Raw genomic sequence first — 92,123 nt, 5'->3', positions numbered from 1 at the left:
ACCTATAACCACGTTAATAAAGTAGTAGGTTCGCATCCGCTACCATGTTAAATAAGCACATGGTGTATAATTAACTTGTTTAATTAATTTGATGATTTTAACCACGTTAAACCAGTACTAGGTTTTCAATTATAAAAAGCTATATTTCAGTCAGATAGCTTTTTACTAAAGTATTATTTTAAAATTTTTCAATTTTTTTTCTGCATACTTGTCTTTATCTATACCGTATTTATTCTACTTTTTTGATCTCATAATTTTATTTTACAAATTACACATACTGGTTTTCAATATGTTATGTTTTTTAAACTATTTTGAAGAAATGTTTTTAAGACTTGCTGGAAAAATGCGCCATTTTTTTAGCAAGATGTACCTTTGTCCGGACATTTTTTTCAAAAATATCCGCCCAAAGGCTATCTTGCCTTTTTTGCAAAAAGGGGGAAATTCCTCGGAACTCGTCTTTCTTTCTTGATACTATTATTTCAAAATAATTTTGATGTTCAAATTTTAAGCATTTCTGATATGCTTAACACACCTTTGCGGCAATATTAATCAATTAAATAGCCTTATTTATACTTATTTAGACTGCTAAAAGCTTGATTTATTGTAATTTATAAATTTATGTTTCACATTTGTGTCATAATTCTAGTAATGGATAAAACCCCCGATAGAATAAGAATTGAAATTAGAATAGAGCGAGAAAGAAAGAAGAACTGGAAAAAGCTTTGTTCAGAGAGAAATGTATCACTAACTAGTTTAATCATTGACTCAGTAGAAAACAGGTTAATGCATGATGAGAGAAGAAAGATACTAGCGTTCATTGAAAAACAAGACAACATTTTTGTAAAAATTGAAACAAACATTAATCAAATTGCCAAAATCGCTAATACAAATAAAAGTATGTCTCCAAATGAAATAACTAAATTTTCTGAAAAACTAGTTGAAATTGAGAAATTGAAAATTGAACAAAACAAACTTTTTTCAATGATTCATAGCCTACTTAGCAGATGATTGTTAAAGTTATGGCTCCAGCTGGATCAAATTTTCCTGGCGTTAAATACAATGAGAAAAAGATTGAAAATGGGAAAGGGGAATTGATGTTAATGAAAAATTTTCCTTCTTATATAAATAGTTTAAGCAGTCAGGATGAAGTTAAAAAATATTTAGCTTCAGTTTCAAAAGATACAAGGACAAAGAAACCTCAATTCCATGCTACAATATCTACTAGATTTCAGGATCATACAAAAGAACAGTTAAAGGAAATTGCAGAAGATTTTATGAAGAATATGGGATATGGTGAACAGCCATTTATAGTAGTATTTCATAATGATACAGAAAACAACCATGTTCATATTGTTACTACCAGAGTTGATAAAAAAACGGGAAACAAAATTGAACATGATTTTGAAAGATTAAAAGCGCAAAAAGCCTTGAGTCTGACAATGGAAAAGTTATACAGTGAAAATTCAAAAAGTAAAATTGAAAAGTTATTAAAATACAATTTTCAAACACTTAATCAGTTGAAACTATTGCTTCAGAGAGATGGTTTCACAATGTCTGAAAATAATGCTGATAGTAACAAAATAGATGTTTTGAAAAATGGTGTAGTTGAAAAAACATTACAAGCATTGAATTTTAGTAATGCAAAAAATGCTAACCGATTAAATCAGATTAAAGCAATAATGCAGAAATATAAAGGGCAATGGTCAAATCAAGTTTTCAAAGTAGTAGATCGTAGAGCAATTGAAGGGATGTTACCTAACGAAAAAATTAGTGATAACAGTAATCTAATTCCAAATATTGAGTATGAAAGTGAACTACAAGAAAAACTTAGAAAGAAATTTGGTATAGACATTATTTTCCATTTTAAAGATGACCGTTCACCCTTTGGATACTCTCTAATAGATCATAAAACTGGATCAGTTTATAAAGGAAGTGAAGTATTAAAAATGAATGACCTTTTTGACATTACAGACAAACAAATTGATAAAAGATTATTTGAGAGAATAAAAGATTTTACTTTTTCAAATACTCAATCTAAAGACATAATTCAATCACACTTTCAAAAAAAATTTGGCGTACAAAGTTTCATGATTTACAGTAATAATATTAGAAAAAGTAAAGAAACTTTCATGGCTATTAAAGATGATCTTAGAAATAAAATAAACGGAAAGACTCAAAGTGATGTTATTCTTAACAAGGTAGATGGTGTCTATTATTTTTTGCATCAAAGTTTACACTATTCTGGAAAGATAGAAGATATGATTAGTGAAAAAGAGATGGTTGATTTTTTACAAAAAATTGAAGGAAAAAATTCAACTAATATATTATCCGACATTTTAAACTCTGGTAATAGTATTATTTCTGAATTCTTGAAAAGTTCCGGAGGATCCTCAAAAGATCCTGGAGAAGATGAATTGAAAAGAAAACGAAAAAAACGCCGATAGGTAAACTTTCACAACTTATAAAAACTAAAATTATGATTATCACATTCGCTACACAAAAAGGAGGAGCAGGTAAGACTACTTTAGCAATCGCATTTGCTAACTATCTCTGTCAAGTTTCTAATAGAAAGGTGAATGTTTTTGATTTTGATTTTCAAAAATCTTTTTATAATAAATGGATAGAAGACGATCTTCTTGATTTTCCCAAATTATATAATGTAGAAGTTCTAGGTGATGCAGATGAAGAACCATTTCAAGATTTAGAAATTTTATTTGATTTAAGAGATAGCGAAGAAATTAACATTTTTGATCTGGCCGGAACCTTAGACGAAAAATATAGTGATCTACTTACTTACAGCAATTTTATAATTATTCCTTTTGAATATTCCGACGTGTCTGTAAAATCAACTCTTGTTTTTAAAAATCTATTAGGTCTTCTAGAAAGCCAAGCCGAAAGAATTTTTGTACGATCTAAATACGATAAATCATATAAGTACCTAAACCAGCCAGATATGGATAATGAGATTTCAAAATATGGAATCTTGGTGAATTCACCTGTTTACAAAAGAAATTGTTTACAAACAATAGATACAAGAAGATTAACCTATGAACAAAAATATTCAGTTCAAAAGACCTTTAATGAAATCATAGAGCAAATTAATGAAACATTACAAATTACCATTTAATATAAAACTTGAGAGAAAGTATAATGACATTACTATAGAAAATTATTTGTCAGATCGCGAGCAAACTACAGAAGAACGTAAAAATCGAATAATTCAGATAGATAATGATCTACACATTGAACTTGGCAAATTTCAAACTTTTGATTGCGATATAAGTGAGATAATCGATATCGGTATGCGCTACGCCCTAGGTAAACATGATTTTAGAAAACTCGTTGCTAAAATACTTGAGGAAAAAGAAACTAAACAAAAACAAATAATACTAACATGATAAAATTTACTTTGACACTCCTAGCCGTATATATTCTTTATTACGGGGGCAACATACTTTACGATCTATTCATCAAGAAAGAGAAAGTAATTGTCGCAGATGAAGGTGAAACATTCTCATTGGAAGACATTGCTGCAAAAGATTCTGAACCAATTTCCAATGTTGGGATAGAAGATGTCGAAAACATTAATATGCCTAATCAATTCCAAAAAAACGAATGGAGCAATAATAATGATGAAGACTCTTCACACGTACAAGATATCGAAGAATTGAGAAAACGTTTTGAGGCAGAACAAGAAATTGATGATATATCATCTACAAAAAATAAAATAGAAACTCCTCCAGTTGCAAAGAAAAAATCAGAGTGGAAAGAGTTTCTAGGAAAAGCTGAAACAAATGTCCGACTAGTCGCAAACTATGAAGGACACAAGGTTTTTCACTCCTTAATTTAAACCCATTTAATTTTTTAAATATTTTTATTATGATCGAAAAAATGACAAAGAGGATATCTGAAATGATATCAAAATCGAAAAAGAAAGTTTTAGCAGCAGCTGCTTTCGTAGGAATGACTGGATTTGCCTATGCCGGTCCTATTGGTTCTGCAACGAGTGAATTAGCACAGTATAGATCCGAAATTAGCGGATTGGTCTATGCAGTCGGGGGTATTGTAGGTTTTGTTGGAGGTCTTAGGATTTACAACAAATGGCAGAACGGAGATCAAGACGTCAACAAAGAACTTTTGGGATATGGTGGCGCAATGATTTTCTTATTTATTGTACCAACTGTTGTCGGGGCTTTCTTCCCTTAATCTGAATCTTATGGGTTTTTATTTATACAAGGGGCTAAAAAAGCCCCTTGTTTTATACGGATTGAAGGATAAGTATATCTATTATGCTCTCGGGTGTGCCGTGGCTGGACTTATAGGAGGAATGTTACTATCCCAAGTTTTTAATCTCATAGTTGGTTTAATCTGGATTGGGATATTTGGTGGTACAATATATTATCTATACAGATTTCAAGATAAAAATGGATTATTCAGTAAAACCAAAAACCATGATGAAATTTACATATTTCCTAAAAAATTCAAAACGAGTATCATCTTAAAAAACAAAGCAAAAGTTATTAAAAAATCACATAATTCTTAAAACTAATTGACAAAATATTTAAATGAAAAAAAAGGCATTTGAAATACCTTTCATAGGGTATGATAGAGGTCAGGATTACAAATGGAATTTTGACGTCTTAATAGGACAGTACGGTAATCCTGTAATTGGAATTAAAATAAAGAATATTGTTGAACAATATTCCGCTGATCCAGACATGTATGAAAATTTTCATACCATACTAAACCAAGTTGTTGCGATTATTGGAGAGAATCGAATAGTCCAAAAACTCGATATTTTCTCAAAGAAACAATATAAAGCAGAGCCTTCTAATGAATTTTTGCAGCAGAAATATTCAGATCATTTTGACGGTAGATTGTTTAAAACAATTGATACTATTTTACTTTTTACGGACTTAATTGATGATAAGTTAAAACCTAAAAAGAAACAGTACGATTTTACTGAAAAAAATTATAAAGATCTAAGAGATAAATGTCAAAAGGTTTATATGTTATTGGAGCAAAATAATTGTGAGCCGAAGTTTTTACATGTAGAAGATTTTGAATATTACATAGGAGGGACTTTGTCTATGAACTTTACCAAAATGCCACTTTTTGATAATCTTAAAGCAAACAATGAGAATTTACAAATAGGTAATGATTTCGTTAAAACAATTTCATTTGTGGACGTTGAGAATATTGATTTGCCATCATCTGTGGATACATTTTCGTATTTGGGTGGAAACGGTTCAGCAGCAGATACTGCTGTAGATAACTTTAGTTTCATTAATGAACTTGAAAATTACAAAACCATAATCTATAACCAGGTTATTTCTATACCGGCACAAGCACAACAACAGAGAGATCTTGACAAAAAGAAAAAAAGACATGAAGGGGTTGCCGCCAATAATCCGTCTAATGGAATTATAGCAGATGAAATTGGGGAATTACTTCACAATATTGCACTTGATGGACAACTCGTTGTAAATGCCCATTTCTCAATGGTTTTTTCAGCAGCATCTTTTGAGGAAATGGAAAATTTGGAATCTATGATTGAAAATAAACTTTTCACAAAAGGAATCATTGTTTCCAAGAATGCATATAATCAACTGGAACTTTGGCGATCGTGTATTCCTGGTAATGCTGTCGAACTTAGGCAGTATGATTTATTCATGACAACAAGCGAAGCTGCGTTGTGTTTTTTTTTTAAAGAAAGTTACCCAGTGAATGAAGAATCCAATTTTTATCTGAGATTTACTGATAGACAAGGGGTTCCTTTGAAAATTGATCCAGCTGACCTTCCAATGTCTTCAGGACGAATCAACAACCGTAACAAATTTGTACTGGGACCTTCGGGAAGTGGTAAATCATTTCTAATGAACAATATTGTTGAACAATATCTGACATACAATTATGATGTTATAATCGTAGACACTGGAGATTCATATTCAGGAACATGTAGTTATAAAGGTGGAAGATACATACAGTACACCGAAGAAAAGCCAATTACAATGAATCCTTTTTTAATGGATAAATCAGAATTCAACATAGAAAAAATTGAATTTTTAACCAATCTGATTTTTTTAATTTGGAAAGGACCAGATGCGACAATGACTTCAGAACAGAAATCAATTTTAGATAATGTTTTAATGTCTTACTATCATCAATACTTTAATAACGGTACTGAATGGTACGAAAGTAAATTGACTGATGAATTACTGTTACACTTAAGAAAATATAATATTCATTCTGAGGATATTTTTTCTGAAGTTGAAAATGAGAACAATCAAAAAACATATTATGATATTTTAGAAATTCCGTTTGATGCTCCAACTGAAGAAATTAAAATTAAAGGAAGAAAAAAAATAGCAGAGAAACATCCGGATAAAAATAAAAATAATGAAAACTATGATGTAAATGATTTCTATGAGACATATGCAGCCTATGAAACTCTAACAGATGAAGCGAAAAGAAAGATTTACAATGAGACTCAAATGATTCTTATTAAATCAAATGAAATTATTAAAAGGCCGGAAACTGCTGATGATTGGAATGAATCAATGAGACATGCAATTATTAAAAAAATAAAAGATCTTGAAGAAAAGCTTAGTGTTCCAGAATTATCATTCAATGGCTTCTATGAATATTGTGACAAGTTTTTACCAATATACTTGAACAATAAAAAACATAATATAAAGGAATCAGAATTCAATCTCAGAACATTTCTATTTGTATTAAATGATTTTTATAAAGGCGGACGATATGGGACAACTTTAAATGAATCTGCGGATAATACTCTTTTTGATGAACCTTTTATTGTTTTTGAGATTGATAATGTAAAGGATAATCCAAAGCTATTCCCTATTGTGACACTCATTATCATGGATACATTTATTCAAAAAATGAGACTGAGAAAAGACCGACGAAAAGCCCTCATAATAGAGGAAGCTTGGAAGGCAATCGCTTCAAAATTGATGGGAGGATACATTTTATATCTATACAAAACTGTACGAAAATTCTGGGGCGAAGCAGTTGTAGTTACTCAGGAACTGGATGATATTATAGGTAATGCTGTAGTAAAAGATTCTATCATCAACAACTCGGATACTTTCATTCTGCTCGATCAGACGAAGTTCAAAGATAACTTTGATAAGATTGCTTCGTTGCTTTCACTGAATAAAGTGGAGCAAAATAAAATCTTCACAATTAATAATTTAAATAACAAGCACGGAAGATCTCGTTTCAAAGAATTTTATATGAAAAGAGGTTCTAAAGGCGAAGTGTACGGAAATGAGGTCGCTCTTGAGCAATATCTGACATATACGACTGAAAAGCCTGAGAAGTCAGCAGTAGAATACTATGTGAAAAGTTTAGGGAATTATGATAAAGCACTTGAAGTTTTCGTAAAAGATATCCAAAATTTAGGAGACACTCTTCCAAATCTGGTTTCTTTGGTCAATTTGTACAAGAAACCAATAGATAATAAAGCAATTGCATTTTTTAAATATATGAAGAAAAAACATGCAGGGCAAAATGTATGGAAAGCTATAAATATTCAATTACTAAATGAACAAATTAGTTTCTCCGAACTTGTTAATTCTAAAATCAATGATTATGTATAAACTTATTATTTTTTGTTTTCTTTTTTGTAGCGTATCATCTTTTGCACAAAATACTTACATAGATGTAACTACAACTCTTGCTTTGGCTACGTATGCTGATAATTTACGAAAACAGCAAGAAAAAACTGTTGCTCAACAGACAAAATTACAAGAGGCTCAAACTTGGGTGGGTTCTCAAATGGTTGTCGCTAATAATATACAAAATAAAGTTCTGAAGGGATTGTCTACCGTATCAAGTGTATTGAGCAACGGCATACAAGTGAAAAAAATTTTAGAAAGGATTCAGCGGTGTTATAAATACACTAGTGAAGTGCTCAATATTGTTTCTCAACATCCCCAATATTCAGTTTTCGGTGTCAAATCCTCAGAAAAAGTGTATTCATCAGCACTTGATATTGTTTCAGAATATTCAGATGCTCTTGCTTCAGGAGAAACCAATCTGGCTACCGCTGGTGATAGAGCTAAACTTTTACAAAATACACTTCAAAAAACAATGATTTTAGAGATGTGGATTTTGGATGTCAAACTTCGCTTAGAGAGAGCCATTAGACTTGGTTTCTGGAAATCTGCCAATCCTTTTCAGGGCTACGTTGACACAGATAAGTCGATTGTAGACAATATCATGCGCCAATACAAATGGAATTTTTAATAACACAATTTTAGTATGATGAAATCCAGAATTTTAGCATTGCCTTTGTTAGCTTCAATAGTTTTGATCACAACATCGTCTGGAGGTGGTAGCACTCCTGCTTGGGAACAGGAAAACGTATCCTTCCCAATGATGAACCTGGAAATAAGAAATGCGATGAACGAAAACGATCGACAAGTTCAAATGCGAAACAAACAAGTAACAAATACCGCTTTAGAAACAAATAATAAAGAAGAGTGGTCAAAGTTCAGACAAATGACTGTTAAAATTCAAGATAGACTAAAGATTGTTTCATTTGCCATTCAATCGGTTACAACGGGAGTAGCTATAAGTAGGGAAATAGAATCTATCAAACATTATCAGACACTAATTAATGAAGCGATACAATCAGCACCTTATTCAGTTGTTGTTGCTCTTCCTGGTGAAATAGATTTTCTTAATAAACTTCAGATGAACGTCAGACTTGTTGCAGGTATTGTCCTGTCGTACGGTGCAATAAACCAAATGGAAAAAGCCGAACGAAAAATTTTGTTAGACTTTGCATTAGGTGAGATTAGAGATTTACGAAGAGATTCACAACATACTCTTTTCAAGGTTAACGATCTTATTCGCAAAGTTCAATGGAAAAAAAATACTATTAAAGGCTATGTAAATTTAGATAAACAGATTATAGGAGAAATTTTAAATAATATAAAAGGATATTAATTACATGAAAAAAACTCATCTATTTATAGCGTTTAGTTTTTGGGGTTGCATTAATGTTTTCTCTCAAGATGTAGCAATCAATGAAAAATTACTTGCTCAAATTACCAAAAATCAAACAGTTAGATTAGCAAGCAATCAGGCTTTTTTAGATTCTTATACTAAACAGAACGAGTTATATAATGACATTAATAAAAAGCTTGTTCAGGTAGTTGCTATACAAAACCATATTTATACCAATTTGTCTAATGTTAATAGCGCAATTAAACAAAGTAAAAGATTAGTTGTCATAGGTGAATTACTTATCAAAGTTGGTAAGAACTCAGCTGAAATGCTTTCATTAACTGCACAATACCCTCAATATTCTGTTTTGTTGTATGAAATCTATGCAAAAATTCTTGATCAATCCCTTGCTCTCAAAAATCAAATAACTCAAGAAGTTCTCAATGAAGATAATGACTTCTTGATGGATCAATATGATAGGGAAAAAATATTACAGAATATTTACACAAAAGCATCAATTGTAAATTCCGACATATTATATATCATATTAAAAATTAAAAATAGAAAGGTTATTCCATATCTGTATCAAGTGCCGGTTCTAAGAGATTATATTAATCTGGACAAACATATCATAAATACAATTATTCGTCAATATCAGTGGAGTTTTTAAATCGAAATTAACAAACATGAAACAAATTATTACCATTTTATTATTCTTTTTTATCCATACTGTATATCATGGTCAATCTGTAAAAAAGTTGAATGATCCTGCTATAGTTTCTCAGGAAAAGAGAGCAGTTTTTGAAAGCTGGGGTGATTGGAGACCGTACCCGAAATATAATTTTTTAGGTATTCAAACAAATTTTGCATATGCAACTGTGTGGGGAATGTGGTCTCCAAGAATAAATCAGGATTACAAAGATGGTGCTGATTTGAGGCCATTAAAACCAAACGGAACAGAAGTGCAAAGATTGGCAACCGTAAAAGTTGAAGAAAGCAAAGCTGAACAAATTAAGACTGAATATGACACTATTTACAAAAGAAATATTCAAGATTTTGCCCATTGGACTGCAACTACTGTTGATGCAGATCCTCTATGGCTTTTGTATTATAAAACTATGTTAAGACCATTGAACGAGTTTCCTGATGACCCACAAACTGCTCAGGATTGGGGAATTATTGATCCAGAGGTTTTTAAAATAATGCAATGGTCAGGCAAAATTGATAGACTTAAAGAAAAGCTTGATTTATTGAAAGAAAAATATAAGATGTCAAGAACAATGGATATGCCCAGGGGAAAGAGATTTTTAATGTATCATGAAACCCTCATTGGTTGGAGAGAACTACTGACAACTATAAGAAATAATGACAAAACAATGTCACTTTCAATGTCATACAAAAAGAAGGTTGATGAAATAAAGAAAATTTTCCAACCACAAACTGATCGGGAGATAGTTGCAAGCATAATGACTAAATATAAAAATCAATTTTAAAATTATGAAGGATAAATACTTAACAATAGGATTTTGCATTGTAGCAATACTTGGTCCGATCTTAATTTTTGGACAAACTACATCGCAAGATTATGCAAATGATCTAAGCTACTTCCAAGGAGAGGGAAGCTTTGAACAATGGTTCATGAAAGTTTTTACAAAACTGAATGTTTCTATGCAGCAGAAAGCTGACGAAGTGGCTTTGTTTGGTAGAGCTATAGGTGGAATTGGATGTATGATCTATCTCGGTACAATGGGTTGGCAAATGATTTCAGGAGATAGGGAATGGGAAATTGTACCAATGATTCGTCCATTTTTTATAGGACTAATCCTCACATATTGGTCAGGATTTACGGCAATGGTTAGCAAACCATTTGAATTATTATCAACACCAAGCGAAGCTATTTTTGAAAATTTAGAAAAAGATGCTGATGGACTACGTGTAAAAGTTTACGAAAAAGAATCTAAATTGATTGATTATGCTGTTCAAGTTCAAGCAAAAGAGAAAGCTAAACAAAAAGCAATAGATGATACAAAAACTGAAGATGGCGGTATTTTATCAGATATGGCATCTTCAGTCACTGATGCGATGGATAGTCTCAATGCGAGTATCTATGAATGGGAAATTAGATTCAATTTCAACGGACAAAAACTTTTAGGAGATTTAATTCAAATGATTGCTTTAGCAATTTTAAGGATCTGTACTTATTTAATTTTCTTTATTCAAAAAATTTGGATATACGTACTAGAAGTTTTGGGACCTATTGCAATTGGAATGTCAATGATTCCTGGATTTGAAAGTTCTTTCAATAACTGGTTAGCAAAATATATCAATATTAATCTCTACACTTTTGTAGCTTTTACAATAATTAATATTGGACAACAACTAATTATGAGTGGCTATACAATGCAAATTGAACGTCTTGATACACTCGCCCCAGGAGGAACTTTTAATGATCCGGCTGTATTAAGATTTGTTTCTTCTAATGGATTTCTATTTATAACCCTTCAAACTGTTGTAGCATATATAGTAACTGGAATTGGTGTTCTAATGACACCGACAATTGCTGATACAATTGTTTCTGCAGGTGGAGCTAATGCTATGACAAAAATGAAACAAGCTGCTTCCACAATGTTTGCTAAAAATTCTTTTGGAAATAAAATAACCAATAATGCTGGTAAAGTAGCAAAAACAGCTATATCTGCTACTGCTACTGGTGCCGTTGGTGCTGCTGCTGGAATAGCTAATAACGTAAGAGAAGTAGGTAAATCAATAAATACAATGCGAAAATAAAAATGTAAAGTTATGCTAGTAAAAAATATAGAAAAAAGAATAAAAGTAAATAAAATAGTGTCTATTGCGGCTATTCTATTTGCCGTAGTTATCGTAATCGCTGGATTCGTTTTTAGTTATAAAATGATACAGGATTCAAGAAAATCCATATATGTTTTGGATAATGGAATTCCGGTACTAGTAAAGCAAACAGATGTTATGCTAAACAGGCCTGTAGAATATAAAGCGCAAATTGAATTATTTCACCGTCTATTTTTCACAATAGCCCCGGATGATAAATATATTAAAGAAAATATCCAAAAGTGTTTATATCTAATTGATGACAGTGGAAAGAAAGAGTATGCTAACCTTCGAGAAAAAGGATTTTATAATCAGATTATTGCATCCAACGCAATAGTAACTGTTCAGACCGATTCAATCAAATTAGATTCAGGTAAAAACAGGTTTATGTTTTATGGTAAACAGTTTATTAACAGAAAATCGTCCATCATTACGAGAAATCTTGTTACGGAAGGGTTTTATGAAGATATTATCAGAAGTCCAAATAACCCACATGGAGTTCTTCTGAAAGACTGGCGAATTATCAACAACGATCAAACTGACGAAAAAATTAAAAGTGTTTACTAAAAATACAAAAATGATAGATCAAGCAATTTTACAGTATAAAAAGTTTTATGCTTTTCTTGAAAAGCATCCAAAACAATTCTTTGTGGCAGCAATGCTAATCCTTTCCGTGTCATTCATTGGTATGATAATAAAAGGAGTTTTTTTTCCAGTTCAGGAAAAGGATTCCTTTCAACTTCCCAAATTGTATTCGCAAAGTGAACAAAAAAAAGAACAAATTGATAAGAGAGAAAAAGAAATCGAAAATAATCTTAAGCAATTATCATTTTATAAGATAAAGAGCGATCAAGGTTCTTTGACAAGAGAAGACAGCGTAAAAATAAAATACTTGTATAACCAATTACAAAAACTTAAAAATGGACATTAAAAAAATTGATTTTAAACAAAAGAAATATGTTTATCCTCTGATGTTTTTACCAGTAGCATTACTTTTTGGATACGTGTTTAACTCGTTTTCTTCTAAAAAACCTAAAGAAAAAGAACAAACAGAATTGTCTCTAGCATTAGGTGATAGTAATGATTCAATAATGACAAAAAACGATGCTTACGATGCGTATTTTGAGAAAAAAGGTGACAGAACAATGCTCGGTGGATTAGACCAGGAAAATGACAGTCTTCAGAGGTACAGTGATAATTTAACTTACGCTGAAAAAAGAAAAATTGATTCTCTAAAAGCTATTACAGATGAAAAATCTGATCAATTAAAGTATAATGATCGCGATTCTTATTATAAAAAGCAACAACAACAAGCCAGAAGAGACAATGATGATAGGGATTATAAAAGATCGCAAGAAATGATTAGAATGCTTAATGGCAAAGCATCAGGTAATTCGGTTAGTAATGGAGCATCAAATAATTATTCTAATTATAACCAAAATCAGGCGAAGAGTTCGAATCAAAACGATCCGGTGAAAATGATGAAACAGCAAATGCTGGTAATGGACTCAATTGAGAAATCTAGAGATCCTGAGTATCAAGCTAGATTACGAGCAGCACAAAAATTAAAATCAAATCAGGAAAAAATGGATGAATTTCTGAACTCAACATTTAAAGTTAGTAAATCCGGAATAAGCAGCGACTTCAATGCTTTTTATAAAGAGAAAGAAAACCAATTTATAAAAGCAGTAATAGATGAAAATAATAAGGGATATTTAGGCAGCAGGATTAGATTCAGAACTTTAGAAGATATTTTTATCGCCTCTCATAAAATTCCTAAAGGGTCAGTTTTATTTGGTCAGATTTCAGGGTTCTCCATGCAGCGAGTGACTTTGAATATCGTATCTGTTTTAGCTAATGGAGAAATTTTACCAGTGAATCTTTCTATTTATGATGTGGATGGAATGAAAGGACTCTATGTTCCTCAAAGTGTTTTTCGTGATATGGTGAGAGAAATGGGTAGTAATTCAGTCCAGGGTACACAGATGGACATGGGAAGTGAAGGTTTTTTTACAAGTATGGGGTCTAAATTATTTCAATCAACTTCTAGATCAATTGCAAACCTTATAAAAATGAACAAAGCTAAACTCAAATTTAATTCATATGTATACTTGATTGATGAAGAGGATCTTAAAAAGAAAAATCCGAAGTAATCATTATAAATAACTTTTAAAAATTAATATTAATTATAACTACAAATCAATAACAATGAAAAAATTATTTTATACCATCTTCCTAGCAACATCAGCTTTGTTAACCGCTCAAACAGCAACAAAAGAAAGTTTAATTTCTGATCTTCCAGAATTAGAAATAACTGACGGCATCAATCTTCACATAATTTCACCTGAACCAGTACAATTTGTTGATTTATCTACAGATAATTTAGTCGGCGACTTGCCTTCAGAAAATATTGCCAGAGTTAAAATTTCTGATGCTGATTCCAAATTAGATTCTAAAAAAATTAATAAGAAGAATTTTTACGTTGGACAAAACCTCGGAGTGATTACGGTTGTTGGACAATCTTTTATGGCTCAGTATAAAGCCGTTTATAGGAATTCAGATAATTTGAATACTGTGACAAATATTCATATACAGCCCGAAGATATGCAACCTATTGAGTTTCCTAAGATGACTCTTTCTAATATGGAATTGCACCGATTTGCTTTAAACTTGTTATCAAAAAAAATTGATGAAAAACCAGTTAGAAAGGAAGAAAATTTAAAACTTGAAATGGATTTGAACAATGTTTATGTAATGAATGACTATATTTTTCTGGATATCACATTCAAAAATAAATCTAATTTGGGTTACGATATAGATCAGCTAAAGTTTAGTATTGAAGACAAAAAAATTCATAAGGCTACGAATAATCAGAGTATTGAAATTAAACCAATTTATAAATCTAATTATCAAAAATTCTTTAGAAAGAATTATAGAAATATTTATGTTTTCAAAAAATTCACTTATCCGAATTCTAAGGTATTAATGATCAGACTGGTTGAGGAACAAATTTCTGGTAGGACAGTAGAAATGAAAATTAATTATTCCGATATACTTAAAGCTGATACATTTTAATAAAAAATATTACAAATGATAAACTCACAAACTATTGCTATTCTGGCAAAAGAAAATATGCTGAAAGAAAATTTTTATAAAATTTTTTTAGATCCTACAACTGAATATTTTAATGAACTTAAAATAGATGGTTCTCACATAAACTTTTATAGTAAAAAAAGGTTTTTTAAAATTTATAAATTATTTATAAGAGAACTTGATTATCATGCTAATGATATTAATAGGGAATTGGACGTTATGAATGATTCTTTGAGTAAATTATTAAGTATAGATATTTATTACGAAAACCTTAGTAAAACAGAATTTTTAGCCATTATAAATATGCTTAGAAGTTACTATTTAGAACGGGGAGTTTTTATTAATCCTAAGGTGATTGAATCAATTGTTAATCTATACTATGGAGAAAATATCAAAGCTTCAAATAAACATTCTTAACATATGCAAGAACAACAACATCAAATAAAGATATACGGCTTTATGCAAAAAGCCGTGTACTTTGTTGTTATAATGGATTGTGTTTCATTATTTTTCATAAATAGTGATATACCGTTGTTGACAAAATTACTTCAGGGTTTTGTTAAAATGAAAATATTTTATCCACCTATTAATGCAAAAATAGCAACGCTTCTTTTAATTGCTTTAGTTGCAGTTGGTACAAGAGCAAAAAAAAGTCAAGACTTGAATATTGTTAAAACAATTGTAATTCCAATTATAATTGGTCTTTCAATGATATTAGGATCTCTTTATTTTGCAGGAATATCTATGGATAAAAATCTTCCTAAAGTTGTACCACATCTAAATCTTTATCAACTTATTTATCTAGCATTTTCATTCATTGGTGCTGTAATGACTCAGACTGGAGCAGATGCCATTTCTAAAATTATGCAAATGAAAATGGGTAAAGATAGATGGAATACGGAAGAAGAATCATTTGATCAAAACAAAGAACTAGTTAATACAGATACTAGTATTAATATTCCCTATCTCTTTAGATACAAAAAGGCTACTCACAAAGGATGGATGAATATTAATCCATTCCGAGGAACAATGGTTATCGGAACCCCGGGTTCCGGTAAATCATTCGGGGTCATCAATCCGGCAATCAGACAAATGATTTCCAAAGGTTTTTGTCTCTGCATCTATGATTTTAAGTTTCCGGATCTTGGACAAATAGCTTACTATCATTACTTAACTAAGAAAAGTAAAGATTCTAATTACAAGCATAAGTTCCATGTAATTAATCTGAATGATGTTGAAAAGTCGAAAAGAATTAATCCATTTAAAAAAGAATATGTCAAAACGTTAGCAGAAGCACAGGAGATGGCCGAAGCAATGGTTTCTTCATTACAAAAAGGAGGTGCAAGTGCCGGAGGCGGTTCTGATCAATTTTTTACCCAGTCTGCCATAAACTTTCTTTCTTCTTGTATTTATTTCTTTGCTACACATGAGAATGGGAAATATTCTGATCTACCTCATATTTTATCATTTATGAATCGTAGCTACAAAGAAATATTTGATACTCTTTTTGAACATGAAGAATTATATTCGCTTTTGTCCCCTTTTAAATCAGCATATGACAATAAAGCTTTTGATCAGTTGGAAGGACAAGTTGGCACTCTGAAAATTTTCCTTTCTCGACTTGCTACAAAAGAAAGTTTTTGGGTTTTTTCTGGTGATGAAATAGAGTTGAAAATTACAGATGTAGAAAATCCTTCAATTCTTATTCTAGCATCTGATCCTGGAACTCAAGATATTAATTCAGCGTTGTACTCAGCCGTACTCAATAGAACACTAAGGTTAATAAATAGTAAAAGAAATCTTCCTGGCGGAATTATAGCAGACGAGTTTCCTACGATTTACATCCATAAAATAGATAATGTAGTAGCAACGGCAAGAAGTAACAAGGTTGCAGTTTTATTAGGTCTTCAGGAACTTCCACAGTTACGACAGTTCTATAAGAAAGAAGTTGCAGATACAATATCAGCCATTATTGGGAATATACTTTCAGGATCTGCCAGAGATAAAAATACTCTTGACTGGCTAGAAAAAATGTTTGGAAAAATAAAACAAAAAACATTTTCACAATCTATTTCACAACAAGGTACAACTACTAGTATCAATGAAAAGATGGATAATATGATTCCAGCAGGTAAAATTGCTGCATTAAAAACGGGTGAAATGGTTGGGATGATTGCTCAGAGTGAAGAGAACGATACTGATGAATATAAAACTTCAGCCATTAACGGCAAGATTAACCTAGATATGAAAGCTATTAAAGAAGAAGAGGCAAACTTTGTTAAAATGCCTATTTATTATGACTTTTCAAAAAACCCTAATCTAACCAAAAATGATATTCTGTTGGCTAATTTTAGACGTATTAACAAAGAAGTAGAAATTTTAGTACATCAAATGATAAAACCATAATCAAATGAAAAAATTAATTTTAATACCCTTTTTTATATTCATAAACATTTTTTGCTTTGCTCAATTCAATACAATTACACCCAAATCAAAAGAAAAAATTGAAGTTTTGAAAGATACTTTAAGTTCTAAAAGCGATGATGTACCGAAAAAAAAAGATAAAATTTCTTTAAAAAAGATATTGAAAATAACGACAAAATCTGATTTGAAAAACGAAATAGATTCATTAAAAAGCATATTGAAAAAGAGTGCTTTGAATCTGGAAAAAAACAGACAAAATGATAGAATTCGTGATTCTTTGATATTTCTAAGACAGAACAAAATCGAAAATGAGAACTTTAACAAAAATAACAGATCATTTTCAAAATATGATCTTATAGATGAACCAGAAGAAATTTCCAAAGTTGTAATGCCATTGAAAGGCAAAATAAATGTTACATCTCCTTTTGGAGTAAGAAAACATCCAATTTTTGGACAAATCAAGATGCACAAAGGAATAGACTTAAAAGCAAATTATGAAAATGTCTATTCGGTGCTAGACGGAATTGTTACTGAAACAGGATGGGATAATAAAGGAGGTGGAAATTATATGAAAATTAAACACTTTGGCCGTTTTGAAACTTCATATCTTCATTTGTCAGATATATATTATCACATAGGAGAGAGGGTAAATGCAGGATTTATCATTGCAAAGAGTGGGAATTCTGGGAATTCTACAGGACCTCATTTACATTTTTCTGTTAAAGAATACGGACAATTAATTAACCCCGTCGTATTTTTAAATGACTTAATAAAAGCAAATAATTTAATCGCTATTTATAATGAATAACAACACACTACCCCAAGAAGAGTTGAAAAAGTATGGTATTATCAATGAAGATAATTCTTTTTCAAAAAAACTGTCTTCAGAAGACATCGAAAAATTTTTGAACGGCTACACAATTGTAGCTGATAATGAAAAGAATAGAATTGCATTTAAGCTTACAGATAATAATTCTAGGCTTAATGTTAATCTATTTGAAAGAGATAGGGACTTTGAGGAACTATTGGAAAAAAGTAAAGAAAAAGTTCAGTATTCGGATGTTAAAAAGCAATATGATATTAAGGAGGATAAATCGCCTGATCAGCTAAATTTCTCCAAACTAGCATTTGTGTTCGACAAGGAAACTAATACAGTTCGCGAATATGACATGATTAAAAATGCATCAGAATTAACCAAGGTAATTTTAGAAAAAAATAATGCATTAGAAAATGAGCAATACCGATTGGAACTTCAGAAATTAAAAAATGTACTTTATGATAAAATAGATCAATATCCGGAAATTGCAAAAGATATAAAAAATGATCTCAATATCGTAGATAAAGAGATTGACACAATTTCAAACGTTTCAGAAAATACGTTGCAGAAAGAAAAATCTGTTGATCTTGACGTTAATGATAAAGATATGTATGAAGATGCAAATCGTGAAAGAGAAGAGAAATTTCAGGATGAACGGGAAGAAGAAATGGATAGGCCGAGAGGAAGAGGCCGATAAATTAAAATTAAAACTCTGGAAGAATCCAGAGTTTTTTTTTCGTTTAAATTAATTAGCCTTAATTATACTTATTTAGACTGCAATTATCTGATTATGTAGGTTTTAACATTGGTTTTCAAGACTTTTGTAAACAAATCTAACAACATATAAATGCAAATCAATATAGAAATAGCGAAGTATAATGATATGGATGAAATGACTCCATTTCAAAAATTGAAATTTTCTTCCATTGATGAAGCTATTGCTAATGTAGAATTTCTTAAATTAGGTTACGATTATTTCAAAAATGGAGAAATACTTGCTGTTAGAGCTGATAACTCATCAAGAATTCATCTCATTGATCACGATTCTACGGTTCCATTAAATGAATTAAGAAAAGATCTTGAAAACAAATACACTTTTTCAACTCAAAAAGATTTAGATTATGACGAAATTGAATTTAAAATTACTACAAAGCCGGAAAAAAAATCGCTCAATTCAAATTTTAAATTTGAAAAGAACGAAAACACAAAATATGCAAAAACTTCAACAGGGGAAAATCTACCATTCAAACTCTTCAGAACCGATGATACTGGTGTCAGATCCAATTTACTACGGGAATCACAAAATTCAGGAAACAGTACAGATTTTGCATTAATTGAAAGGCGTTTCTCTGAAAACAATTCACTCCAATTCTTTGGAACTGAAAAAATTCAAAATCATAATGATATTGCCTGGCTATTCAAATCTTTAGAAGACGAAGCAGTAGAACATGCATTTCTAGTTTATGATTTTGTAGATAAAGGATATTTCGTACAGCATATTTCTACCGGCTCCTATAATGCCGCAATTATTGATAATAAGTCAATTATAGGTAATATTATTGAAGCAAATCCAGCTTCAGTTACTTTGGTCCACAATCATCCAAGTGGTAATCTTGTAGCATCACCAGCAGATGCGCATATTCTTGAAAAATTAAAAAATGCACTTAAAAGCACTGATGTAAAGGTTAATGATGGAATTATAATTAACCTCAGGAGTGGAAATTATTTGGTTTTCAATGAACAAAATTTATCCGATTTGAAACATAGAGAGGATAGTTTTAAAACGTCAATTAAAGTTCAATCTTATTCTTTTTCAAAACAGATTTTAGTAGAAAACTTTCAACCTATTCAAGTAAAATCTCCAGAAGAAGTTGCAGCATATATCACTTCTCAAAAATTTGGAATTTCTGATAAAACCGAAATGCTAATTCTCAATTCTCAGCTTAGCATTGTCGGAAAATTTATTTTGCCTGTTAATAATCAGGAAAATTCTATTATCGAAAATGTTTCAAAGTTTGGTGGTTCCAGTTGTGTTTTATATGGAAATAATATAACGCCGGAACTAATTGATTTTTATAGCAAACGTTTAGAACATTCTAATATCACAATAACGGATGCCATTCTACTTAAAAGTGAGAACGGGCAAAAAATGTGGGAATCCTTTATAGAAGAAGGAAAAATAGAAAAAAACTATAATGCCAAAACCGATTATTTCTCCGAGAATAATAAATCTAATAATACTGTAATGGAAGAAAACAATTTATCATGGTCAGACAAATATCTTACACCGAAAACAGATGCGTATAAAAATTTTGTAAAAGATATTGAAAAGACTGATAAGGAAAGGGTATTTAATGAAAAGGGAGATAAATTCCTCAAAATTTATGAGTATTTAGAGTCAAGGAAGTTAAGAGAAAATAAACAGGAACAACGAGGATTCAAATACGATATATCCATTTCTGTTTTAGATAAAAACTTGACTAAAACATTTCATTTTCAAGATTTAAGCCGTGTTATGAATGATTTAAAAAGGAGAGATTTTTCTGAAAACATAAGCCTGCTATTTAAAGACCGAAGTCAAAATATTGAAGTTTCAATTAATAATAATGCAGAAAAAGAAAAATTCTTAGCTGATTCATGGGCTAAAGAGTTCTCTTTAAAAACAGATTTAAGTTCCGGAATGACAAGAACTCAAATTGATGAGAAGCAATCCTATCACTATCGAAATTATGAAACTGAAGCAAAAAAATTAGGAATTGAGATTACACCTTTAAATGAAATTGGTGAAAAGCATATGGATATCCAAAATAAAGGTGAGATTTCAAATTACAAAAATTCGATAGATCCTGATTCTAATCCACTTTTATCATATGGTAGAGATAGTGATTTTATAGATGATATTTTTGATGATATTGAAAATGGTGTTGGGGATTTATGGGAAAAAAAAACAAAAGATGAAGTTGTTGGAAAAACGGCCTTTCATGATTCGGGGGAAGTAATGGAGTATAAATCTTCTGAAAGCTATCTAAAAGATTTACAAAAAGAAATTGATCACAATATGGGAGGTTTCACTTATGAAACAATTACTAAGGATCCCGAAGTGCGTAAGAAAGCCGATGATCTTATTTATGGGGCTTACGGAGAAGATAATCCCAATTCCTTAGGATATTACCAAAATAAAGGGGTTGTAGGTGGGAAAATTAAAGACATAGCAGCAGAAGCCATCCGGAATCCAGAATCTATTAAGCAATATGATTCACAGACACAAAATGTAATTAACCTATATATTAATCAAAATCCAAATATTATGGAATCACCACAAAAAGAATTCGATTTAGCCTTACATCTCAAAACACAATTAAAATACCTTGGTTTTGGTGAAGGGGAAAAACTGCATAAAGATCTTGAAAAAGGTCTCAACAGTCAGGAAAAGCAGTTTTCAATTATTACTTCTTCGGACAAAGCATTACCTGGTAATAAGATTGATTATGCAATCAATTTTAACAAATCTGAAAATGGAGGTGTTTTTCTAAATTCTTATGATGCTACCCTGAACAACAGTAAAGGAGAAACTGTTTCTCAGAATTTCAAAATAGGTAAAGATAACTCTTTTACAGCTAAAGAAGCTTTAAATCTTTTAGAAGGTAGATCAGTAAAAATTGAGTTTACAAATCCTAAAACTGATCAAAAAGAAACAAGTTTTGTACAGTTAAATCTCGCTGAAAAAAAGAATGAATATGGAAACTACAATTTTCAATCTTTCCATCAGAACTATGGTGTGGATACAGAAAAAATTGTAGAAAAATCCAATATCATTTTTGATAAGCCGGAGTATAAAGACAATACGATTAAAAACCTAGAAAAAGGAAATATCGTTAATGTAAAGTTTGAAATGAAAGACAATGTTATTGAAGGAAAAGCTGTTCTTAATCCGCAGTACAAAAACCTAAGCCTCTACGATAATGAAATGAATCGTGTTAATACTAATGAACCTATCAAGGGATTGGAAAACGATCAAAAACACGAAAAATCAAATGTTCGTGAACAAAGTATTTCCCGAGGAATATAATGAACCCCATATCTAAATTTTAATTGTTGTAAGCGGTAAGACTTCGGAATTACCGCTTTTTTAATCTTACGCTTATGAAAAAAATATCTTTAATAGCATCCTTGGTTTTTCTTTCTGCAATATCGTGCAGAAAAGAAATTAAAGCTGAAAAAGGCGGCATCGACATTATTTCTAATGTTTACTTCGCTGCCTCAAAAAATCTGGATTCGATGAAGACATTCCATGTTTCCAAATTAAATTATAAAGGTGATTCTATAATTGAAATTGTTCCGGATCTTCAAGTTCCTGAGATGAATGCCGGTAAATATTTTATTAAGGATTCTTTGTATTATGATATTGGTATTAAAGATCAAATAAACAACAGACTAATTGTTTTGTCGGACGTTTTTAAGTCGCAAAAACCAAAATCTGTTTTTAACAAATCTGATGGGGCAATTTATACAAAAGAGCCATTGAAGAACTATAGAAATAGAAAAAATCTTAGTGATACTGTTCTTTTTGGTAAGGAATATCAGCGTTTTGAAATTAAATCGCCTTGGAATTATAGTCGATTTTATATTTATAAAACGGATACAATTCTTCCGTATTCACTTTATAAAAATATTGAAAATGATTATAAAGGACGATTAGAAAGAATAGATTCTTACAATCGAAAGACTGACGTTTTTGTGTCGGTTCAGTTAATTCCTAGATCCAAGATGGATGAAGAAGCTGAAGATACGTTCAATTTCAATGATTTCGCACTTAAAGGTAAACTCCATTAAACTCTTAAACTATGTCTAAGTATACAAATGAAGAAATTGCTAATATTACCAGTAGCGTTTCGATGATTGATTATTTTCTTCACCTTGAGCAGAAAGGCAAAGTAAAATACGAGGGTAAAAAAGGGCGTGATTTATTTTTTAAGAATGAAAATGAAAAATTTTCGGTAAATGATAAGGGTTTTTTTAGTTTCAGTGCTAATGAAGGAGGACAAATTTTAAAAGCAGTAATGACTTTAGAAAATAAGTCATGGAAAGAATCTTTAGACTTCTTAGCCGATTTCACAAACCAAACTAAAAGTGAAGATTTTGCAGAAAGAAAAAAGGAATTTAAAACAAAAGAAAATAATTCCTATTCCGAAATCAAAATCCAGTATTCCGGAGTTCCGAACAATGATAAACTCTTATCATATTTTAATGATCGTGGAATTTCAAAAGAAATTTTACAGGCTAATACAAGACAGATTCATTACGAAAACAACGGAAAAAAATATTTCGGTATCGGACTTGAAAATCATTCTGGAGGTTTTGAAATCAGAAATCCATTAGCCAAAATTAAAATTGGAAAAACTGATATTTCAGAAATCAAAGGCTCAAAAAATGAAATTATTGTATTTGAAGGAATGACTGATATGCTGTCTTTTTTACAGTTACAAAAACTTAGTGGAAATCAGAATAACAGAACCTTGGTTTCGCTTAACTCTATTACGAATGTAGATCGTTTTATTTCAATTTATGGGAATTTTGATGGCAAGATGTTTGTCTGTTTAGATGGGGATAAAGGTGGCAATCTTGCAACAAAAAAAATACTTCAAGCATTTAATGGTAAAAATGTTAAAGATATTCGACCCTTTTATTCTATTTCTGAAAATCAAAATAATGATCTTAATGATTATCTCAAAAACAAACTTAACATACAACAAAAAAACACTAATTTAAATCAACAAAAAACATCTGAAAATGAAAACAATACATCTCAATCCGGAACAATTTCCGAAACTAAGCAAGTGGAACCAGGAGCATCTCAACAACACCTTGGAAAACCTATCGAAAAAAGCCAATCCAAGCAAACAACAGATAACGGAAGCGGACAAAGAATGGGCAGCCATAATGCTGGAAATGGACTTGCAGGCGCAAAGTGGAGCGATTCAGGAACCGGAGAATCAGGAAGAAGATCTGATGACAACCCACAATCGCAAGATGTTGGAAAGAGCCAAAGAGAACAACATTCCCTGGGCGGACGAATATTAGAAAATTCTACTAATAATGCTGTGTTGGATGCTTTGATTTTAAAGCATCATGGAAATAAAATAACGAATGAGGATATTCATAAAATAGTATCCGAAATCACATTCGTGGGTGAAGATCAATCTGTTCAGCTTTTTCAAAGTTTTAGAATAACGGAGGAATTAAAAGACATCTGTAATCAGTATAAATCCGGCGGAACAGCAAAAGAAGGCAGAGGAATCTTAGATGAATATTATACGGATACAACAATTGTTGATGCAGTCCGAAACCTTATAAAAGATAATTTCAAAAATCACAAAAGCTTAAACGTGCTGGAACCAAGCATTGGTACCGGAAATTTCCTCCATGCAATAAAGGGACTTGATTCTAAAACTTATGTAACAGGATTTGAAATAAACGAAACCACTGCCAAAATTGCGAAAATACTACATCCCGAAGCCAATATTAATCTTCGGTCTTTTGAAACCGAATTTATAGATGAAAATGGCGTTAAAACCAAACCAAATGACTATAAAAATAAATATGATATAGTGATTGGAAACCCTCCTTATGGCGAGCATAGGGGGCTCTATAAGGGATTAGGGGAAGAAACTAAAATTACAAAGTACGAAGATTATTTTGTTAAACGAAGTTTAGATGTATTGAAGGAAGGTGGAACATTGGCCATGGTACTTCCTTCCAGTTGGCTCAACCGACAAAAGAAATTGGATCACGGTGAAATAGAAAAAGCTTACCGTCTACCTGCCGGAGCGTTTTCCGGAACACAAGTCGGAACCGATATTATAATTCTTAGAAAGTCTCAACAGAAAGTTGCTCAGAATATTTCAGACTATTTCATAAAAAATCCAGAAAAGGTTCTTGGTGAAATCAATGAAAAAACAAATAGATTTGGCCGTCTGGAACAATATGTAAAGGGGAATCTTGATGATGCTCTTGCAAAAATTGAACAGCTTGAAAATCGGAAGGAAACGGAAAAAATTGGAAACCTATTTGAAGGGTTATGGAATTCCGCTGATGAAGTTAACCTCCCAAAAACTCAAGAAACAAAAAAAGCCGTTTCACCAGAGATAAATCTACCTAAAGAAGAGGCAGGAATCAGTATTTCACAAACTCAAGAAAAAGTTAACCAGGTAATTTCCACTCTGGAACAAATAAAATTTAAATCTCCTGCCGTGCAGAGAGAAATCAAAAAATACGAAAAAATTCAATCGCAACTTAATGATGGAAAACCCCAATTCACTCCGGAAGATTGTGAGCAAATCAGTCAAAAAGCGGATAAAATTCTGGAATCCCAGAACGATAAAAATGCTGAATATAAAATACAGGAAAAGCCCGAAATTAAGAAAGGCATTCTTAAATATCAATTTACCAAACAGGATGAAGTAGTAAATACTGCATTACAGAACAGTACTGATATTTCGCAAGAACAAATCAGTGCCTTCCGAGACACGAATTATGATGGTACGTTAAATAATCATGGAAAACACGCTGATTTTGCAAACTATATTGAAGGAAATTGGGTTCACGATTTCTATTATGCCGAAGGAAATATTTATGCAAAACTAAAACAGTTAGAAACAGATTTCGTTGATAAGAATGCTGTTGGAGGATTATCGAATCAATACGAAAAACAAAAATCTTTACTTGAAAGCGTACTTCCTAAACCAAAATCTCTTGAAGAAATAATCATCAGCCCGAATCATGAATTTATACATAAGTTTGACTTAGGACAAGTTGAGAAAGAATTTTACAATCAATTTACTAAGGGATATTCAAAACAATTAGTAGAATACAATCTTGCAGAAAAGTTTAAAGATTTTGTGAGCACTCTTCCTTATGAAGCTTTTCAGGGATCCTCTTCTTGGGAAGTGAAAGGATTTGTCGATAACGAATCAGTTACAGGAAGCGATAAAGAAAGAAATGCCTTAGTACGCGAGCGAAGAAAAGCAGCTGCTAACGATTTGTTCAGTAAATTTATTAGGGAAGAGCTGCCAGAAGATTTAAGAAATCGTTTCATAAAGGAATTTAATGAGAATTACAATAATATCCATGTTCCGGATTATTCAAAATTCCCTCTTTTTTCTAAGATTCATCAAAATTTTAAGGGAAAAGAATTGAAGTTGACAGAAGTGCAAAAAGCAGGAATCGGACGACAGACTACCAAAGGAGTTGGACTTTTAGCCCACGAAGTCGGCTTTGGAAAAACACTTTCAGGAATTCTTTCAATGCATGAAGCAATGGAACGTGGAAACGCCAAAAGACCGCTAATCGCAGTTCCAAATGAAAGCATTTTAAAACAATGGGTAGATACAATTTTTGAAACGATTCCCAATGCAAGAGTTAATGTTTTAGGGAATCTTGGAAAAGATTATGATCTCTCAAAATTCGATAATAAAGACGGAGAAATTACCTTGGTAACTTATGAAGGATTCAATAACATAGGTTTCTCAAAAGAAATTACAGAAGATTTAGCTTCAAAGTTTAATTACATTTCTGCAAGTGAACTTAAAAGCGTTACTAATACTGAGAGAGATACCCAAATTGAATTGCAGAAGGAAAAAGAGATTGAAGGAAAAATGAAGCGTGGAAAAATCTACGATTGGGAAGATTTTGGATTCGACCATTTGACTTTTGATGAAGTTCACAACGCTAATCATATTGTTGGAAAAGTAAAAATTGAAGACCGAAGATTTGCATCAGATTTTAGAAATCAAAATCAACAGACCTCAAAACTGGGAATTAACACATGGATGGCAGCTCAGTACATTCAGGATAAACATGATGGTAGAAACATCACTTTACTTTCTGCCACGCCTTTTACCAACAAACCTTTAGAATATTACTCAATTCTTTCATTAATTGCCAATAAAAGATTAGAAGAAAAAGGCTATTTCAATGTCAATACTTTCTTTGAAACTTTTATGGAAGCGGATAGCGATATGGAAATTGATGCCAAAGGTGATGTGAAATTCAAAGCCAACGTCCGAAGATTTAAAAATAACACTTTATTCCAGCAGTTATTATCTGAATTCATTGATATAAAGGGAGAAGAAGATAATCCGGAATTGGTTCGTCCGACCAAAATCAATAAAGAGTATAAAGTCGAACAAAATGATTTTACCAAAGAGCAATATGATTTGTTGAATGAAAGTTTCAGTGAAACAGCAAAAGGAGCGATTCTCACTCATATTCTTAACGCCCGGCTCATTGCGATTTCACCATATCTGTCTCCTTTTTATGACGGAAAAACTCCAACTGTAAAAGAGTTTGTGAACAATTCACCAAAGCTAAAGCAGACAATGGATCTGATAAGGCAAAACAAAAAAGATATTCCAGAAGGTGGACAAATTATTTATTCCGAGTTAGCTGTTGCAGAATTTCCTAAACTGAAAGAATATTTAATTAAAGAGGTAGGATTTAAGCCGGAAGAAGTGGGAATAATAACCGGAGCAACTACTAAACCTAACCGATTGAAAATTCAGGATGATTTTAATTTGGGGAAAATTAAAGTGGTTATCGGAAGTGAAGCGATTCAGGAAGGAATGAACTTACAAGAAAAAACAACAGACACTTATCTGCTATCATTGCCTTACAATTTCACTTCATTGAGACAAGTTGAAGGGCGCTCCTGGAGGCAAGGAAATGAAAACGAAAATGTACGGATGAATTTCATGTTGACCAATGATAGTATTGATGTTTTTATGTTACAAAAATTACAGGCTAAGCAAGCTAGATATTTGGAAGCAATGAAAAAAGGAGCAGATGTTTTAGATATATCTGATATTAATACTTCAGAACTTAAAACAGCTATTATCACTAATCCTGAAACAAGAGCGAATATCGAAATTGAGGTTTTAAAGAAAAAAATCGAAGCTGAAAAAAATAAATTTCTTGCAGATTCAGCTTTTGTTCTTAGAAAGTATAATGATTTTATTAAAGTTAACGAGGGTGTTAAAAAAGCCCAAGAAACTTATAATAGAATTGAAGGATTTTCAAATGATGGAACCGCAAATGCAGACTATTGGAAAAACCAGTTACCGACATATCAAAAACACATTGATTTGGCTAAAGAAGAAGTACATAAGGTTATTGTTGATCTTGAGGGGAAAGGGGTAAATATTGCAGAAATAGAAAAGCAAACTAAAATTACAGAAGACAAAATATCTGAACTGGATGCAAGATTAGATAATCTACCTGAAGAAAGAGCAGAACTGATAGAACTATACAGGCTGGAAAAACAAGAACTACAACGAGAAAATGAAAGTCTGGATCTTTTACTCGAGAGGTCGAAAGAAAATGAACATTTGTTTAAAACTCAGAAAGCAGAACTCATTTTAGAAGAGCAAATTTTAAATACAGATTATAAACGAAAAAGATAAACATTAATTTCAAATTTTAAGATTATGTCACTAAGAAACAAAGTAACTCTAATTGGAAGAACAGGAAAAGAGGTAGAAACATTCACCTTCGAGAATGGAAATGTAAAGGCATCCGTCTCGATGGCCACAAGTGATTTCTATACGAATTCGCAAAATGAAAAAGTTGAGGAGACTCAATGGCACAATTTAATTGCTTTTGGGAAGACCGCAGAAATATTGCAAAAATATGTTGTTAAAGGTCAAGAGATTGCGATAGAGGGAAAGATAATTTATAGAAATTACGATGATAAAGACGATCAAAAAAAGTCCGTAACAGAAATTAGGGTAGAAGAAATAGTACTTCTCTCAAACCCTAATAAATAAAATTACAATCTAATTAGTAAAGCTTCATTTTAAACAAAATGAAGCTTTTTTTTTAATTTGCAAAAGATTAAAAATAAGTTTTGTCAATTGCATCATTTATTAAATCTTTTAGAGACTTGTTTTGTTCTACAGACAACATCTTTAAACGCTTTAATTTTTCCTGTTCGATGTAGAGAGAAAATATTTTTTCTGACTTTTTCTCTTTTATAGGGATAACTTTTTGTATAGGAGTATTAATTTTTGTTTCCTTTGCTTTTCCAATTAATGCAGATAGATCTTGTTTAGCCATTATTATATATTTATATAATTATATATTTATATTTTTTTATAAATATATAAATAATTAATTATTTATTGATAGTGTCAAAATTTCCTTTGTAAGATTGTCAATTTGCTTTTGGGCATTATTAGATTCTTCAACTCCACCAAGGACTACTGATCGAGAGAAAGCTACCAAATCTGACAACATATTTTTTGAAACTTTAATTTCGTATTCCTGCAATTGTTTTTTTATTTCGTCTGTTAGTGTAGTTTTTGGTTTTACCATATTAAAAACAACTAAGGCTTTCTTTTCGCTATTTGCTTGCTTAACAATATCAATAGTTGATTTGATGGCCAACAAGTCTAAAATGCCGGCTTTTGTTGGTATAACAATTACATCAGCGATTTCGCATAATTCTGAAATACTTTCATTAAGATAAGGCGGTGTATCTATAAAAACAAAATCAAAATCAGAATTGATGATTTTTTTCAATTCAGATCCAGAAAAAATTGGAATTGTTGAGAGTTCTGAAAGGTGTAATAATGAACCCTGTGAATCCATATCCACAAGACATACTTTAGCAGAGTTTTTAAGGTTTTCTGCAAGATTGTAAGTGATAGTGCTTTTTCCAACACCTCCCTTTTGATGTGTAGTAAGAATTACTTTTGCCATGTTTATATAATTATATATTTATGCAAATATATAATTATAGATTTATATATTATAATTTATTACGAAGTTTTTTAAAATTCGTTCTTTATTGTTTACTTATCGACTATGAGTCGATTTATAAAATGGATTTATTTATATAAATATATAAATATTTAGTTATATAATTATATATACCTGTAAAACGGTGGATTAATGAGATTTTTTAAGTGGTCAAATTCGGCCACTTATTTTGTTTGTTTTATTTTCTCAAAAACTCGTATCATTAAACAAAGTTTCATAAATTTACATTTTATGAGTTTAATGTAACAAAGTATGAAATTTGGATATGCAAGAGTATCAACCAAAGACCAAAATTTAAGTTTGCAAATCGAAGCGTTAGAGAAGGCAGGTTGCGAAAAAATATTTCAAGAAAAAATTTCGGGATCAACTAAGAACCGTCCAGAACTTGACAAAATGATTACTCATTTGAGAAAAGACGACATATTATTTGTTTGGAGATTGGACAGACTTGGAAGAAGTTTAAAAAATATTATTGACCTGGTCTTGAGTTTGAGTGAAAAAGGCGTAGTTATCAAAGGTATTTCTGATGGGGTTGATACATCCACATCGAGCGGTAGGCTTTTTCTCAATATAATGGCTTCTTTGGCTGAATACGAAAGAGAACTAATAAAGGAGAGAACAAACGCAGGCTTGCAATCTGCAAGAGCAAGAGGCAGAACTGGAGGGAGGCCAAAAGGTTATACAAAAGAAACAATTGCTAAGCTTTTAATAATGCGGTCAGTATATAAAGACAGTTCGAAAACTCCCGAAGAAATTTATAAACCTCTGGGATTAACAAGAGCAACATTTTACAGATATGCTAAAATTCTAGATAATCACACAAACGAAGAGATAAAACAAATGTCAATCAATAAATAAAAAATGCAGAAAGAGAAAAAAGAACTATATAAATTTTTGGAAAATATATCTCCTGGTGAACTTGCAAAAATTAGAGAAAAACGCCAAGATACATCAACAAGAGATAAAACTTTATTACTTAAAAAAGTCGCAGAAATCGAGGATATTCTTACTAAATTAAATGTTGAAATTTCTTTAAAAAAATGTAAATAAAAACTTGCGTATATAGTCATTAATGACTATCTTTGGTAAAAGAAATTTAGTTATGAAAGTCGTTTTTATAGTAACCGAAATAGCTGACATTAGGAAAACAGCTTCAAGTTTAGAAATTGGAAAAGAATATGTTGGAATGTTTATAGAAAGTAACAATTCTGTCTCGTGGACTGATCCAATTAATGAACAAGACTGGGTGTTTTGGGTAGGTGATACTTGTGAAATAGTAAATAATCTTAAAAACTATACGATTGACAAAGATATTTTGAATGCAAAAAAAAACTATAATTCACATATAAAAATGTGGCAGTATGTTACAGATGATTTTGTACATATTACTTGTAAAACTGAAAAAGGATTAGAATCTAATTGGATTAAATACAAAAAAGTTTTCGCACAATAATAATCTATCTCAAAAAAGATACAATGAATGCAGAACAATGGTTTTTATTAGCAGTAATAATAAGTGGAATTTTCTTTGTTGGATTGGCTTTGCCTTCAATTATGAAATTGTTTAATAAAAAATAATATCAAAATACGATGACTGACAAATTATGGTTAAAACTGCCCGAAGTTTTTAGAACTTACCAAACAACATATTCCGAAATAATTAAAGAGATTACGTTTGGAAAAATAAAAGCTAATATTGTCGGTGGTGTTGTTTTCTTTAATAATGACGAATTGAAAATAGTTTTTAAACCCAAAAATAATCTCAAATAACGATGAAATGGAAGATATTAGAAAACACAAATTATATGATAATGTAGCCAAGACTAAAGGATTAGACTTTTGCAAACTTCACAACAGAGTAATTAGCGGTGATTTAAAATATTTGAATAAAAGAAAAGAAAGAATTGAGAATGAATTAGTTCAGATAAATTTAAATTTAAAAAATTTAGAAGAAAAAATACTTCTTATCAAAAAAATTAAAGAAATTTTACTTTCACAAAATATAGATGAAAAAACTAAAGTATTTATTTTATTTTCTTATATAGACGAGATTGAAATACCTAAACACATATATAAAAAATTGACAAGTAATAGAAATCGGAATTTTAACAATAATATTTTTACTCTTTATGATTTGTTACAAGTTGCCGAAAATGATAAAAATTTTATTGAAGCGATGGGAGAGTTACACAAAGAAACTGTAGAATATTTCAAATCAAAAGGATTTTCTTTTGGATATAAATTTTAATAATTAGTCTCAAAAAACGATGGAAGAAATTGTTAAACTATTAGAACAAAAAGACTTTAAAAGGTTTGATTTTATTGAATCCTTATATGTTGGGGTTGATGATAAGTTGTCGTTTAAAAATCCTAATAATACTTATGTTGTTATTGGTCTTAAAAATAACTTTTTGAACGTTGATGTATTCAATTCGGATTGGAAATCAAATGAAAAAATTGAAAGCGATTGGATAGAATATTCTATCAATTTTTCTCAACCTATAGATGACCTTAGTTTTTGGAAAAAATTCTTTTTATCATTTAAATAATCTCAAATAACGATGAAACTACCAAACCAAATATTAATTAATAAAATTTGTTGGGTGAATAGATACTTCGAAAAAATTAACAAATTATTTGAAGTTGTACATAATCATTGGGTAATGGAATCTAATAAAAATTTCGGTTCTATTAAGCATAAAAAATTATCCGATTTGAAGAAAAGAATTGATTTCAAAATCAAATTACTTTCTCGGTACTCTGCTAAACTTACCAATGAAGCATTAAGACAAATGAATACTTAAATCTCAAAAAACGATGGACAATAATAATTATTACTTTCTTCAAATAGTTACGCAGGTCAAAGAGCTTGGTGACAAATGGAATAATACTGAAATTCCAACAACAGCTAATTTAGTTACCGGAGATATTATAAATTTCAGAAATGAAAGCTTCAACGATGATCTAATTGTAGATTTTCAGGCTAAAGAATTCATTGTTAAAAAAAGAGTTTTTCTTTGTGATTCCAACTTTGAAAATGTAGGTGGAATTTTTCATTTGTACATAGAGCCAGTTTTTAATTAATCTCAAAAAACGATACAATGAATAAATTTATCTTTATAGTTGGGGCAGTTGCTGCCGGGAAAACCACGTTCATGGAAAAGAAACTTTACAATGGCAATAAAAACCAAAATAATTTTTTTGACCACGACCAAGCTAAATTAATGGTGCAACTCTATGCACAGGATAAAAGTAAAGTAAATGATCTAAACCTCGCAAACGCTCTCAAAAATGCCATTAATGATTGCTTAGAAAATGGTAAAGACTTCATGATGCAAATCCACTTTACAAATGAGCAGTTAAGCCAAATTAATACATACTTTCATCAATATAAAAATAAGTTCGAATTTGAAGCTCATTACATTGGGGTGTCTGAATTAGACATTCTCCGAGACCGTGCAAATAAAAGAGAACTATTAGGAGGGCATTCATCGGAAGGAAAATCAATTGAAAAATCCTTTAACCAATCATTTAAAAATTTCATTGATTATCTGCCTAAATTTGAAAAAGCCACGATCTGGGATAATACCAAAGAATTTGGGTTTACCAATATGGAGGAACAATTAATATTTGAATACGGAAAACTAATATTTCAAAATAAAAATATTACTGATTATTCTACAAAATTGTTAAATATAGCTTTGGGGAAGGAAGAGGAACAAAATGTTCAAAAGAAATCAGGCTTTAGAAGATAATTTAATCTCAAAAAACGATGAGCATAACTATAAAAAAAATTACAGAAAACGACCTTGAAATTTTGTCATATTCTGTTAGTATTCCAAAATTAACTACTAAAATTGTTGATGAAAGTTTTGCTTATTGCTTAGAAATCGATTTGAATAGTGAGGGATTTTCTACAAAGTGGGTGGCTCTTGATGATATGGGTTATATATCTGTAAATTTTTCTAATTTAACAATTACACCCGAACAACAGCTTGCAGTTGTGAAATGTGTTAATGAAATTTTAAATAACTAATCTCAAAAAACGATAGAAGTCGAATATGGAAACATTATTAATTAAAGAGCTTGATAAAGCATTTGAAGTTAAGTCTAAAATTGATTTTATAAGACATCATTATCAAAGCGACAATGACGTTTTATTTGGGGTTATTGAAGATACAGAAAGAGGGAGAAAGGAGGCTTATGATATTATTAATAAATTTATTCAATTGAATAAAACTGAATGGATTAAAGGGGCCGTTATTAATGGTCGAGAGGTCGATTGCATATCTCCTAGAATTGATCAATATCATGATTTTTATATGCCTGACTATTTGAAGCAATTATCTGCTCGTAATGTCTGGGAAACTATTGAACAGATGGAACAAAGGACAGGTAAAAAGTGTTATGGATCAAAGAAACATTTTATTACTGTTTGTATTTGCCGCAGATTTAAGAATCCTCTAAACGGCCTTTATGTATATGATGATGAAATTAATGGGGCAACACCAATAATTATAAATGAACCAAACTAACAATCTCAAAAAACGATAATATGAGCAGTTCAAAGCGGTTTTTAGCATTGAGAGAAACTTTTCCTTATGCTATCAAAATGATTGATGGTAAATGGTATCTAATTGATAGAGGTTATGAAATAATCTCTAAAGAATTTGATATTTCTAGTGCAAAATTGATTCAAATTTCAAAAATAGCTGAAAAATTAGATGGCGGTTATATTGAGCAAAAGAATGATAAAATAAGTGGGATTTGGTTTTATAATGACGGATTAAGAAAAGCCATTTCCAAAAAAGGATATTTAGACTTTTTTTCAGAAAGTTTAAGAACAATAAAAAGTATTTTAGAATCAAAGTAATCTCAAAAAACGATAAGATGATTTATTACAATTTCAATAAACTTATTTCAAAATTAGAGACTGACAAAAGCATTGAATTTGTTCAAGTAAAATCTAAGCCAAATCCTAACTATTCTCAAATTTATATTGTCATTACTGAATCGAGTATGAACAAGGTTTATTTGAAATTCAAGCCAAAAGAAACATCATTTAATTTAGAGATTGTAAAAATATTTTTAGGTGAAATATTTCAATTTAGAAGTGAGATAGATTATACTGATTCTGATATTGATTATATTTTAAATAACATTGAAAAAGTTATATTAGATTTGATGATTAATGAATCTGTAGGTTTATGTATTGGGGATGGGTATTCTGATTATTTAGAAATGTTAAGCCAGCACATTAGAGTTATTGAATTGGAATTAGCAAGAAAAAGACACATTAACTAATCTCCAAAAACGATTGATATGCTATATTTTAATGAATCAGTAAGTGAAAGAGTAATCATTACTAAAGCTATTGGCTTTGGTTTAGTTACTGTCAAAAATAGAAAAGGAGAGGTTTACAATACTTTTTTAAACTTACTTTCTAAAATTAATTAATCTCAAAAATGATATTATGAAAGAAATTACATTTAAAGCTGAAAATGAGTTTGAATTGTTTTTTATTGTAGAAGATTATATGAATGGGTTTGTTCAAAGAAATGGAAAAATAGATAAGAAAAAATGGGAAGCGCAAGTTTCTAAAGAAAAGTTTCTACAGTTATACCCATTGGGAAGTTCTGTTATATGCAAAACTGATTATTATAAACAATATCTTTTAAATAATGAATATCAAATTGAAGATGTAAAGGTTTATATTGATAGTTATAATACAGAAAAAATTTCAGTTTTAATACGGGGAGAAGATAATGTTGCTACTTGGAAAAAATTAAACAGTTTCCCAAAGAATTTTCAAATAATGTCAAAAGACTAAGAATATACTTAAAATCTAAAAAAACGATACGATGCGAACATACTTTATTAAAGCAGAAGTAAATGATGATATATTTACCTATTGGACAGCATATGGAGAAGGACAACAGAACATTTCTAAGTTAATAAACATATTAGAGGGTTCTCAAAGATTAAAAGTTGGGGATATTATTTCCATTGAATTTGATACTCAAAAATTAGGTTTTGAGAGAAATTTACAAGAAGATTACAATGCATATCATTTTAAAATCGACCATAAAAAGTTTCAGTATTTGTTTCATTCTTCCAATGATGAGCTTTCTTTATTTGAAGAACATATTTTAATTCCTATTCCTAAAATACCAAATCAATAATTAAGATATTAAATTTCAAAAAACGATACAATGGAAAATATTTTTTTAATAATATGCGGAACTTTTTTAGGACTGGTTGGAGGTTTTCTACTCGTTTGGGGTGCAACTTCTATTGGTAAATTTCTTAAAGAAAAATTTAATCTTTAATCTCAAAAAACGATACTATGGAATATAATAGTTTAAGAAAAGAAATAATAAATTTTGTAGATACAGAATTATCTAATCCTGAAATCTACGATATGTTGTCTGATGACGATGGAATAGTCAATATTTTAAATGGTGAAGTATTTATAGAATTTGAAGTAGGAGAATCAAAATTTGGCTTTGTATCTGTCAAAATAGACTACAGCGACTTCAAAGGGCATGAGGTTGAGTTGCGATTGGAAAAAATAGGTCAACCTGACGATACAAATATTTCTGAATCAATTTTTTTCCATCATGTCGAAACAGAAATAAACAAACAAGTTTATTTCTTTTTACTAAACATGATCTTTATTGCAGATAGAACAAAAGACTTGTTGCTAAAAAATATTAAGCCTGGCTAAATCCAGGCTTTAACTTTAATAATTTGGTTCAGATCTGTTGTATCCTCAGGGAAATCTAATGCTGCACTTTCAAAGCTTCCATATCCTCCCGCTTTTACCTTAGTGGTTAGAATAGGGAAAGAAATAATATCAGTTGAATAATCTATTTTAAAAATTTTAAGATTTGATTTCATTAAACAAAGGTAGAAATTAATGCAGAAAGAAAACCTCCGGAGAATTCCCCAGAGATTATTGCGTTATTTTAAGCTTAATATGGATTTAATACACTTCAAAAGTACTTACGTTCTTTAGAAACTGTTTCTGTAATTTCTACTGGGTTTAAATATCTGCTATCCTTCATGGATGAAATATATTAATTTGTTGTCTTCGGTACTTTCATTTTGAATCCTTTCCAGAAGATTTTCATCACCTAACTTCTGCACTTTGTAATCTTCCAAATATTTATAGCCAACATTTTTGTAAGACTTTTTCAATTTTGCTTGTGCTTTATTAAAAGATATTTTACTGTCTGTTTTCCAATACTCAGAATTGGTTTCCTGCTTAAATTTTTCATCAAATTGCAAAGGATAAGAAAATGCAAAAATTAGGTCGTTGTAAGAAAAAAATCTTTTCATTTTGTCAAGCATCAACAATTGCACAAGACCTTTTCCCCTATATTCCTCTTTAAATACTACATCATCCATTAACCAAAAATTATTAGCCAATTCTATTTCTTCAATCAACCACATTTCCTGATCTTCATCATAAAGCCGATCATACAATCTTGCAAAGAGTGGTTTGGAATCGAAAATCCAAAATTTTTGTGATGAAACATGATGAGAAAATGATAATCTTGTAAAACTCATGATACCTATTTGTTCACGACCATCAGAGTCGGGATCATTATCTTCAAGAAATATATTAGCGCAATAATGGGTATAAAATTTATCCTCCACTTCTTCACTGGATGAAACAAAACTTCCTACTTCATATTGCACATATAACGTTTTATTAATTGAATTCAGAAAATTTTCAGCAATCTCTATTTTAGAAAATAAATTATTATTCATGATTTTGTTTTAAAATTTTGGCTGTTGAATGATAACCTTTTTTCTGGAATTCATTAATCCAAATCAATTTTCTTACTTTTTTACCCTCTCCAAATGGCTGGAGACGGAAATGTCCATTTACTTTGAATCCTTCTGATCTGACAATATTGGTAAACCATTTACTGTCTAGTCGTTTAATGCTAATATCGGTTTGATTGTTATATAGACATTTAATATTTGAAGATTTTGATTTTGCAGCATATAATTTAGTTTCTACTTCTGCATATCTTTCAAACATATAGAGAGAAATTATTTGTGCTAGTACAGTCTTGGTCATTTGATCTCTAACCTCACTACTGAATCCATAATCTTTGGAAAACCAATTTAAACCTTCATCAGAAGTGAAATTTCCATTTCCTGTGATATAAAAATTTAGTAATGCACCGTGTTTATTTAAACCAAAAATAGAAGCAGAAAGATTATTGGTATTATAGGTCATATTTGATGAATCAATATTTACCATATAGAATTTTCCATCAATAATATAAGTCCCTTGGATTTTTATATCATCAATTTTTTCTTTTATAATATGGACATATAAATCCATTAATTTTTCGAAATGCTCTAGGCAAGCATTGTTAAAAGCATCAGAAATTAAAATAGTTCCTTTTTTAAAAAAGGGTAAATTACTATTAAAATTCTCTACTGCCTTTTTATAAAGATCTGGATTAAAGTCCCATAATAGCCAATCTTCTTCAAAACATTGGAAATCATTAATTCTTTCTTGAGTTAATAATTTTAGAACTGGATAATTTGAATAAGAAATTTTCATCGTTTTTTGAAATTAATTTTTTGAGATTAGTTAATTTGTCTTTTTATTTAGATTTTTATATTTCAGCCAAAGAAACCTTCCAGAAATAAATAGAATCAATATGTGAAAATGAAATGCTTAATATTATAGTGCAATAATAAATACAAAATATTATTCACTTTATTTACTAAGATACTACCCATTTTAGTTTTTTGAGATTATTGAATATTTGCTGAAATAAGGTGACTTTATAATAATTTTCTATAAAGTTTCCCTCGATCAATGTGATACATGCAATACGTTTTAAATCATGTCTACCAATGTTAGGATCTTGAATGATTCTTTCGAGGTAATTTTTCCTTTCATTATTTCCAGGAAGTTTGTCTAATTCCTTAATCAATAATTCTATCATGGCTAGTTATTTTCTAAAGTTTAACTTCCCCTGCAATTGCTGCAGCTTGAAGATAAATTTCATATTTCTTTTTGTCTGATTTTGCAGTGATAACATAGCCATCATTAGTGAATTCCCATTCTAGAATTTCCATTTTTGTACCTGCAATTTTTTTAGCATCGTTGGAAATTGGTAATTCCTGAATTTGATTAATCGCATCTGCTCCATAACTTACTGCATTAGCTTTTTGAGCAACCTTCAGTGCTCCTAACATTGTTCCAGTATTCCCTGAACCTAATCCAACAGCAGCTGCACCGGTACCAGCAATATTGGCAACTTTTCCTAAAAGCTTTGCATTAAGTCCAGATTTTTTTTGCTTTACAAAAACAAAATCTTTTCCAGCAGGAAGGTTAATGAGTATGGAAGAGCCTTTCTGTAATTTTATAGAATCATTTACAACCAATTCTGTTTGATTGTTTTGAATTGAGGTTACAGCTAATTGTGCTGATAATGTTGCAGAAAGAAAAATTAATACTGCACAAATGAAATTTTTTTTCATGATTTAAATATTTAATATTTTATATTGTTTAAAAGCTTTTCACGCAGGGATAATGGGTCAGCAATTCTATATGAATGTGTGATTTCTCCAGTCGTGACGGTGAGGGTACCAAAATTTAAATGTTTTCCTAAATATGATTGATGCAACTGGAATGCTTCCATCTTGTTGAGTGATATATCAGAGATGGTTTTACTAAAGAGACCAGTAGTTAAAGATAGATAGTTTTCTGAAAGATCGATCTTTATAGCTTTGTACTTTAATAGATTAATTAATCCTTTAAAAAATAAGATGATTAACCCTATCGAGAGAACTCGTATTGCATCAATTGGAATCAAAACTGCCAAAAATCCAATAGAACCGATACACATAAATATGTATGGTAAAATGAATGATATCCAATGAATTTTCGCTGAGTATTTTGGCTGAACACCTACCATGGAATAATTTTTTAAAAGTAAATTTATCATAATTTTTTAAAAATTTGTGGTTAAATATCTAGAATAGTGATGTTGTGTTTCTGTCTCGACAAAATAGCTGTAATATCAAGACTCGATCTTTCAACTAAAACTTCTGCTATTTTTCTTTTCAGGCGAGAAAATTGAAAATTTTTTATTTCTACAGGCTGTACATTTTTACTAAGAAAATTTCCAGATAAAAAATCCTTCTGTGATTTATAATTGGGATTAAAATGATATGATTCTATGCTAAATGTATTAGTCTTATATGTAGGATCTTTTGAAATGAAAATTTTGAAGTATTCATCAATCCTAAGATCATTTAATGCTAAATCTACTTTAGCCATGTAATCCAATTGCTCTTGAGGATAATTCTTAATATTATATTTGTAGCTGGTTGAAACAACAGTTAAATTATAAAAATTTCTTGAATAATCATTTTGGTAATAAAAATTTCTTTCAATATCCGGATTATTTTGTTTGAAGAAGTTAATATGCTTAAAAATCAATCTCAACGCTATTTTTCTTAATCGAAAATACTCGCGCTCAGAAATTAGGGAGTAGCCGGCAAAAGCCTTCAGTAATTCTTTTTGAGATTTTGCAAAATGGCCGTGACATCCATCAGTCCCAGAATCAATGTTTACCTTATATATTCCTGGTGTTTTGGTGGAAATACATAGTTCTAGTTGATCAAAGTAATGATATTGAGAAATATCTTTACCAAGTTTTTGCGAATACTCTCTAGTAGCGTAAAGTGCAGAAAGCGAAAAATCAATTAGATCCCCTTTATATTCGGCTCGAAAGTTTTGATTTCTTTTGTAAAAATAATATCGTTTCATAGGTTAAATTTAGATTGTCGTTTCTAATTCTTGCAATTCCTGTATATATTTTTGAAGCTTTATTTTTGCTTTTTCTAATCGTCCATCATCACCATCAATTCCAAATATGTTATTAGCGATTAACCAGTTTTTATGAAATTTAATCTCATTACTGAGTTTGGTAATCATCCGCTTTTTCCCAGTAATTTTATCTTTCAAAAAATCTTGAACTGTTTTTTTATTAGGTTCCTTGGAACCAGTCTTTATTTCAACCTCACATTTTGGATATTGAACTTTCAATAGTGCTGCCCGATAATCAAAATACCATCTGTATTTGCTTATAAGATTGAATTGAAGATCATCCCAAATTTTACATTCCTTAATCCCATAAGCCCTACCTCTATCGTCATAAACTCTGATCTTGCACCAGTAAAGTTTTAAATACTCTATTTTCATGTTATAGTTTTTGAGATTATTTATTTTTGATTCGTTTTATAACTTTTCTATCCACCCCTATAGTTGTTCCAACAATCCAGTATGTCGGATTGTCTAATATTAGTTTTGCAAGTTGTGAACTAGTTGTGTTTGCAAACTGTTCTACTGTTAAAACAGTTGATTCTTTGAATTTTGTCATTACCAGATTTCTTTCATCAAATATAAAACATTTATTTTATATATGAAACATTTATTTTATATTTTTTTTGTTACCTTTGTTTTATGACACTCAAAGAATTCTTAGAAGAAAACCCTATCATTAAAAATGCTGTATTAGCAAGAAGTATGTATCCGAATAATAAATCGGCTCATACAAAACTGGCTAACAAACTGGCTGAAAATAAATCAGGAACCGGAAAACAGCGAGTTACTGATACAGATGAAGCTCTGGCAAAAGAGGAACTAGAGAAATTGATTCACCGTATTGTTGCATTTATCAATCAATGATTATTTTCCTCGGAACCACCAGTTTTCGTTAAATGCTATTTTAAAACCTAAAGTGATTGCTTGTAATCGATAATTATCATTGAGTGATGTTATTGGGTAAATTTTAGTTAAACCAACTTTGTACTGGGCAAACAACTCGATATTTGAACTTATAAATGCGCCAATTCCTATATTAATAAGATAGTCTGGTTTTAACATTATATAATTGTAGTTTTTATTTGCAAATGATTGTCTGAAGCGTATAATAGAAATTTCGGGTCCGACATAGACATAAAAAGTCTTTTTATAATTATGATCGTTAATGTGTTTTTTTAAATTCACACCACTAGAAAAGACTTGGAATGATATATTTGAAAATGGACTTTGTTCTAAGAAAGAATATGTACCGTATGGCTCATAGTAAAGCGAAGCGGAATCATAAACATCATTTTCATCAATGGCAACCGCTACGGCTAATGTTGCATTATATTGATTAAACGAAAGTTTATCAACAAATCCTTTTGAATAGCTTGCACCAATTTTCCATTTTACAAATTGATCCCGAAATTGGGCAGGTAAAAAATTGATAAATAGTAGAAACAAGATCGTAAGGATTTTAAATATTATTTGCATCTCTCAATTTTGTTTTAAGTTTTGTTTTTGGGGTAAAGAATTATACAGATAGTTAAGTGCAGGGAATGTAAACCATGCAAAAAAAATAGTAACTATGCTACATAGTAGAATATTTAGGAAACTAATAATCATTTTTAAAATACAGAGCTTGCGCCACAGAAATAATAAATAGTGAAATTGAGGTAAGCCATATTGTTGTAAGCAGTTCCGACTGATCTTGTATAGGATTGACAAAAAAGAAAAAAATTCCACATAGAATTATCGTGAAGAATATCACCGCAAGCAGCCAAAAGAATTTTTCTTTTATATTGTTTTTTTTAATTGAGTTTTTTTTCATATAATTTTTTCTAAGATTTAAAATATAATAGCCTGATTATTCAGGCTAATTATTATTATTAATAATCATCGGAATGATCTTCATTTTTTTCTTCTGCATTCGGCAGCTTAAAAATTTTTTTTCTGTATTTCACCACGATCAAAACACCAATTCCCAAGGCGTAATAGATATAAGAATCAATATTGCTTGCAGGTGTATCAGATGGAGCTCCTGGACCATCAGCGCCAAAGGCTGAACTGCTTGGTGGTGGCGGTGCTGCTGCTGGCATATTCTCCATATGTATTGTGGATTGTGCATTCAGTTTTACAGAAAGTAAAAAAAACAAAAAGATTGAGGCTGGAATAATTGAGTATTTCATTTTAGTTTATGATTTTTGAATTAATAATTTGTCCATCTTCATTTTGAACATTGACAATAAGAACACGGTTATCTTTAGAAATTTCAATCACAAATGGTGTGTCAGTTTTTACTTGGGATTTGTGGATTAAAAGTTTTCCAGACAGATCATACACATTGACTTTGGCATTTTTCCAAAGCGGATCAAATAAAACAACATACTTCTCTAGTGATCTATCCAGTGTGACAACAGTTCTGCTGATTTTTGTTGTGCTTACATCTAATGTTTTATCGGGATAACCGTAATACAGATCATAGTTTTGGGAATCAATTTGAATTTCATCTCCTGGCTTGATTTGGGTAATAGCGCCATTAGCATTTTTTAAGTAAAAGCTTTCGCCATTGTTCAGAGAAACACTAATAAGTTTGGAATTTTCTCGAATTCGGAATTTCAATTTCTTGCCGTCAAAGACAGACAAACTGATTGGTTTGCCTTTGAAACTTTCATTTACTTCATTGATGTATAATCTGTATTTTGAAGCTAAATTTTGATCTATACCACCTTCGGGAGTTTCCTCACTAGTACTAAGAAGATTGGCTGGCGTTGCGATAGCCTGGACAGATTTTAATTCGTCTTTAATTTCACCTGTTTGCAGATTGCCTACAACAAAATAGGTCTCGCCGATCTGGTTATTTTTTTCATCTAAAAGAATAACCTCTAATTGTTTCAATGAAGTTCCTTCCGACCGTTTTGCAGCAGTTACCGAGTAACTTGTATCTTCTGATCTGGGAACGCTTGCAAACCGCCTCAAATTATCAAAGTTCAACTGCTGAAAACTGTTATCTCGTAACTTGATTTTGAAAGTTCCCAAAGGCTTGATGATTAAAGCATCTATATTCCCTACTGGCCGAAGATTTTCATCAAATGTTACAATTTGATTCGCAGAGTAGGAACTCGCTGTTCCTGTACTTGAGTTAAACTTAACAGAATTTGGATTAACCGAAATTCCCCAGATGTTAGAGATATTGTTTCCGTCTCCGGATGTTTCATCTATTCCGATCAGAGAGAGATCAATATTGGTCAGGAAAGGATTTGCATATTGATATACGTTCTTAGCAAAACTCCCTTCCCAAGGGTTGGAAAATTCAAAAATATCACTCAGATAGGTGTTGTATTTTTCCCGATAGATATTTGTTGCAGAACCGGAAGAACCAAAATTGATATTGTCTTGTTGTAATTCTACCGCCAAACCATCCGAATATGGGATCCCGGAAATTAACAACACATTTTCAGGATTAAGACCACCAGCTGTACCAACTGCATAATAACTTAACCTATCCGCTAACGTGGTTTTATCCGTCAAATTAATTGAAATCCCTGGGGTGGAATTAGAATTGATTGTTGCAGATGGGATAACTGATCCGTCAAAACGGATTTTCTTATTGTTCCATCGCAAGACCTCTTGTCTAGACCATCGTTGATTGGAAAGAGTAGTTGAAAATTCATCTTGAAGGGATGAAAATTCTTTACCGTAAAATGGAATCGCTAGTTGTTGATAATCTCCATGCTTATTACTAGCATACTCTTTGGCTACTAATGCAGTTATATTATTTTGAGAAAATCCCTTGACGTATAATTGTCCGTAAGTAGAACTATTCCAATTTACGTTGTCATTAAGTCGCAAAAAAATGTTTTTGTTTGCAGAAAGAGATTTAAGATAATCCTCTTCTGATTTTGCAACCATCATAACATTTCCTGCTACATCTGCTTTACCATTTCCAACCGTTTCAAAACTACCTGAATTGTAAAGTAAAGCATTCTTTGCAACTGATAGAACTGTATTGTCATTTACATGGGTAAGTTGAGCAAAGACCACGTTAGTTGCTAACAATAGAATTGTTGTGTTTATTTGTTTCATTGTCTGGTGTTTTATTTAGCTACCCAGGTCATTGTACCATTATTGGATTCAAGAATATAATTTCCTGTTGTCGGAGGCGTAGGAACAAGTACAATTCCTGCATTTGATATAACATTAGACAACGTACTTACGCCAACATCGCCAGTTGTAGGATTTTGAAGTAATACGGAAGAAAAATCAGAGGTTGCAGCGGGCATGTAAGAAGGATTGATCTGAAATTTGCCATTGAACTTAACCCATCGATCTACGAAATCTCCCGTAATTAATCCATTTTGTAAATTACTCTGAGCAAAAGCACCAGCCGGTGTGAAATTTCCTTCTGAAGTTGCAGAATAGCCAGATAGTGCAGAATTTGAATGAATTATTAACTTATTTTGGAGACTGCTATCATTATATCCCGCACCTAAACCGATTAGAATGTTATTGTTACCAACTGGTTTTGTCCCCGTGACCGAATTTCCGGCATAAGGGCCTATGATTATATTTCTATCGCCTATATCACCTGTGGATGCAGCTGAATAGCCTGCCACAAAATTTAAACTACCTATATTATTTCTTTGAGCCGATCCACCACCAAAAAATGAATTTTTATAGCCAGTTGATAAATACTTACCAGATCCTGAACCAAATATTGAATTCCAAGAAGTTGTAGTAGCATTTTCACCCGCAGATAGCCCAAATAATGAATTGAAATTTCCTTCTAAAAAGTATCCTGTGTTTACTCCAAATGCTGAATTTGAATTGCCTTTCTTTAAACTAGATAAAGAATAATTTCCGTAAGAAGAATTTGATTTGCCTTCAGTAAGAGAGTACAAACTGTACATTCCAATACCTAAATTGTATTTTCCAATCAAGTCAGAACGAAGATCTAAATCACGATTAATAAAAAAAATATTTTCATTCTCTGAGTTAGCTCCCAAAAAAAAGGGAGATGCTGTATTACCAAAAGATATTGATTTTGTGGTATGTTTTCCTCGTAGAACAACAGAATTTAAAGTATCCTTCTCTTCTAAAGAATAAGATTGCCACTTTGTGCCATCGAATTGGTATGTGCCTGGAGTGGTTACAAATTCAACTTGTCCATTGGCATCCGCAGCATTAGAAAATGCTTCTGTGACATAGATTAAAGTACCCTTATGATTTGTGCTGTAAATTTTCAGCTTGAGTTCAGAGGCAGTAACTCTAGGAAGTAATACGCCATCTAAAGATTTTGAATCCGAAGGTTTTCCTTGAACATCTAACGTTACTTGCGGATCTGTAGTGTTGATTCCGACTTGTCCAAATAATGTAGCAGAAAACATTATTGCCAAAATAGACAATTGAGTCTTTTTGTTTTTCATCTTTGAAAATGTTTGATTTAATTACAAAAGTCTTGAAAACCAATGTTAAAACCTACATTATCAGAGGATTACAGTCTAAATAAGTATAATTAAGGCTAATTAATTTAATATTTCAATATGCCTAATTTCGAGTGATTTATAACTCTCTCAGTACCTAACTTATAATATTCGATATTGTTCTCACAAGTTAATAATGAAAAGTCATAATCATGGCAGGAAAGAGCCAGTGAACCTGAGCCAAAACCAAGTTCTAGAATTTCATCTCCGGTATTGATAATATTTGAAAGTAAGTATTTGTAGATTGGGACTGGTTTTTGTGTTGGATGAATTCTTTTGACATTTAATGATTTGTCACCCTGCTGAACGTTCGCTTTATCAAAGTCGGATCCGCAGTAAATTCCTTGCATCATTCCACTCCACATAAAGTATACGACGTGTGAAGGGAAATCGTAAGATGTATAAATCAATTCACAATCACTGAAATCATTGTTGCCATTGATCTTATCCCAGATAATCCATCCAGTTGGATTTGCAGAAAGAAAATCTTGATATTCATTACGACGTGGAGGCTTCTGAGGTAAACCAATTATTTCTTTGTAGTAATTAGCACCAAAGTATATTTGATTTTGCGTTATACTTTTGATTTTATCAAAAAGATCTTCTTCAGGAACATTAGCATCCCAAATTTCAAATTTATAACCAGGCGTTTTTAAATTTGTTCGTTTACCATTGCTCTGAATTACCGGAGTATTTCTACTCCCAAAATTTTTTGAACTTTCACCAATACCATATTCTAAATCAAATATTCCAACTTCAAAAGAATAAGTTGAAAGCTCTGATAATACATCATTTCTGTCGGATAACAACATGGTTATTTTATCTGTTATTTTCATAAAAATCATTAATTAATTGATTTATAATTTACACTTTCACTATTAAAAATAATTACACCAAAAGCATAAATTTTTACTTCTTCAAAATAAACTGGAAAAAAACTTTTTTTTTCATTTGGAATAAATCCATAAAAATAAATAATATCATCATTTGAATAATTTCCAGAATATAAAAGATCAATTAACTCTTTCAATAATTTTGAATTAAATGTTTTTACTAAAACACCTAATTCAAAATTTCTAGAAAACTCTTCTATTGTTCGAGCAAATGTATATAGATGTTCATTTTTATATTCTGTAGAAAAATTTTTAAATTTTTCATTAAAAATTAGTGAACCTTTTTCGTATGCAATTTCCATCAGTTCATGAAAGTTGTTTTTTTTCATTTTGTTTATTCTTTGTTGATATTATTTTTGAGGATTAAATTCTTCATTATCATACATTATGATCGTTATTTTATCTGTTATTTTCATTTTTCTAAATCATTAATATTGCAAGGGAATCTTTTCCCATTCTCATTTTCGTATATGACAGCACTTCCGCTTACAGAAATGATCTTAACCACATCTCCTTTTTTGCCCCACATTTCTTTTGATTTAGAGGTGCCAATAATATTTTTATTGAGCGTTTTAGTAGTTCCTATCATCATTATGCAACTTTTCTAATTTCCAATAATTTATTTGCAGATGCTTCACATATTTTACGGGCCATCGTCACTTCAACTGCATTTCCAATAAACTTTTTTTGTTCTGCCTGTGTGCCTATTAATTTATAATCTGCCGGAAACCCCATAATTTCTTTTAACTCTTGAATTTTTAACATTCTCATTTTGATGTCCAACAATCCATACAATGCCATAAACTCTTTAATTTTCTTCATCATTGGTGTATCATCTTCATAAATTTCATAGATTACAACATTTCCATCTATTTTGATGAAAGATGGTATTTTACCGCTTTGAGTAATTTCCATAAGATATGGTGGTGTTTTGTCCATCCTTGCAATTAATGTGAAGCAAGGCTGTTCTACATCATTCCCAACTCTGCTATATTGTGCATCCATCAGATAATGCCATTTCCTATTGGCTGTCACAGTTGGTGCAGGCTGATCAATTGAACTTCCAGTATTTTTAAAGTTTGTATTTAACACCCATTTTTCACAGGTGATTAGATTTTGTTTCGGAGTTGCCAGAATTGCCGGGGCTGGTTTATTAATATCAGATGATTGTCCACCGCCCGAATACTGGTTCATTATGAAAGTAGAAATTTTTGCATATTTCGGGTTAGTCGTTATGCAACCCAATACCGTATTAATTCCAGCAGGTTTGCTTTTCCCAAATTGCTGATCGATAAAAGTTGAACTGATTAATGAAAATCTATCTCCTGTAGTAACAGTTGGAGACGGTTCATCGACAGATGATGTAAAGCCATTACCATAATATGCTGATAAAAATTTTGAAGTGATAATACCCAATCTTCCTTGTGTTGAAATAACGGGACAAGGTTCTTCTATACTTGGTGGAGTGTGCTTTCTAGTTTCTTTATTTATTGAATTGTATTTCAATAACCATTTATCTTTTCCACCTGCAACGAACTTTATTAGACCATGCCAAATTCTTTCCAATGAAGCTTCAACCAATGGTTTCTTTCTTCCAAATATTGAAACACCTTCATCATCAAAATCCAAAACTTCTTTCACAGCTCTCCATTTTTCCAAACTTTCAAACAATCCGGAAACAGGATTTTTTGCGTGTGTTGGTTCCGGCCATACAATCGGAAATTCAGATTTATTGAATTGTGCAAAGAATCTTTTTCTTGATGTCAAAGCTCCAAAATCCGCAGAATTTAAAATTCGGTAATCATAATTGTAGTAATACTTTTTTACTTTATCTACCCACTTATTATAATATTCTGACTTCCTTTCTGGATCTGGAATCCAAATTGGCTTCATAAGAGGTGTTAATGGACAATATGAAGTTCCATCTTTTTCAACTACTTTAGGAATTAGTGGTCCCCATATTAAAAATTCTTCTACATTTTCAATCTGTATCGAATCTGGATTTATTGCTTCGATGTATCGAAATAAATGTTCGGCTAATGTGCGACTATCGGCATCCCTTGACATTCCACCTTTTGCCTTACTGTGATTTGTGCATTCCAGGGAAGCCCAAAGAACGACCTTTGCAAATGGGTACTTTTTTCGCATTTCTGCGATATGCTTCACTAGTTCTGAATCTTTATTTACATTTAAAGTGCGAATGTCTTCGGTAAAATGTAATGTATCGGGATGGTTAAATGCATGTGATGCAATTGCATTAGCATCATGATTGACACAAGCAATCACTTTTGCACACTTTTGATTGTGCACTTTGGCCGATTCAACTCCGGTAGAAGTTCCACCGGCTCCGCAAAACAAATCAACGTAAAGAAGCGATATAACTAAAGCCCCGAGTGTTAAGTATTTATTTTTCATACATGTTATTTTTGAAGATTTTTTTCTTCATTATTTGAATTTTGAAGATTTTCAACTTCAAATTTTTCGTTAAAAACTCTGTTTATAAATTCAATTTCTTTTTCAAAGACAAAAGGTGATCTAAGCTGTATGAATTTGTGCCAAGTTTTATCTACCAAAGCGTAGCGGTTTATGTCTAAATACATGAAGTCGCTTTGCCGCTTGTGAAATTGTTCCATTGCTTTGTAAGAATTAAAAATCTTTTCTTTTAATTCAGAACCACCTTCGAAATATTCTAATTTGAACGAAGTGGCATTATCAATATTGATTCGTTTTTTCAAAGCCATAATTTTTCTTTCTGCAACTATTTTTCAAACTTTTTTCCTTTTTTAAAAAAAAAAAAAAACTTTTTAATTACTTTTAAAATACTTTTTATGATAATGGACTACCTCTTTGTTAATAGAGCTTGTAGCATTTTTTGGGGGGAGTGCAATTCCGAAAGCAAGGGGAGTGCAATTCCGAAATTTAAGGAGTGCAATTCCGAAATACCTTGTTTTTTTGGGGGAGTGCAATTCCGAAAAGGGGAGTTGTAATCCGAATTGTTATTTGATTTTATTTTTTTGGGGGAGTGCAATTCCGAATTAAGGGGAGTGCAATTCCGAAATAGTTTGATAATTAATATATATTTTAACATTTCTTTAACTTTGGGGAGTGCAATTCCGAAAGTAGGGGGAGTGCAATTCCGAATTAGGAGGAGTGCAATTCCGAATTACATAATTTTTGGATAACCGTTAGGAATGGATTGAGCAGCTTTAGATGCTCCATAAAACTCAATTATAATACTCTGAATTTGTTTCAAAAAACCCGAACCTTGGTACTCTGTTGATTTCACATTTTGTGATCTTGTTCGAGAAATAAATTCTTTATAAGCATTTTCGATCAGTTTTCTTGTTGTTGGCATTTTTTTATAATGGTAAGCAAAATTGCTAAAATCATTAGTTGATAATCCATAACGTTTTTGGAGATAATTCAAGCGATATTTTATTTCCAAATTTTCCTTTGTATGTATTGATATTTCTTGATCTTCAATTGTCTTAGTATAATAAGGAATTATTATAATACTTCCGGATTCTTGTTTATAATTGAAGCTTAGATCATTATATTTATCCAGGTTAACTCTCGCAGGATTCAAGAATTTAGTACAAAAATCTTTTGTATTCTTATAGTTAAGCCCAAATTTCTTATTGAAGGTTGAAAGTTTTAAAAGTGTTCCAGCATTAGGAATTTTTTTCAACCAAATAGCAAATAAAACATGTTTGTTGTTTTTTATATTATACACTAGATTGTATAAGACTATATTGTATTCAGGAATAATCATTAATTTTTTTAACCAGTAACTACTAATTAGAAACGTTGTATATCCCCTTTGGTCATAGGATGGAGTAGAAATTAGACCCCCGTAAGTCTTAATTTCCTTGCCTTGACAGTTCGTTGACTTATACCAGCCCATTTTGAACTTGGTCAGAAATTCATAAGCATCTATAACTTGTTTTGTAGAACCAGAAGGTGAAATTTTAGTGTTTTTTATCTTCATTGCAGCAAATACATTATTATCCGTTTCAAATTCCTGATCAAATAAGCTTAGTTGTTTTGGGTGATCTTGGGGGCGGAACTGATCAGATGCTAGTAGGGAGACAATATTGAAAATTACCCTCAAAGCATTAATTGGAATATCGGCGATCTGATTATCTTCAAAAAGAAAGTCATCTACGAATTTATTACCTAATCGTATTAAATCGTGCTGATTTGAATTTTCGAAAATTTTTCTGATTACTTTATCTTGGCCCATAGCTTAAGAATTTAATTAAGAATTTAATTTTGCCTTCTTTTTAGCAATGTCTTTTTTGAATTTTTCAAAATCATTACTAAATCCTTTAGGTACTACAATAGCTTTTTTGGAAAGCGGATTTGCTTTTAAACTTTCGAGAAGTTTAATTGCTTCCTCTCTTTGTTTTTTGTTTTGATGAGTTGGATGATCTATTTGCATAGTTATTTATTTAGAAGTGCTTGGTGGTTTTATGGTTGGGATTTTTTTTAGTTCTTTGCTATGTTCATCAAGAAGATAAGGAAGGATATTCTTAAGGGAGTTTTCCCAATTAGTTATAGGCCTATTTAGCCTATTGTTCCAATTGTTTTTCAGCCAAATATCGTATTGTTGTACAATCTTATTTTCAAGGTGAGATTCGAAATTGGGTAATTTTTTTGCGAAATCAAGAAAGACATCTTTGCTTGGGATATCTTTAGCATTATTTTCTAAAACATTAGATTTTACAATGACCTTATCCACTTCACTTTGTATATGTGTCGGATTTGTAGTTTTTTTATTTACTTTTTTAGACTTTTTGGTATTCTGTTTTGGAGCGGTTTTAACATCAATTACCGGATTGTTTGCTTGGTTTTGCTCATCAAGAGTTTCTAGAGGAAATCTACTTGTTATTTCATATCGGCATGGAACACCGTTTCTTGTTTGGTAATTAATAAATCCTTTTTCTTGTAAAATCTTCTTTACACTTCTTATCGTAACAGCATTAATTCTTAAACTTTTACTTATTTCAATATCTGATAAGAAAAAAGATTGTTCATTTTTAAGATACCATTTGTTTATTAGGAAGAAATAAAAAATTATAGTGGAAGTTCCTAATGTATCCTTTTTGTTATATTCCCAAAAATTGGAGATTAATTCAATATATTTCATTTCCTTGGATTTTCACGAAATAATTCCAATGCAGCTTCAACATCAATTACTATTATGTTTTTGTTTTGATATATGGCATCGTCTATAACTCCGGATTTTTTTATTCTTTGGGCAGTATCTTTTGAGCAACCGAATATTTTAGCTATTCCATTTAAACCATATTCATATCTTTTCGGTTTTGATATGGATCCAAATAGGTGTAAATACTGCTCAACTGTCAATTGACTTATTGGTGTTGAAGGGTCAATATGTGTTTTCTCCATTATTCTTAACTTTTAATGATTTATGGAATTTTATTTCAGTTTCCTTTCTATTTTCTTCTGATTCTTTATTCTTTTCTTGGACGGCTCCCACACCGTCCAGAAAAGCATCTACTTTAGCTTCTAGAATTGTAGCAAAAGTTATTATTGTACGAAGTTGAGACTTCATATTTTTTATCTCTGAATTTGTTATCTTCTTACTCATACATAAATTTTAGTGAGTTAAAATTTATTTTTTAGAATCAAAAATTTCAGATTCTAAAATTCCTTTTTCTAAATAGAATTTTACTGCTTGATATAATGTTAGCTTATTGCTGTTTCTCCTAGCTAATCCTTTAACTGACTGTTGTTGGATTCCTAGCCGTGATGCTAGCTCCATACTAAAATCATTATCATTGAGTATTTTGTCAATAATTTTTACGCTAACTTTATTCATTAGGATTGCCTTCATATTTTTTATTTATATTTGTAATATATATTATAATACAAATGTATAGAATTAAAATCTAAAAAACTAAGAATATTAGAAAATAATTCAAAAAAATTTAGAATTATTTCATTTTTTTGATATAAACATTTGGTTCACAGTAAATTAGCATGAAAGAGAGATTACTCGAGTATATAGAATACAAAAAATTAAAAAACACAGATTTTGAAAAAAGCGCTGGGCTATCTAATGGTTTTGTGAATAATTTCGGAGATAATATTAGAGAGAAAACTCTACAAAAGATTTCTGATGCATTTCCTGACCTTAACATAGACTGGTGGAAAACAGGTTTAGGAACTATGTTAAACAATTCTCAAGAAATAATAACACAAGGAAATGGAAATCATAACATTAATGGGGTTAATGGCAATGTTACAATATCACATAACGAATTTTCTAATATGATAGAATTGCAGAAAAATTATCAGGATTTACAAAAAGAGTTAACTGATAGGCTAAAAACGAGTCAGGAACAATTATCAAAAAGTCAAAACCAATTATCAGAAAGTCAACAACAAATCACAACTTTAATAGAAATTCTAAAAAAAAATTAAGATGAAAAAAATATTATTTTTTGGGGGAATTATTTGTTCAATCGTAAGTTGTTCAAAAAAACTAACAAATGAAAAAGCAAAGGAAGTTATAAACCAATGTTTCTCTAAAGATAAGGCTGAAAATATTAAGATTTTTGAAGGTGACAGGCTTGTAAGATCATATTCCAAAGAAACATTGAATTACTTTAAAAATTTAAAAGAATTGCAAAAAGATGGATTAGTTAAATTTGATTCATTAAGTTATATCGGAGGTCTTGGTATTTATTATAATTTACATTTAACTGGTGATGCTAAAAGATACATTGTGAATTCGAGTACTTCTAAAAAATTTCCAGATATGACAGAGACTTTTGTAAAAGCAATTAAGTTTCAAGTGGAGAAAATAGAATCAGTTCATGAAAATCCTTCTTCCAATACCGCAAAAGTAAAAGCAGAAATTAGTATTGTTAGTACTTCACCTTTTTCCATATTAGTTGAAGATAGCCAAAAATCAGTAATAAAAGATTTGAATTTAAATAAAACAAATGACGGCTGGAGCGCTTGTGAATAGTAATTTATTGAGTAACAATATCAGTAACATTATACTATAATTAAGATTATCATACTACACAAATCATCGTTTTAACAGCGTTTGATGCCATTTTCTAGGCAAAGTTATCCCTCATAATCAGGTGGTCCCTGGTTCGAGCCCAGGTGGGACCACGTTTAAAATCAAGCACTTACAGAAATGTAGGTGCTTATTGTTTTTAATGGGTAACACATAGGTAACACAAGTAGTGGTACTTAGATCAATTTTTTTCTTCTCTATTCTAAAGCCAAATTATACCTTTAGACTCCTTCAATAAAGTTTTATAACTATTTCTAGGAACTTGCCTTATAAAATATAAGAAATGGAAAATGAAGTGTTATTAGAAAAGCTTGAAAATATTGAACAATATTTATTGGGTCTAAAAACTGTTTTTAACGTCAAAGAACTATCTAAATATACAGGTTTTAAATGCTCTTACATTTATAAACTTGCGCATCGACGACTGATTCCCTATTCAAAACCTAGTGGAAAAATGTTATTCTTTGAACGGGTGAAAATTGATAATTGGTTGTTGACAAATTATAGTCCATCTAACTCAGAAGTAGAGAAAAACTTAGTCAAAAAAATTATGAAAGAATAATGTTTTTCTAAAAGATGGTTTTCTTTTTGATTTTAATGATTTTCCATTTTGGATTATTTACTCAATACTGTTTAAATACTAGCTATGCTTTAGTACCCATAACGGAAGGGATATCAAAACATTTGATAGAAGATTTAGAAAGAATCTCACAATTATCTGAGCTGAAATATTAAGTTTTTTTACAATAAGACATTGCCGTTATCGGAAAAAAAACAAATTGAGTTATTATATAAATATTTCTTATTACCGATAAACAATTCTGTAGATGTTAGACTTTAGTTGTGTATGTCTTGGTGTAGGATTGTGAAGGAGTAGGTCAGATTGATTATAATTATTTTTACGGAAAAGCATATTAGTTATTGCCCTTTTTTATTATTTTTATTGGTTTACTGAAGTTCTTTTAATTTATGTTAATGCTATTTAATCTAAAAAACTTTTAGCAGTGGCTATTGGAATTATAAGTCTTTAATTGGCCGTTATGGTATTGTATCCATAAACCAAGATATATCAAAACTTTTGGTTAAGATTTGGAAAGATTTTTAGAATTAAATAATCGTGTCATGAGAGCTCACAGAACTTAGCCTAATATTTGGCAGACGAAGTCAATGTGCAAGAAATGCCTTTTAACATTTTGTTTTCTTCACAAGTTTTATATCGAAAATTACATAACCCAATTTTCAAGTTTTTGAAAACAGTAGGAATACCCTTTCATTTTGATAGGGTAATTTGTTTTATAAAATGAGTGATTTGGGTATATCGTTTTGATTTACAAATGTTTAATCTTATGTTCTGTTTTAAGGAATACTATTTGGCATTAATTCTCAAAAAAGAATTATGAACTATAAAGAAGCCGTTTCTGAAATTATTAAGGTTATTCCACAATCTAAAAAAGATTTCAGCGAAACTTACATTTCTAACAATCCATATATGGTGATCAATACTTTCCTTCGTTACATCAAAAAATCTATACAGGAGAATAATAATGAAGTGATCCAGCAATATTTCCAAAAAATGAATGATCTTTATGAAAAGGGAGATGCTGCTCTCAAAAATGCTGTAGAAAATGTTTTTATTTATTCTTTGGACAGTCTTACTTTCAGCTGCAAGGCCGTTAGAAGACAAGAAATTTTTTCTATGCTTTCTTTATCACTTAATAAAAAATATTTACATCAAGTTTATAAATCAGGATTATGAAAATACGAAGAAAAGGAAGCTGGAAAGAATGGTCCCAAGTCAATAAAAGACATAACCTGCAAATTGCGGAAATGCATATCGCCACCATTATCGGTGTTTTTTTAGCTGCTGCTATATTTCAATATATGTAATAATAGTGAGCAGCAGTATTGAATGTTCAATTATAACATCAGCAGGTTTTCGAAAGTCTGCTGATTTTTGCATTTAAAATGTAAGTGCAGACTTAAAGATAATAGTAAATTTGTAATTAAAATAAAAACAGTGAATAACATACTGGTCATTGACGATGAAGAAAAAATAAGAGTTTTACTCTCAAAAATTCTGAGCTTAGAAGGCTTTGAAATATTTCAGGCATCAGATCTGGCAAATGCCAGCAAAAGACTTGAATACAGTGATATTGATGTTGTCATCTGTGATGTAAAATTACCTGACGGGAGCGGTGTCGATTTTTCAAAGCTGATCAATGAAAAATATCCTGCCATAGAAGTAATTCTTCTGACGGCATACGGGAATATTCCTGACGGAGTACAGGCAATGAAAAACGGTGCTTTCGATTATATAACCAAAGGAGATGATAACAATAAGATCATTCCTTTGGTTTATAAGGCCATTGAAAAGTCTACTCTTAACAAACGAATCTTACAGCTTGAAAAACAGCTCGGCAGCAAGCATTCTTTTGATTCCATTATCGGTCATTCAAAAAAGATCAATTCAGCTATAGAATCGGGAAAAAAAGTGGCAGTGACAGATGCTACCGTTTTATTGACGGGCGAAACAGGAACAGGAAAGGAAGTTTTTGCCAATGCCATTCATAATGCGAGCACAAGAATAAAAAATAATTTTATAGCGGTCAACTGCTCTGCATTTAGTAAAGAGCTTCTGGAGAACGAATTATTCGGGCATAAAGCCGGAGCCTTTACAGGAGCGTTTAAAGATTCCAAGGGGATTTTTGAAGAAGCCAATAAAGGAACCGTTTTTCTGGACGAAATTGGTGAAATGCCTTTAGACTTGCAGGCCAAACTTCTGCGTGTATTAGAATCAGGAGAATTTTTAAAAGTGGGAGATAGCAAGCCCACTAAAATTGATGTCAGAATTATTGCAGCGACCAACCGTAATTTGGAAGAGGAAATTCAAACCGGAAATTTCAGAGAGGATCTTTATTACAGGATCAACATCTTCACCATCCATCTTCCTCCATTGAGAGAACGTACCAGTGATATTAAAGATCTGGCCAATAGTTTTCTCCACACCTTTTCTTCCAAAGTAGGAAAAAAGATCACCGGATTTTCCGATGATTATCTGGAAGCATTGAAAAGACATTCTTGGAAAGGCAATATTCGCGAACTTCGAAACGTTATCGAGCGAAGCGTTATCCTTTGTGACAACAGCCGACTTGAGATTGAGGTGCTCCCGCAGGAACTTCAAAATATCAGCGAAGAAGGGATTAAAAACAAAACCTTATCTGCTTTTGAACTGGCAAGTGCAGAGAAAATTCACATTCAGAAAGTATTAAATTACACCGACGGTAATAAAACAGAAACTGCACGTCTCCTTAATATAGCCCTGACAACATTATACAGGAAATTATCAGAGTACGGAATCAACACATAGGTGAATTTCATTTAAATTATCGATCACTATCAAAACACAATTAATACCCTTTCAAAATGAAAGGGTATTTCTTTTTCTATTTCATAGGTTTTATTTTTATTGTTCTGATTTACAGTTGATTATTGTTTTTTTTAAATTGTGGACTTCTTATTGTGATTATTCTGGCATAACAAAAAATTGACATTATGAAAAACTGGAAATTAAAATTCGTAAAGCACTGTAAACCCTGGCACATTCTATTAGCGCTATATGGTTCTATGGTCGTAGTAAGTTTTGCAATCAAAATCCTATAATAAAAAAATGACACTCATCCTAACAATCACCGGAGCAGTACTTTTTGTACTCTTTTTTCTAACCGTAAAATATTTTGAAAAGATATGACAGCATTATTTATCATCGCCATCGCCGTATTTGTTTACATCTGCTATGTCTTAGTGAAACCAGAAAAATTCTGATATGATGATGGGATCTCAAACGAAAAGAAAATTGATGGAATGGCTGACTTTACTATTTTGGATCTCCTTTGTAGCAGCATTTATTTATCTGATCATTTTCGTTAAAGGTATTGCCTTAACATCATCAACACTGCACCAAAGCACCTCACAAATAAATAGACATTATACTAAAATTATTAAATAAAAAATGAATACAGAAATTACAGGAATTTTGCTGATGTATGCCTTAGTGGTTTTGCTGGCAATTCCTCTGGGGAGATATATTGGAAAGATCTTTACCAAAGAAAAAACCTTTTTGGACGGACTTTTTGATCCAATCGACAAACTATTTTACAGAATTTCCGGAATAGATCCAAATTCAGAAATGAACTGGAAACAGCACCTTTCAGCATTGCTGACCATCAATGTGGTATGGTTTCTCATTTCGATGTTTGTTTTGACCAATATGAGCTGGCTTCCTCTAAATCCGGATAATAACCCGTCAATGAGCGGCGATCTGGCTTTCAATACGGCAGTAAGTTTTGTGACCAATACTAATCTTCAGCATTATTCCGGAGAATCAGGGTTGTCTTATTTGGGGCAATTGACATTGATGCTGTGGCAGTTTATCTCCGCAGGCTGCGGTATTGCTATTGCAGGTATGGTTTTCCTGGCTATGAAGGAAAGAACAGCGGATAAGTTAGGAAATTTTTACTTTTTATTTATCAGAACTTGCACAAGAGTTTTATTCCCAATCGCTGTAGTTGTAGCTTCATTATTGGCTTTTAACGGAACACCAATGACTTTCGAAGGAAAAGACCCGATTACAACATTACAGGGTGATAAAGTTGAGGTAAGCCGTGGTCCGGTAGCAGGATTCGTTGCCATCAAGCAACTAGGAACCAATGGCGGTGGATTTTTTGGTCCTAACTCTGCGCATCCTTTAGAAAACCCAAATTACTTTACCAATATTGTCGAAACAGTTTCTATTATGTTGATTCCGATTGCAATGGTATTTGCGATGGGTTATGTTTTAAGAAGAAAAAAATTGGCGTGGACTATTTTCGGGGTAATGACCGTAGGATTTCTGTTATTGTTAACGCCAACAGTTATTAATGAAATTAATGGAAACCCAGCTATCGAAAAAATGGGAATTGCTCAGAATTTGGGTAGTATGGAAGGCAAAGAAGTTCGTTTCGGACCCGCCGCTTCTGCTTATTGGGCAATTAATACAACGGTTACCAGCAACGGTTCTGTCAACGCAATGCACGATTCTCTGACACCGCTTTCCGGAATGAACACAATGCTCGGAATGATGGTCAATGCGTTCTACGGAGGTGTAGGTGTAGGTTTTTTAAACTTTTATATATTCATCATCCTCGCCGTTTTCATCAGTGGATTAATGGTAGGAAGAACACCTGAATTCTTAGGGAAGAAAATCGAGGCCAGAGAAATGAAAATCGCAATGATCATCGCATTGCTTCACCCTTTCCTAATTCTTGTAGGAACTGCAATCTCAAGTTATATGGTTGCACACAATCCAGATGAATACGGAAGTTGGTTGAACAATCCGGGCTTCCACGGTTTCAGTGAAATGTTATATGAATTTACGTCATCAAGTGCCAACAATGGAAGTGGTTTCGAAGGTTTGGCTGATAACAACCCATTCTGGAATATTGCGTGCGGAATCGTAATGCTGATGGCCAGATATTTACCAATTATTGGCCCGGTTGCCATCGCAGGAAGTCTTGCTGCTAAAAAATATATCCCTGAAAGTGCAGGAACGCTCAAAACAGATACAGCAACATTCGGTTTAATGGTGTTTGCGGTGATTGCAATTGTAGCAGCGTTGTCATTCTTTCCGGCGTTAGCATTAGGTCCAATCGCTGAATATTTTTCACTTTAATTCTTATCTATATTATAATGAAAGGAAATAACAACTTGTTTCAGGCAGAATTAGTCAATGAAGCGCTGAAACAATCATTTATAAAACTGCACCCGGCAAAGATGTTCCGAAATCCGGTGATGTTTATGGTGTACATAGGGACTTTGGTAATGGCAGGTGTTTGTCTGTGGATCGCAATGGGTGAGCAAAGTCAGGGAAGTTTGATCTATAATATTATTGTAACATTTATATTATTCATCACTTTACTTTTCGCCAACTTCGCCGAAGCTATTGCCGAAGCAAGAGGTAAAGCTCAGGCAGATTCTTTGAGAAAAACAAGAGAAGAAACACCTGCAAAAATGCTGACTTCAAGTAATGAAGTTAAAATAGTGCCATCCAACCAACTAAGAAAAGGAGATGTCTTTGTTTGTGAAACAGGAGATATCATTCCGTCCGATGGCGAAATTATCGAAGGTTTGGCAACGATTGACGAAAGCGCCATCACCGGAGAATCTGCTCCCGTCATCCGTGAAGCCGGTGGTGATAAAAGCAGTGTAACCGGAGGTACGAAAGTTCTTTCTGATAAAATCAAAGTTAAAGTAACCACAGAACCGGGAGAAAGTTTCCTTGATAAAATGATTGCTTTGGTGGAAGGCGCTTCAAGACAGAAAACACCAAACGAAATTGCTTTAACGATTCTTTTAGCTGGATTTACATTGGTTTTTGTTATTGTAACAGTGACCTTGAAACCATTCGCTGATTATGCCCATACACCAATTACCATTGCAGCATTTATCTCATTATTTGTATGTCTTATTCCAACGACGATTGGTGGTCTGTTATCAGCCATCGGTATTGCAGGAATGGACAGAGCTTTAAGAGCCAACGTGATTACTAAAAGTGGTAAAGCAGTGGAAACTGCGGGTGATATTGATGTTTTATTATTGGATAAAACCGGAACAATTACCATCGGAAACAGAAAAGCGACAAATTTTTATCCGGCAAATGGGGTGGATGAAAGAGCTCTAATAAAAGCAGCTGTCCTAAGCTCTATGGCTGATGAAACACCTGAGGGGAAATCAATTATTGAATTGGCAGGAATTAATCCTCTGAGTTATGAAGTGAAAAATCCTGAATTCATCACGTTTACGGCAGAAACCAGAAGCTCAGGTATTGATTATGAAAACACGCGAATTAGAAAAGGTGCAACTGACGCAATTAAAAATATTGTTACAAATGCGGGCAATACTTTCCCACCCGAAGTTGCAGAGAGAGTCAGAGAAATTTCGCAAAACGGTGGTACGCCGCTCGTGGTTTCAGAAAATGAAAAAGCACTTGGGGTTATAGAATTACAGGATATTATCAAACCTGGAATCAAAGAGCGTTTTGACCGATTGAGAAAAATGGGTATTAAAACCGTAATGGTAACCGGAGATAATCCTCTGACAGCTAAATTTATTGCTGAAAAAGCTGGAGTAGATGATTTTATCGCAGAAGCAAAACCTGAAGATAAGATGAACTACATCAAGAAAGAACAGTCTGAAGGAAGATTGGTAGCGATGATGGGAGACGGAACCAACGATGCTCCGGCTCTTGCTCAGGCAGATGTCGGTGTTGCGATGAACAGTGGAACGCAGGCTGCGAAAGAGGCCGGAAATATGGTGGATTTGGATAATGACCCAACCAAATTAATTGAAGTGGTAGAAATCGGAAAACAATTACTGATGACGAGAGGAACTCTTACAACATTCAGTATTGCGAATGACGTGGCGAAGTATTTTGCGATTGTTCCGGCATTATTTATTGCTTCCATTCCGGCATTGCAAGGATTGAATATTATGGGACTTCATTCACCTGAATCAGCGATTCTTTCAGCCGTAATCTTCAACGCAATTGTAATCCCGATGTTAATTCCATTAGCTTTGAAAGGTGTGGCTTACAAACCAATCGGAGCAAGTGCATTATTAAGAAGAAACCTTTTAATTTACGGTTTAGGAGGAGTAATCATTCCATTTATCGGAATTAAAATCATAGACTTAATCGTATCAGTTTTTATATAAATGTAAAATTGAAAAATAAAAATTGTAATAATATAGATTTTAGATTTCAATTATCAACTTTCAATTATCAATTATTAAAATTATGAAACAAAATATATTACCAGCCATCAGATTAACATTATTCTGTGCTGTATTTTTTTCAGGATTCTACACGCTTTTCATTTTCGGAATTGCACAAGCTGCTCCCAATAATGGAAAAGGAGAAATCATAGAGCATAACGGCAAGAAATTTTACGCCAATGTCGGACAAAAATTCGATAAAGACGAATATTTCTGGTCACGTCCTTCGGCTGTAGACTACAATGCTGCAGGAGCGGGAGGAAGTAACAAAGGACCTTTAAATCCTGATTATCTCAAAGATGTTGAAGAAAGAGTAGAAAATTTTATGAAACATAATCCAACAGTTCAGAAATCCGAAATTCCTTCCGATATCGTTACAGCAAGTGGTGCTGGTCTAGACCCTAATATTTCTGTTCAGGCGGCTAAGGTTCAAGCTCAAAGAATTGCCGATATCAGAAAGGTTGACATCCGCAAAGTCAATTCACTGATTGAAAACAATATCGAATCTCCCTTTCTTGGAATGTTCGGAACTGAAAAAATCAACGTTTTAAAACTCAATATCGCATTAGACGGTTTGAAGTAAATTATATATTTAGAAATGAAAAGAAAACTATCATTACTGGCATTTGCAATGCTTGGCGCAGTTTCTACACTGCACGCTCAGGAAGAAACTGAAACTAAAAACCCTTTAATAATTTCTGGTTATGCAGAAGTGTATTATCAGTACGATTTTAATAATCCTGAAAACAATACAAGACCCGGATTTGTGTACAGCCACAACAGAAACAATGAGGTGAACCTTAATTTGGGATTTGTAAAGGCAAACTACGAAACGGAAAGATTAAGAGCTAATATAGCATTGGGAGTAGGAACTTATATGAATTCAAACTACGCCGCAGAACCTGGAGTTTTGGAAAATGTTTATGAAGCCAATGTTGGGGTAAAAATATCAAAAAACAAAAATCTCTGGATTGATGCTGGTGTAATGCCATCACACATCGGTTTTGAAAGTGCCATCAGCAAAGATTGCTTTACGTTGACAAGAAGTATGTTGGCAGACAACTCGCCTTATTTTGAAAGCGGTGCCAAAATCTCTTACACCAGCGACAGCGGAAAGTGGTTTTTGAGCGGTTTAGTTCTAAACGGTTGGCAAAGAATTCAGCGATTAGACGGAAACTCTACAGTTGCTTTCGGTCATCAGTTGACTTATAAACCTTCAGAAAAAATCACTTTAAACAGCAGTTCTTTCATCGGAAACGATAAACCGGACAGCATCAGACAAATGAGATATTTCCACAACTTGTACGGAAGTTTCCAAATCAGTAAAAAGTTTGCTTTGATTACAGGTTTCGATATCGGTGCAGAGCAAAAAGCAAAAGGAAGCGACCAGTATAATATTTGGTATTCTCCGGTTGTAATTGCTAAATATTATCCGACAGAGAAATTCAGCATTGCAGCAAGAGGCGAATATTACAGCGATGAAAAAGGCGTAATGATTGCAACAGGAACAGCCGACGGATTTAAAACGTTTGGCTATTCTGTAAACGCAGATTACCGGATTCTTCCGAATCTCGTTTGGAGAACAGAACTTAAGAATCTAAGCAGTAAAGATGACATCTTTATCAATAGAGATAATAATTTGAAATCAAACAACTTAATGGCAGTGACTTCATTAGCAGTAAGTTTTTAAAATCTCCATATTTAGCAAAAAAATCCCTTGTCAAAAATTTTGACAGGGTATTTAATAACTTTGAATAAGACAATCTGTTATGGATGAAAAGAATTCTGCACAGGACTTTCTCAATCTCATCAAAAAATCGAGAAGAGGGAAATTCAAAATCTACATCGGAATGAGCGCAGGTGTGGGAAAAACCTATCGTATGTTGCAGGAAGCACACGCTCTTTTAACAAGCGGAATTGATGTGACAATCGGATACATCGAAACGCATCAACGTAAAGAAACGCACGCTTTGCTGGATGGCCTTCCCATTATTCCAAGGAGAAAATTATTCTATAAAGGGAAAGAATTAGAAGAATTAGACGTTCAGGCGGTGATTAATCTTCGCCCCGAGGTTGTAATTGTGGATGAATTGGCTCATACCAACATCCAAGGAAGCAAAAACGAAAAACGCTGGCAGGATGTGATGGATATTCTGGATTCTGGAATTAATGTCATCAGTGCTGTGAATATTCAACATATAGAAAGTCTGAATGAAGATGTGAAAATGATTACCAATATCGAAGTTCAGGAACGTATTCCCGATAATGTTTTGGCTCAGGCAGATGAGGTGGTAAATATTGATTTGACTTCCGAAGAATTGATTGACCGTTTGAAAGCAGGGAAAATCTATGACCAATCCAAAATCAATTCTGCACTCAATAATTTTTTTAAATCTGAAAATATTCTTCAACTTCGTGAATTGGCATTGAGAGAAGTCGCTTCACAGGTAACGAGAAAAGTGGAAACTGAAGTAACGATTCATAAATCCGTTAAAAAAGAAAAATTCTTGGCTTGCATCAGTTCCAATGAAAAAACAGCAAAAAATGTTATCAGAAAAACTGCCAGATTAGCGAATTATTACAACAGTTCTTGGTATCTTTTGTATGTTCAGATTCCGAGAGAAAGTTCAGATAAAATTGCGTTGGATAAGCAAAGGCATTTGATTAATAACTTTAAATTAGCTACAGAATTAGGCGCCGAAATCATTAAAGTGGAAGATACAAAAGTCGCTCGCGCCATAATGGAACAATGTGAAGAACGGAAAATCACAACGGTTTGCATCGGAAAACCGCATTTGAATTTGTGGAAAATCATTCTGGCAACCGATACTTTCAATACTTTGCTGAATAAATTATCTCAGGAAAACATAGACTTAGTAATTTTGTCGTAATGAAAATAAAAACTAAACTCAATATAGGTGTCGGACTGCTTTTTATGATGATATTGGTATTGTCAGTGTTGAGCGGTTGGTACATCAATCAGCTTAAAAAAGACACCAATAACATTCTGAAAGCCAATTATAACACGCTTCAATATTCCAGAAATATGCTTCTTGCCCTTGAAGAAGTGAATTCAGATCCCTTAGCTTTCGACGTTTTTGAAAAGCATCTTGAAAAACAGAGAAAGAATGTAACCGAGCCTGGAGAAAAAGAGGCTACAGAGAAAATCGTAACACATTTCGGGGTACTAAAAAAAAATCCTGAAAATTCAGCTTTAAAATCATCCATCAGGAAAGACCTGACCGAACTGATGCAGCTAAATATGGCAGCTATTCAGCATAAAAGCTCAATAGCAGATGATACGGCGCAGAATGCAATTACGATGATTTCAATTGTTGGAATGCTTTGTTTTATTATGGCCTTTATTTTAATGGTCAATTTGCCCTCCAATATTGCGGATCCAATTCGTCAGCTAACGGTAAGTATCAAACAGATTGCTAACCAGAATTACAAGGAGCGGGTTCATTTTGAAAGCAGCAGTGAGTTTGGTGAGCTTGCCAGATCTTTTAATACGATGGCAGAAAAAATACAGGAGTTTTCCGAAAGTAAGATTGAAAAAATACTGAAAGGCAAAAAAAGGATTGAAACCCTTATTGATAATATGAGTGATCCAGTTATTGGAATAGATGAGAACCGGAAAATTCTTTTTATAAATGATGAAGCTCTTACTATTACAGGACTCAAAAGAGAAAACTGCTTAGGAAAACTGATTCAGGATGTCGCAGTTACCAATGATCTGGTAAGAACTATCATTAAAGATATTATAGAGTCTGAAAACAGGACAAAAAATGAAGTAATGAAAATTTATGCTTACGGTAAAGAGAGCTACTTCGAAAAAGATATTGTTGATATTAACATTTTACCTACAGGTGAGCAAAGTACTCAGTTTATAGGGCAGGTTATTATGCTTCATAATGTAACGCCGCTGAAGGAATTGGATGTTGCCAAAACCAATTTCATAGGAACAGTCTCTCACGAATTTAAAACTCCAATTTCCTCTATAAAAATGGGACTGCAGCTACTTGAAAATGATAAGGTAGGGCCTTTGAACCCAGATCAGCTCAATTTGGTCAATGGGATAAAAGATGATACCAACCGCCTTTTGAAAATTACAGGCGAACTGCTTGATATTGCACAGTTGGAAAGCGGTTCCATCAAATTAAATATCAAACCTTCCAAAATTTCTGACATTGTCGATTATGCAACAGAAGCCAACAGGGCATCGGCTGAGCAAAAGAACATACGCTTGATCACCAGAATTGATTCAGATCTAAAATTGGTATCTGCGGATCTGGAAAAAACCTCTTGGGTACTGAATAACCTTTTATCGAATGCGGTTCGCTATTCTTATGAAAATTCAGAAATCATTATCGAAGTCAAAAGAGAAACAGATAAGATCATTTTTTCAGTAACGGATACGGGGCAGGGGATTCAACCTCAATATGTTTCTAAGGTTTTTGAACGCTATTTTAGAATACCGGGAACAAAAAAAGAAGGTACTGGGCTTGGTTTAAGTATCAGTAAAGAATTTATTGAAACACAGGGTGGAACACTGAAAGTGAAAAGCGAGTACGGAGGAGGAAGCATATTTACATTCGAATTAAGTGCAGTATAAAACCCATTCGGTATTCGCCCACCAGCATTATATTATTTTTCAATGAGGCTGTCTCAAAAGGGCAGCCTCGTTTTTGTATTGAGTTGAAAAAAAACATTTTTAAGGTTTTGTTTTTATAAAAACTTTGAAAAATGAAGATAAAATTCAAAAAACAGTCTATTTCAGGCTGTTTTTGCCATTTTTTTGAGATTATGGGCAATGGCTAGGATGCCGATTTCTACCTCGACCTTGGTTTTTCCTCGAAGCATAAAGCGTTTAAAGTTTTTGTTGTGTTTGAGCTCTGCAAAAACAGGTTCAACATCGTGACATCGCTGTTTTCGGAGTTTGATACCTTTTTTGGTTTTGAGTAGTTTGAAAACCCTTTCCCTGATTTTTGCCAGCTTCGGATTGTTTTGAGAAGTGGTTATTTGTCCCGATTTTTGATCTTTTCTGAAGTAATTGTATTTAACATAAGATTTTATTTTCTTGTTTTTCAGTAGGTTATAGTTTTCCTCCGAACCGTAGCCTGCATCGGCAACGAGTTCTTTCGGAACTTTATGATAGCTGTCTTCAAAACCTTTTAAATGAGACTCCAATGTTTTGGTATCCGTAGGATTGGGATGGATGGAATAATGTAAAATAAATTGTTTATTCGTAGAAATCTGTAGATTATAGGCCGCTTTGAGTTGTCCGTTTCGCATATGATCCTCATTGCTCATTATTACATATTTATTGTTTTTTCAATGGAATTCGCGAACCTTCGGTTTCATCCGCATAAAAGTAGCATCTGTATCGGTTTTGGAATAAGAGTTTCTGGCTTGTAAAATCGCCTGTTGCTTTTTGTATTTATCCAAATTGTTTGCCCAGTTTTTCTTGGCATAATTCAGTTTCTGGCGAACTTTCGAAGGTATTTTTTTATCCTTCAACACCTCGTTGATCTTGTCTATGGTTTGTGTTACTTTTTCTGAATCAATCTCCTTAAAATCGATGTTTTCAGTGTTTTGAAGCTCTTCTTTTGCCACACTTTCTGCATAATTCCAAAGTTCTTCCAGTTGCTCTGCAATTCTTACCTGATGCTTCTTGATGGCTCTTCCCCAAACAAAAGTATAGCGGTTGGCGTTGGCCTCTATCTTGGTCCCATCTACAAAAGTGGTTTCCAGGCTTACCAAGCCTTCCTTCTCCAAGAGCAAAACAATTTGTGTAAAGATGGCTTTTACTTCACCCTTTAATCGCTCGCTACGAAACCTGTTCAACGTATTATGATCAGGACGGCTCATTGCCGAAAGCCACATAAAATGGATGTTTTCCTTCAATGCCTGTTCCATTTTCCGGCTTGAATAAATGTTACTCAAATAGCCATTTCGGAGGAAAAAGCAAATTTTCTTTGGGATTGTAATCTTTAAAGACTACTTTTGACTTAGTTAACACACAGCAAATTACGAAATTTGCTACAATTAGGAAAGCCTCGGCTTTCCTTTTTTGCATAAAAAAGGCTATCTCGCTTTTGAGACAGCCTCTCTATTGATATACTATTTAATGGCGTTACTGTATCGTTTGCTGATTTCGTCCCAATTAACGACACTCCACAAGGCTGTGAGGTAGTCAGCACGTTTGTTCTGATATTTTAGGTAATAGGCATGTTCCCAAACATCGATACCGAAAATAGGTGTGCCTTTTATCTTGGCAATGTCCATCAAAGGGTTATCCTGATTGGCGCTGGAAGTCACTGCCAGTTTTTTCTCCGGTGTTACAATAAGCCATGACCAGCCAGAGCCAAAAACTTCTGCACCAGCCTTACTCAATTCTGCCTTTAGGTTATCAAGACTTCCAAATGACTGATTGATGGCATTTTGCAGCTCTAAGGATGGTTTGGTATTATGGTTAGGTGTAAGCACGGTCCAGAACAGTTCGTGGTTGTAATGGCCACCGGCATTATTGCGGATTGCGTTGCTTTCTTTAGAAATATGGGATAAGATGGTTTCCAGATTTTCTTTTTCCAGTGTTGTTCCTGCAATGGCTTTATTGAGATTGTTGACGTAAGCTGCAGCATGTTTTGTGTAATGGATTTCCATTGTTTTTGCATCCACAAATGGTTCTAGTGCGTTGTAAGCGTAGGGCAGTGGTGTCTGCTTAAACTGTGCTGCTGCAAACTGAGCTGCGATAAGCATTATTGCTGAACTGATTTTAAAAATTTTCATACTTAATATTTTAAATTTATAGATACTGGCTCGTACCAGACGTAGCTAATTTAAAAAAAAATATACAATAAAGAGTTAATGCTTTATTATGGGACTCTTTACATTTTATTGTAAATTTGGGACAGTTGTCAATTATTTAAATCAATATAATGAAATTTTATAATAAGTTTTCCCAATCTGTTTTTTTACTGCTGTTTTTATGTTTGTCGTTGTTTATGTTTTCACAGGATAAACCTTATTGGCAGGATATCAAAGATTTTAAAACCAAAGATCAGCAAAATGGTATTCCCAAAAGAGCCATTCTGTTTATTGGAAGTTCCTCTTTCACAAAATGGCAGGATGTTAACGATTATTTTCCTGGAAAAATTATTATTAACCGCGGTTTTGGCGGATCCAGGCTTGTAGATCTCAACAATTATGCAAATGATCTTCTGGATCCTTATAATCCCAAACAAATCGTCATCTATTGTGGTGATAATGATTTTGCTATGGGAAATCCTTCTGTTGATGAGGTTTTCAGCAGGTTTACACAATTTTTTGGCAAAATCCGCCAGAAGTATCCCAAAGTGCCTGTGGCTTATGTGTCTGTTAAGTATTCGCCGAGCAGAGAGGCCTTATGGCCTAAGATGAAAGAATTGAACAACAGAATAGAAGCTTTTCTTAAAACCACCAAAAGAACCAACTTTATCGATATTACAAAGGTGATGAATAATGCCGATGGCAGCGTGAGGACAGATCTTTATGTAGATGATATGCTCCATATGAAACCTGAAGGTTACAAGCTTTGGGCGCAGGTCGTAGCACCTTATCTCAAATAGAAGAGTCTAATTATTATGAGGTTTCCTAAGATGTAAATGTGTAATTTAATTTGTAATTATTCTAAATTGAATTATATTTGCAGCATGAATTCTCAAGTAACAGCTTTCAAGATTGCGCCATTGGCTCCCGCTTACAGATATAATGAAATGATGTATTGCGACAAGAAAAAATGCTGTAAAAAATTCAAGAAAGGGAAACGCTGCAAAAAATGCCCGGGGCGCGCCAAAATCAGTTAAGCATTAGCCATATTATCATTAATAATAAAATTAAAAATACAAATACAGAAATCATCCTTTGCGGTTTGATTTCTTTTTTTTGTCTTTTTACAGGTTCGGATATTGATTCGCCGCTTTCGTATTTATCATTTTTTGGACTGTTATCGATCAATTCTGTAATCGTTATGCCCTGTACAATGGTTTTGTGTAAGAGGCTGTTGGTGGCATGCAACAGGATCTGGAATTTCCCAGCGGTATCAAATTCTTTTATCCTGATTCTTCGCTCACCATTGGGCTTTTCCAGGCCAAAAGGAACTATTTTTACAATATCGGCATCATAGGTATTCCAATAGATGGTTATCTCTTCACCTTTTTGCACGCGTATTTTGCTTACAGAAAAATTTTTGATTTTTGGTGGCAGGACACTTCTTGTATTTTGTTGTTGATTGTTCAGGTTTTGGTCATAGAGTTTTTTTCGACCAGCATCTGTCAATGTCTCGTAGGCTTCCTGCACTTCCCGGAACCGGTCGGAGAAAAATTCATCATTATCATTTTTATCCGGGTGGTATTTTAGCGAGAGCTTTCGGTAGGCTTTTTTGATGTCTTCTGCTGAAGCATGCCTGGCAATCCCAAGAAAGTAGTAGTAATCCTTCACAGAAGCAAATTTAGTAATTTCCAATTTAAGTGTCTTTTTTAATTTACAGGTCTAGTACGATGTTAAACTGCCGATCAGGAAATTTTGGATATGTTCCGAATCTGCAGATCCTTTAGTCGGCAATAAAAAAACGGAAACTATTATGTTCCCGTTCTTTAACAATTCAATTTAGTTTTTTTAGACGTTTATTGAGCATCCTTTGTTCTGCAACAGCCTTTGCTGAACTGTGTCTTCATTTTTTCTTTAAAAGCATCATACTCTTTATCATCCATAGTCCTGATGCGGTCAGCAACTCCGAAGGGTGTCTTTTCTTTCACATCATATTCATCCAGAATGTTTCTGAAGATAGCTTTTCTTTTCTGAGCCTTTTTGGCAATTAATGCAATGGCAGCTAAACCTGCAATGGCTAAAATTCCTTTTTTCATTATTTTTAAATTTACGTTTTACATTTAGGAAGACGTCTTCGGTAGACCTTTACTTTAAAAATGATTGATTAAGGTTTATGCATTTTTGTACATTGAGATCATGACCAAAAAAAAAGACTCACACGGAGTCTTTTTTTCTTAATTAAAAAGGTCTTTTACTTTATCAAAAAAGGTCTTTTCCTTACCTGTGGGTTCAGCTGTCATTTCGCCTTTGTCTATTTGATTTTGGAAAAAATCTTTCTGTTCTTTGGTAAGTTTTTGTGGTGTCCAGACATTGATGTGGACAAACATATCGCCTTTTCCGCCATAGCCTTCTATATTAGGAAGGCCTTTTCCTGCAAGTCTCAGGATTTTGCCGGATTGTGTCCCTTCATCCACTTTTATTTTTACTTTACCGCCAACTACATTAATCTCCTTTGTCGTTCCCAGGGCCGCCTCTGCAAATGATACATAAAGTTCCTGATGCAGGTTATCGCCTTCGCGTTTGATCAATTTGTCAGCCTCTTCCTCTACTACAACCAATAGATCACCTGGCGTTCCGCCTAATGGCGCGTCGTTACCTTTTCCTCTTACATTCAGCTGGATACCGTCTCTGGCGCCTGCCGGGATGTTGATGGTGATTTCTTCCTCTTCTTTGATAAGGCCCTGCGCGTTGGCACCTGCCGGGATTTTGTCTGCAACTTTCCCTACGCCATGGCAAGTGCCACAGGTAGTTTGTGTTTGCATCTGGCCAAACATAGTATTCATTATTTTTACCTGCACGCCGCTGCCTTTACAGGTAGGACAGGTTTTGGAGGTCACACCCGCAGCCAGTTTCATTTTTTTGACTTTAACGGTTTTTTGTGTCCCGTTGATCATCTCCTCCAGGTTCAGCTTGATTCGGATCCTCAGGTTAGATCCTCGGGACTGTTGCTGTCTCTGGCCGCCGCCACCGAAACCACCGCCAAAGATATCACCGAACTGGCTGAAGATATCCTCCATATTCATGCCGCCACCAAAGCCGCCGCCGCCGGCTGCTCCGCTCACACCTGCATGCCCAAACTGGTCATAGCGCGACCGCTTGTTATCATCGCTGAGGACCTCGTAAGCTTCTGCAGCTTCTTTAAATTTCTCTTCTGCAGCCTTATCACCAGGATTTTTATCCGGGTGGTATTTGATGGCCATTTTCCGGTAGGCTTTTTTGATCTCTTCTCCACTCGCTGTTTTGGTAATCTCCAAAACCTCGTAATAATCTCGCTTCGTCATAATTGATGATTCATATTGATAACCTTTATATGTAGGTTATCTTATAGCATTGATATTTTTAGTTTCCGGTAACAACTTTTGCAAAACGTATCACTTTGTCATGAAGCTGGTACCCAGTTTCTATAACATCTACAATTTTACCCTTCAAATCTTCTGTAGGAGCAGGGATTTGTGTGATGGCCTCGTGATAATCTACATTGAAGTCATCACCAACTTTCACTTCTATTGGCTTAAGTCCTTTTTCAGTCAACTTATTACGGAATTTTTGATAAATCAGCTCCACACCTTTGAAGTCGGCTTCGTTACCATTTTTAGAAATTTCTTTCAAAGCTCTTTCAAAGTCGTCAAGAACCCCAAGCATCGAGGTCATCAGATCCTGACAAGCATAAAGGTAAAATTCATTTTTTTCCTTTAAGGTTCTCTTTTTGTAATTTTCGAACTCTGCGTAAAGGCGGATATATCGGTCTTTTTCTGCTGCCAATAATTCTTCTGCCGTAGGCTGCTGTGACAAATTTTCCTGATTTTCCTGTCCTTGATCTTGTGCAGACTGGTTGTCGGTAGACAAATTTTCTTCGTGTTTATCGTTGTTTTCTTCCATTTTTTTAGAATTTTATAGTGTTGATTTCACAATTTATTTGCCAACTGTCCGGTTTTGACAATTAGGCAGAATTATTCGTTAAAAGGTGGCGGATTAAGGGTTTAATTATCGATATACGCTGATAAAGATTTGTAATCTTAAAGTTTACTTTTTCTTTTTCTTCTTTTTTTCCTGATGCTTTTTCTTATCTTTTTTGGCGCCCGTCAGTTTTTTGACAAGTGCTTTCACGGGATCTTCTGCATCATGAGACTCTACAACCGGTACTAATGTGGTTTTAACTTCAAACAGCTGGCTATAATCCTGATTGTTGAGCATGTTTTCCTCAATCAGAGTTTTGAGGAGTTCTGCTGCAGAACCTTCAAAATAGTTTTCCAGAAAGTTTCTCAGCACAAATTTTTTATAATCCTGCATTGCAACAGCAGGTATATAGAGGTTGATTCTGCCTTTTTTTTCTGTATTCAGGTAATTTTTTTCAACCAATATTTTGAGAAAAGTAGAAACGGTATTCTGATGCGGTTTTGGTTCGGGAAAAGCATTCATCAGATCGCGGAAGTACATTTGCCCGTCTTTCCAGATCAGTTGCATTATTTCCTCCTCAGACGGTGTCAGCGTTTGTAGTATCATGATTAATTTTTAGAAAATAATGGCTTTCACCATTATCAGATAGGCCAAAGATACAAAAATAGCAATCATTGCGCCGGCAACCACCTCCTGCGTGGTGTGCCTTTTAAGAATAACTCTGGTGATTCCTATAATCACAGATAATCCAAACCAAGCGGTGCCAAGCGCGGGGTTGATGGCAAAAAATAGTGCTGCTACATAGATATTAAGACTGGTATGCATAGAACTTTTGATAAAAAAATTGCTGATCTGCATAGCCATCAGCAAGATGCAAAGTAAGAGGATAGCCCAATCGATCTGCCTGTGCAGAAAATAATCCACCGCCAGAAAAATGATTGTTGCCAGTATAATAAAAACGTAGAGCGAATGCCGCTGCTTACGGTTGGAGACATCCATATTGGTATAATTGCCTTTTTTCACATTGTGGTAGATCCACAAACTGATAGGGATAATCAGTAAGAGAAGAATTGGTAAAAACTTTTTGGAAGCCTGGGACCAGGTGTAATTTTTATAACTGTAGTAGAAAAAGTAGATAAGCAGAGATACAAGCGGATTAAAAAAGTTAGAAATAACTTTAGACAGCTTAATGACAGTAGGATTAGAGATTTGCATCTGGATGGGTTTCGGGTTCAATTTACAAAAATAAATACTTTGTTATGATGGATAACTGTTGACTAAAAATTTCTGCATTCATAATGAAGCCGTTAAATTATTGTACTTTAAAATTCTGTTATATGGCAAAACATTTGTTAGAAGAAATCGTACTAATCAAAATTAAAATCATCTCTATATTATGGAATTTCCACAACCTGTCTTAGAACATATCAGCCGGTATCTGACGGTGCAGCGCGAAACAATAGCCGTTGCCGAAAGTGTTACCTCGGGTTTTTTGCAGCTTGCGTTTTCCCAGATGCCGGGCGCCGAACAGTTTTATAACGGAGGCATCACCGCATACAGCACAGATGAAAAAATAAAACAACTTGGCATTGATCAAAAAATTGCTAACAGCACAGTGTCCAAAGAGCTGACCAATGCCATGGCGTTGGCAGTGGCACACAGATTTGCGACAGACTGGGGATTGGCGGCAACGGGTTATGCATCGCCCAGTGCAGAGTCAGATGGTAGTGTCTTTTCCTTTTACAGCATTGCCTACCGGGGGCGTGTTGTATTGTCGGATTTTATAGAGCTGCATCCTTTAACCAAACCACTGGATGCAAAAAATTATTTTACCGAGTGTCTGTTGAGTTGCCTGCGTCGCGAATTGAATGAGCATATTCTGGAACTGACTTTGGAAAATTAAATCAAAATAAAAACACCGGCCAATTCAATTGACCGGTGTTCTTTTTATAGTAGATTAATGGGCTATCCTAACTTTTTGGAGTCGGCTACAAACTGCGCCAATCCTGCATCTGTAAGCGGATGCTTCAGAAGATTAAGAATGGATGCCAATGGGGACGTAATCACATCTGCACCAATTTTAGCACAGTTGATAATATGCATCGGATTACGGATAGAAGCCGCAAGGATTTCGGTCTCAAATAAGTAGTTGTCATAAATCACGCGGATCTCTTCAATCAGGTTGAGCCCGTCTACAGAGATATCATCCAGCCTGCCCAGAAACGGAGAAACATAAGTGGCTCCGGCTTTTGCTGCCAAAAGTGCCTGACCTGCAGAGAAAATCAGAGTACAGTTGGTCCTGATGCCTTTATCAGAAAAATATTTAATTGCTTTGATACCATCTTTAATCATTGGGATTTTCACCACAATACGCTCATGCAGTGCTGCCAGTTCTTCACCTTCTTTGATCATTTCCTCATAAGTCGTAGAAAGCACTTCTGCTGAAACATCACCGTCGGAGATATTGCAGATGTCGATGTAATGTTGGTTGATGGCTTCCTTTCCGGAGATCCCTTCTTTGGCCATTAATGACGGATTGGTTGTAACCCCATCCAGGATTCCCAGATCCTGCGCTTCTCTGATTTGGTCCAGATTAGCTGTATCGATAAAAAATTTCATATGTAGATATTTATTACTTATTAAAGTCATATGCAATCGCGTAATCCGAATCACGGCGACTCCACATTAAGTTTTTTGGAAAATTATGCCGCAAAGATACAGTTTAGTTTATTAGATAAAAAGAAAAGATGCTTTAAAAACTTAAACGATATTAACCTAACTTATAGAGAATCTGAAGATCCCGGGAATAACAATCCGCAACTTTTTAAAATTTAAATAATCGTAAATTAATTGGTTATTAGTGAGTCTTCTTCTTCACTGATCTGTTAATCTGATTAGAAAAAATAGATGATCAAAACCTCGAATGCTGAGATGGAAAATATTCAGAAGGACTAATGATGAGTTATTGAAAACAATTAATGATGAATTTGAACAACAACTGTTTTTCCATGATTTAGACCGCTACATAACTATTGACCGGGTTAATTACGGTAATGAGTAGTTATTATGTTGAAAATGTGCTAAAATTAATATTCTATTAAGATTTTGGGAATGATTTGTTAATTTGGGATGAAAACTCTAAGTTTGCCAACTTAATTGTGAAACCAATGGAATTAGAATATACGGAACATCTGAGTCCGATGCTAAAGGGCGATATCAAGAATTACCTGATAGATATTGATGGTACTATTACCGATGATGTGCCTAATGAAGAGCCGGAGAGAATGATTACCTGCGAACCCTTTCCTGATGCTTTGGAAACTATCAACAGATGGTATGATGACGGCCATCAGATCTGCTTTTTCACTTCCCGTACAGAGGATCTAAGAAAAATTACAGAAGACTGGCTCAACAAGCATGGTTTCAAATACCATAGCGTGCTAATGGGTAAACCAAGAGGGGGCAATTATCACTGGATTGATAACCATCTGGTAAGAGCCACACGATACAAAGGGAAATTTACAGACTTGGTAGAAAAACAGGTAACCATAGAGGTTTTCCGTGATTAATCGTAAAAAATATAACAGATTCCCGAGTGCAGATTTTCGGGAATTTTTGATTAGATACCAAACATAGTAGCGGATCCTTTTGCAAAGAGGCTAGCCAAAAGATTTAGCCCGCCATAAGCTCAGGATAAACTATTTAGCAGAAATTGCTCAAAAGCAATCAAACAATTTAGACGCAATTGCCAAACGTAACCAATTACAAAAAAAAAACTGACGAAGCATCAAAGCTTCTGATAAAATCATATTAACGGACAGATACTGATCCAAAAAACAACAGTAAAAATCATGAAAGTATTGGCCAATGACGGACTGACACAATCCGGAATCGATGCACTTAGAAACAACGGATTTGAGGTGATTACAGACAAAGTACCTCAGGAAAATCTTATCAATTATATTAATGAAAACCAAGTGACGGTATTACTCGTGAGAAGTGCTACCAAAGTCACTAAGGAGATAATAGACCATTGCCAGAGCCTGGAGATCATCGGCAGAGGAGGCGTTGGGATGGATAATATAGAAGTGGCCTACGCCAGAGAAAAAGGCAAACATGTGATTAATACGCCTGCAGCATCATCCGAGTCTGTGGCCGAGTTGGTTTTTGCCCACCTTTTCTCAGGATGCAGATTTTTGGAAGACTCCAACCGTCAGATGCCTGTAAAAGGCAACACCGAATTTGCAAAACTTAAAAAAGCTTACGAAAAAGGGATAGAACTGAGAGGTAAAACCATTGGTATTATCGGCATAGGAAGAATAGGGCAGGAAGTTGCCAGGATTGCGCTAGGGCTTGGGATGAAGGTAGTAGCCTCTGATACCAGGATTGGAAAAGCCAGCGTGCGGGTTAATTTTTATAACAAGCAGTATATTAATGTAGAGATTGAGACCGAACCTCTGGACCAGCTGATTCAGCATGCAGATTTTATCACACTACACGTTCCTGCACAAAACGGACCTATCATTGGCAAGGCAGAACTTGCTCAGATGAAAACCGGAGCAGCCATCGTTAATTGCGCCCGTGGTGGTGTGATAGACGAAGATGCACTTATCGAGGCGCTGGACAGTGGCAAACTTGCCTTTGCCGGCTTGGATGTTTTCGAGAACGAACCTACACCATCAGAAAAAATCCTTAACCATCCTAAGATTTCCCTTACGCCGCACACCGGAGCTGCAACGGTAGAGGCTCAGGACAGGATTGGGACAGAACTGGCCAACCAGATTGCAAGCATTCTGTTGGTTAAATAATCATAAGAATTTATCATAATAATGCCGGTCGTACAGACTGGCATTTTTATTTTTAAGGTTCATCCTAAAACTTTATTTTTGCGTCAGATTTTGATGGCAGCATCCGCCTTTGTTTATCCTGAGCTTGCCAAAAAAATATAAATCTACATATGAAAAGAAAAGTTCTCCTGATATACACCGGCGGCACCATTGGTATGGAAAAAGATTATACAACAGGGAGCCTTGTCCCGTTTGATTTTTCTACCATATTCAGGCGCATTCCCGAGATGAACCTTCTCGACTGCGAGGTATCGGTGCATCCGTTCGAGAATCCTGTAGATTCCTCCGATATGGGTCCGCGCGAGTGGCGTATGATTGCCGACTGGATCACCATCAATTACGATGCTTATGACGGATTCCTTATCCTGCATGGTACAGATACGATGTCATATACTGCATCGGCACTCAGTTTTATGCTCAAAAATCTTGGCAAACCGGTAATTCTCACAGGTTCCCAGTTGCCTATTGGTGATTTGAGAACTGATGCTAAAGAAAATCTCTTAACAAGCCTTTATTATGCCAGCCATTATGAAGATGATGAAGCGGTAATCCGTGAAGTGGCCATCTATTTTGAGTATAAGTTATTGCGGGGTAATCGCAGTTTAAAATATTCGGCGGAGTTTTTTGATGCTTATCAGAGTCCTAATTATCCAATTCTGGGACAATCCGGCGTGCATCTTAATATTGATAAAGATCAGCTTTGGAAGCCCAACGGTACTTTTGAATTAGACACTTATCTTAATGAAAATGTGATTTTTTACCGCATTTTCCCGGGGATGAATTTTGAATCCCTGTTAGAATTTAAAACTCCCGAGGCTATTGTTCTTCAGGTTTTTGGTTCGGGGACTATTTTCAATTCCGAAAAGACGATGGATGTTTTACAGCAGTTGAGAAAACGCGGCATAGAGATTATTGTTATCAGCCAGTGTGTATCGGGCGGGATTAGTTTCGGAAAGTACAGTAACAGTAATATATTCAGCAAAATAGGTGCTGTGAGCGGGAAAGATATGACTGCAGAATCTGCCATTACGAAGGTTATGCATCTGCTGGGCAATCCCAAATACCAGGGTACTTTTGCTGACTCATTTATTAAGAATATCTGTGGAGAAGTTACCGAAGATTTTCAATAATATTTTGGTATTCGGTATATTTCATTATATTTGCAACCTCAAATAGAGAGGTGTCCGAGTGGTTGAAGGAGCTACCCTGGAAAGGTAGTATACGGGTAACTGTATCGAGGGTTCGAATCCCTTCCTCTCTACATTTAGTGCTGATTATCAATTATTTACGATAACAACACCCAGTTTTACACCCACTTATTTTTAAGTGGGTGTATTTTTTATAATTATTTAAAAAAATGTCTTTTTCTCATTTTATATTATTCTAAATATTAAATATCAAAAATTGCATCGTTTCTATAACCAAAATGTTCGTTACTTCGAACATAACCAAGTTGATTGGTTAGAAGTTTCGTTTTTCCAATTTCAAAAATTTCAGAATTATAATGATGATGACCATAAAGCCAATAATCAATTTCATTTTCTTCAATAAATTCTGATAATTCCGTTGCGAATGCTTGATTTATAACACTTCCTTTGTATTGAGGAGGATAATTCAACATCGTAGGAACATGATGGGTTACAATAACTTTCTTAAATGATTTTTCTTCTACGATTGCAGTCTTCAAAAAATTAAAATTTTCAAGAAATAAATTCGTGAATGCTTTGGTATCAAAAGCTTTTCCTGCATTTTTTATCAATCTAAAATCATTGAGTGATTGTTGAATTTCAAATTTATTCTGCGGTGAAATATAAGACCATAATGTTGAAAAAATGAGTTTCGTTTCTCCGAAAGATTTCACTTTATTATTTAGTAAAATTACATTCTCTCTTATTTTTTCTTCAAAACTTCCTGTTCGTTGATGAATGTCGCTGTGATAATATTCATGGTTTCCGGGAATCCAAAAAACCATTTCAAAATGATCTGACAAATAATCAAAAAACTCTTGATGCTGATCTAAAATTGCAAATGGAATAATATCTCCTGCTAAAACTAAAATTTCAGCAGTGGGAATGATAGGATTTTCCAAAAGATATTTTTTGTTTTCGGGAAATTCTAAGTGAAGATCGGAGCAGTATTGGATTTTCATTGTGTAAATAAATGTTATATGAAAACTATCCCTCAAAAATTAATATTGTCACAAAGTTTCCTCTTATTGAAATGTGCGTTTGAAATTAATGAAATATAATTTTTAGAAGGGTGCAAATCTATATTCAGCCATTACTTCAAAACTAATTTTTGATTTTTAACATCGTGGCTGTAGTTCAATATCTCACCAGAAATTATAAGATTGATCACTTCATCAATGATTTCTAGGGGAACTACAAACCATTCTCTGGGGGTGATTCTTTGTTTTTTGCATTATAAACATCCACATTTAAACAGCATTCTCCAAAAAAACGATGTAGCAAAGATTCGAAGTTTTGGGTGTTTAAATTATAACATTTATAAGTTGCCACCATATCTACATCTGCAAAAAGATAAGTAGCTTCTTTTGACGCATTTTTAATTCTATCTGAAACATTTGAAGTTGAGAATCCAATTTTATACAAATCTTTCAGTGAAGAAATTTCTGAATTTCTAGATTTGGATTTTAAAATATAGATCCAACCACTCTTTACATCTTCTTCTGAAACAATTCCAGCGTTTTTCCACAGTTCATCTTCAATATTTTCTGCAGTATCTGTAATTAATTTTCCGTTTTTTAAGATGGCTTTCCCTAAAGAACGAAACAACATATTCGATTTGGTTCCATTTTCGAAAATCGTTACCGTTCTACCTTCTAATCGAACTCGATCTCCAGACGTATTTTCTTTCAATATTTTTTCAGCTTTCGATACTTCCAAATATGCTAACAAACCATCGACTAAATAAAATTTCCCTTCGATAAGATTGGTTTCGGTATTATTAAATTCTGCTAATCTCCGTTTTCCTTCTTTTAATTCTTTATGAACCTGTCGGAACATCGTTTCATATTTTTCAAACTCTTTGTCAGACATTGGCTTTCTTTGAGCCATAAAATCAGTGGAAGCTCTTTCACCCGGTTTTGGAGTATGATTAAAATTGAAAAATTGATTCTTATTCTTCGAAAATAACGGATATTGAAAATCAATTAGTTATGTTTTTATGGTACAAATATGATACTAAATAAGAGAATTTGTGAAAGATTATTTATTAAACATTAAGCTTACTGAATCTCATTAATTGTTCAATTTACCCATAATTTCCTTCATTATTTCAATTAAAGTTTTGAAGTTCGGACTCTCGCCTACAATCATACTTCCCTGCATTATTCTGTAATCTTCTTCCCATTTATTCATTATTTCTTGAGGAGGAATGATATTGATTAGACCTTTTTTGTGATTGTCATAGTTGATCCACTTAGAATTATTCATTCTTTTTCTAAAATCAACAATTCTTTCAAAAAGGCTATCATCAATTAGTGCACTTTTCCCATATTCTGTATGATAAAGTTGGTGCAAATCGAACAAATGACGACTCATTCTCTCGCTTCTAATTCTCTCTGTTGGTTTTGAAAATTCTTCGTGAAGTAGAAGTATTTTCTCTAAAAATGTTTTTGTAGGAACAGTTACCAAAACTTCAAATTGTGGCAATGAAAAAAGGGCATCTTTATAATGGTTTTCTATAAATGATTGTACCATTTTTTTCTCCGAAGGTTCTGTCATTGCTCTTGCTCCCATTTCAATAAGAACTTTTTGCTGTACATAACTTTCTTGTGGAATCACACTGTTATAGACTAATTCTAAGTGATTTGGATCGCTAAGATCGTCAACAATTTCAGAATATTTAATTTTGTATTCATTCTCAGAAATCCCTAATTCTCCCAATTGTTTAACCAATTCTTCTCTAAATTCGGAGATTACAAATTTTCCTGCGGTCTTCCGAAGTTTCTTCATTTGCGTTTTGGTTTCTGGATCTTCTGCAAATCCTAATAAATTTTTATCAATAATTAAATCGACATCCTCCGAAAACCGTTCGATAATTTGATAAGCTTTGCTTAAAGAAGTTCCACCCTTGAAGATAATTTGGTCTTTATATTTTGATTTAAAAACAGCGCGTAACACCATACAAACCCACCAATCTTTCTCTATCGCAAAAGGCGCATAACCTGTTGATAGAGCGAGTTGATTTAAGGTTTCAATTCTTTGTTCTTTAGTAAGTTGCTGATGCCACATTTTTATGAAAGGTATCTGTTTTTTATTCTTTTCTGAATCCAAACTGGTGCATATTTCAATTGAGACATTAATACTTTCTCGTCTATTTTCTTAATATAGACTGTAAGTTTTTCCTCAAAATCTTCTGAAATATTTTTCTCGCCAGTTATTTTATATGCTTGAATGATGAGCTGAAGTAATTCATCCTTAACCGCCAAATTCCTTGGGGCAGTTTTCTTAAATTTAATGATGCTTTTTCTTATTTTAATTTCTCTTTGCGCACCATCTGTAAGATAAACTGCGTGTAGCGGAATTTGGGTAGAAAGTCCCAACAAATACATTGCCATCGCTCCCGTAGGTGCAATTCTGGCTTTATCTCTTTTCGCAATTTCCTTTGCAATTTCTTCGATGCTTGGATAGACCGTTCCCAAAAGCTCATCTTTCTTGGGAACCAAATAAATTCCGTGAGCCAACCGAACCAAAACTCCCTGCTCTTCCAACCGACGCAGAACTTGCCGAATATTCTCAGCTGAGCCAAATTTCAGAAAGTCTTCTGCGAAAAATATTTTTCCCTTAGAAGATTTCTTAATCTTGGTTTCTATATGATTATGAGTGGTTTGCACAGTTTTTATGAATTAATATTGTCACAAATTTAGTAAATATTTGTGACAAAATATGGTTTATAAATCTTTAATCATAATACATTAGCGCAACACCTCGTCTTTTGACAAATTCCTGCAGTTTGATTATTCAAAACAAGCCTTATTTATTCAAATGCTTTGCAATAGCGGTGTTTAGCAAATGTTCTTTTTTCCGAAGCTGTTTAGAAAAAATTTTACTATCGAAAATTTTTTCACACCTTTTAATATAGCTAAAATAGTTTGATTTATTTTTATTTACAGATGGTTTAACGATCATTGAAAACTCATTTCTTTCATTTTCCACAAGAAATGTTCTATTCCGAAAAGTCTGTTTAATTTCTCCATTTTCCCCATCTAAATCCCGTAGCGGTTTTTTATATAATTTTTTAATTTGATTTTTAAACACTGCTTTTGGAATATTCGGGTTTTTGTTTCTTTTTGCTCGATTAGATCTTCGTCGAACGATAGAAATTAGTCTTCTATAAAATTTAGCAATATTTGTTGATTTTATACAAGTATTGTATCCTCGAAATTCAAATCCAAGGTATATTAAAGGGGCGTCTTTCCTTTCGTTACCTTCAACCTGCTTAAAGGAAGTTAGTCTACTTTTTTGTTCTTGATTGTATATTGATTTTCTAAAAATGAAAGATTCGGTTTTTGAAGAACTAATTTTTAGATTACTTTGTTTAATAAGATTTTCAATATAATTCTTTATTTCTCCTAGATCATCTACATTTGCTACTATAATAATATCATCTGAATATCTTCTATAAAATCCACCCTTATCCTTTACGACAGTATCAATAATATGTTTGTCAAAATCCAACAAATATAAATTTGCAAGTACGGCACTTATCGGTAATCCTTGAGGAATACCTGCTTGTATTTTTTCTTCACCAATCTGTCTATAGAAAGAATTTTTATAGATTCTTAACTTACCTTGTTTAATAGTATCTCGAAAATCAGCGTTTGACTCAAAAAAACTTTTAAAACCTTTTTCTCTTCTAATTTTTGCTAATTTCTTTTCATTAAAACCAGATCTTTTACCACTTTTTTGCACCCTAATTCGCAAATCATCTCTTAAAACATAACTGAACTTTGTACATGATTTGAATACATTTTTATGGTCTGGAGGTAATTGTTCCTCATTCAACAGATCACTCCACTTTTTCTCTAATAATTGATGGTCTAAGCTAGAAAAAAAACTTTCTATATCGAAAGTTAGCACGCCAACTTCCTCTTGGTCGCCGCTACGATTTTTAATTTCATCAAAAACGTCTTTAGCAAAATGAATTGTACTCTTCCCCTTTCCTGTATCTTCTAAAATAATTTTCCTGTAAGCATTGACACAACCATCAAGTTCCAGGTCTTTTTTTAATTCCGTTTCATACAATTCATTTAGTATTGAGGCGTAATATCCATAAATTAAAGCGTCAAAATGTGTAGCATAATGAAGAGGTCTTTTTTTTGCTGTTTTTTCAAATTTGAAATCATTGAGTTTGAAATTATGCGTCCTCTCTTTTTCATTTAAATGTTTTTCCGAATTTACTTTTTTATATTTCCTTTCTTTAATGATCGCATGCATTAAAGGATAAAAAGCATATTTCTGTATGAAAGAAGGATCTTGGATTTTCTTTTGATAACTTTTCCAATTTTCATTGATGCGTAAACTCGGGGACAAATGCAAATATCCCTTCGTTTTCATCCAATTTGGTTTGTCTGTATTATTTCTCATAAAAACCCCGTAGAAAGTTCTAGCAATAATGATTATTAAATTTACATACCTCCGAAGAGCGGACTAGTACCCATTGACTGAGTCATTGTAATGTTCGTAAACTAGGCGAAGATTTAACTTCAACTGCAAATTATTATCTAATGAAAACAATTATTACAATCCTATTAGCTATCTTTACAGGTGGATGCTCCTTGGTTGGAGATTACCTGCTTGATAAACTTTAATCCTGCAAAAGCAGTAAGACCGAAGTCCTGTAGTCCTGACTAGATGTAAAAAATCAACTTCCTACGAGTACATCAAATATAGGAAAATAAAAAACTAAATAACTACTATGAGTAACTTACAAATTGGTGATCTTATTTCTTTAAAAAACCACCCTTATTCTTTAAATCAAAAGACGAAAATTGGAGCAAATGCTTTAATGACCCCACCACTTATGGTAGTTACTGAAATATTAAAGCAAAATAAATTCAATCCAGATTCTGAGAATGAAGAAAAACTTTTAGGACAAGTTTTGGGCACTTTCTATAACTCTAAAAATTGTAATTACGAAAAATTTTGGTTTAATATTGACGAAATAATTCCTATTACTAGTGCAGAAAAAGAGAATATAGAAGAGGACATTGCGGGTAAAAAAAAAGTTCCAACCGAATTAACTACTGTAAAAAAAGAATATAAAGGAAAACAAGTGATTTTAAGTACTGCTGATGCAGAATTGGGGAAAAAGAAAATCAGTTGGAGTGAAGAAGGTGATAAAGAAAAATTTCGTACTGAGTCCTATATGGATTTCTTACCGCCAGTAATGACCGTAATTGACGTTGTTGAAAATTCTAAATTTTTAAAAGATAGAAGAGATCCAAAAGATGGTACTTTGAAAAAAGATTCTTGCAAATTCTTATTAAAATGCAAATGGTTTAACCCTTCTAAACAATCATTTTCCGAGGATTTTATCCCTTTTAACATTGTAGAGGAAGTTATCTTTGATCAAGAAAAAATTGATATTATACAATTGGGTATGAGTGGAAGTAAATTATTTAAAATTCCAAAAATCACTCCATTTGAAGGACATCCTAAAAGTCAAATTAATAATACGTTAGTTGAAATCATCAACATAATTCTTTTAAATCATAAAGTACGAATCGTATATTCTGACTATTTTTCAAAAAAAGTGAAATCAGCTTATTTACAAGATTTCGATTTTGAATCCACGAAGTTTAAAATTACAGATTTAGCTAAAAATAAATTTCCAGATTATTCGTCGAGCGTCTTTAATGATATAAAAAAATTATCTTGGGAGCAAGATAAGTTTTATGAAATCAACTATACCGACAGAAAAGGAAGATTTACACAAAGAATAATAACCAATTGCTCTACTAGCACATTTGAAAACGAAGATGAAATTGAAGAAACTTTTATCATTGCAAATTGCTTATTAAGAAAAGGAGACATTCGTCATTTTCGTTTAAAAAACATTATTGAACGATCGACTTTAACTAAAGATTTCGAAAACTTAATAATGTAACTTTAAACTAAAAAGTTTAATTCACAAGTAAATTAATTTCTTGTAAATACATTTTTTTATATGAAGAAGAAACTCTGAATGAACTTTCGAAAAGGGGAATTTCTTCAGTTTCTTCTTTTACTTTGAAATCTTCTTGAGTGTGCTGATCTTTTTCTGTGAAATTTAAGTTTCCGGGATAAATGAAATATGCAGAAATCACGTCATCATTCTCGATTCCCAATTCTCTGTAAACACTATTTAACCTGGTATAGCCAGCCAATTGTCGTGCATCTTCCATCGTGGGATTTCCATTTGAATAACGTGGTTTGTACTTCGCATCTACAACAGCTTTTATTCCACAATTTGTATTTAGAATAAAATCTGGTTCTTGTTTATTGAATTTTTTATGATATTGCACTTCTCCTTCCAAAGAGTATCTCTCACGAAGTTTTCCAAATACAAACAATTCAAATAACTTACTCATATCTATCCAAAATGGCGGATGCAATGTTTTTGCTTTGTTGGAGTTTTTAGAAATATTGTAGTCATTTAACGCCAAAATTTGATTTCCTAATTGAATTGCACGATTATAGTTTTTAAAAAACGGATTACTCTCTTTAAGATCCAATTTACTGAAAGTATAGTCGCTTACCTGATGGAAACCACCATTGCAGTATCTTTGAATTTCTACTACGTTTATATATATATCTGAATTTTTCGAATAATCTTCCAAATGGATTGAAACACGAGATAAAACAAATTTCAAAAATTGGTTTAATTCAATGTCAAAGCCAAATTCCTGAAATTTACAAATTGTTTTTGTATAACGATTTTTAAGTATATTTTGTTTGATTTGTTGTCCTACCAATACTTTTCCTTTAACTCTATTGTTTAAATTTTCAACTTTTTCGTAATATGATTTTTTCAAACCCTTCTTTACTAAATCTTTTACAACAGATAAAAACTGGGCAATTAAAAAAGGTGTTAAAAGTGGTTGTAAGTGATTGTCAATTTCAATCCAATCTTCATCGAATTTAGTAGAAATTAATCCATCTAAATGTTCAAAGTTTTCTGGTTCTTTCAATGATTCCAAAAGCATTTGAACATAATTTACTTGTTTTTCTTCATTATTAATCTTTGGTTCAATATAGATGTTCGCTCCTAAATTTGGAAAACAATCTAAACCAATATAATAAGACGAAGAAATACTGCAGGAGTATTGGTTTCCCTCAGAATTTCTATTTAATGAAATGGAAACACAGTTTTTTTCTTCATCGTTTTCAAAATTTATTTTATCTTCTAAAGTTGATAAATTAAAATAGTGCTCCCAATTTTCAATTTTTTGAAAAATAGAAATATGGTCTTTATGATAATACTCAAAATGTTCTGAAATTCTTAGCATTCCAATATATGATTAAAGAGAATTAATTATACTTCTTGCCGATTCTTTCAAAATACCATCTTTTATATATTCTTCTAGGATAGGTTTTATTTCGTACCTAATTCTAAAACTGAAATCAACAGGTTTTTCTTTAATATCTTCACCTATCTCATTTTTTTCATAATGCTGAATAAAATAAGAATGTCCCAACCAAACATCTTTAGGATCGAAATCTCCAGTCATATATTCTGACTTTTTCATCACCACATTCTCATCCGAATAATCAATAGCTACATCATAGTTTTCAATAAATAATGACGCAACTTTAGCAAAAAGATCAACCTTAAAATCATCTTTTAATTCTGATTCTAAATTTTTTGGCAACACATCTACGAAAGCAAAACGTCTTCTAATTGCATAGTCGATATGACCGACACTTCTGTCTGCGGTATTCATTGTACCAATAATGTATAGATTTGGGGGGAGAGTTAATTTGTTTGAATCTCCTACTTTGTACATAGACTCTACATTTTCACCACGGTACTCTAAAGCATAAATGAGTTCTCCTAAAACAGATGAAAGATTAGCTCGGTTGATTTCATCGATTATTAGGACGTAGTTTTTCCGAGTTTCTGAATAAGTTTCCCCATTATAAGAATAATTATCAAAGAATTTTTTCAGTAAAGCATTGTAATAAGTATAACGATAATGTGCGTGAACAGAAAGTTCTTTTGGAATCTTTTGTAATGAAATCACTAATTGACTTTCCAGAACTGCTTTTATTAATATTTTGAAATCCGAAAAATTAATTCTAGAAGGTGAAGCCCAATCTTTACCATATCTAAAATTATCAACCTCTACTTTAAACAAATTAATATTTCCAGATAAGTTAATTTCGCTTTCTTCTACATCTTTTTCTATTTCATTTTTAAAATCTTCAAAATTGTCATTCACCCATATATCAATATTTGTTGATGAAATCTTTTCAGAACTTAGTTGATAATTTTTCAAAGCCTCTTTGGCAAATAAACCCAAAGTTTTGTTCTCAGCTTCAAAAAAAATCCCTTCACCATCAGGATTTGGTTTTGCAATAATTCCTCTTACAAAATCTTCATAGGTATAACTTGGGTGAAATTGAATAAGTTTGAATTGTTCGCTGTCTCCTAGTTCATTCACATCATAAAGACCCAACATTTCTAATGCTATATTTTTAGCTGATCTTGTCTTACCTGTTCCAGGAGGACCTTGGAGGATGATTTGTTTTTTGTATTGAAGTATTTTTGAAATTTTACTTTCATTCGCACTGGGTAAAATTAAGTTACCTTTAATAATAGATAAAAGTTCTTCATAATATTTCTTGCCAATTAGTTTTTCAGAGTTGTATGTTGTTATGTCTGTCAAGGTCTTCATGACTAAAGTATGACCTACTCCCCAATTACCTGTTGCTTTCCAGTCAACTTTTCTACAATGTTTATAATCATCTTTTTCTTCATCAAAATAATAATCAGAAATAACTTCACCATAACCTAAAAGTTCATATCTCCCTTTTTTTACAATTATTATGTCTCCAACATTTATTGTATTTGCAAAATCGTAATTGGCAATTGCGTCATTATTCCGATTTGTCTTACTATCATAAACTGAAATTAGTTTTTGTTGAATCTCATTTTTATTATTATATTCATTCAAGTTTCCTAAATCATCCCAACCTAAAGCCATTATTCCTTCCTCATAAAGACCATCCCATTTGTAAGCATTTTCACCAGGTGAATAGATCCAATATTTTTTCATATCATTTGTTTCAGTATTTATTTTGTCTAATAAATCAACATATTCCTTTATATTAATTACTTTTTCCTTTAGGTAGACTATAACTTCATTCTTGTTTACCTCTTTTTCTTCTTTTATTCCTTCAATTAACAATTTAGCTAAAGTACCAAAATAGCTACCAAAAGCTAAAGTTCTGTTTTCTTTTGGAAACGTGCTATAAAAAACACACATAGCATCATAATTTGCACTGCTCTTCAAGATATGCTTACTTAAATTTTGCCAGAACGGATAATAAACAGGATACATTAATGGATTCTGACAATGCTTGATCACAGAAAATATATGTGACTTAAATGAATTAAGATTCTTATTCAAAACGTAATTGAAATCACTTAAATTCGTTGTAGATTTTATAGTATTAAATAAATTAAAGAGTCTTAATTTTGCTCCATCTTCAAGAGTTGTATTTTCTTTAAAATTGTTTATTCGATCTGCAACTTTAACGATGGAATTAATTTTAGAAGTAAAAACACCTAATTTATCCGTATCGCTTTCTTTAAAATCCTGATCAGACTTTAAAACATCTATCACATATTGAATATCTTGACGACTTTGTGAACTATTTAATTTATCTAGTTTACTTTCAATAGGAACAAGCCAATTTTTATTTTTTTCACTTTCAAATATGCCATTAAAATCTGAAAAATAATTTTCTGTTATTACTTGATAAGACTTATTGTGTAATTCTAAATATTCTTGAACTGTCATTCTTACTTTTTTATTTTAAATTCTTGAATCCTGTAAAAATTCATTAGTTCCACAAAATTACATTTTTGCATTTTAGAAAAAATACGGGAATCCCTAAAAACTTAATTTTAATAAGTTAAATGATAATTTATTTTACAAAATTACTCAACTTTTACCTGTCCATTCATCAGCATGGGTAAAAGCCAGTCGCGTAATGAGCTAAGTTGTTGGTTTTCATTCTGATTATTTAAAATCTTATCGTAACTTGATTTTAATTGAGAATTAAAATTTTCAATTAACTGATTTGTCGGCATTAATAATTGTATGCTATTAATTTGTTCATTACTTATATTGGGTTGTGCTGCTCCACTTGCCAATGTGAAAATAGCTTCTCTAAAATATTTTTGATTTAAAGAATTTATTAAATAAGGCAATTTTATAGTTGGCGACAAACCTAAATCAAAATAACCAACACGTTGATTTACATAAAGTTGTTTGTTGGTGTTAGGTACAATTGCATATTTTCCAACAGTAGCTCCCGTCATTGCAATAACAATATCTCCAGCTTTAGCTTTAAATTTATCATCAATATTCTTACCTTCTAAATTGACTAAAGATAAATCACTTAGATTCAATGTGCAGTTTTCTTGAATATCTTTAATTTTTATAACAGATTCTCCAAAAGTAGTCCACCAACTTGACTTAAATGCAAAGCCTCCTCTAGATTTACAATAATCGCCAATAATTTTAAGTTCCCATCCAATCGGAATTTCCCTTTTCAAAACTTCATTCCAAACCATCTTGCCACCGCTTGATTTATAGGGTTTTCCGTTTTCATCGGGGAAATCAAATTGTACAAACCAATAATCATAAAGCGTTTTTGCCATCTGCTCTAAATTATCATTTAGCCACCAACTTTAGCTATTTTTGTTTTCCATTTCTTTGTGGTTTTTTAAATTTTAAATAAAATAGCAACCAATGAGGGAATTAGTGAAACAAGAAATTATGAGTGCAATGAATACTGTTTTGAATTTTCAGCAGATGATGATGTTAGAAAAGGTAATTCATCAGAGTTTTCACAATGTAGAAATTACCAATCAAAATATAGAAAATCAACATTTTACAGAAAATAACCAATCTATTCTCAGCTTGTTTATTTCTTCAAAAAAAGTAGAAGGTTGCTCTGAAAAATCGTTGAAATATTATTTTTCAACAATTGATACACTTTTTAAAAAGCTAAGTAAAAAAGTTACCGAAATTTCTACCAACGATCTAAGATTCTATCTTTCGGATTATCAAGAAAGTAAAAATTCAAGTAAAGTTACCATTGATAATATACGCCGGATATTTTCGAGCTTTTTCTCATTTTTAGAAGATGAGGATTACATCTTAAAAAGTCCAGTGAGAAGAATTCATAAAGTTAAAACGCCTAGAATTATTAAAGAAATTTTGAGTGATGAAGAAATAGAAATTTTAAGAGACAACTGTAAGGAAATAAGAGATCTTACGCTTATTGAAATTCTTAGTTCAACAGGAATTCGTGTAGGTGAACTTGTGAAAATCAACCGAAAAGACATTGATTTCCACGAACGTTCTTGTATTGTAACCGGAAAAGGAAATAAAGAAAGGGAAGTTTATTTTGATGCACGAACCAAAATTCACTTAAAACAATATCTGAAAACCCGAACTGATGACAATGAAGCGCTCTTTGTCTCACTATCAAAACCGCATCAAAGACTTTCTATTGGTGGCGTAGAAAATGTGCTACGAAAGCTTGGACTGAAAACACAAATCAATAAAGTACATCCGCATAAATTCAGACGAACATTGGCTACAATGGCGATAGATAAGGGAATGCCGATTGAACAAGTACAGAAATTATTAGGTCACGTAAAGATTGATACGACCTTGCATTATGCAATGGTGAATCAGTCTAATGTGAAAATTGCACATCGAAAATTTATAAGTTGATGAAAGAAAAAATAAAATTGAGTTCAGCTGTTTCTTATTCAAAAAAACGTTTGAATACTGAAAGCCTTAATATTGAGACCTTCATAACAACAGATAATTTGCTTACCAACAAATTAGGTGTCAAAACAGCAACTGCCTTGCCACCAAATGGAGAATTTTTTCCTGCTTATTATCCTAATTATGTATATCCGTTTTTAATCATACTGCTGTAATATTAGCAATAATGAGCCTTTCGAATAGTTTGTCTCCGAAATATCTTCGATTTAGTTTGTAAATAAATTCGTTGAGATACAATTGAAGATATTTTCTTTTGATTTTATGATAATTTCCCAATAGATTTCTTTTAGCATTGCTGATGGTGATGTGAACCCATTTTAAGGTTTCGTTGGTAGTTTCTTTATCAGATTTTTCGGTGATATGAAGTTCAACAAAATCTGAAATATCAACGTATGATGTGCTTTTATCCGTG

General features: G+C 32.4%; 107 protein-coding genes and 1 tRNA gene. 64 read left to right on the top strand and 44 right to left on the bottom strand.

Annotated features, from left to right (window positions below; genetic code table 11):
• The first annotated feature begins 648 nt into the window (after positions 1 to 648).
• The 25 genes from B0B05_RS07585 (at position 649) to B0B05_RS07465 (ending at position 28,977) form a co-directional block, all read left to right on the top strand.
• Positions 649 to 1,008: a plasmid mobilization relaxosome protein MobC gene (locus tag B0B05_RS07585; RefSeq protein WP_076783058.1), complete on the top strand. Its 360-nt coding sequence runs from the start codon at positions 649 to 651 to the stop codon at positions 1,006 to 1,008.
• 11 nt (positions 1,009 to 1,019) lie between these two features.
• Entirely contained in the window at positions 1,020 to 2,444 is a 1,425-nt protein-coding gene (locus B0B05_RS07580; protein WP_245799247.1) for a relaxase/mobilization nuclease domain-containing protein, read from the top strand.
• Between the two features lie 32 nt (positions 2,445 to 2,476).
• The gene (locus tag B0B05_RS07575; protein ID WP_076783056.1) at positions 2,477 to 3,127 is read left to right on the top strand and encodes a ParA family protein; all 651 of its coding nucleotides are present in this window, start codon (positions 2,477 to 2,479) and stop codon (positions 3,125 to 3,127) included.
• A complete protein-coding gene (locus B0B05_RS07570; RefSeq protein WP_076783055.1) occupies positions 3,102 to 3,398 on the top strand; it encodes a hypothetical protein in 297 nt (98 codons plus the stop codon). Before B0B05_RS07575 ends, B0B05_RS07570 begins: the two co-directional genes overlap by 26 nt.
• Positions 3,395 to 3,850, top strand: a complete 456-nt coding sequence (locus B0B05_RS07565; RefSeq protein ID WP_076783054.1) for a hypothetical protein — start codon at positions 3,395 to 3,397, stop codon at positions 3,848 to 3,850. The genes B0B05_RS07570 and B0B05_RS07565 overlap by 4 nt, the downstream gene beginning before the upstream one ends.
• Before the next feature lie 41 nt (positions 3,851 to 3,891).
• On the top strand, positions 3,892 to 4,206 hold the full coding sequence (locus B0B05_RS07560) for a DUF4134 family protein (RefSeq protein WP_084173904.1): 315 nt from the start codon (positions 3,892 to 3,894) through the stop codon (positions 4,204 to 4,206).
• 10 nt (positions 4,207 to 4,216) lie between these two features.
• On the top strand, positions 4,217 to 4,543 hold the full coding sequence (locus B0B05_RS07555) for a hypothetical protein (protein ID WP_076783053.1): 327 nt from the start codon (positions 4,217 to 4,219) through the stop codon (positions 4,541 to 4,543).
• 22 nt (positions 4,544 to 4,565) lie between these two features.
• A complete protein-coding gene (locus tag B0B05_RS07550) occupies positions 4,566 to 7,622 on the top strand; it encodes a TraG family conjugative transposon ATPase (RefSeq protein ID WP_076783052.1) in 3,057 nt (1,018 codons plus the stop codon).
• On the top strand, positions 7,615 to 8,271 hold the full coding sequence (locus B0B05_RS07545; RefSeq protein ID WP_143745971.1) for a hypothetical protein: 657 nt from the start codon (positions 7,615 to 7,617) through the stop codon (positions 8,269 to 8,271). The genes B0B05_RS07550 and B0B05_RS07545 overlap by 8 nt, the downstream gene beginning before the upstream one ends.
• Before the next feature lie 15 nt (positions 8,272 to 8,286).
• Positions 8,287 to 8,976: a hypothetical protein gene (locus B0B05_RS07540; protein WP_173786350.1), complete on the top strand. Its 690-nt coding sequence runs from the start codon at positions 8,287 to 8,289 to the stop codon at positions 8,974 to 8,976.
• Between the two features lie 4 nt (positions 8,977 to 8,980).
• Entirely contained in the window at positions 8,981 to 9,646 is a 666-nt protein-coding gene (locus tag B0B05_RS07535; RefSeq protein ID WP_076783050.1) for a hypothetical protein, read from the top strand.
• Between the two features lie 16 nt (positions 9,647 to 9,662).
• Positions 9,663 to 10,469, top strand: coding sequence for a hypothetical protein (locus tag B0B05_RS07530; RefSeq protein WP_076783049.1), 807 nt, complete (start codon positions 9,663 to 9,665; stop codon positions 10,467 to 10,469).
• A 4-nt stretch (positions 10,470 to 10,473) separates the two neighbouring features.
• Entirely contained in the window at positions 10,474 to 11,763 is a 1,290-nt protein-coding gene (locus B0B05_RS07525) for a TraJ family protein (protein WP_076783048.1), read from the top strand.
• 12 nt (positions 11,764 to 11,775) lie between these two features.
• The gene (gene traK / locus B0B05_RS07520; protein ID WP_076783047.1) at positions 11,776 to 12,390 is read left to right on the top strand and encodes a conjugative transposon protein TraK; all 615 of its coding nucleotides are present in this window, start codon (positions 11,776 to 11,778) and stop codon (positions 12,388 to 12,390) included.
• 10 nt (positions 12,391 to 12,400) lie between these two features.
• On the top strand, positions 12,401 to 12,754 hold the full coding sequence (locus B0B05_RS07515) for a hypothetical protein (protein WP_076783064.1): 354 nt from the start codon (positions 12,401 to 12,403) through the stop codon (positions 12,752 to 12,754).
• The gene (traM, locus tag B0B05_RS07510) at positions 12,744 to 13,976 is read left to right on the top strand and encodes a conjugative transposon protein TraM (protein ID WP_317044120.1); all 1,233 of its coding nucleotides are present in this window, start codon (positions 12,744 to 12,746) and stop codon (positions 13,974 to 13,976) included. Before B0B05_RS07515 ends, traM begins: the two co-directional genes overlap by 11 nt.
• Before the next feature lie 55 nt (positions 13,977 to 14,031).
• Complete coding sequence (gene traN, locus B0B05_RS07505; RefSeq protein ID WP_076783046.1) at positions 14,032 to 14,898, top strand: conjugative transposon protein TraN; 867 nt, start codon at positions 14,032 to 14,034, stop codon at positions 14,896 to 14,898.
• A gap of 15 nt (positions 14,899 to 14,913) precedes the next feature.
• Complete coding sequence (locus B0B05_RS07500) at positions 14,914 to 15,333, top strand: hypothetical protein (protein WP_076783045.1); 420 nt, start codon at positions 14,914 to 14,916, stop codon at positions 15,331 to 15,333.
• Positions 15,334 to 15,336: 3 nt separating this feature from the next.
• A complete protein-coding gene (locus tag B0B05_RS07495) occupies positions 15,337 to 17,322 on the top strand; it encodes a type IV secretion system DNA-binding domain-containing protein (RefSeq protein ID WP_076783044.1) in 1,986 nt (661 codons plus the stop codon).
• A gap of 4 nt (positions 17,323 to 17,326) precedes the next feature.
• Positions 17,327 to 18,148 carry a M23 family metallopeptidase gene (locus B0B05_RS07490; protein WP_076783043.1) on the top strand — a complete coding sequence of 274 codons (822 nt, stop codon included), beginning with the start codon at positions 17,327 to 17,329 and terminating at the stop codon, positions 18,146 to 18,148.
• On the top strand, positions 18,141 to 18,854 hold the full coding sequence (locus tag B0B05_RS07485) for a hypothetical protein (RefSeq protein WP_076783042.1): 714 nt from the start codon (positions 18,141 to 18,143) through the stop codon (positions 18,852 to 18,854). The genes B0B05_RS07490 and B0B05_RS07485 overlap by 8 nt, the downstream gene beginning before the upstream one ends.
• Before the next feature lie 150 nt (positions 18,855 to 19,004).
• A complete protein-coding gene (locus tag B0B05_RS07480; protein WP_076783041.1) occupies positions 19,005 to 22,226 on the top strand; it encodes a JAB domain-containing protein in 3,222 nt (1,073 codons plus the stop codon).
• Positions 22,227 to 22,300: 74 nt separating this feature from the next.
• Positions 22,301 to 22,990 (top strand): hypothetical protein, encoded by a 690-nt coding sequence (locus B0B05_RS07475; RefSeq protein WP_076783040.1) that lies wholly within the window; start codon positions 22,301 to 22,303, stop codon positions 22,988 to 22,990.
• Between the two features lie 11 nt (positions 22,991 to 23,001).
• Complete coding sequence (locus B0B05_RS07470) at positions 23,002 to 28,614, top strand: Eco57I restriction-modification methylase domain-containing protein (protein ID WP_076783039.1); 5,613 nt, start codon at positions 23,002 to 23,004, stop codon at positions 28,612 to 28,614.
• 24 nt (positions 28,615 to 28,638) lie between these two features.
• On the top strand, positions 28,639 to 28,977 hold the full coding sequence (locus tag B0B05_RS07465; protein ID WP_076783038.1) for a single-stranded DNA-binding protein: 339 nt from the start codon (positions 28,639 to 28,641) through the stop codon (positions 28,975 to 28,977).
• A gap of 67 nt (positions 28,978 to 29,044) precedes the next feature.
• Here the strand turns inward: B0B05_RS07465 and B0B05_RS07460 are convergent, their stop codons facing one another.
• The gene (locus tag B0B05_RS07460) at positions 29,045 to 29,266 is read right to left on the bottom strand and encodes a hypothetical protein (RefSeq protein ID WP_076783037.1); all 222 of its coding nucleotides are present in this window, start codon (positions 29,264 to 29,266) and stop codon (positions 29,045 to 29,047) included.
• 54 nt (positions 29,267 to 29,320) lie between these two features.
• On the bottom strand, positions 29,321 to 29,911 hold the full coding sequence (locus tag B0B05_RS07455; RefSeq protein ID WP_076783036.1) for a ParA family protein: 591 nt from the start codon (positions 29,909 to 29,911) through the stop codon (positions 29,321 to 29,323).
• 312 nt (positions 29,912 to 30,223) lie between these two features.
• Here B0B05_RS07455 and B0B05_RS07450 point away from each other — a divergent pair, with 312 nt between their 5' ends.
• From B0B05_RS07450 to B0B05_RS07375, 15 genes are all read left to right on the top strand, one after another.
• Complete coding sequence (locus B0B05_RS07450) at positions 30,224 to 30,829, top strand: recombinase family protein (protein ID WP_076783035.1); 606 nt, start codon at positions 30,224 to 30,226, stop codon at positions 30,827 to 30,829.
• Between the two features lie 3 nt (positions 30,830 to 30,832).
• Positions 30,833 to 31,021: a hypothetical protein gene (locus B0B05_RS07445; protein WP_076783034.1), complete on the top strand. Its 189-nt coding sequence runs from the start codon at positions 30,833 to 30,835 to the stop codon at positions 31,019 to 31,021.
• 52 nt (positions 31,022 to 31,073) lie between these two features.
• The gene (locus B0B05_RS07440) at positions 31,074 to 31,424 is read left to right on the top strand and encodes a hypothetical protein (RefSeq protein WP_076783033.1); all 351 of its coding nucleotides are present in this window, start codon (positions 31,074 to 31,076) and stop codon (positions 31,422 to 31,424) included.
• A gap of 137 nt (positions 31,425 to 31,561) precedes the next feature.
• The gene (locus B0B05_RS07435) at positions 31,562 to 31,741 is read left to right on the top strand and encodes a hypothetical protein (RefSeq protein ID WP_076783032.1); all 180 of its coding nucleotides are present in this window, start codon (positions 31,562 to 31,564) and stop codon (positions 31,739 to 31,741) included.
• 7 nt (positions 31,742 to 31,748) lie between these two features.
• The gene (locus B0B05_RS07430; RefSeq protein ID WP_076783031.1) at positions 31,749 to 32,219 is read left to right on the top strand and encodes a hypothetical protein; all 471 of its coding nucleotides are present in this window, start codon (positions 31,749 to 31,751) and stop codon (positions 32,217 to 32,219) included.
• A gap of 19 nt (positions 32,220 to 32,238) precedes the next feature.
• Entirely contained in the window at positions 32,239 to 32,520 is a 282-nt protein-coding gene (locus tag B0B05_RS07425; protein ID WP_076783030.1) for a hypothetical protein, read from the top strand.
• 268 nt (positions 32,521 to 32,788) lie between these two features.
• Positions 32,789 to 33,055, top strand: a complete 267-nt coding sequence (locus B0B05_RS07415) for a hypothetical protein (RefSeq protein WP_076783028.1) — start codon at positions 32,789 to 32,791, stop codon at positions 33,053 to 33,055.
• A gap of 17 nt (positions 33,056 to 33,072) precedes the next feature.
• On the top strand, positions 33,073 to 33,726 hold the full coding sequence (locus B0B05_RS07410; protein WP_076783027.1) for a hypothetical protein: 654 nt from the start codon (positions 33,073 to 33,075) through the stop codon (positions 33,724 to 33,726).
• 17 nt (positions 33,727 to 33,743) lie between these two features.
• Positions 33,744 to 34,007: a hypothetical protein gene (locus B0B05_RS07405; protein WP_076783026.1), complete on the top strand. Its 264-nt coding sequence runs from the start codon at positions 33,744 to 33,746 to the stop codon at positions 34,005 to 34,007.
• Positions 34,008 to 34,032: 25 nt separating this feature from the next.
• Entirely contained in the window at positions 34,033 to 34,506 is a 474-nt protein-coding gene (locus tag B0B05_RS07400; RefSeq protein WP_076783025.1) for a hypothetical protein, read from the top strand.
• A 20-nt stretch (positions 34,507 to 34,526) separates the two neighbouring features.
• The gene (locus tag B0B05_RS07395) at positions 34,527 to 34,844 is read left to right on the top strand and encodes a hypothetical protein (RefSeq protein WP_143745970.1); all 318 of its coding nucleotides are present in this window, start codon (positions 34,527 to 34,529) and stop codon (positions 34,842 to 34,844) included.
• A gap of 17 nt (positions 34,845 to 34,861) precedes the next feature.
• Positions 34,862 to 35,275: a hypothetical protein gene (locus tag B0B05_RS07390; protein WP_076783023.1), complete on the top strand. Its 414-nt coding sequence runs from the start codon at positions 34,862 to 34,864 to the stop codon at positions 35,273 to 35,275.
• Positions 35,276 to 35,444: 169 nt separating this feature from the next.
• Positions 35,445 to 35,801 carry a hypothetical protein gene (locus tag B0B05_RS07385; protein WP_076783022.1) on the top strand — a complete coding sequence of 119 codons (357 nt, stop codon included), beginning with the start codon at positions 35,445 to 35,447 and terminating at the stop codon, positions 35,799 to 35,801.
• A gap of 31 nt (positions 35,802 to 35,832) precedes the next feature.
• Positions 35,833 to 36,153 carry a hypothetical protein gene (locus B0B05_RS07380; protein ID WP_076783021.1) on the top strand — a complete coding sequence of 107 codons (321 nt, stop codon included), beginning with the start codon at positions 35,833 to 35,835 and terminating at the stop codon, positions 36,151 to 36,153.
• A gap of 164 nt (positions 36,154 to 36,317) precedes the next feature.
• Positions 36,318 to 36,698 (top strand): hypothetical protein, encoded by a 381-nt coding sequence (locus B0B05_RS07375; RefSeq protein ID WP_076783020.1) that lies wholly within the window; start codon positions 36,318 to 36,320, stop codon positions 36,696 to 36,698.
• Here the strand turns inward: B0B05_RS07375 and B0B05_RS16575 are convergent.
• The 8 genes from B0B05_RS16575 to B0B05_RS16570 form a co-directional block, all read right to left on the bottom strand.
• Positions 36,695 to 36,871, bottom strand: a complete 177-nt coding sequence (locus tag B0B05_RS16575; RefSeq protein WP_159435850.1) for a hypothetical protein — start codon at positions 36,869 to 36,871, stop codon at positions 36,695 to 36,697. The two genes, B0B05_RS07375 and B0B05_RS16575, sit on opposite strands and share 4 nt — an antisense overlap.
• Positions 36,872 to 37,027: 156 nt before the next feature.
• A complete protein-coding gene (locus B0B05_RS07370; protein ID WP_076783019.1) occupies positions 37,028 to 37,747 on the bottom strand; it encodes a hypothetical protein in 720 nt (239 codons plus the stop codon).
• A complete protein-coding gene (locus B0B05_RS07365; protein ID WP_076783018.1) occupies positions 37,740 to 38,558 on the bottom strand; it encodes a hypothetical protein in 819 nt (272 codons plus the stop codon). The genes B0B05_RS07370 and B0B05_RS07365 overlap by 8 nt, the downstream gene beginning before the upstream one ends.
• Before the next feature lie 404 nt (positions 38,559 to 38,962).
• A complete protein-coding gene (locus B0B05_RS07355) occupies positions 38,963 to 39,487 on the bottom strand; it encodes a hypothetical protein (RefSeq protein WP_076783016.1) in 525 nt (174 codons plus the stop codon).
• Between the two features lie 11 nt (positions 39,488 to 39,498).
• Positions 39,499 to 39,954 (bottom strand): PH domain-containing protein, encoded by a 456-nt coding sequence (locus B0B05_RS07350; protein ID WP_076783015.1) that lies wholly within the window; start codon positions 39,952 to 39,954, stop codon positions 39,499 to 39,501.
• A gap of 20 nt (positions 39,955 to 39,974) precedes the next feature.
• Entirely contained in the window at positions 39,975 to 40,781 is an 807-nt protein-coding gene (locus tag B0B05_RS07345) for a hypothetical protein (protein ID WP_076783014.1), read from the bottom strand.
• A gap of 9 nt (positions 40,782 to 40,790) precedes the next feature.
• Positions 40,791 to 41,216, bottom strand: a complete 426-nt coding sequence (locus B0B05_RS07340; protein WP_076783013.1) for a hypothetical protein — start codon at positions 41,214 to 41,216, stop codon at positions 40,791 to 40,793.
• 16 nt (positions 41,217 to 41,232) lie between these two features.
• Positions 41,233 to 41,394, bottom strand: coding sequence for a hypothetical protein (locus B0B05_RS16570; protein WP_159435848.1), 162 nt, complete (start codon positions 41,392 to 41,394; stop codon positions 41,233 to 41,235).
• A gap of 83 nt (positions 41,395 to 41,477) precedes the next feature.
• Between B0B05_RS16570 and B0B05_RS07335 the strand changes: the two genes are divergently transcribed.
• The gene (locus B0B05_RS07335) at positions 41,478 to 41,702 is read left to right on the top strand and encodes a hypothetical protein (RefSeq protein WP_076783012.1); all 225 of its coding nucleotides are present in this window, start codon (positions 41,478 to 41,480) and stop codon (positions 41,700 to 41,702) included.
• On the opposite strand, the gene B0B05_RS07330 is transcribed toward B0B05_RS07335, so the two are convergent.
• The 15 genes from B0B05_RS07330 to B0B05_RS07255 all read right to left on the bottom strand — a co-directional run bounded on the left by B0B05_RS07330 (position 41,703) and on the right by B0B05_RS07255 (position 53,056).
• A complete protein-coding gene (locus B0B05_RS07330; protein ID WP_076783011.1) occupies positions 41,703 to 42,314 on the bottom strand; it encodes a hypothetical protein in 612 nt (203 codons plus the stop codon).
• A gap of 395 nt (positions 42,315 to 42,709) precedes the next feature.
• A complete protein-coding gene (locus B0B05_RS07320; protein WP_076783009.1) occupies positions 42,710 to 43,009 on the bottom strand; it encodes a hypothetical protein in 300 nt (99 codons plus the stop codon).
• 1 nt (position 43,010) lies between these two features.
• A complete protein-coding gene (locus B0B05_RS07315) occupies positions 43,011 to 44,906 on the bottom strand; it encodes a hypothetical protein (RefSeq protein ID WP_143745969.1) in 1,896 nt (631 codons plus the stop codon).
• Between the two features lie 11 nt (positions 44,907 to 44,917).
• Positions 44,918 to 46,246, bottom strand: coding sequence for a hypothetical protein (locus B0B05_RS07310; protein ID WP_076783007.1), 1,329 nt, complete (start codon positions 46,244 to 46,246; stop codon positions 44,918 to 44,920).
• A gap of 104 nt (positions 46,247 to 46,350) precedes the next feature.
• Positions 46,351 to 47,139 (bottom strand): class I SAM-dependent methyltransferase, encoded by a 789-nt coding sequence (locus tag B0B05_RS07305; RefSeq protein WP_159435846.1) that lies wholly within the window; start codon positions 47,137 to 47,139, stop codon positions 46,351 to 46,353.
• Positions 47,140 to 47,147: 8 nt separating this feature from the next.
• The gene (locus B0B05_RS07300) at positions 47,148 to 47,525 is read right to left on the bottom strand and encodes a hypothetical protein (protein WP_076783005.1); all 378 of its coding nucleotides are present in this window, start codon (positions 47,523 to 47,525) and stop codon (positions 47,148 to 47,150) included.
• Positions 47,526 to 47,608: 83 nt separating this feature from the next.
• Positions 47,609 to 47,788 (bottom strand): hypothetical protein, encoded by a 180-nt coding sequence (locus B0B05_RS07295; protein WP_076783004.1) that lies wholly within the window; start codon positions 47,786 to 47,788, stop codon positions 47,609 to 47,611.
• Positions 47,788 to 49,611: a DNA cytosine methyltransferase gene (locus B0B05_RS07290; protein WP_076783003.1), complete on the bottom strand. Its 1,824-nt coding sequence runs from the start codon at positions 49,609 to 49,611 to the stop codon at positions 47,788 to 47,790. Before B0B05_RS07290 ends, B0B05_RS07295 begins: the two co-directional genes overlap by 1 nt.
• A 5-nt stretch (positions 49,612 to 49,616) precedes the next feature.
• A complete protein-coding gene (locus B0B05_RS07285; RefSeq protein ID WP_076783002.1) occupies positions 49,617 to 49,937 on the bottom strand; it encodes a hypothetical protein in 321 nt (106 codons plus the stop codon).
• 422 nt (positions 49,938 to 50,359) lie between these two features.
• On the bottom strand, positions 50,360 to 51,439 hold the full coding sequence (locus B0B05_RS07280; protein WP_076783001.1) for a hypothetical protein: 1,080 nt from the start codon (positions 51,437 to 51,439) through the stop codon (positions 50,360 to 50,362).
• Positions 51,440 to 51,454: 15 nt separating this feature from the next.
• Positions 51,455 to 51,637, bottom strand: coding sequence for a hypothetical protein (locus B0B05_RS07275; protein WP_076783000.1), 183 nt, complete (start codon positions 51,635 to 51,637; stop codon positions 51,455 to 51,457).
• Positions 51,638 to 51,643: 6 nt separating this feature from the next.
• Positions 51,644 to 52,345 (bottom strand): hypothetical protein, encoded by a 702-nt coding sequence (locus B0B05_RS07270; protein ID WP_076782999.1) that lies wholly within the window; start codon positions 52,343 to 52,345, stop codon positions 51,644 to 51,646.
• The gene (locus B0B05_RS07265) at positions 52,342 to 52,608 is read right to left on the bottom strand and encodes a DUF3853 family protein (protein ID WP_076782998.1); all 267 of its coding nucleotides are present in this window, start codon (positions 52,606 to 52,608) and stop codon (positions 52,342 to 52,344) included. Before B0B05_RS07265 ends, B0B05_RS07270 begins: the two co-directional genes overlap by 4 nt.
• The gene (locus B0B05_RS07260) at positions 52,589 to 52,810 is read right to left on the bottom strand and encodes a hypothetical protein (protein WP_076782997.1); all 222 of its coding nucleotides are present in this window, start codon (positions 52,808 to 52,810) and stop codon (positions 52,589 to 52,591) included. The genes B0B05_RS07265 and B0B05_RS07260 overlap by 20 nt, the downstream gene beginning before the upstream one ends.
• 24 nt (positions 52,811 to 52,834) lie before the next feature.
• Entirely contained in the window at positions 52,835 to 53,056 is a 222-nt protein-coding gene (locus B0B05_RS07255; protein ID WP_245799244.1) for a hypothetical protein, read from the bottom strand.
• Between the two features lie 146 nt (positions 53,057 to 53,202).
• On the opposite strand from B0B05_RS07255, the gene B0B05_RS07250 reads away from it, so the two are divergent.
• The 13 genes from B0B05_RS07250 to B0B05_RS07195 all read left to right on the top strand — a co-directional run bounded on the left by B0B05_RS07250 (position 53,203) and on the right by B0B05_RS07195 (position 66,674).
• Positions 53,203 to 53,646 carry a hypothetical protein gene (locus B0B05_RS07250; protein WP_076782996.1) on the top strand — a complete coding sequence of 148 codons (444 nt, stop codon included), beginning with the start codon at positions 53,203 to 53,205 and terminating at the stop codon, positions 53,644 to 53,646.
• Position 53,647: 1 nt separating this feature from the next.
• The gene (locus B0B05_RS07245; RefSeq protein ID WP_076782995.1) at positions 53,648 to 54,196 is read left to right on the top strand and encodes a hypothetical protein; all 549 of its coding nucleotides are present in this window, start codon (positions 53,648 to 53,650) and stop codon (positions 54,194 to 54,196) included.
• 340 nt (positions 54,197 to 54,536) lie between these two features.
• Entirely contained in the window at positions 54,537 to 54,815 is a 279-nt protein-coding gene (locus B0B05_RS07240; RefSeq protein WP_076782994.1) for a helix-turn-helix transcriptional regulator, read from the top strand.
• A gap of 834 nt (positions 54,816 to 55,649) precedes the next feature.
• Entirely contained in the window at positions 55,650 to 56,009 is a 360-nt protein-coding gene (locus B0B05_RS07235) for a DUF7674 family protein (protein WP_076782993.1), read from the top strand.
• Positions 56,006 to 56,140 carry a hypothetical protein gene (locus B0B05_RS17005; RefSeq protein WP_262488143.1) on the top strand — a complete coding sequence of 45 codons (135 nt, stop codon included), beginning with the start codon at positions 56,006 to 56,008 and terminating at the stop codon, positions 56,138 to 56,140. The genes B0B05_RS07235 and B0B05_RS17005 overlap by 4 nt, the downstream gene beginning before the upstream one ends.
• A gap of 130 nt (positions 56,141 to 56,270) precedes the next feature.
• Positions 56,271 to 57,620, top strand: a complete 1,350-nt coding sequence (locus B0B05_RS07230; protein ID WP_076782992.1) for a sigma-54-dependent transcriptional regulator — start codon at positions 56,271 to 56,273, stop codon at positions 57,618 to 57,620.
• A 377-nt stretch (positions 57,621 to 57,997) separates the two neighbouring features.
• Entirely contained in the window at positions 57,998 to 58,075 is a 78-nt protein-coding gene (locus tag B0B05_RS07225) for a potassium-transporting ATPase subunit F (RefSeq protein WP_072884257.1), read from the top strand.
• A gap of 187 nt (positions 58,076 to 58,262) precedes the next feature.
• Entirely contained in the window at positions 58,263 to 59,960 is a 1,698-nt protein-coding gene (gene kdpA / locus B0B05_RS07220; RefSeq protein ID WP_076782991.1) for a potassium-transporting ATPase subunit KdpA, read from the top strand.
• A 17-nt stretch (positions 59,961 to 59,977) separates the two neighbouring features.
• The gene (gene kdpB, locus B0B05_RS07215; RefSeq protein WP_173786348.1) at positions 59,978 to 61,999 is read left to right on the top strand and encodes a potassium-transporting ATPase subunit KdpB; all 2,022 of its coding nucleotides are present in this window, start codon (positions 59,978 to 59,980) and stop codon (positions 61,997 to 61,999) included.
• An 82-nt stretch (positions 62,000 to 62,081) separates the two neighbouring features.
• Positions 62,082 to 62,642 (top strand): K(+)-transporting ATPase subunit C, encoded by a 561-nt coding sequence (locus tag B0B05_RS07210; protein WP_076782989.1) that lies wholly within the window; start codon positions 62,082 to 62,084, stop codon positions 62,640 to 62,642.
• 15 nt (positions 62,643 to 62,657) lie between these two features.
• A complete protein-coding gene (locus B0B05_RS07205) occupies positions 62,658 to 63,749 on the top strand; it encodes a porin (protein WP_076782988.1) in 1,092 nt (363 codons plus the stop codon).
• Positions 63,750 to 63,828: 79 nt separating this feature from the next.
• A complete protein-coding gene (locus tag B0B05_RS07200) occupies positions 63,829 to 64,950 on the top strand; it encodes a histidine kinase (RefSeq protein WP_076782987.1) in 1,122 nt (373 codons plus the stop codon).
• Complete coding sequence (locus B0B05_RS07195) at positions 64,950 to 66,674, top strand: ATP-binding protein (RefSeq protein ID WP_076782986.1); 1,725 nt, start codon at positions 64,950 to 64,952, stop codon at positions 66,672 to 66,674. The genes B0B05_RS07200 and B0B05_RS07195 overlap by 1 nt, the downstream gene beginning before the upstream one ends.
• A 161-nt stretch (positions 66,675 to 66,835) precedes the next feature.
• Here the strand turns inward: B0B05_RS07195 and B0B05_RS16430 are convergent, their stop codons facing one another.
• From B0B05_RS16430 to B0B05_RS07185, 3 genes are all read right to left on the bottom strand, one after another.
• Positions 66,836 to 67,372 carry a transposase gene (locus B0B05_RS16430; RefSeq protein WP_143745968.1) on the bottom strand — a complete coding sequence of 179 codons (537 nt, stop codon included), beginning with the start codon at positions 67,370 to 67,372 and terminating at the stop codon, positions 66,836 to 66,838.
• A gap of 21 nt (positions 67,373 to 67,393) precedes the next feature.
• A complete protein-coding gene (locus tag B0B05_RS16425) occupies positions 67,394 to 68,005 on the bottom strand; it encodes a transposase (protein WP_394332784.1) in 612 nt (203 codons plus the stop codon).
• 177 nt (positions 68,006 to 68,182) lie between these two features.
• The gene (locus tag B0B05_RS07185; RefSeq protein ID WP_245799249.1) at positions 68,183 to 68,821 is read right to left on the bottom strand and encodes a superoxide dismutase; all 639 of its coding nucleotides are present in this window, start codon (positions 68,819 to 68,821) and stop codon (positions 68,183 to 68,185) included.
• Between the two features lie 179 nt (positions 68,822 to 69,000).
• Between B0B05_RS07185 and B0B05_RS07180 the strand changes: the two genes are divergently transcribed.
• Entirely contained in the window at positions 69,001 to 69,669 is a 669-nt protein-coding gene (locus B0B05_RS07180) for a GDSL-type esterase/lipase family protein (RefSeq protein WP_076782984.1), read from the top strand.
• A gap of 84 nt (positions 69,670 to 69,753) precedes the next feature.
• Positions 69,754 to 69,906: a hypothetical protein gene (locus B0B05_RS16745; protein ID WP_173786345.1), complete on the top strand. Its 153-nt coding sequence runs from the start codon at positions 69,754 to 69,756 to the stop codon at positions 69,904 to 69,906.
• Here B0B05_RS16745 and B0B05_RS07175 read toward each other — a convergent pair.
• The 6 genes from B0B05_RS07175 to B0B05_RS07150 all read right to left on the bottom strand — a co-directional run bounded on the left by B0B05_RS07175 (position 69,899) and on the right by B0B05_RS07150 (position 74,041).
• Positions 69,899 to 70,564: a J domain-containing protein gene (locus B0B05_RS07175; protein WP_245799242.1), complete on the bottom strand. Its 666-nt coding sequence runs from the start codon at positions 70,562 to 70,564 to the stop codon at positions 69,899 to 69,901. The two genes, B0B05_RS16745 and B0B05_RS07175, sit on opposite strands and share 8 nt — an antisense overlap.
• Before the next feature lie 161 nt (positions 70,565 to 70,725).
• Positions 70,726 to 70,965, bottom strand: a complete 240-nt coding sequence (locus B0B05_RS07170; protein ID WP_076782982.1) for a hypothetical protein — start codon at positions 70,963 to 70,965, stop codon at positions 70,726 to 70,728.
• Between the two features lie 138 nt (positions 70,966 to 71,103).
• Positions 71,104 to 72,210 carry a molecular chaperone DnaJ gene (gene dnaJ, locus B0B05_RS07165; RefSeq protein ID WP_076782981.1) on the bottom strand — a complete coding sequence of 369 codons (1,107 nt, stop codon included), beginning with the start codon at positions 72,208 to 72,210 and terminating at the stop codon, positions 71,104 to 71,106.
• A 58-nt stretch (positions 72,211 to 72,268) separates the two neighbouring features.
• Entirely contained in the window at positions 72,269 to 72,808 is a 540-nt protein-coding gene (locus tag B0B05_RS07160) for a nucleotide exchange factor GrpE (protein WP_076782980.1), read from the bottom strand.
• Between the two features lie 144 nt (positions 72,809 to 72,952).
• Complete coding sequence (locus B0B05_RS07155) at positions 72,953 to 73,432, bottom strand: BlaI/MecI/CopY family transcriptional regulator (RefSeq protein ID WP_076782979.1); 480 nt, start codon at positions 73,430 to 73,432, stop codon at positions 72,953 to 72,955.
• A gap of 9 nt (positions 73,433 to 73,441) precedes the next feature.
• A complete protein-coding gene (locus B0B05_RS07150; RefSeq protein ID WP_076782978.1) occupies positions 73,442 to 74,041 on the bottom strand; it encodes a phosphatase PAP2 family protein in 600 nt (199 codons plus the stop codon).
• 181 nt (positions 74,042 to 74,222) lie between these two features.
• On the opposite strand from B0B05_RS07150, the gene B0B05_RS07145 reads away from it, so the two are divergent.
• Entirely contained in the window at positions 74,223 to 74,729 is a 507-nt protein-coding gene (locus B0B05_RS07145) for a CinA family protein (protein WP_076782977.1), read from the top strand.
• A gap of 62 nt (positions 74,730 to 74,791) precedes the next feature.
• Here B0B05_RS07145 and fsa read toward each other — a convergent pair whose 3' ends face one another.
• Positions 74,792 to 75,445, bottom strand: coding sequence for a fructose-6-phosphate aldolase (gene fsa / locus B0B05_RS07140; protein WP_076782976.1), 654 nt, complete (start codon positions 75,443 to 75,445; stop codon positions 74,792 to 74,794).
• A gap of 548 nt (positions 75,446 to 75,993) precedes the next feature.
• Between fsa and B0B05_RS07130 the strand changes: the two genes are divergently transcribed.
• The 4 genes from B0B05_RS07130 to B0B05_RS07115 all read left to right on the top strand — a co-directional run bounded on the left by B0B05_RS07130 (position 75,994) and on the right by B0B05_RS07115 (position 78,934).
• On the top strand, positions 75,994 to 76,395 hold the full coding sequence (locus B0B05_RS07130; RefSeq protein ID WP_076782974.1) for an LNS2 domain-containing protein: 402 nt from the start codon (positions 75,994 to 75,996) through the stop codon (positions 76,393 to 76,395).
• A 282-nt stretch (positions 76,396 to 76,677) separates the two neighbouring features.
• Positions 76,678 to 77,634 carry an NAD(P)-dependent oxidoreductase gene (locus B0B05_RS07125; protein WP_143745966.1) on the top strand — a complete coding sequence of 319 codons (957 nt, stop codon included), beginning with the start codon at positions 76,678 to 76,680 and terminating at the stop codon, positions 77,632 to 77,634.
• A gap of 149 nt (positions 77,635 to 77,783) precedes the next feature.
• On the top strand, positions 77,784 to 78,803 hold the full coding sequence (locus B0B05_RS07120; RefSeq protein ID WP_076782972.1) for an asparaginase: 1,020 nt from the start codon (positions 77,784 to 77,786) through the stop codon (positions 78,801 to 78,803).
• A gap of 44 nt (positions 78,804 to 78,847) precedes the next feature.
• Positions 78,848 to 78,934, top strand: a tRNA-Ser gene (locus B0B05_RS07115).
• Between the two features lie 129 nt (positions 78,935 to 79,063).
• Here B0B05_RS07115 and B0B05_RS07110 read toward each other — a convergent pair.
• The 5 genes from B0B05_RS07110 to B0B05_RS07090 form a co-directional block, all read right to left on the bottom strand.
• Complete coding sequence (locus B0B05_RS07110; RefSeq protein ID WP_076782971.1) at positions 79,064 to 79,822, bottom strand: metallophosphoesterase; 759 nt, start codon at positions 79,820 to 79,822, stop codon at positions 79,064 to 79,066.
• Positions 79,823 to 80,054: 232 nt separating this feature from the next.
• Positions 80,055 to 80,732, bottom strand: coding sequence for a GIY-YIG nuclease family protein (locus B0B05_RS07105; protein ID WP_076782970.1), 678 nt, complete (start codon positions 80,730 to 80,732; stop codon positions 80,055 to 80,057).
• Positions 80,733 to 80,933: 201 nt separating this feature from the next.
• Entirely contained in the window at positions 80,934 to 81,971 is a 1,038-nt protein-coding gene (locus tag B0B05_RS07100) for a nucleotidyl transferase AbiEii/AbiGii toxin family protein (RefSeq protein WP_245799241.1), read from the bottom strand.
• Complete coding sequence (locus tag B0B05_RS07095) at positions 81,932 to 82,531, bottom strand: DUF6088 family protein (protein WP_076782969.1); 600 nt, start codon at positions 82,529 to 82,531, stop codon at positions 81,932 to 81,934. Before B0B05_RS07095 ends, B0B05_RS07100 begins: the two co-directional genes overlap by 40 nt.
• Positions 82,532 to 82,670: 139 nt before the next feature.
• Positions 82,671 to 84,254, bottom strand: coding sequence for a reverse transcriptase domain-containing protein (locus B0B05_RS07090; protein ID WP_245799239.1), 1,584 nt, complete (start codon positions 84,252 to 84,254; stop codon positions 82,671 to 82,673).
• A gap of 361 nt (positions 84,255 to 84,615) precedes the next feature.
• Here B0B05_RS07090 and B0B05_RS07085 point away from each other — a divergent pair, with 361 nt between their 5' ends.
• A complete protein-coding gene (locus B0B05_RS07085) occupies positions 84,616 to 85,806 on the top strand; it encodes a hypothetical protein (protein ID WP_076782967.1) in 1,191 nt (396 codons plus the stop codon).
• A gap of 16 nt (positions 85,807 to 85,822) precedes the next feature.
• Here the strand turns inward: B0B05_RS07085 and B0B05_RS07080 are convergent, their stop codons facing one another.
• From B0B05_RS07080 to B0B05_RS07070, 3 genes are all read right to left on the bottom strand, one after another.
• Positions 85,823 to 87,187 carry a 5-methylcytosine restriction system specificity protein McrC gene (locus B0B05_RS07080; protein ID WP_076782966.1) on the bottom strand — a complete coding sequence of 455 codons (1,365 nt, stop codon included), beginning with the start codon at positions 87,185 to 87,187 and terminating at the stop codon, positions 85,823 to 85,825.
• A gap of 12 nt (positions 87,188 to 87,199) precedes the next feature.
• Complete coding sequence (locus tag B0B05_RS07075) at positions 87,200 to 89,704, bottom strand: AAA family ATPase (protein ID WP_245799237.1); 2,505 nt, start codon at positions 89,702 to 89,704, stop codon at positions 87,200 to 87,202.
• A 140-nt stretch (positions 89,705 to 89,844) separates the two neighbouring features.
• Positions 89,845 to 90,570, bottom strand: a complete 726-nt coding sequence (locus tag B0B05_RS07070) for a restriction endonuclease subunit S (protein ID WP_076782965.1) — start codon at positions 90,568 to 90,570, stop codon at positions 89,845 to 89,847.
• Between the two features lie 91 nt (positions 90,571 to 90,661).
• Here B0B05_RS07070 and xerA point away from each other — a divergent pair, with 91 nt between their 5' ends.
• Positions 90,662 to 91,654: a site-specific tyrosine recombinase/integron integrase gene (gene xerA / locus B0B05_RS07065; protein WP_076782964.1), complete on the top strand. Its 993-nt coding sequence runs from the start codon at positions 90,662 to 90,664 to the stop codon at positions 91,652 to 91,654.
• Entirely contained in the window at positions 91,654 to 91,866 is a 213-nt protein-coding gene (locus B0B05_RS07060; protein WP_076782963.1) for a hypothetical protein, read from the top strand. The genes xerA and B0B05_RS07060 overlap by 1 nt, the downstream gene beginning before the upstream one ends.
• Here B0B05_RS07060 and B0B05_RS07055 read toward each other — a convergent pair.
• A partial coding sequence (locus tag B0B05_RS07055; RefSeq protein ID WP_143745965.1) for a transposase occupies positions 91,853 to 92,123 on the bottom strand: 271 nt, incomplete at its 5' end. The two genes, B0B05_RS07060 and B0B05_RS07055, sit on opposite strands and share 14 nt — an antisense overlap.

Source organism: Epilithonimonas bovis DSM 19482 (assembly GCF_900108115.1).
GTDB classification, from domain to species: Bacteria; Bacteroidota; Bacteroidia; order Flavobacteriales; family Weeksellaceae; genus Epilithonimonas; species Epilithonimonas bovis.
The sequence above is the reverse complement of the archived record's forward strand: the minus strand, read 5'-3'. Positions and strand labels throughout refer to the sequence as shown.

Coding starts and splice junctions, on each gene's coding strand:
- B0B05_RS07485 (WP_076783042.1), top strand. CDS start 18,141: ATGAATAACAACACACTACCCCAAGAAGAGTTGAAAAAGTATGGTATT.
- B0B05_RS07340 (WP_076783013.1), bottom strand. CDS start 41,216: ATGAAAATAGAGTATTTAAAACTTTACTGGTGCAAGATCAGAGTTTAT.
- B0B05_RS07545 (WP_143745971.1), top strand. CDS start 7,615: ATGTATAAACTTATTATTTTTTGTTTTCTTTTTTGTAGCGTATCATCT.
- B0B05_RS07585 (WP_076783058.1), top strand. CDS start 649: ATGGATAAAACCCCCGATAGAATAAGAATTGAAATTAGAATAGAGCGA.
- B0B05_RS07375 (WP_076783020.1), top strand. CDS start 36,318: ATGGAATATAATAGTTTAAGAAAAGAAATAATAAATTTTGTAGATACA.
- B0B05_RS07445 (WP_076783034.1), top strand. CDS start 30,833: ATGCAGAAAGAGAAAAAAGAACTATATAAATTTTTGGAAAATATATCT.
- B0B05_RS07470 (WP_076783039.1), top strand. CDS start 23,002: ATGTCTAAGTATACAAATGAAGAAATTGCTAATATTACCAGTAGCGTT.
- B0B05_RS07315 (WP_143745969.1), bottom strand. CDS start 44,906: ATGAAACAAATAAACACAACAATTCTATTGTTAGCAACTAACGTGGTC.
- B0B05_RS07255 (WP_245799244.1), bottom strand. CDS start 53,056: ATGAAGGCAATCCTAATGAATAAAGTTAGCGTAAAAATTATTGACAAA.
- B0B05_RS07160 (WP_076782980.1), bottom strand. CDS start 72,808: ATGGAAGAAAACAACGATAAACACGAAGAAAATTTGTCTACCGACAAC.
- B0B05_RS07195 (WP_076782986.1), top strand. CDS start 64,950: ATGAAAATAAAAACTAAACTCAATATAGGTGTCGGACTGCTTTTTATG.
- B0B05_RS07185 (WP_245799249.1), bottom strand. CDS start 68,821: ATGCTTATCGCAGCTCAGTTTGCAGCAGCACAGTTTAAGCAGACACCA.
- B0B05_RS07280 (WP_076783001.1), bottom strand. CDS start 51,439: ATGGGCCAAGATAAAGTAATCAGAAAAATTTTCGAAAATTCAAATCAG.
- B0B05_RS07170 (WP_076782982.1), bottom strand. CDS start 70,965: ATGAAAAAAGGAATTTTAGCCATTGCAGGTTTAGCTGCCATTGCATTA.
- B0B05_RS07320 (WP_076783009.1), bottom strand. CDS start 43,009: ATGAAATACTCAATTATTCCAGCCTCAATCTTTTTGTTTTTTTTACTT.
- B0B05_RS07155 (WP_076782979.1), bottom strand. CDS start 73,432: ATGATACTACAAACGCTGACACCGTCTGAGGAGGAAATAATGCAACTG.
- traN (WP_076783046.1), top strand. CDS start 14,032: ATGAAAAAATTATTTTATACCATCTTCCTAGCAACATCAGCTTTGTTA.
- B0B05_RS07085 (WP_076782967.1), top strand. CDS start 84,616: ATGAGTAACTTACAAATTGGTGATCTTATTTCTTTAAAAAACCACCCT.
- B0B05_RS07080 (WP_076782966.1), bottom strand. CDS start 87,187: ATGCTAAGAATTTCAGAACATTTTGAGTATTATCATAAAGACCATATT.
- B0B05_RS07260 (WP_076782997.1), bottom strand. CDS start 52,810: ATGAGTAAGAAGATAACAAATTCAGAGATAAAAAATATGAAGTCTCAA.
- B0B05_RS07540 (WP_173786350.1), top strand. CDS start 8,287: ATGATGAAATCCAGAATTTTAGCATTGCCTTTGTTAGCTTCAATAGTT.
- B0B05_RS07125 (WP_143745966.1), top strand. CDS start 76,678: ATGAAAGTATTGGCCAATGACGGACTGACACAATCCGGAATCGATGCA.
- traK (WP_076783047.1), top strand. CDS start 11,776: ATGCTAGTAAAAAATATAGAAAAAAGAATAAAAGTAAATAAAATAGTG.
- B0B05_RS07295 (WP_076783004.1), bottom strand. CDS start 47,788: ATGATGATAGGAACTACTAAAACGCTCAATAAAAATATTATTGGCACC.
- kdpB (WP_173786348.1), top strand. CDS start 59,978: ATGAAAGGAAATAACAACTTGTTTCAGGCAGAATTAGTCAATGAAGCG.
- B0B05_RS07120 (WP_076782972.1), top strand. CDS start 77,784: ATGAAAAGAAAAGTTCTCCTGATATACACCGGCGGCACCATTGGTATG.
- B0B05_RS07465 (WP_076783038.1), top strand. CDS start 28,639: ATGTCACTAAGAAACAAAGTAACTCTAATTGGAAGAACAGGAAAAGAG.
- B0B05_RS07395 (WP_143745970.1), top strand. CDS start 34,527: ATGAGCAGTTCAAAGCGGTTTTTAGCATTGAGAGAAACTTTTCCTTAT.
- B0B05_RS07300 (WP_076783005.1), bottom strand. CDS start 47,525: ATGAAAAAAAACAACTTTCATGAACTGATGGAAATTGCATACGAAAAA.
- xerA (WP_076782964.1), top strand. CDS start 90,662: ATGAGGGAATTAGTGAAACAAGAAATTATGAGTGCAATGAATACTGTT.
- B0B05_RS07355 (WP_076783016.1), bottom strand. CDS start 39,487: ATGAAAAAAAATTTCATTTGTGCAGTATTAATTTTTCTTTCTGCAACA.
- B0B05_RS07240 (WP_076782994.1), top strand. CDS start 54,537: ATGGAAAATGAAGTGTTATTAGAAAAGCTTGAAAATATTGAACAATAT.
- fsa (WP_076782976.1), bottom strand. CDS start 75,445: ATGAAATTTTTTATCGATACAGCTAATCTGGACCAAATCAGAGAAGCG.
- B0B05_RS07105 (WP_076782970.1), bottom strand. CDS start 80,732: ATGTCTGACAAAGAGTTTGAAAAATATGAAACGATGTTCCGACAGGTT.
- kdpA (WP_076782991.1), top strand. CDS start 58,263: ATGAATACAGAAATTACAGGAATTTTGCTGATGTATGCCTTAGTGGTT.
- B0B05_RS07515 (WP_076783064.1), top strand. CDS start 12,401: ATGATAGATCAAGCAATTTTACAGTATAAAAAGTTTTATGCTTTTCTT.
- B0B05_RS07415 (WP_076783028.1), top strand. CDS start 32,789: ATGGACAATAATAATTATTACTTTCTTCAAATAGTTACGCAGGTCAAA.
- B0B05_RS07500 (WP_076783045.1), top strand. CDS start 14,914: ATGATAAACTCACAAACTATTGCTATTCTGGCAAAAGAAAATATGCTG.
- B0B05_RS07410 (WP_076783027.1), top strand. CDS start 33,073: ATGAATAAATTTATCTTTATAGTTGGGGCAGTTGCTGCCGGGAAAACC.
- B0B05_RS07570 (WP_076783055.1), top strand. CDS start 3,102: ATGAAACATTACAAATTACCATTTAATATAAAACTTGAGAGAAAGTAT.
- B0B05_RS07535 (WP_076783050.1), top strand. CDS start 8,981: ATGAAAAAAACTCATCTATTTATAGCGTTTAGTTTTTGGGGTTGCATT.
- B0B05_RS07205 (WP_076782988.1), top strand. CDS start 62,658: ATGAAAAGAAAACTATCATTACTGGCATTTGCAATGCTTGGCGCAGTT.
- B0B05_RS07365 (WP_076783018.1), bottom strand. CDS start 38,558: ATGAAAATTTCTTATTCAAATTATCCAGTTCTAAAATTATTAACTCAA.
- dnaJ (WP_076782981.1), bottom strand. CDS start 72,210: ATGACGAAGCGAGATTATTACGAGGTTTTGGAGATTACCAAAACAGCG.
- B0B05_RS07455 (WP_076783036.1), bottom strand. CDS start 29,911: ATGGCAAAAGTAATTCTTACTACACATCAAAAGGGAGGTGTTGGAAAA.
- B0B05_RS07385 (WP_076783022.1), top strand. CDS start 35,445: ATGAAAGAAATTACATTTAAAGCTGAAAATGAGTTTGAATTGTTTTTT.
- B0B05_RS07350 (WP_076783015.1), bottom strand. CDS start 39,954: ATGATAAATTTACTTTTAAAAAATTATTCCATGGTAGGTGTTCAGCCA.
- B0B05_RS07290 (WP_076783003.1), bottom strand. CDS start 49,611: ATGAAAAATAAATACTTAACACTCGGGGCTTTAGTTATATCGCTTCTT.
- B0B05_RS07075 (WP_245799237.1), bottom strand. CDS start 89,704: ATGACAGTTCAAGAATATTTAGAATTACACAATAAGTCTTATCAAGTA.
- B0B05_RS07335 (WP_076783012.1), top strand. CDS start 41,478: ATGACACTCAAAGAATTCTTAGAAGAAAACCCTATCATTAAAAATGCT.
- B0B05_RS07390 (WP_076783023.1), top strand. CDS start 34,862: ATGATTTATTACAATTTCAATAAACTTATTTCAAAATTAGAGACTGAC.
- B0B05_RS07495 (WP_076783044.1), top strand. CDS start 15,337: ATGCAAGAACAACAACATCAAATAAAGATATACGGCTTTATGCAAAAA.
- B0B05_RS07310 (WP_076783007.1), bottom strand. CDS start 46,246: ATGAAAAACAAAAAGACTCAATTGTCTATTTTGGCAATAATGTTTTCT.
- B0B05_RS07225 (WP_072884257.1), top strand. CDS start 57,998: ATGACAGCATTATTTATCATCGCCATCGCCGTATTTGTTTACATCTGC.
- B0B05_RS07565 (WP_076783054.1), top strand. CDS start 3,395: ATGATAAAATTTACTTTGACACTCCTAGCCGTATATATTCTTTATTAC.
- B0B05_RS07450 (WP_076783035.1), top strand. CDS start 30,224: ATGAAATTTGGATATGCAAGAGTATCAACCAAAGACCAAAATTTAAGT.
- B0B05_RS07305 (WP_159435846.1), bottom strand. CDS start 47,139: ATGAAAATAACAGATAAAATAACCATGTTGTTATCCGACAGAAATGAT.
- B0B05_RS07285 (WP_076783002.1), bottom strand. CDS start 49,937: ATGGCTTTGAAAAAACGAATCAATATTGATAATGCCACTTCGTTCAAA.
- B0B05_RS07330 (WP_076783011.1), bottom strand. CDS start 42,314: ATGCAAATAATATTTAAAATCCTTACGATCTTGTTTCTACTATTTATC.
- B0B05_RS07345 (WP_076783014.1), bottom strand. CDS start 40,781: ATGAAACGATATTATTTTTACAAAAGAAATCAAAACTTTCGAGCCGAA.
- B0B05_RS07425 (WP_076783030.1), top strand. CDS start 32,239: ATGGAAGAAATTGTTAAACTATTAGAACAAAAAGACTTTAAAAGGTTT.
- B0B05_RS07370 (WP_076783019.1), bottom strand. CDS start 37,747: ATGAATAATAATTTATTTTCTAAAATAGAGATTGCTGAAAATTTTCTG.
- B0B05_RS07270 (WP_076782999.1), bottom strand. CDS start 52,345: ATGAAATATATTGAATTAATCTCCAATTTTTGGGAATATAACAAAAAG.
- B0B05_RS17005 (WP_262488143.1), top strand. CDS start 56,006: ATGAAAATACGAAGAAAAGGAAGCTGGAAAGAATGGTCCCAAGTCAAT.
- B0B05_RS07090 (WP_245799239.1), bottom strand. CDS start 84,254: ATGAAAACGAAGGGATATTTGCATTTGTCCCCGAGTTTACGCATCAAT.
- B0B05_RS07550 (WP_076783052.1), top strand. CDS start 4,566: ATGAAAAAAAAGGCATTTGAAATACCTTTCATAGGGTATGATAGAGGT.
- B0B05_RS07435 (WP_076783032.1), top strand. CDS start 31,562: ATGACTGACAAATTATGGTTAAAACTGCCCGAAGTTTTTAGAACTTAC.
- B0B05_RS07265 (WP_076782998.1), bottom strand. CDS start 52,608: ATGGAGAAAACACATATTGACCCTTCAACACCAATAAGTCAATTGACA.
- B0B05_RS07235 (WP_076782993.1), top strand. CDS start 55,650: ATGAACTATAAAGAAGCCGTTTCTGAAATTATTAAGGTTATTCCACAA.
- B0B05_RS07400 (WP_076783025.1), top strand. CDS start 34,033: ATGGAAACATTATTAATTAAAGAGCTTGATAAAGCATTTGAAGTTAAG.
- B0B05_RS07525 (WP_076783048.1), top strand. CDS start 10,474: ATGAAGGATAAATACTTAACAATAGGATTTTGCATTGTAGCAATACTT.
- B0B05_RS07110 (WP_076782971.1), bottom strand. CDS start 79,822: ATGAAAATCCAATACTGCTCCGATCTTCACTTAGAATTTCCCGAAAAC.
- B0B05_RS07245 (WP_076782995.1), top strand. CDS start 53,648: ATGAAAAAAATATTATTTTTTGGGGGAATTATTTGTTCAATCGTAAGT.
- B0B05_RS16430 (WP_143745968.1), bottom strand. CDS start 67,372: ATGAGCAATGAGGATCATATGCGAAACGGACAACTCAAAGCGGCCTAT.
- traM (WP_317044120.1), top strand. CDS start 12,744: ATGGACATTAAAAAAATTGATTTTAAACAAAAGAAATATGTTTATCCT.
- B0B05_RS07145 (WP_076782977.1), top strand. CDS start 74,223: ATGGAATTTCCACAACCTGTCTTAGAACATATCAGCCGGTATCTGACG.
- B0B05_RS16745 (WP_173786345.1), top strand. CDS start 69,754: ATGAATTCTCAAGTAACAGCTTTCAAGATTGCGCCATTGGCTCCCGCT.
- B0B05_RS07070 (WP_076782965.1), bottom strand. CDS start 90,570: ATGGCAAAAACGCTTTATGATTATTGGTTTGTACAATTTGATTTCCCC.
- B0B05_RS07475 (WP_076783040.1), top strand. CDS start 22,301: ATGAAAAAAATATCTTTAATAGCATCCTTGGTTTTTCTTTCTGCAATA.
- B0B05_RS07130 (WP_076782974.1), top strand. CDS start 75,994: ATGGAATTAGAATATACGGAACATCTGAGTCCGATGCTAAAGGGCGAT.
- B0B05_RS07555 (WP_076783053.1), top strand. CDS start 4,217: ATGGGTTTTTATTTATACAAGGGGCTAAAAAAGCCCCTTGTTTTATAC.
- B0B05_RS07150 (WP_076782978.1), bottom strand. CDS start 74,041: ATGCAAATCTCTAATCCTACTGTCATTAAGCTGTCTAAAGTTATTTCT.
- B0B05_RS07275 (WP_076783000.1), bottom strand. CDS start 51,637: ATGCAAATAGATCATCCAACTCATCAAAACAAAAAACAAAGAGAGGAA.
- B0B05_RS07210 (WP_076782989.1), top strand. CDS start 62,082: ATGAAACAAAATATATTACCAGCCATCAGATTAACATTATTCTGTGCT.
- B0B05_RS07575 (WP_076783056.1), top strand. CDS start 2,477: ATGATTATCACATTCGCTACACAAAAAGGAGGAGCAGGTAAGACTACT.
- B0B05_RS07200 (WP_076782987.1), top strand. CDS start 63,829: ATGGATGAAAAGAATTCTGCACAGGACTTTCTCAATCTCATCAAAAAA.
- B0B05_RS07580 (WP_245799247.1), top strand. CDS start 1,020: ATGGCTCCAGCTGGATCAAATTTTCCTGGCGTTAAATACAATGAGAAA.
- B0B05_RS07530 (WP_076783049.1), top strand. CDS start 9,663: ATGAAACAAATTATTACCATTTTATTATTCTTTTTTATCCATACTGTA.
- B0B05_RS07380 (WP_076783021.1), top strand. CDS start 35,833: ATGCGAACATACTTTATTAAAGCAGAAGTAAATGATGATATATTTACC.
- B0B05_RS07440 (WP_076783033.1), top strand. CDS start 31,074: ATGAAAGTCGTTTTTATAGTAACCGAAATAGCTGACATTAGGAAAACA.
- B0B05_RS07405 (WP_076783026.1), top strand. CDS start 33,744: ATGAGCATAACTATAAAAAAAATTACAGAAAACGACCTTGAAATTTTG.
- B0B05_RS07250 (WP_076782996.1), top strand. CDS start 53,203: ATGAAAGAGAGATTACTCGAGTATATAGAATACAAAAAATTAAAAAAC.
- B0B05_RS07490 (WP_076783043.1), top strand. CDS start 17,327: ATGAAAAAATTAATTTTAATACCCTTTTTTATATTCATAAACATTTTT.
- B0B05_RS07060 (WP_076782963.1), top strand. CDS start 91,654: ATGAAAGAAAAAATAAAATTGAGTTCAGCTGTTTCTTATTCAAAAAAA.
- B0B05_RS16570 (WP_159435848.1), bottom strand. CDS start 41,394: ATGACAAAATTCAAAGAATCAACTGTTTTAACAGTAGAACAGTTTGCA.
- B0B05_RS07430 (WP_076783031.1), top strand. CDS start 31,749: ATGGAAGATATTAGAAAACACAAATTATATGATAATGTAGCCAAGACT.
- B0B05_RS16575 (WP_159435850.1), bottom strand. CDS start 36,871: ATGAAATCAAATCTTAAAATTTTTAAAATAGATTATTCAACTGATATT.
- B0B05_RS07180 (WP_076782984.1), top strand. CDS start 69,001: ATGAAATTTTATAATAAGTTTTCCCAATCTGTTTTTTTACTGCTGTTT.
- B0B05_RS07480 (WP_076783041.1), top strand. CDS start 19,005: ATGCAAATCAATATAGAAATAGCGAAGTATAATGATATGGATGAAATG.
- B0B05_RS07460 (WP_076783037.1), bottom strand. CDS start 29,266: ATGGCTAAACAAGATCTATCTGCATTAATTGGAAAAGCAAAGGAAACA.
- B0B05_RS07560 (WP_084173904.1), top strand. CDS start 3,892: ATGACAAAGAGGATATCTGAAATGATATCAAAATCGAAAAAGAAAGTT.